104 protein-coding genes, 1 tRNA gene and 1 pseudogene (2 of these 106 cut by a window edge) are annotated in these 115,343 nt (G+C 42.4%); 90 read left to right on the top strand and 16 right to left on the bottom strand.

Features of this window, described 5'->3' with window-relative positions; all coding sequences use genetic code 11:
* Positions 1 to 319: the 3' portion of a hypothetical protein gene (locus tag ACVR1G_RS02525; protein WP_447451648.1), read on the top strand. It extends 428 nt beyond the left edge of the window; 319 of the gene's 747 nt are visible here — the last part of the coding sequence; the start codon falls outside the window, past its left edge; the stop codon is at positions 317 to 319.
* Positions 320 to 424: 105 nt separating this feature from the next.
* On the opposite strand, the gene ACVR1G_RS02520 is transcribed toward ACVR1G_RS02525, so the two are convergent.
* Positions 425 to 1,177 (bottom strand): MurR/RpiR family transcriptional regulator, encoded by a 753-nt coding sequence (locus tag ACVR1G_RS02520; RefSeq protein WP_447451647.1) that lies wholly within the window; start codon positions 1,175 to 1,177, stop codon positions 425 to 427.
* Between the two features lie 170 nt (positions 1,178 to 1,347).
* On the opposite strand from ACVR1G_RS02520, the gene ACVR1G_RS02515 reads away from it, so the two are divergent.
* From ACVR1G_RS02515 to ACVR1G_RS02505, 3 genes are all read left to right on the top strand, one after another.
* Entirely contained in the window at positions 1,348 to 3,207 is a 1,860-nt protein-coding gene (locus ACVR1G_RS02515; protein ID WP_447451646.1) for a glucose PTS transporter subunit IIA, read from the top strand.
* 359 nt (positions 3,208 to 3,566) lie between these two features.
* Positions 3,567 to 5,039: a family 1 glycosylhydrolase gene (locus ACVR1G_RS02510; protein ID WP_447451645.1), complete on the top strand. Its 1,473-nt coding sequence runs from the start codon at positions 3,567 to 3,569 to the stop codon at positions 5,037 to 5,039.
* Between the two features lie 104 nt (positions 5,040 to 5,143).
* Positions 5,144 to 6,061: a hypothetical protein gene (locus tag ACVR1G_RS02505; RefSeq protein ID WP_447451644.1), complete on the top strand. Its 918-nt coding sequence runs from the start codon at positions 5,144 to 5,146 to the stop codon at positions 6,059 to 6,061.
* 289 nt (positions 6,062 to 6,350) lie between these two features.
* Here the strand turns inward: ACVR1G_RS02505 and gloA are convergent, their stop codons facing one another.
* Together gloA and ACVR1G_RS02495 are read right to left on the bottom strand one after the other, a co-directional pair.
* On the bottom strand, positions 6,351 to 6,743 hold the full coding sequence (gene gloA, locus ACVR1G_RS02500) for a lactoylglutathione lyase (RefSeq protein WP_447451643.1): 393 nt from the start codon (positions 6,741 to 6,743) through the stop codon (positions 6,351 to 6,353).
* A gap of 93 nt (positions 6,744 to 6,836) precedes the next feature.
* Entirely contained in the window at positions 6,837 to 7,514 is a 678-nt protein-coding gene (locus ACVR1G_RS02495; RefSeq protein WP_447451642.1) for an NAD(P)H-dependent oxidoreductase, read from the bottom strand.
* Positions 7,515 to 8,004: 490 nt separating this feature from the next.
* On the opposite strand from ACVR1G_RS02495, the gene ACVR1G_RS02490 reads away from it, so the two are divergent.
* Positions 8,005 to 9,546, top strand: a complete 1,542-nt coding sequence (locus tag ACVR1G_RS02490) for a H(+)/Cl(-) exchange transporter ClcA (protein ID WP_447451641.1) — start codon at positions 8,005 to 8,007, stop codon at positions 9,544 to 9,546.
* Positions 9,547 to 9,652: 106 nt separating this feature from the next.
* Here ACVR1G_RS02490 and ACVR1G_RS02485 read toward each other — a convergent pair whose 3' ends face one another.
* The gene (locus tag ACVR1G_RS02485; RefSeq protein ID WP_447451640.1) at positions 9,653 to 10,738 is read right to left on the bottom strand and encodes a M24 family metallopeptidase; all 1,086 of its coding nucleotides are present in this window, start codon (positions 10,736 to 10,738) and stop codon (positions 9,653 to 9,655) included.
* A 701-nt stretch (positions 10,739 to 11,439) separates the two neighbouring features.
* On the opposite strand from ACVR1G_RS02485, the gene ACVR1G_RS02480 reads away from it, so the two are divergent.
* The 10 genes from ACVR1G_RS02480 (at position 11,440) to ACVR1G_RS02435 (ending at position 23,505) form a co-directional block, all read left to right on the top strand.
* Positions 11,440 to 13,089, top strand: a complete 1,650-nt coding sequence (locus ACVR1G_RS02480) for a phosphoenolpyruvate carboxykinase (ATP) (RefSeq protein WP_447451639.1) — start codon at positions 11,440 to 11,442, stop codon at positions 13,087 to 13,089.
* A gap of 290 nt (positions 13,090 to 13,379) precedes the next feature.
* Positions 13,380 to 14,381, top strand: coding sequence for a catabolite control protein A (gene ccpA, locus ACVR1G_RS02475; protein WP_447451638.1), 1,002 nt, complete (start codon positions 13,380 to 13,382; stop codon positions 14,379 to 14,381).
* 112 nt (positions 14,382 to 14,493) lie between these two features.
* Complete coding sequence (locus tag ACVR1G_RS02470) at positions 14,494 to 15,957, top strand: alpha-amylase (protein ID WP_447451714.1); 1,464 nt, start codon at positions 14,494 to 14,496, stop codon at positions 15,955 to 15,957.
* Between the two features lie 110 nt (positions 15,958 to 16,067).
* Entirely contained in the window at positions 16,068 to 17,069 is a 1,002-nt protein-coding gene (locus ACVR1G_RS02465; protein ID WP_447451637.1) for an LTA glycolipid anchor biosynthesis glycosyltransferase, IagA/BgsA family, read from the top strand.
* 1 nt (position 17,070) lies between these two features.
* Positions 17,071 to 18,405 (top strand): glycosyltransferase family 4 protein, encoded by a 1,335-nt coding sequence (locus ACVR1G_RS02460; RefSeq protein WP_447451636.1) that lies wholly within the window; start codon positions 17,071 to 17,073, stop codon positions 18,403 to 18,405.
* Between the two features lie 309 nt (positions 18,406 to 18,714).
* The gene (locus tag ACVR1G_RS02455; RefSeq protein WP_447451635.1) at positions 18,715 to 19,032 is read left to right on the top strand and encodes a nucleoside triphosphate pyrophosphohydrolase family protein; all 318 of its coding nucleotides are present in this window, start codon (positions 18,715 to 18,717) and stop codon (positions 19,030 to 19,032) included.
* Positions 19,033 to 19,250: 218 nt separating this feature from the next.
* A complete protein-coding gene (gene thrS, locus ACVR1G_RS02450) occupies positions 19,251 to 21,203 on the top strand; it encodes a threonine--tRNA ligase (RefSeq protein ID WP_447451634.1) in 1,953 nt (650 codons plus the stop codon).
* A gap of 130 nt (positions 21,204 to 21,333) precedes the next feature.
* Entirely contained in the window at positions 21,334 to 21,771 is a 438-nt protein-coding gene (locus ACVR1G_RS02445; RefSeq protein WP_447451633.1) for a helix-turn-helix domain-containing protein, read from the top strand.
* Between the two features lie 262 nt (positions 21,772 to 22,033).
* Positions 22,034 to 22,759 carry an ABC transporter ATP-binding protein gene (locus ACVR1G_RS02440; protein ID WP_447451632.1) on the top strand — a complete coding sequence of 242 codons (726 nt, stop codon included), beginning with the start codon at positions 22,034 to 22,036 and terminating at the stop codon, positions 22,757 to 22,759.
* Positions 22,756 to 23,505, top strand: coding sequence for an ABC transporter permease (locus tag ACVR1G_RS02435; RefSeq protein WP_447451631.1), 750 nt, complete (start codon positions 22,756 to 22,758; stop codon positions 23,503 to 23,505). The genes ACVR1G_RS02440 and ACVR1G_RS02435 overlap by 4 nt, the downstream gene beginning before the upstream one ends.
* 371 nt (positions 23,506 to 23,876) lie before the next feature.
* Here ACVR1G_RS02435 and ACVR1G_RS02430 read toward each other — a convergent pair whose 3' ends face one another.
* Positions 23,877 to 24,800: a phosphatase PAP2 family protein gene (locus ACVR1G_RS02430; protein ID WP_447451630.1), complete on the bottom strand. Its 924-nt coding sequence runs from the start codon at positions 24,798 to 24,800 to the stop codon at positions 23,877 to 23,879.
* A 352-nt stretch (positions 24,801 to 25,152) separates the two neighbouring features.
* On the opposite strand from ACVR1G_RS02430, the gene ACVR1G_RS02425 reads away from it, so the two are divergent.
* The 12 genes from ACVR1G_RS02425 to ACVR1G_RS02370 all read left to right on the top strand — a co-directional run bounded on the left by ACVR1G_RS02425 (position 25,153) and on the right by ACVR1G_RS02370 (position 37,037).
* The gene (locus tag ACVR1G_RS02425; RefSeq protein ID WP_447451629.1) at positions 25,153 to 26,031 is read left to right on the top strand and encodes a substrate-binding domain-containing protein; all 879 of its coding nucleotides are present in this window, start codon (positions 25,153 to 25,155) and stop codon (positions 26,029 to 26,031) included.
* 10 nt (positions 26,032 to 26,041) lie between these two features.
* Positions 26,042 to 26,890, top strand: a complete 849-nt coding sequence (gene pstC / locus ACVR1G_RS02420; protein WP_447451628.1) for a phosphate ABC transporter permease subunit PstC — start codon at positions 26,042 to 26,044, stop codon at positions 26,888 to 26,890.
* 2 nt (positions 26,891 to 26,892) lie between these two features.
* Positions 26,893 to 27,771: a phosphate ABC transporter permease PstA gene (gene pstA / locus ACVR1G_RS02415; protein ID WP_447451627.1), complete on the top strand. Its 879-nt coding sequence runs from the start codon at positions 26,893 to 26,895 to the stop codon at positions 27,769 to 27,771.
* Entirely contained in the window at positions 27,764 to 28,513 is a 750-nt protein-coding gene (gene pstB, locus ACVR1G_RS02410) for a phosphate ABC transporter ATP-binding protein PstB (RefSeq protein WP_447451713.1), read from the top strand. Before pstA ends, pstB begins: the two co-directional genes overlap by 8 nt.
* On the top strand, positions 28,513 to 29,163 hold the full coding sequence (phoU, locus tag ACVR1G_RS02405; RefSeq protein ID WP_447451626.1) for a phosphate signaling complex protein PhoU: 651 nt from the start codon (positions 28,513 to 28,515) through the stop codon (positions 29,161 to 29,163). The genes pstB and phoU overlap by 1 nt, the downstream gene beginning before the upstream one ends.
* Entirely contained in the window at positions 29,160 to 29,834 is a 675-nt protein-coding gene (locus tag ACVR1G_RS02400; protein WP_447451625.1) for a response regulator transcription factor, read from the top strand. Before phoU ends, ACVR1G_RS02400 begins: the two co-directional genes overlap by 4 nt.
* On the top strand, positions 29,824 to 31,482 hold the full coding sequence (locus ACVR1G_RS02395; protein WP_447451624.1) for a sensor histidine kinase: 1,659 nt from the start codon (positions 29,824 to 29,826) through the stop codon (positions 31,480 to 31,482). Before ACVR1G_RS02400 ends, ACVR1G_RS02395 begins: the two co-directional genes overlap by 11 nt.
* Positions 31,483 to 31,620: 138 nt before the next feature.
* Positions 31,621 to 32,604 (top strand): aldo/keto reductase, encoded by a 984-nt coding sequence (locus ACVR1G_RS02390; protein WP_447451623.1) that lies wholly within the window; start codon positions 31,621 to 31,623, stop codon positions 32,602 to 32,604.
* A 639-nt stretch (positions 32,605 to 33,243) separates the two neighbouring features.
* Positions 33,244 to 33,939, top strand: a complete 696-nt coding sequence (locus ACVR1G_RS02385; RefSeq protein WP_447451622.1) for a response regulator transcription factor — start codon at positions 33,244 to 33,246, stop codon at positions 33,937 to 33,939.
* Complete coding sequence (locus ACVR1G_RS02380; RefSeq protein WP_447451621.1) at positions 33,875 to 35,383, top strand: sensor histidine kinase; 1,509 nt, start codon at positions 33,875 to 33,877, stop codon at positions 35,381 to 35,383. The genes ACVR1G_RS02385 and ACVR1G_RS02380 overlap by 65 nt, the downstream gene beginning before the upstream one ends.
* Positions 35,384 to 35,602: 219 nt before the next feature.
* Positions 35,603 to 36,205 carry a PepSY domain-containing protein gene (locus ACVR1G_RS02375; protein ID WP_447451620.1) on the top strand — a complete coding sequence of 201 codons (603 nt, stop codon included), beginning with the start codon at positions 35,603 to 35,605 and terminating at the stop codon, positions 36,203 to 36,205.
* Positions 36,206 to 36,284: 79 nt separating this feature from the next.
* Positions 36,285 to 37,037 (top strand): class I SAM-dependent methyltransferase, encoded by a 753-nt coding sequence (locus ACVR1G_RS02370; protein WP_447451619.1) that lies wholly within the window; start codon positions 36,285 to 36,287, stop codon positions 37,035 to 37,037.
* Positions 37,038 to 37,126: 89 nt separating this feature from the next.
* On the opposite strand, the gene ACVR1G_RS02365 is transcribed toward ACVR1G_RS02370, so the two are convergent.
* The 4 genes from ACVR1G_RS02365 to ACVR1G_RS02350 form a co-directional block, all read right to left on the bottom strand.
* Positions 37,127 to 38,251, bottom strand: a complete 1,125-nt coding sequence (locus ACVR1G_RS02365; protein ID WP_447451618.1) for a low temperature requirement protein A — start codon at positions 38,249 to 38,251, stop codon at positions 37,127 to 37,129.
* 126 nt (positions 38,252 to 38,377) lie between these two features.
* Entirely contained in the window at positions 38,378 to 39,019 is a 642-nt protein-coding gene (locus ACVR1G_RS02360; protein WP_447451617.1) for a histidine phosphatase family protein, read from the bottom strand.
* 176 nt (positions 39,020 to 39,195) lie between these two features.
* Positions 39,196 to 39,669, bottom strand: coding sequence for an aminoacyl-tRNA deacylase (locus ACVR1G_RS02355; protein ID WP_447451616.1), 474 nt, complete (start codon positions 39,667 to 39,669; stop codon positions 39,196 to 39,198).
* A gap of 223 nt (positions 39,670 to 39,892) precedes the next feature.
* Positions 39,893 to 40,744 carry a glycoside hydrolase family 25 protein gene (locus ACVR1G_RS02350; RefSeq protein WP_447451615.1) on the bottom strand — a complete coding sequence of 284 codons (852 nt, stop codon included), beginning with the start codon at positions 40,742 to 40,744 and terminating at the stop codon, positions 39,893 to 39,895.
* 1,194 nt (positions 40,745 to 41,938) lie between these two features.
* Here ACVR1G_RS02350 and ACVR1G_RS02345 point away from each other — a divergent pair.
* From ACVR1G_RS02345 to ACVR1G_RS02215, 27 genes and pseudogenes are all read left to right on the top strand, one after another.
* On the top strand, positions 41,939 to 43,054 hold the full coding sequence (locus ACVR1G_RS02345; RefSeq protein ID WP_447451614.1) for a vitamin B12 independent methionine synthase: 1,116 nt from the start codon (positions 41,939 to 41,941) through the stop codon (positions 43,052 to 43,054).
* Positions 43,055 to 43,527: 473 nt separating this feature from the next.
* Positions 43,528 to 44,988: a PTS ascorbate transporter subunit IIC gene (gene ulaA / locus ACVR1G_RS02340; protein ID WP_447451613.1), complete on the top strand. Its 1,461-nt coding sequence runs from the start codon at positions 43,528 to 43,530 to the stop codon at positions 44,986 to 44,988.
* 44 nt (positions 44,989 to 45,032) lie between these two features.
* Positions 45,033 to 45,314, top strand: coding sequence for a PTS sugar transporter subunit IIB (locus tag ACVR1G_RS02335; RefSeq protein WP_447451612.1), 282 nt, complete (start codon positions 45,033 to 45,035; stop codon positions 45,312 to 45,314).
* A 642-nt stretch (positions 45,315 to 45,956) separates the two neighbouring features.
* Entirely contained in the window at positions 45,957 to 46,442 is a 486-nt protein-coding gene (locus ACVR1G_RS02330) for a PTS sugar transporter subunit IIA (RefSeq protein ID WP_447451611.1), read from the top strand.
* A 120-nt stretch (positions 46,443 to 46,562) separates the two neighbouring features.
* Positions 46,563 to 47,228 (top strand): 3-keto-L-gulonate-6-phosphate decarboxylase UlaD, encoded by a 666-nt coding sequence (locus ACVR1G_RS02325; protein ID WP_447451610.1) that lies wholly within the window; start codon positions 46,563 to 46,565, stop codon positions 47,226 to 47,228.
* Positions 47,229 to 47,231: 3 nt separating this feature from the next.
* Positions 47,232 to 48,095 carry an L-ribulose-5-phosphate 3-epimerase gene (locus ACVR1G_RS02320; protein ID WP_447451609.1) on the top strand — a complete coding sequence of 288 codons (864 nt, stop codon included), beginning with the start codon at positions 47,232 to 47,234 and terminating at the stop codon, positions 48,093 to 48,095.
* Positions 48,096 to 48,806 carry an L-ribulose-5-phosphate 4-epimerase gene (locus ACVR1G_RS02315; RefSeq protein WP_447451608.1) on the top strand — a complete coding sequence of 237 codons (711 nt, stop codon included), beginning with the start codon at positions 48,096 to 48,098 and terminating at the stop codon, positions 48,804 to 48,806.
* Between the two features lie 180 nt (positions 48,807 to 48,986).
* Positions 48,987 to 49,970, top strand: a complete 984-nt coding sequence (locus ACVR1G_RS02310; protein WP_447451607.1) for a LacI family DNA-binding transcriptional regulator — start codon at positions 48,987 to 48,989, stop codon at positions 49,968 to 49,970.
* Between the two features lie 214 nt (positions 49,971 to 50,184).
* On the top strand, positions 50,185 to 51,204 hold the full coding sequence (locus ACVR1G_RS02305; protein ID WP_447451606.1) for a hypothetical protein: 1,020 nt from the start codon (positions 50,185 to 50,187) through the stop codon (positions 51,202 to 51,204).
* 303 nt (positions 51,205 to 51,507) lie between these two features.
* On the top strand, positions 51,508 to 52,860 hold the full coding sequence (locus tag ACVR1G_RS02300) for a citrate transporter (protein WP_447451605.1): 1,353 nt from the start codon (positions 51,508 to 51,510) through the stop codon (positions 52,858 to 52,860).
* A gap of 13 nt (positions 52,861 to 52,873) precedes the next feature.
* On the top strand, positions 52,874 to 54,997 hold the full coding sequence (locus ACVR1G_RS02295) for a hydantoinase/oxoprolinase family protein (RefSeq protein ID WP_447451604.1): 2,124 nt from the start codon (positions 52,874 to 52,876) through the stop codon (positions 54,995 to 54,997).
* Complete coding sequence (locus tag ACVR1G_RS02290; RefSeq protein WP_447451603.1) at positions 54,994 to 55,722, top strand: hypothetical protein; 729 nt, start codon at positions 54,994 to 54,996, stop codon at positions 55,720 to 55,722. The genes ACVR1G_RS02295 and ACVR1G_RS02290 overlap by 4 nt, the downstream gene beginning before the upstream one ends.
* Before the next feature lie 4 nt (positions 55,723 to 55,726).
* Positions 55,727 to 56,683 carry an NAD(P)-dependent oxidoreductase gene (locus ACVR1G_RS02285; protein ID WP_447451602.1) on the top strand — a complete coding sequence of 319 codons (957 nt, stop codon included), beginning with the start codon at positions 55,727 to 55,729 and terminating at the stop codon, positions 56,681 to 56,683.
* A gap of 215 nt (positions 56,684 to 56,898) precedes the next feature.
* A complete protein-coding gene (locus tag ACVR1G_RS02280) occupies positions 56,899 to 58,353 on the top strand; it encodes a PTS galactitol transporter subunit IIC (protein WP_447451601.1) in 1,455 nt (484 codons plus the stop codon).
* A 26-nt stretch (positions 58,354 to 58,379) separates the two neighbouring features.
* Complete coding sequence (locus ACVR1G_RS02275) at positions 58,380 to 59,366, top strand: amidohydrolase family protein (RefSeq protein WP_447451600.1); 987 nt, start codon at positions 58,380 to 58,382, stop codon at positions 59,364 to 59,366.
* Between the two features lie 59 nt (positions 59,367 to 59,425).
* On the top strand, positions 59,426 to 60,964 hold the full coding sequence (locus ACVR1G_RS02270) for an FGGY-family carbohydrate kinase (RefSeq protein ID WP_447451599.1): 1,539 nt from the start codon (positions 59,426 to 59,428) through the stop codon (positions 60,962 to 60,964).
* Between the two features lies 1 nt (position 60,965).
* Positions 60,966 to 61,709, top strand: coding sequence for a sugar phosphate isomerase/epimerase family protein (locus ACVR1G_RS02265; RefSeq protein WP_447451598.1), 744 nt, complete (start codon positions 60,966 to 60,968; stop codon positions 61,707 to 61,709).
* 175 nt (positions 61,710 to 61,884) lie between these two features.
* Entirely contained in the window at positions 61,885 to 63,564 is a 1,680-nt protein-coding gene (locus ACVR1G_RS02260; RefSeq protein ID WP_447451597.1) for a BglG family transcription antiterminator, read from the top strand.
* A 157-nt stretch (positions 63,565 to 63,721) separates the two neighbouring features.
* Positions 63,722 to 65,371, top strand: coding sequence for a hypothetical protein (locus tag ACVR1G_RS02255; RefSeq protein ID WP_447451596.1), 1,650 nt, complete (start codon positions 63,722 to 63,724; stop codon positions 65,369 to 65,371).
* A 1-nt stretch (position 65,372) separates the two neighbouring features.
* Positions 65,373 to 66,065 (top strand): hypothetical protein, encoded by a 693-nt coding sequence (locus tag ACVR1G_RS02250; protein ID WP_447451595.1) that lies wholly within the window; start codon positions 65,373 to 65,375, stop codon positions 66,063 to 66,065.
* Positions 66,066 to 66,068: 3 nt separating this feature from the next.
* The gene (locus ACVR1G_RS02245; protein ID WP_447451594.1) at positions 66,069 to 66,383 is read left to right on the top strand and encodes a DUF4176 domain-containing protein; all 315 of its coding nucleotides are present in this window, start codon (positions 66,069 to 66,071) and stop codon (positions 66,381 to 66,383) included.
* Positions 66,384 to 66,568: 185 nt separating this feature from the next.
* The gene (gene ulaG, locus ACVR1G_RS02240; RefSeq protein WP_447451593.1) at positions 66,569 to 67,660 is read left to right on the top strand and encodes an L-ascorbate 6-phosphate lactonase; all 1,092 of its coding nucleotides are present in this window, start codon (positions 66,569 to 66,571) and stop codon (positions 67,658 to 67,660) included.
* A 164-nt stretch (positions 67,661 to 67,824) separates the two neighbouring features.
* Positions 67,825 to 70,188 carry a phosphoketolase family protein gene (locus tag ACVR1G_RS02235; RefSeq protein WP_447451592.1) on the top strand — a complete coding sequence of 788 codons (2,364 nt, stop codon included), beginning with the start codon at positions 67,825 to 67,827 and terminating at the stop codon, positions 70,186 to 70,188.
* A 133-nt stretch (positions 70,189 to 70,321) separates the two neighbouring features.
* Positions 70,322 to 71,119, top strand: coding sequence for a Cof-type HAD-IIB family hydrolase (locus ACVR1G_RS02230; protein WP_447451591.1), 798 nt, complete (start codon positions 70,322 to 70,324; stop codon positions 71,117 to 71,119).
* Complete coding sequence (locus ACVR1G_RS02225; protein ID WP_447451590.1) at positions 71,120 to 71,938, top strand: Cof-type HAD-IIB family hydrolase; 819 nt, start codon at positions 71,120 to 71,122, stop codon at positions 71,936 to 71,938.
* A 268-nt stretch (positions 71,939 to 72,206) separates the two neighbouring features.
* Positions 72,207 to 73,553: pseudogene (gene ftsY, locus ACVR1G_RS02220) on the top strand (signal recognition particle-docking protein FtsY); the annotation flags it as partial.
* An 88-nt stretch (positions 73,554 to 73,641) separates the two neighbouring features.
* A complete protein-coding gene (locus ACVR1G_RS02215) occupies positions 73,642 to 73,812 on the top strand; it encodes a hypothetical protein (RefSeq protein WP_447451589.1) in 171 nt (56 codons plus the stop codon).
* 227 nt (positions 73,813 to 74,039) lie between these two features.
* Here the strand turns inward: ACVR1G_RS02215 and ACVR1G_RS02210 are convergent, their stop codons facing one another.
* From ACVR1G_RS02210 to ACVR1G_RS02200, 3 genes are read right to left on the bottom strand one after another with little or no spacing between them, the layout of a single operon-like run.
* The gene (locus ACVR1G_RS02210) at positions 74,040 to 74,852 is read right to left on the bottom strand and encodes a TIGR03943 family putative permease subunit (RefSeq protein WP_447451588.1); all 813 of its coding nucleotides are present in this window, start codon (positions 74,850 to 74,852) and stop codon (positions 74,040 to 74,042) included.
* Positions 74,853 to 75,755 carry a permease gene (locus ACVR1G_RS02205; RefSeq protein ID WP_447451587.1) on the bottom strand — a complete coding sequence of 301 codons (903 nt, stop codon included), beginning with the start codon at positions 75,753 to 75,755 and terminating at the stop codon, positions 74,853 to 74,855. It lies immediately after the preceding gene.
* Between the two features lie 5 nt (positions 75,756 to 75,760).
* A complete protein-coding gene (locus ACVR1G_RS02200) occupies positions 75,761 to 75,892 on the bottom strand; it encodes an SPJ_0845 family protein (protein WP_447451586.1) in 132 nt (43 codons plus the stop codon).
* 245 nt (positions 75,893 to 76,137) lie between these two features.
* On the opposite strand from ACVR1G_RS02200, the gene ACVR1G_RS02195 reads away from it, so the two are divergent.
* From ACVR1G_RS02195 to ileS, 17 genes are all read left to right on the top strand, one after another.
* Positions 76,138 to 77,403, top strand: a complete 1,266-nt coding sequence (locus tag ACVR1G_RS02195) for a hypothetical protein (RefSeq protein ID WP_447451585.1) — start codon at positions 76,138 to 76,140, stop codon at positions 77,401 to 77,403.
* Between the two features lie 448 nt (positions 77,404 to 77,851).
* Positions 77,852 to 79,852, top strand: coding sequence for a methionine--tRNA ligase (gene metG / locus ACVR1G_RS02190; protein WP_447451584.1), 2,001 nt, complete (start codon positions 77,852 to 77,854; stop codon positions 79,850 to 79,852).
* A 294-nt stretch (positions 79,853 to 80,146) separates the two neighbouring features.
* Positions 80,147 to 80,557 carry a hypothetical protein gene (locus ACVR1G_RS02185; protein ID WP_447451583.1) on the top strand — a complete coding sequence of 137 codons (411 nt, stop codon included), beginning with the start codon at positions 80,147 to 80,149 and terminating at the stop codon, positions 80,555 to 80,557.
* 230 nt (positions 80,558 to 80,787) lie between these two features.
* Positions 80,788 to 81,441 (top strand): SAP domain-containing protein, encoded by a 654-nt coding sequence (locus ACVR1G_RS02180; RefSeq protein WP_447451582.1) that lies wholly within the window; start codon positions 80,788 to 80,790, stop codon positions 81,439 to 81,441.
* A 116-nt stretch (positions 81,442 to 81,557) separates the two neighbouring features.
* On the top strand, positions 81,558 to 82,520 hold the full coding sequence (locus tag ACVR1G_RS02175) for a Gfo/Idh/MocA family protein (protein WP_447451581.1): 963 nt from the start codon (positions 81,558 to 81,560) through the stop codon (positions 82,518 to 82,520).
* A 574-nt stretch (positions 82,521 to 83,094) separates the two neighbouring features.
* Positions 83,095 to 84,480, top strand: coding sequence for a bifunctional UDP-N-acetylglucosamine diphosphorylase/glucosamine-1-phosphate N-acetyltransferase GlmU (gene glmU, locus ACVR1G_RS02170; protein ID WP_447451580.1), 1,386 nt, complete (start codon positions 83,095 to 83,097; stop codon positions 84,478 to 84,480).
* A gap of 22 nt (positions 84,481 to 84,502) precedes the next feature.
* Positions 84,503 to 85,054: an NUDIX domain-containing protein gene (locus tag ACVR1G_RS02165; protein ID WP_447451579.1), complete on the top strand. Its 552-nt coding sequence runs from the start codon at positions 84,503 to 84,505 to the stop codon at positions 85,052 to 85,054.
* Between the two features lie 14 nt (positions 85,055 to 85,068).
* Complete coding sequence (gene macP, locus ACVR1G_RS02160; protein ID WP_447451578.1) at positions 85,069 to 85,344, top strand: cell wall synthase accessory phosphoprotein MacP; 276 nt, start codon at positions 85,069 to 85,071, stop codon at positions 85,342 to 85,344.
* A gap of 8 nt (positions 85,345 to 85,352) precedes the next feature.
* Positions 85,353 to 86,045: a 5'-methylthioadenosine/adenosylhomocysteine nucleosidase gene (locus ACVR1G_RS02155; protein ID WP_447451577.1), complete on the top strand. Its 693-nt coding sequence runs from the start codon at positions 85,353 to 85,355 to the stop codon at positions 86,043 to 86,045.
* 457 nt (positions 86,046 to 86,502) lie between these two features.
* Complete coding sequence (gene ftsA / locus ACVR1G_RS02150) at positions 86,503 to 87,894, top strand: cell division protein FtsA (RefSeq protein ID WP_447451576.1); 1,392 nt, start codon at positions 86,503 to 86,505, stop codon at positions 87,892 to 87,894.
* A 19-nt stretch (positions 87,895 to 87,913) separates the two neighbouring features.
* Positions 87,914 to 89,212, top strand: coding sequence for a cell division protein FtsZ (gene ftsZ, locus ACVR1G_RS02145; protein WP_447451575.1), 1,299 nt, complete (start codon positions 87,914 to 87,916; stop codon positions 89,210 to 89,212).
* 6 nt (positions 89,213 to 89,218) lie between these two features.
* A complete protein-coding gene (locus ACVR1G_RS02140; RefSeq protein ID WP_447451712.1) occupies positions 89,219 to 89,893 on the top strand; it encodes a YggS family pyridoxal phosphate-dependent enzyme in 675 nt (224 codons plus the stop codon).
* 8 nt (positions 89,894 to 89,901) lie between these two features.
* Positions 89,902 to 90,495, top strand: a complete 594-nt coding sequence (locus tag ACVR1G_RS02135) for a cell division protein SepF (RefSeq protein ID WP_447451574.1) — start codon at positions 89,902 to 89,904, stop codon at positions 90,493 to 90,495.
* A 2-nt stretch (positions 90,496 to 90,497) separates the two neighbouring features.
* Positions 90,498 to 90,758 carry a YggT family protein gene (locus ACVR1G_RS02130; protein WP_447451573.1) on the top strand — a complete coding sequence of 87 codons (261 nt, stop codon included), beginning with the start codon at positions 90,498 to 90,500 and terminating at the stop codon, positions 90,756 to 90,758.
* Positions 90,758 to 91,543, top strand: a complete 786-nt coding sequence (locus ACVR1G_RS02125) for a YlmH family RNA-binding protein (protein ID WP_447451572.1) — start codon at positions 90,758 to 90,760, stop codon at positions 91,541 to 91,543. The genes ACVR1G_RS02130 and ACVR1G_RS02125 overlap by 1 nt, the downstream gene beginning before the upstream one ends.
* 213 nt (positions 91,544 to 91,756) lie before the next feature.
* Complete coding sequence (locus tag ACVR1G_RS02120; RefSeq protein ID WP_447451571.1) at positions 91,757 to 92,626, top strand: DivIVA domain-containing protein; 870 nt, start codon at positions 91,757 to 91,759, stop codon at positions 92,624 to 92,626.
* A gap of 342 nt (positions 92,627 to 92,968) precedes the next feature.
* Positions 92,969 to 95,764 carry an isoleucine--tRNA ligase gene (gene ileS / locus ACVR1G_RS02115; RefSeq protein ID WP_447451570.1) on the top strand — a complete coding sequence of 932 codons (2,796 nt, stop codon included), beginning with the start codon at positions 92,969 to 92,971 and terminating at the stop codon, positions 95,762 to 95,764.
* Positions 95,765 to 95,865: 101 nt separating this feature from the next.
* On the opposite strand, the gene ACVR1G_RS02110 is transcribed toward ileS, so the two are convergent.
* The 3 genes from ACVR1G_RS02110 to ACVR1G_RS02100 all read right to left on the bottom strand — a co-directional run bounded on the left by ACVR1G_RS02110 (position 95,866) and on the right by ACVR1G_RS02100 (position 99,057).
* Entirely contained in the window at positions 95,866 to 96,168 is a 303-nt protein-coding gene (locus tag ACVR1G_RS02110; protein ID WP_447451569.1) for a DUF1827 family protein, read from the bottom strand.
* 68 nt (positions 96,169 to 96,236) lie between these two features.
* The gene (locus tag ACVR1G_RS02105) at positions 96,237 to 96,686 is read right to left on the bottom strand and encodes an NUDIX hydrolase (protein ID WP_447451568.1); all 450 of its coding nucleotides are present in this window, start codon (positions 96,684 to 96,686) and stop codon (positions 96,237 to 96,239) included.
* Between the two features lie 88 nt (positions 96,687 to 96,774).
* Entirely contained in the window at positions 96,775 to 99,057 is a 2,283-nt protein-coding gene (locus ACVR1G_RS02100) for an ATP-dependent Clp protease ATP-binding subunit (RefSeq protein ID WP_447451567.1), read from the bottom strand.
* 224 nt (positions 99,058 to 99,281) lie between these two features.
* On the opposite strand from ACVR1G_RS02100, the gene argF reads away from it, so the two are divergent.
* The 9 genes from argF (at position 99,282) to ACVR1G_RS02055 (ending at position 107,937) form a co-directional block, all read left to right on the top strand.
* Positions 99,282 to 100,256, top strand: coding sequence for an ornithine carbamoyltransferase (argF, locus tag ACVR1G_RS02095; protein ID WP_447451566.1), 975 nt, complete (start codon positions 99,282 to 99,284; stop codon positions 100,254 to 100,256).
* 152 nt (positions 100,257 to 100,408) lie between these two features.
* Entirely contained in the window at positions 100,409 to 100,639 is a 231-nt protein-coding gene (locus tag ACVR1G_RS02090) for a DUF1797 family protein (RefSeq protein WP_447451565.1), read from the top strand.
* Between the two features lie 526 nt (positions 100,640 to 101,165).
* The gene (locus ACVR1G_RS02085; RefSeq protein ID WP_447451564.1) at positions 101,166 to 101,855 is read left to right on the top strand and encodes an amino acid ABC transporter permease; all 690 of its coding nucleotides are present in this window, start codon (positions 101,166 to 101,168) and stop codon (positions 101,853 to 101,855) included.
* Positions 101,855 to 102,589 carry an amino acid ABC transporter ATP-binding protein gene (locus ACVR1G_RS02080; RefSeq protein ID WP_447451563.1) on the top strand — a complete coding sequence of 245 codons (735 nt, stop codon included), beginning with the start codon at positions 101,855 to 101,857 and terminating at the stop codon, positions 102,587 to 102,589. The genes ACVR1G_RS02085 and ACVR1G_RS02080 overlap by 1 nt, the downstream gene beginning before the upstream one ends.
* A 740-nt stretch (positions 102,590 to 103,329) precedes the next feature.
* A complete protein-coding gene (locus tag ACVR1G_RS02075) occupies positions 103,330 to 103,794 on the top strand; it encodes a ferrous iron transport protein A (RefSeq protein ID WP_447451562.1) in 465 nt (154 codons plus the stop codon).
* Positions 103,795 to 103,809: 15 nt separating this feature from the next.
* Positions 103,810 to 105,963 (top strand): ferrous iron transport protein B, encoded by a 2,154-nt coding sequence (feoB, locus tag ACVR1G_RS02070; RefSeq protein ID WP_447451711.1) that lies wholly within the window; start codon positions 103,810 to 103,812, stop codon positions 105,961 to 105,963.
* A 16-nt stretch (positions 105,964 to 105,979) separates the two neighbouring features.
* Positions 105,980 to 106,138, top strand: a complete 159-nt coding sequence (locus ACVR1G_RS02065; RefSeq protein ID WP_447451561.1) for a FeoB-associated Cys-rich membrane protein — start codon at positions 105,980 to 105,982, stop codon at positions 106,136 to 106,138.
* A 96-nt stretch (positions 106,139 to 106,234) separates the two neighbouring features.
* Positions 106,235 to 107,092 carry a bifunctional methylenetetrahydrofolate dehydrogenase/methenyltetrahydrofolate cyclohydrolase gene (locus ACVR1G_RS02060; protein WP_447451560.1) on the top strand — a complete coding sequence of 286 codons (858 nt, stop codon included), beginning with the start codon at positions 106,235 to 106,237 and terminating at the stop codon, positions 107,090 to 107,092.
* Positions 107,089 to 107,937 (top strand): NAD(P)H-hydrate dehydratase, encoded by an 849-nt coding sequence (locus ACVR1G_RS02055; RefSeq protein WP_447451559.1) that lies wholly within the window; start codon positions 107,089 to 107,091, stop codon positions 107,935 to 107,937. Before ACVR1G_RS02060 ends, ACVR1G_RS02055 begins: the two co-directional genes overlap by 4 nt.
* 14 nt (positions 107,938 to 107,951) lie before the next feature.
* Here ACVR1G_RS02055 and ACVR1G_RS02050 read toward each other — a convergent pair whose 3' ends face one another.
* Positions 107,952 to 108,617 carry a prepilin peptidase gene (locus ACVR1G_RS02050; RefSeq protein WP_447451558.1) on the bottom strand — a complete coding sequence of 222 codons (666 nt, stop codon included), beginning with the start codon at positions 108,615 to 108,617 and terminating at the stop codon, positions 107,952 to 107,954.
* Positions 108,618 to 108,774: 157 nt separating this feature from the next.
* On the opposite strand from ACVR1G_RS02050, the gene ACVR1G_RS02045 reads away from it, so the two are divergent.
* The 10 genes from ACVR1G_RS02045 to ACVR1G_RS02000 form a co-directional block, all read left to right on the top strand.
* Entirely contained in the window at positions 108,775 to 109,299 is a 525-nt protein-coding gene (locus tag ACVR1G_RS02045; RefSeq protein WP_447451557.1) for a Dps family protein, read from the top strand.
* A gap of 237 nt (positions 109,300 to 109,536) precedes the next feature.
* Positions 109,537 to 109,761 carry a YqgQ family protein gene (locus ACVR1G_RS02040; protein WP_447451556.1) on the top strand — a complete coding sequence of 75 codons (225 nt, stop codon included), beginning with the start codon at positions 109,537 to 109,539 and terminating at the stop codon, positions 109,759 to 109,761.
* Complete coding sequence (locus ACVR1G_RS02035; protein ID WP_447451555.1) at positions 109,754 to 110,719, top strand: ROK family glucokinase; 966 nt, start codon at positions 109,754 to 109,756, stop codon at positions 110,717 to 110,719. Before ACVR1G_RS02040 ends, ACVR1G_RS02035 begins: the two co-directional genes overlap by 8 nt.
* Before the next feature lie 180 nt (positions 110,720 to 110,899).
* On the top strand, positions 110,900 to 111,289 hold the full coding sequence (locus tag ACVR1G_RS02030; RefSeq protein ID WP_447451554.1) for a rhodanese-like domain-containing protein: 390 nt from the start codon (positions 110,900 to 110,902) through the stop codon (positions 111,287 to 111,289).
* 75 nt (positions 111,290 to 111,364) lie between these two features.
* Positions 111,365 to 111,435, top strand: a tRNA-Thr gene (locus ACVR1G_RS02025).
* A gap of 551 nt (positions 111,436 to 111,986) precedes the next feature.
* On the top strand, positions 111,987 to 112,742 hold the full coding sequence (locus tag ACVR1G_RS02020) for an alpha/beta hydrolase (protein WP_447451553.1): 756 nt from the start codon (positions 111,987 to 111,989) through the stop codon (positions 112,740 to 112,742).
* Between the two features lie 11 nt (positions 112,743 to 112,753).
* On the top strand, positions 112,754 to 113,692 hold the full coding sequence (locus ACVR1G_RS02015; protein WP_447451552.1) for an AEC family transporter: 939 nt from the start codon (positions 112,754 to 112,756) through the stop codon (positions 113,690 to 113,692).
* Positions 113,693 to 113,738: 46 nt separating this feature from the next.
* Entirely contained in the window at positions 113,739 to 113,993 is a 255-nt protein-coding gene (locus tag ACVR1G_RS02010) for a DUF1912 family protein (protein ID WP_447451551.1), read from the top strand.
* Positions 113,994 to 114,204: 211 nt separating this feature from the next.
* Positions 114,205 to 114,564, top strand: a complete 360-nt coding sequence (locus ACVR1G_RS02005; RefSeq protein WP_447451550.1) for a helix-hairpin-helix domain-containing protein — start codon at positions 114,205 to 114,207, stop codon at positions 114,562 to 114,564.
* A 259-nt stretch (positions 114,565 to 114,823) separates the two neighbouring features.
* On the top strand, positions 114,824 to 115,343 hold the 5' portion of the coding sequence (locus ACVR1G_RS02000; protein WP_447451549.1) for a GNAT family N-acetyltransferase. It continues 65 nt past the right edge of the window; only the first 520 of its 585 coding nucleotides appear in the window; it begins with the start codon at positions 114,824 to 114,826; the stop codon falls past the right edge of the window.

Genomic DNA, 115,343 nt, shown 5'->3' with positions numbered 1-115,343 from the left:
ATGGGCAAAATGGTTTCCATTATTTTTATGTGTAATGCTGCTTTACTATGATAATGATTTTTGGACGAATATAACAGCTAGCCATATTAATTCTCTTGATCCTATGTTTGCTGGTAATTCTTTTGGGATTTTTGTTTATAGATCATTGTGGTATAGTGATAAACTAACTTTTAATGTAGTTTTCGATATTGAATTACTTTCGCATACGATGTATTTAGGATATAGACTTTTTAATTTACCACCTTGGTTTTCAGACGTATTTTCAGGAAGTATAAAATACATTGAAAGGAAAATTTCCCCAGAAGAACCTAAGAAATAACTTTTGTATTTTAAGACAGTATAAATAATAATAGACCTCCTATCCACATTAGAACAGGAGGTCTATTATTTTTATAACAAGACATTTTGCAATATTATACTTAAGTTATCGCATTTCCTGATGAATGAGGTTCAGCAAGATTTCGACAAAGATAGAAGAAATAGATTGGGGGTCAATGATAGATTGCCTGTTAATGGAGCTGCCGGGCAAGACAATAGTATGTCTGAAATACTTATCAATCTGAGAACCTTTATTGATGGTAACAAGGTAAGAGTTTTGAGGCATGTTATGCTGCAATGCAGCTAGAGAAGCCCTGTAGTTGCCCATATCTCCTGACAGTGAGAACATGATCAGAGTATCCTCTTCGCGTATAATATTGGTCAGATGGGCTCCGCTGTTTAAATCACCAGCAAAATAACTGGGGATCCTCAAATCTTGAAGCCCCATGTGTAAAAATCTAGCGGGCAGGGATGAGTAGTAGATACCGAAAATATGAACCCTTTGACCGTTTAAAATGGCCTGAATAAGCTGGGTAATATTATTTCGATCAACATTTTTAAATTGTCTAGCCAAACTAATATAATTATCGGTCATATCATCCAGAGGATCAAGGGATTCCTTGCGGTAATGGTGGTGGAGATAATCTATAGCATCATAACGAAAGTCTTTGAATCCTCTGTAGCCCAGTGTTTGGCAAAATCGTTGTACCGCTGCAGTAGAAGTATGTGAAAGAGCAGCAATTTTAGTAATAGTATACGTTTCCAGAGTATCAATATGATTCATAATATAGTGATAAACCTTTTGTTCAGTCTTGGAAAAATCTGAGCTATGCTGTTCGATTTGTTCTAAAAAATTCATGTTAATAAAGACTCCTGTAGCTTTCATTTTACTGAGTTTCAAAGCAATTGTCAAAAGTCTTGACTTTAATTTAAACAAGATTGACAACGCTTTCAAAAAAAGATAAAATCAACTTGTTAAAAATAATTTCATTTTGCGATAAAATTATCAAAAATTAGAGGGAGGCTCTTATGGACTATCAACAGTTAGCAGACAACATTGTAAAAAATGTTGGGGATGTAGATAATATAACCGTCTTATCTCACTGTATGACGCGATTGCGTTTCAATTTAAAGGACGTCTCTAAGGTCAATAAGGGAGCTTTAGAGCAATTAGAAGGGGTTATCGGTACGGTTTACGCTGGTGGTCAGTATATGGTGATCTTAGGGCAGCACCTAGTTCCAGTCTACGACGCTATCATGAAAACCTATGATATTAAATCTGGCGGTGTCGTTGATGAGAATTTGGATGGGGACTTAGGAAATAAAGAAGGCTGGACTTGGAAGAATGCACCAAATAAGATTATCGGCTTTATATCCAGTTCTGTCACCCCGATGATTCCTGCCTTAATCGCAGGTGGTATGTTGAAAGTTGCCTTGATTTTGATAACGACCTTTATCAGTAAAGACTTTGAAACCTCTTCAACGTATTTGCTGCTGTCAGCCATCGGGGATGCTCCCTTTTACTTTATGCCTATTTTTGTAGCCTACGGTGCAGCTACAAAACTGGGTGGGACACCTATTTATGCTATGGTGTCGGCGGCAGCTTTATTACATACGAATTTTACGACTTTGGTGACAGCAGGAAAGCCAATTGATCTCTTTGGAATCGATGTTCGCTTGCTGTCATATGGCACATCCATGCTGCCGGCCCTGCTGATTGCAATTGTTGCCTATTACGCTGAAAAATATTTAAATAAGATTATCCCTAATATTTTTAAAGCTATCTTTGTTGGTATGGGGACAATTTTCATAGCAGGCAGTCTCGGCTATCTTGTCCTAGGGCCTCTTGGCAACATTGTCGGACAAGGTATTGCAGCAGTCTTCATGTTTCTAGACAGTACCGTAGGTCCTCTAGCTGTAGGACTTCTTGCAGCAGTTTTACCTTGGATGGTTATGGCAGGGATGCATACAGCCATCACACCGTTCATGCCCCAATTGCTTTCTAATCCGGGCTACGATGCTATGCTTCGCCCAGCCTTCCTTATGCATAATATGGCGGAAGGCGGTGCTGTCCTTGGTGTTATCGGACGAACTAAAGACAAGGTAAAACGCAGTGAGTTTATTTCAATAGCAATTGGCTGTATTGTCGCCGGTGTGACAGAACCAGCTATTTACGGTGTGAACCTCAAATATAAAAGGCCCATGTACGGCGTTATGGCTGGTGGTTTTGCCGGTGGTTTTGTTGCCAGTCTTTTAGGGGCTCGTGCTTTTGAAATGGGTTATTCCAATGTCCTAGCTTTGCCAATCTTTGCCAATACTGCTATGGCAGCCTTTATTGGAATTATAACAGCCATTGCTGTTGCCGCCCTTGTGACCTTTTTTATGGGAGTTGACGTTGAAGAAAAAAGCAGCAGTCAGACTATTACAGAACCTGTACAAAAAGTGATCCCAGACGATGCTGTAGTAGCAATAGCCGATGCCGAATTGCTCCCTCTTGAAAAGGTTAACGATGAGGTCTTTGCGCAAAAAATGATGGGGGACGGTCTTGCCTTTCAACTTGAGAGTGACTTTATCACTTCTCCAGTCAATGGTGAACTAACTACAGTATTTCCGACCGGACATGCCTTCGGGGTAAGACGACCCGATGGTGTAGAAATTTTAGTCCACATTGGTATCAATACGGTTGAATTAAAAGGGCAGGGCTTCGATGTTTTAACCCAAGCTGGAGAAACCGTCCGTGCTGGCCAGCCGGTGGTTAAAATTGACCGTGAAGCGATTGCTCAAGAGGGGTATGATACAACAACGATGTTGGTTATCGCTAATGCAAATGGTAAGGAGATCACCCTCAAAACCCAAGGTAAGGTTAAACAAGGAGAACGGTTGAGTTGAACTCGGGCTGCGGCTTGTGCAAAAAAGATAGTTTCTTCCTAGACGCCAGCGTCTTCGTCGAACCTCCTATTTTTGCTTGATCCGCGGACGCCCTTAGCGACACGACGTTTGGTTAGTCGATTTTACTAACCAAACGAAGTTAGTGGGAGAGGTAGCCAATTCACTCTAGTGATTGGCGTTTGGTATCAAGTGCGAAGCGCTTAGATAACAATCCTCTGCCGTATCTTATCAATTGAACGCGCCTACGACTCTGTGAAATTAGACTCGCTTTCCTAGAATCTTAAGTGATTCTTCGTCAAGCTCCCTAAATTTCTTTGAGTCGCTTAACGGCTTAGTATCTTATATATAAGGAGGAAGCTATGTCTTATCAATTACCTCAAGGTTTCTTATGGGGAGGTGCTACCGCTGATTTTCAGTATGAAGGCGGTTTTGGTGAAGGAGGACGAGGGCTTCTCTCTCATGATTTTGAAACGGATGGTTCTTTGGAGTCACCCCGTCACCATACCATGAGCATGCCTGATGGTTCTATTATTGCACCACGTTCATCTTTCTTTTACGCCGATCCTGTTCCCAAAGAAGCGGAGCCTATTTTTCTAGATGATGAATATTATCCAAGTCACAAGGCTGTTGATTTCTACCATCATTATAAAGAAGATATTAAATTGATGGCAGGAATGGGCTTTAATGTTTTTCGCTTTTCAATTTGTTGGAGCCGTATTTATCCGACGGGAGAAGAAGCAGAGCCAAATGAAGAAGGGCTTGCCTTTTATAATGATGTTATTAATGAGATGGCAAAATATGGTATGGAACCCCTAATTACAATCTGTCATGATGAAATGCCGATGAACCTAGCACTGAAATACGATGGCTGGTCCTCTCGCTATGTTATTGATGCCTATCTTAAATACTGTAAAACTTTATTTGAACATTATGGCGCTCGCTGTCGCTACTGGCTGACCTTTAATGAAATTAATGCAGTCCGAGGCTTTGGTCCTTGCGGTACCAGAAATTCAACTGGACAGGATCGCTATCAAGCGGCCCATCATATGTTTGTAGCCAGTGCTAAAGCTGTTAAATTGGGGCACGATTTGATGCCAGACAGTCAGTTTGGGGCTATGTATGCCATGAGTGAACTTTATCCTGCCACTTGTAAACCCGAAGATGTCTTTCACCGTCTGCAAGAGCGCCGCGAAAATTGGTATTTTATCGATATTATGGGGCGCGGCTATTATCCGCGATACAGCAAATCTCTTTGGGAGCGTCACGGAGTTGATGAGCTCCAAATTGAAGACGGTGATGATGTGATTTTGCGTGACGGTCAGTTGGACTTTATCTCTTTTAGTTATTACCGTTCGAACACGACTCAGGCAGGTGATAATTGGTTCAATGTAGGCGGATCTAGCAATCCCTATCTTAAAGAAACACCTTGGGGCTGGGCTGTTGACCCCTTAGGGCTTCGTCATGTCATGAATGAGATTTTTGACCGCATTCAAAAACCGCTCTTCATTGTAGAAAATGGTATGGGAGCTATCGATCAGGCTGATGAAGACGGTTATGTTGAGGATGACTACCGTATCGACTATCTGCGTGATCATCTGCAAAATATGGTGGATGCGATTAATAGTGATGGTGTCGACTGCCTTGGCTATACTATGTGGGCACCGATCGACCTCGTTTCCTTATCCACTGGTGAAATGAAGAAACGTTACGGCTTTGTCTATGTGGATATGGATGACAAAGGTCGCGGTAGCCTCAAACGCACTCCTAAAAAGTCTTACCAATGGATAAAAGAAATCATTGCCTCGAATGGTGGCAAGTTAGCTGAAATCTAAGAAACTACCAGTCGGCTTACTGGATGCTTTCTCTTTGGTTGTTGGTTGCAATGAGGAAATTGTTTCAGTTTAGAAACTCCTGACACACAGTAGGAGGGCAAAAAATGGCCATAAAGCATAAAAAAACCTCAAGATGGATAGTCTTCTTCCTCGGCCTAGTAATTGTTTTAGGTATGCTGTTTCTAATTTGGCACCCCAAAAGTACAAGCGACGAACCTCAAATTTATGGTGTGACCATTGATGACACTTGGGACGGTGAGGTTTCTACCAAAGAAATTGTTAAGGCTCTGAAAGCCATGCCCGTGCGGCCGACTGTCCGAATTGTGATGTCCAAAGAAAAAGATCCCAAGGATTATGTTCCCCTCTTCAAAAAGATCGCACCAGTGGCTGATATCATGGCTCAGCCTGTTGACTCCTATGATATGAAGGCTTATCCTGATGTCGCTTCTTACCGCCAGCGCTTTCAAGAATCGCTGGACTATCTCGCCGACTACACAACGATTTGGGAAGTGGGTAATGAAGTTAATGGAACGGATTGGATTAAACAGCCCCCAAAGCTTATTATGAACAAGGTTGAGGCTGCTTATGAAATCGTTAAAGAGACCGACCGGCAAACAGCGGTAACTTTCTACTATGAGAATCCTAAAGACCGTGATATGATGGCTTGGATCAATCATCATGTCCCTCAAAAATTAAAACAAGGGCTGGACTTTAGTTTTATTTCTTATTATGAAGATGATAACAAGGGCTATCAGCCAGACTGGAAGTCTGTCTTCCAAGTGTTTCAAGACAAGTTTCCACAATCTAAAGTAGGTATGGGGGAATGCGGCAATACAGCCGATTCAGCCACAACAGCCAGCAAAATAGCTATGATGCGCCATTATTACCGCCAGCCAGCTTATACTGAGCACTATGTCGGAGGCTATTTTTGGTGGAACTGGGTTCAGGACTGTGTTCCTTATGAGAACAACCGAGTTTCTCAAGAACTTAATCGTATTTTAAAGCAACAAAAAGGATCATAGAGCAGTTTTTGCGAATCTCAAGGAATAAGGCAGTCTTTGATTTTGTTGGAATGGTGGTGACTAAGAGTCAAACTTAAATAATCATTGCCAAGGGAGGGCCTGCCCCTCCACAGTAGAATGATGGTAGCTCATAAAATTTTTCAGCTAAAATGGTTTATCAAGTCTATTTTACTGGAAATTTTATGAGTTTTTTATTGCACTTATATGGTAAATTTTAGACAGAAAAATCCCCCATAGCTGGAAATTTTAGCATCCAGCTGTGGAGGATATTTATCCTAGTTTTAAACACTTACTTGCTATTAAACTTTTGTAAATCGATGACTTCTATTTTATAGCCATCTGGATCAGTAACAAAGTAGTACATATTAGGTTTACCAGGCAGCCCTTTGATATCGGTCACAGTATAGCCAGCCTTTTTATGAGCTTGATGGGTAGCATCTAAATCCTCGACACCAACAGCAATATGACCGTAGCCATCACCAAGGTCATAGTCACCATGACCGTAGTTGTAGGTGAGCTCTAACTCATAGTCTGGATCATCATCCAAAGCCATATAAACAAGCGTAAATTCATACTCAGGGAAATCATTGCGACGGACTTCCCTAAATCCTAGAGCTTCTTGATAAAAAGCAAGCGAGGTCTCCAAATCTTTGACGCGAACGCAGGTATGCATAAATTTCATAAGTCATAACACCAAGAACAGATCAAACTTACAGCAGCTGGTAAGGTTGTAGCTGTCCATTTATTTCCTTTCTGTGATAATTAATTATAAATATTAGTCCAGCCAAGTAATGACCTCTTGACGAGGCTTACGTGAACGCGGATGCTTGGGATCTTTGAGGCGGTAGCCAAAGGAAACCATGCTGGCAATCCCTTCTTTGCTAGGGTCAATAATGTCTTCTTGCGCTAGAATAGTATTGACTTCATCGTAGTTAAATCCCTCGATGGGACAGGAATCAATTCCCATTAGTGATGCAGCAGTCATCATATTTCCCAAGGCAATATAGGTTTGTTTGGCTGTCCAATCAAAGAGAGCACGCGGATTGTCAGCTATCTTCATATCTTGCTCTTGGAAAGAGCGGTAGCGTTCCAACCTTGACTCCAAGTCTGTTTTTTCAGTAAACCCACGGCGGATAAGACTTTGCTTCATGGTTTGACTATCATAGCGAGCATTTTTTTCAGCTAGGAGCAAAACAAAATGACTGGCGGTATCAAGCTGGGGAGCTGCTCCCCAAGCGACTTCCTTGAGTTTAGGAGCTAGATCAGCAATATGGGTTCTATCTAAGACAACAAAACGCCATCCTTCCAAGCCAACAGAAGAAGGGCTAAGCCAAGCTGTATCAAGAATAGTTTCCATATCTTCATGGGAAATTTCGTCTTCATTATAGACGCGAACAGCGACACGGTGGTCAAAGGCCTGACGAATTTGCTCCTTGATATTTTCTTTTGTCATATTGACCTCCATCTTTATAAAGATATTCAGCCTGTCAAAGGCAAACTAAAGTAGAAAACCGGCGGATAAACGTCACAGCAGGTGTCACTGAGAACTGCAAAGAAATCAAATCTTGGCATTCGGTTGAAAATTCTGATTTCCAAAACACTTATTATTCCAGAAATAATCCTATTTTGTTAAAAACAAAAGCTCAAACAGATAGCTCTTCTGTCCTGACGCGTTTCAGCCGAGTTCAATTTAGCATCTTCATCATATCATTTTCTTAAAATCTGCGCTAATATTTAAGAATAATATGGTAAGATAAAAATAGTAAGCCTTACTTTTTCTGGTAATACTGGCAGCAGACACAGGAAATAAAACCATTTGGATTCTCAGCTAGAGTAGTTGCTGTCCCAATGTCGTACTTACCAGTACAAGATAGATTCGAGATCGTAAGGAAAAGACCTGTGCTTCTTAAACAACAGGTTAGATTGGTGAAAGAGAGGATCATATGCAAAATCAGCGGAAAGAATTTGGTTACTTATCCAGTTCCATTTTAATTTCTGTTTTTCGAGGCCTGCTAGTCGGCCTTTTTTCCGGCTTTATGGTCAGCGCTTTTCGGTATCTTATTGGCCTTTTGTTTGGTCAGTTTCAAAGGGCTTATCGTTTGTCGCATCAGCTGCCTTGGATTTTAATAGTTATACTGTCTATTTATCTCATCTATAGCTATATCATTGGCCGCCTTATAGTCACTGAACCAGATATTAAAGGGTCGGGAATTCCGCAAGTTGAAGCCGAGCTTAAAGGCTTGATGAGTCAACGATGGTGGTCAGTTCTTTGGAAGAAGTTTTTGGCAGGAGTACTGGGGATTTCCAGCGGTTTAATGCTGGGGCGCGAAGGCCCAAGCATTCAGGTGGGAGCTGTCAGCGGTAAGGGGATTGCTCGCTACCTTAACCTTAGTAAGCTGGAGGAACGTACCCTGATCGCTAGCGGTGCCGCAGCGGGAGTCTCAGCTGCTTTTAATGCGCCGATTGCGGGACTCCTATTCGTAGTGGAAGAAGTTTACCACCACTTTTCTAGTCGGGTGTGGATCACCGCTCTTTCAGCCAGTCTAACAGCCAATTTAATCTCCCTGCGAGTCTTTGGTCAAACACCGGTGCTGGCCATGCCTAGTCAACTTCCTTTACCCCGTTTATCCTCTTATGGACTCTTTATCCTGTTAGGATTCTTCCTAGGATTTCTGTCCTATCATTATGAAAAAGTCATTTTGAAAATGGCTGACTACTATGCTGCTTTAGGAAAATGGTTGCACCTTAAGTCCCACTATTACAGCCTTGTCGCCTTCGTTCTGACTCTGCCTCTGGGGTATTTTGCCCCTTGGCTGCTAGGCGGGGGAAATGCCTTGGTTCGTTCCCTTTCAACCATGCAGGCACCAATTCTTCTCTTTCTTGTCCTCTTTGTTCTGCGCTTTTTCTACAGCATGATGAGTTATGGCTCTGGCTTGCCGGGCGGAATCTTTTTGCCCATTTTAACCCTGGGAGCCTGTCTAGGAGCCTTCTTTGGCCGTATTTTTCTTGAATTGGGCTGGATCACCTCCGGTGAATTCCCTCTTATCATTATTCTAGGAATGAGTGCCTATTTTGGTGCTATATCCAAGGCTCCTTTGACAGCCATGATTTTGGTCTGTGAGATGGTTGGGGATCTGCGCCATCTGATGGCTTTGGGGACAGTGACCTTAGTAGCCTATATTGTTATGGATATGCTGGGTGGGGCCCCGGTCTATGAAGCCATGCTGGAAAAACTTTTTGAAGGGAAGCAGCCTGACGCTGACGATAGTCCTCTGACATGGATAGAGCTGCCGGTTTCGTCGAAGATAGCCGGCAAAGCGGTTTATCAACTGGAGCTGCCTAAGGATGTTCTGATCACCAGTCAACGTGAAAATGGCAAGAGCCATATTGTTTCGGGAAGTACCAAACTTATTTTGGGCAACGCGATTAACATTGTTCTACCCGAAGACAAGATTGATCAAATCAGGCACCTCTTGCTGGACTAGGAAAAAATTACAGAGATGATGTTCTAAGCGAGTCTTGAGGGGAATTAAAAAAGAGTGGGGCAGGCGTAGTAATATCTTCTCTATCACTGTGCCTGTCCCAAACTCTTTATAAATCAAAATATTGCAGTTTTTTAGGTGTTTGAGTAAAGGGTTGGAAGCCATCCTTGCCCACACTGCCGCAATCTTCAATACGGACACCGACTCGACCTGGGATGTAAATACCTGGTTCAACCGAGAAGCACATGCCTTCTTGGAGAACTAAGTCGCTTCCTGCCATAATAGATGGGTATTCGTGCACCTCTATTCCGAGGCCATGTCCGAGACGATGGTTAAAATAATCACCGTAACCGGCTTTTTCAATCACCCTGCGAGCGGCAGCGTCTACTTCGCCAGCGGTGACACCCGGCTTGATCACCTCTTGAGCAGTCAGTTGAGCTTCTAGACAGATCTTATAAATATCTTCCTTGAATTGATCGGGGCGGCCGATAGCCACCGTCCGCGAGATATCAGAGGTATATCCTTCACAAACGACTCCTAAGTCAAAGAGTAGGAGTGCATCATTTTGAATACGGTTAGTACCAGAGATACCATGAGGGTTGGCGGCATTATTTCCGGTTAGGACAAGAGTATCAAAACTCACCTGACGGATGCCCTTTTTTTTGAGTTCATACTCGATTTGGGCTACCAAATCCATCTCGGTTCGACCAGCACGAATATTATCAAATCCAACCTTGACAGCATAGTCAGCGTAGACACCAGCCACCAGAAGTTTATTGAGCTCTTCTGGTGATTTGATCAGACGCATTTCCTGAATCAAGGGTGTGATATTGTCAAAACGTCCTAGAAAGACTGATTGTAGACCATTGAATTTAGTGACGTTAAGGTGATCAAATTCAATATAAATGATATTCGAATCAATTCTAGGCAGGCTGAGACGGATTTTCTGCCAAGGATTTTCAGCATCGTTATAACCTATTACCTCAAACTTAACAGTTTGACGAGCCCTAGCTACTTCTAATTCTGGTAGGAATAAAATAGGCTCCTGATCGCTGTAAATGAAGAGAAATAGCTGGCGTTCATGGGGATCACACTCAAACCCAGTGAGATACTTGACTGTAACAGGATCGGAAATAATAGCCAATCGGGACTGGTTCTGAACCAGATAGTTACGGATGTGAGTCAATTTTGACATGGCAAAACCTCTTTTCATGATAATAACTGTCTTTATTCTTTCAAAAAATCTACTAAAATGCAAGCCTTTCAAAAATTTTATCACAGGTGACAATTTCTCTGACGCTGAGTCAAAATTTTGTGTTAGAATAGAACTATATTAAAGCGTTTTCAAAAAATGAAAATGTTACACTTACTTTTCGAAAACAAAGAGGGAAAAGTAATCGGATATGGCCCAAAAGCCCAGAATTTAGATGGGGGTCGCCTTGTTGGTAAGCAAATGATGTTGACCTCCTAAAATTCCAGTCGCTTTTGACGCCCTTAGCGACACTTCGTTTGGTTAGTAAAATCGACTAACCAAACGAAGTTAGTGGGAAAGGTAGCCAATTCACTCTAGTAATTGGCATAGCAAACTACCATGGTAGTTTGTATAGTAGAGCAAGACCTAAGGTCTTAGCGATACTTTGTCAATTGCACACGGGTCTAATTTCCTCGGGAAAAAGAAGGAGCTTTTTGTGTGTCAAGCACACGGCGTCGCTCCCCTATTTTCCTATCGGAAATTTTCGCCAAGCGAATCAGCCCTTAGTATCTTAATAATCGAACATGGGCTGCGGCTTGTGCAAAAAAGATAGTTTCTTCCTAGACGCAAGCGTCTTCGTCGAACCTCCTATTTTTGCTTAATCCGCGGACGCCCTTTGTATCTTAATATAAGGAGGATGCCATATGTCAACACGCCAGAAATTTACCGATGCAGAAATGCGAGCGAATACGCCTTATTTCTCATCCTTGAAAACAATTATCGAGACAGCTTTTTACGAAAATCAGGTTAAGTCTGTTGAGAGTTTAGAAAAAGCTTATGAACTTGCTTCAAAAGCGGCAGGAACAGTCGTTTTAGACATGCCAGTAGCCCACACACGGGAGCTGGGGTTACCTTCTGATGCGCGTGTCTTGCTGACTAATTCTGGGGCTATTGTAGGCCGTACAGCTAGAGCCAGACGCATTTATGGCCGCGATTCCAAAGAGGATCAAACGCTGCAGCCTATTGTACGCGAGGCAGTTTGGCAGGCTCACAGGAAAGCCTTTTATCGTGCTGATGCTGTGGTAGGTCTGGATGAAGAATTTATGGTTCGTGCCCACCTTATGGTCCCAGAGGATGAGATTCCCAACCTTTATTCTTGGCTGCTCAACTTCCAAATATTAAATGAAGAATTTAATAAGCGTTTGGCCGCTTCTAAGATCTATGATGAGGATGATATTTTTATCTTTTTTGATCCTGAATGGACTCACCCGGATTATCCAGATGGCTTAGTCTACTTTGATGTCCAGCACAACTGTGCTATAATTCTGGGCTTGCGCTATTTTGGGGAGTTAAAGAAGTCGACTTTGACTCTAGCTTGGAGTACAGCTGCTAGAAATGGCTATGTAGCCTGCCATGGTGGTTTAAAAATTTTCAGAGAAAAAGAAACTGGTAGTTCCAACAATTTTGTCGCTTCCTTCTTTGGTCTGTCAGGTTCTGGTAAGTCTACGCTGACCCATGCTAAACATGATGATAAGTATGATATTGAAGTACTTCATGATGATGCTTTTGTTATCTCAACGGCAGATGGCTCTTCAATTGCCTTAGAACCTTCGTATTTTGATAAAACAAACGATTATCCGACAGGGCATAAGGAGCAGGATTACTTTGTAACTGTACAGAATTGCGGTGTGACTCTGGATCAAGAAGGGCATAAAAAACTCGTAACAGAAGATATTCGCAATGGTAATGGACGGACTGTGAAGTCTCGCTACTCAACTCCTAACCGTGTGGACCGTATTAGTGACCCCATCAAGGCTATCTTTTGGATCATGAAGGATGATAGTCTTCCGCCATTGGTGAAAATTGATGACCCTGTCCTAGCGACGACTATGGGTTGTACTTTGATGACGAAACGCTCCAGTGCTGAAAATACCAAGGGCAATCAGAAGGACTTGATTATTGAGCCGTTCGCTAATCCTTTCCGCGTTTATCCTCTAGCAGAGGATTTTCAAAAATTTAGAACACTCTTTGAATCTGGTGTTGACTGTTATATTATCAATACAGGGCAGTACATGGGCCAAGCCATTCCTAAAGAAGTTTCGCTAGATATTATTGAACATGTTGTTGAAGGTAAAGGTGACTTCAAATCCTTTGGTCCTTTATCTGGCCTATCTTACCTAGAGCTAGAAGGCTATCAGGTACCAGATTTTGGTGATGATTACAAGCAGCTAATTCGAGAAAGAATGCAGGTCAGAAGAGACTTTTTAAGTTCCTTCAATCAAGAAAATCCTGAAAATGCTCTGCCAGCTCAAGCTATTTCTCAAATGGAAGCAGTACTGAAAAGTCTTAACTAGTTTTTGCTTCAGTTGAAAAAGCTGTTATTATCGCTAACAAACCCAAGACAGTCCCCCCCTATTAGTTTGGTGGGGACTTTGTCATTTTCTGATAAAGAAGTCCCTCCTCTTCTGTCATGAGGCTATCCCGATGATTTTATATGTTTTTAAGATAATAGCGCTCAAGTTGATGTTTTTTTGAAAGGGCATACAAAAATTTCAAAAATTGAGTTATAATTATTGAAAGTGTTTACAATATGTGATAATATAAATCGTGAAAGCGTGATTTTCATATAGAAGGGAGAGCCCACATGAACACTGATGATACTATTACTATTTATGATGTAGCCCGTGAAGCTGGTGTGTCCATGGCAACAGTCAGCCGCGTTGTCAATGGCAATAAAAACGTTAAAGAAAAAACTCGTAAAAAGGTCTTAGAAGTTATTGATCGCTTAGATTATCGGCCAAATGCTGTAGCGCGCGGTTTAGCCAGTAAGAAGACGACAACCGTTGGTGTTGTTATTCCCAATATCGCTAACAGTTACTTTTCTATTTTGGCCAAGGGGATTGATGATATTGCCTCCATGTATAAGTACAATATTGTACTGGCCTCCAGTGATGAAGACGATGATAATGAAGTTAATGTCATCAATACCCTTTTTGCCAAACAAGTAGATGGAATCATTTTTATGGGGCATCGTCTGACTGACAAGGTACGTCTGGAATTTTCGCGTTCTCGTACGCCAGTTGTCTTAGCAGGGACAATTGATTTGGATAAGCAATTTCCGAGTGTTACGATTGATGACGAGGCAGCAGCGGAGGATGTGGTTGCTAATTTGGCCAAGCGGCACCAGAATATCGCTTTTGTATCTGGTCCCTTAATTGATGATATTAATGGTAAGGTTCGTTTGTCCGGCTATAAATCCGGTCTTCAGGCAGCAGGATTGAAATTCCAAGAAAGTCTTATTTTTGAAGCCAAATATAGATATGAAGATGGCTACGCTCTGGCAGAACGTGTCCTTAACTCAGGTGCGACAGCTGCTTACGTTGGTGAAGATGAATTGGCAGCTGGACTCTTAAATGGTCTGTTTGCAGCTGGTAAATCTATTCCCGATGACTTTGAAATTATTACTAGCAACGACTCTCCGATTGTGAAGTATACCCGCCCCAATCTCAGCTCCATCAGCCAGCCTATTTACGATTTAGGGGCTGTTAGTATGCGTATGTTAACAAAAATTATGAACAAGGAAGAGCTGGATGAGCACGATATCACTCTCAATCACAGTATTACTAAGCGGGACTCTAGTAAATAACTCTATCAGATTAAAAAGCCGCTCATAGTGAACGGTTTTTTTATATCCTGTATTTTTATTTGGAATCTGCTATAATGGTCACAGCTTATCGGCTTATATAGGGGAGAAAATGATGACAAATAACACCTTAATGCAGTATTTTGAATGGTATCTGCCAGCTGACGGCAAGCATTGGCAGCGGTTGACCGAGGAAGCCCAGCATTTAAAAGAAATTGGCATTAGCATGGTATGGCTGCCGCCTGCTTTTAAGGGAACCGGCTTTAATGATGTTGGCTATGGGGTATATGATCTTTATGATCTAGGTGAATTTGACCAGAAAGGAACGGTTGTCACCAAGTACGGCAGTAAGGATGATTACCTTAAAGCCATTGAGACCCTTGAAAATTTGGGAATTAAAACCATGGCAGATATCGTCTTGAACCATAAGGCTGGCGGCGACAAGCGAGAGCGCTTTGATGTGATTCAGGTCAATCCTGACAATCGTATGGAAGAAGTTTCGGATACCTTTGAAATTGAAGCTTGGACCGGTTTTGACTTCCCTGGACGTGGCAATACCTACAGTGACTTTAAATGGCACTGGTATCATTTCACTGGTGTGGACTACGATGCCCGCAGCGCTCAGCGCGGTATCTACAGAATTCAGGGAGTTAATAAAGGCTGGGCAGATAGCCATCAAGTCGATGATGAAAATGGTAATTACGACTACCTTATGTTTGATGATATTGATTTTGAACATCCAGAGGTAGTGGCTGAGCTGAAATCTTGGGTTCGGTGGTTTTTGGAAACCAGTCAGGTTTCAGGTTTCCGACTAGATGCCGTCAAGCATATTAAGGCTGATTTTATGACTGATTTCATTGCTGATATTCAAAGGAATGTTAAACCAGATCTCTATGTGTTTGCAGAGTACTGGAAAAACGACGCTCAGGCTAACCTAGACTATATTACTGAGACGAAGGGAACTTTTGATTTAGTTGATGTCGTTCTTCACATGAATCTTTTTGAGGCCAGCCAGCAAAGGGAAAATTATGATCTTAGCCATATTTTAGAAGGCAGCCTCATGCAGAATGCCCCAACCTTTGCGGTCACTTTTGTTGATAATCACGATTCCCAGCGTGGTCAGGCCTTAGAATCCTGTGTTGAGGAGTGGTTTAAACCTGCAGCCTATGCTCTTATCTTACTGCGCCAAGAGGGTCTGCCTTGCGTCTTCTATGGAGATTACTACGGCATCTCGGGTGATTTTGCCCAGCGATCCTTTGGAGATGAATTAGATACTCTGCTCTATGTCCGGTGCAATCATGTTTATGGTGAGCAAGTTGACTATTTTGATGATGCCAACTGTATCGGTTGGGTCAACCGCGGTGATGATCGGCATCCTGAAGGAGTAGCTGTCGTCATCAGCAATGGTCCAACCACCTCTAAACGCATGAATATGGGAAGCTACAATGCTGGTAAAAGCTTTGTTGATCTGATGGGCACCTACTGTGAACCTATTGAGCTTGATGAAGAAGGCTGGGCAGACTTCCCTGTTCAAGACCAGTCTTTATCCGTCTGGGTTAACCAAGAAACCTTTGTGTAAGCTAGTATTGGCCTGCCCTTCTTTCTATATTAACACCTCATAATCAGCCTTTGGGCTGATTTTTTTAGTGGATCATGAATTTTACCTCAAAATAGGCTATAATAGAGACTATGAAAGTATTACTGTATCTTGAAGGGGAGAACCTGATTGGGAAATCAGGTATCGGTCGGGCAATCAAGCACCAGCAGCAAGCGCTGGAGATAGCTAGGATTCCCTACACGACCGACCCTAAAGATGGGGACTATGATATTGTCCACATCAATACCTACGGACCAAAAAGTCTGGCCCTTTTAAATACCGCTAAAAAGCAGGGGAAGAAAGTCATTGTCCACGGCCACTCGACCATGGAGGACTTTAGGAACTCTTTTATTGGGTCAAATCTAGTAGCCCCTGTGTTCAAGACATATCTAAAGCGCATTTATCAGGCGGCAGATTACATTATCACACCGTCAGATTATTCAAAATCACTGATTGAAAATTATGGAGTTACAACCCCTATCAGTGCAGTTTCAAATGGGATTAATCTGGCCAACTATCAGCCTAACCCAGAAAAGGAAAAGGCCTTCCGGGACTATTTTCACATTGAGAAAGGACAGAAGGTCGTTATCTCAGCTGGTCTTTATTTTAAACGCAAAGGAATCTTTGATTTTGTCAAAGTGGCTCAAGACATGCCTGAGGTTCGCTTTATTTGGTTTGGCAAGATCAATGAGCTAGTGATACCAGCAGATATTCGTAAAGTTGTAGAAAAGGACCATCCCGATAATGTTCTCTTCCCTGGCTATTTCAAAGGAGATATTTTTGAAGGAGCCATGAGCGGAGCAGATGCCTTCTTTTTCCCATCTTATGAAGAAACAGAAGGCATCGTTGTCCTAGAGGCTCTGGCAAGCTACCAGTCAGTAGTGTTACGGGATATTCCCGTCTATCGAGGCTGGCTCACTGAAGAAGCGGCTGAGCTATGTCACAACAATGAAGAATTTGTTGACAGCCTCTACCGCACGATTAATGGTGATATTGATAAAACGGCAGCTGGCTACGAAGTTGCTAAAAGTCGTTCGATTGAAAATATTTCAAGAGAATTAGCTGCCGTTTATCAAAAGGTTATGGAGCTATAACATGAGAATAGGTTTATTTACTGATACATATTTTCCCCAAGTATCTGGTGTCGCCACTAGCACTCGCACCTTAAAAGAAGTCTTAGAGGCTATGGGGCATGAAGTTTACATTTTTACAGGGACAGATAAGGGGGTAAAACGTTATGAAGATCCCACGATTATCCGCCTACCTAGTGTCCCATTTGTGTCCTTTTCAGAGCGGCGGGTAGTCTACCGAGGCCTGATGACGACTTATAAAATTGCTAAGGAATATAATTTAGATATTATTCATACTCAAACGGAGTTCAGTCTTGGTCTTTTAGGAAAATGGGTTGGTTCTGCCCTGCATATTCCAGTTGTCCATACTTACCATACCCAGTATGAGGATTATGTTGACTATATTGCCAAGGGTAAGCTGATTCGTCCCAGCATGGTTAAATATATTATGCGCGGCTTTCTTAATGACCTAGATGGAGTTATTTGCCCCAGTCGTATTGTGCTTAACCTCTTGGATGGCTATGGTGTTAAAATCCCTAAACGCATCATTCCGACTGGAATCCCCTTGGAAAATTTTGTCTACGACAGTATCAGTAATGATGAGACGGCTGCTTTGCGGCAGGAGTTAGGCATTGCCAGCGATGAGACCATGTTGCTCAGCCTGTCACGAATCTCATCGGAAAAGAATATCCAAGCTGTTCTCGCTGCTCTGCCCCAAGTCTTGGCAGAAGATGAAAAAGTGAAGCTGGTTATTGTTGGTGATGGCCCTTATCTGGATGATTTAAAAAAGCAAACTGAAATCCTAAATATGACGGATGCTGTTATTTTTACTGGCATGATTCCTCATGAGCAGACGACTATTTACTACAAAGCAGCTGACTTTTTTATCAGTGCCTCGACTAGTGAAACCCAAGGCTTGACCTATATTGAAAGCTTGGCTATGGGAACACCGATTATCGCTCACGGCAATCCTTATCTGGATGATTTGATTACCAATCGGATGTTTGGCAGCTTGTTTTATCATGAGGTTGATCTGGCTGATACCATTTTGGATGCCATTGCTGTGACACCGGATTTAACGCCGGAACAGCTGAAGCGCAAGCGCTATGAAGTATCAGCCCAGCACTTTGGTAAGTCTGTCTATGAATTTTACCTAGATATGCTGATTTCCTACTCGACTCACCGTTCGAGCAAGTTCTCCCTAACGGTTGAGGGCAGTCCGACAGATCGCTCGATTCGTTTAGCTAAATCAGCTGTCCGCCTGCCTAAAAAAGCAGTACAGACCACCGTCAAGACATCGCGTAAGGCTGTCAAGGTCCCGAGCAAAATGGTCAAGTCAATCTGGGAATTTTTGAACTAGGTTTCTCATTAATATTTTGAGGTTCATAAAATGTATGACTTGTCTTGAAATAAAATCAATTCCTGCTATAATAAAGAGCGAAGATAAGTTTCTTGTGTTTGGTCTTCTAGCGAGCGCTTGGTTGGTGAGAAAGCGCAGACCTATCAAGGAATACTCCTTCCTAGATTTTATGCAAACATAAAAGGGTGGTTCCCTTATCGCCAAATATGAGGTTCATGGCTTTTTGTCATGAATAAATGAAGGTGGAACCACGTTGCGACGTCCTTTTAGGATGGCGCAATTTTTTATTTTAAATAAAGGAGAGCTATCATGCAGTTTCAGGAAATGATTAGGCGCAGTCGGGCAATTAGGCAAGCTTACCATTCGCTGGAAGTCAAATATCATCAGTCAGAGTGGACAATTGAGGAAGATCTTTTAGCTCTTAGCAATGATATTGGTAATCTCCAGCGTCTAGTGATGACGAAACAGGGACGTTACTACGATGAAACGCCCTATACTTTGGAACAAAAACTAGCTGAAAACCTTTGGTGGTTGATAGAACTTGCTCAGCGATTGGATGTGGATATCCAGACAGAGCTGGAAACTTTTCTTTCTGAGAAGGAAAAGCAGTTGAATATTCGTGACTGAAAACTTAGCGAATACAAACAGTTTTAAAACCTTAAAAAACGTAAGCAATAAAAAAATACTTTATAGAAAGGAACTGAGGGCTGGTTCGTATTTATGAAATTGAATACAGACTAGGGACTGTGCGAAAAAGGTAAGTCTTGCTTGTTTGAGTGTTAGTCATTCTTGCGTAAGACTACCTACTTTTGCTTCATCCTTTTAATGCCCTTTAGATTTTAAACATGATTAACATTACTTTCCCAGATGGCGCTGTACGCGAATACGAAACTGGCGTGACAACTGTTGAAATCGCTGAGTCAATCAGCAAATCCCTTGCTAAGAAGGCTCTGGCCGGAAAGTTCAACGGTCAGCTGATCGACACGACACGTGCAATCACAGAAGATGGTTCTATTGAAATCGTCACGCCTGACCATGAGGATGCCCTTGCTATCCTGCGTCACTCTGCTGCTCACCTCTTTGCCCAAGCAGCGCGCCGCCTTTTCCCAGATATTCATTTGGGTGTTGGTCCGGCTATTGAAGACGGTTTCTACTATGATACCGATAACGAAGCCGGCCAAATCTCAAACGAAGACCTGCCGCGTATCGAAGAGGAAATGAAGAAGATCGTCAAAGAAAATTTCCCATCCATTCGTGAGGAAGTGACCAAGGATGAGGCGCGTGAAATCTTTAAAAACGATCCTTACAAGCTTGAACTCATTGAGGAGCACTCAGAAGATGAAGGCGGCCTTACCATCTATCATCAGGGTGAGTATGTTGATCTCTGCCGCGGTCCACACGTACCATCAACTGGTCGCATTCAAGTCTTCCACCTGCTCAATGTAGCGGGTGCTTACTGGCGCGGAAACAGCGACAATGCTATGATGCAGCGGATTTACGGTACAGCTTGGTTTGACAAGAAAGATCTCAAAGCTTATCTCAAACGTCTAGAAGAAGCTAAAGAGCGTGACCACCGTAAACTTGGTAAAGAGCTCGATCTCTTTATGATTTCCCAAGAAGTCGGACAAGGTCTGCCTTTCTGGCTGCCAAATGGAGCGACTATCCGTCGTATCTTGGAGCGTTATATCACTGATAAAGAGTTGGCAGCTGGCTATCAGCATGTCTATACGCCACCAGTAGCGTCGGTTGACCTCTACAAGACTTCTGGACACTGGGATCACTACCGTGAGGATATGTTCCCAACCATGGATATGGGCGACGGGGAAGAATTTGTTTTACGGCCAATGAACTGCCCCCACCACATCCAAGTTTACAAAAATCATGTACGTTCCTACCGTGAATTGCCGATTCGTATTGCGGAGCTGGGTATGATGCACCGCTACGAAAAATCTGGTGCCCTCACGGGTCTGCAACGGGTGCGGGAAATGACCCTCAACGATGGTCATACCTTCGTTGCGCCGGAGCAAATCCAAGACGAATTCAAGAAGACCCTTCAGCTCATCATTGATGTCTACGAAGATTTCAATCTGACGGATTACCGTTTCCGCTTGTCCTACCGTGACCCTAAGGATACCCACAAATACTATGATAACGATGAGATGTGGGAAAATGCTCAAAGCATGCTCAAAGGTGCCATGGATGACATGGGCTTAGACTACTTCGAAGCAGAAGGAGAGGCTGCCTTTTACGGTCCTAAGCTTGATATCCAAGTGAAAACCGCTCTAGGCAATGAAGAAACCCTCTCAACCATTCAATTGGACTTCCTCCTGCCAGAGCGCTTCGATCTCAAATATACGGGTGCTGATGGCGAAGAGCACCGTCCGGTCATGATCCACCGCGGGGTTATCTCTACCATGGAGCGCTTTACAGCTATCCTGATTGAGACTTATAAGGGTGCCTTCCCAACTTGGCTGGCACCGCAACAAGTTACTGTTATCCCGATTTCCAATGAAGCCCATGCTGATTATGCTTGGGAAGTGGCAAAGACTTTGCGTGACCGCGGTATCCGTGTGGAAGTGGACGAGCGTAATGAAAAAATGCAGTATAAGATTCGCCAAAGCCAAACCCAAAAAGTCCCTTATCAATTAATCGTTGGGGACAAGGAGATGGCAGACAAGTCTGTTAACGTCCGCCGTTACGGCAGCAAGCAGACCCATACCGAAGCTCTGGATGAATTTGTTGAAAACATCTTAGCGGATATTGCTAGAAAATCGCGTCCAGAAGAATCTGCTGAATAAGTAAAGAAGGAGTCAGAGGGCTTCTTTTTTGCTATGATTTTTAACAAAAATTTCTAATTTTGCCAGCTGAACTTGCTTGAAAGTCGGATAGTAACCCTCTATAATAGGCGTATAAAGAGGTGATAAAAGTATGATTAGTGAAACAATTCTTCTATTGAGAAAAAAGTTAGGCTATTCTCAAGAAACATTAGCTGAAAAGGTAGGAGTATCCCGCCAAACCCTTAGTAAATGGGAACTGGGAGAGAGTTTACCAGATATTATCTCTTCAAGCCGTTTGGCAGAAATTTTTGACATTAGCTTAGATGAGCTGGTTAATGGTGATGATTCTTTTTTCGCCGGTAAACCTAAGGAAGGAAAGTATATCTTTGGAACGGTAACGGTTGGTGAAAAGGGACAAATTGTTATTCCTGTACGGGCTAGAAAAATCTTTGACATTAAAAAAGGCGATAGTCTTATGGTTTTAGGTGATATCAATCAAGGCTTGGCCTTGTTAAACAGCGATTTCTTTATTCAGGCTTTTGAAGAAATAGGGTTAATGAATGAAAAAATTAGCCAGTTTGAGCCTTAGTTTTGCAGCCTTGATATTCTTTTTGCATGTGATTGGCTGTTATGATTTTGTTTAGGCGGCCTATTGACAACTGGTCATGTTCAAAGAAGTTCGTGATAGTTTAAATGTTATAGATATTATTGCCAGTACTGTGCTAACTGAACACGAGCTAAAATCCTAGTAAAAAAGATAAACGTCCTTGTGTCTTAGTGACACAGCGCCCGTTTCCTATTTTTATACGGATTTTTAGACGCTCTTTGTATCTTAAATAAGGAGGATGAAAATGAAGGCTATTGTCACTAGACAGCTGACGAAAACATATTCTAATATAACTGCTGTAGATGATCTCGATTTAAGGGTTGAACAGGGTGAATTATTTGCCTTGCTTGGTGTAAATGGTGCGGGGAAAACAACAACGATTAAAATGCTGTCTTGTTTGGCAAAGCCCACCAGCGGGGATGCTTTCCTGCTTGGTGACAGCATTGGTTCAAACCCTCTTGCAGTCAAGGAAAAAATCAATATTTCTCCGCAGGAAACAGCAGTAGCCGCTAATTTATCGGTTCTTGAAAATTTGGAGCTCATTGCGGGACTATATGGTCAAAACCGTAAAATGGCAAAGGAGAATGCCTATGAGATAGCCAAAAAATTTGGTTTGGCAAATGAATTGACCAAAAAAGCCAAGCACTTATCAGGAGGAATGCAAAGGAGACTTTCTATTGCTCTGGCTCTCATTTCCAATCCGCAAATTTTATTTCTTGATGAACCAACTTTAGGGCTTGATGTACTGGCTCGCCGTCAATTATGGACATCGATTAAATCCCTAAAAGGAAAGGTAACCATTATCCTTACCACTCATTATATGGATGAGGTAGAAATGCTCTCTGATCGTGTGGGTATAATGGCAAAGGGAAAATTAAGAGCGGTTGGGACAATTCCAGAGTTGACAGCAAAAACCGGAACCACCAAGTTGGAGGACGCCTTTGTTATGCTTTCAGGAGGTGCACTATGAGAATGTTTTTGTTTGCAAAACGGAATACAAAAGAAATTTTGCGCGATCCCATCACTTTCTTTTTTGGTTTGGGATTTCCTATTATACTGTTAGTTTTGCTGTCTATTATCAACGATGCTATTCCATCTGAAGCAAGGAACACGATGTTTCAAATAGAAAACCTTGCACCGGGTCTAGCAATGTTCGGGAGCGTATTTATGGCACTATTTGCGGGAATGCTGCTATCAAAAGACCGCACATCATCTTTTTTAGTGCGGCTGTTTACCTCTCCTATGACGGCATTAGATTTTATTTTGGGCTATACTCTGCCCATGCTTGGGATGACAATTGCACAGGCAACAATCACCCTATTGGCAGCAGGAGCCTTTGGGCTTGAAATAACGATTAATATCCTGTTTGCGATTGTTATAACAGCCATGACTTCTTTGTTGTTTGTAGGAATAGGATTATTTTGCGGCAGCCTTATGAATGACAAGGCGGTTAGTGGTATTTGCGGAGCTTTGCTGACGAATGTTGCTGGGTGGTTATCTGGGGTATTTATTCCCATTGATTTAATAGGTGGTTCCTTCAAAAAAATAACAAATACTCTACCTTTTTATCATAGCGTAGAGATAATACGGTCCGCTTTAAACGGTCATTTTAATCATGTACTTCCTCATTTATCTAATGTAATGATTTATACAGTAGCCATTTTTGTATTTGCCATTATTGTTTTTCAGTCTAACATGAATGGTGATAAAATCTAAAACAATCAGAAGTAGAACTGAATTGCGCTGCATGTGAAATAAAGTCAAACTGCTAGTAATCCCTCTTATACAAGGTTTCATAGGATTTAGCCTACAGCAGCTGCCAGCAATGGTGGCCTCTGACTTGAGAGTTTGCCCATAAGTCATGTCTGATAGAATCGTGAGTTGCTAAGGAATACTTTACAAGTAAAAATTCTCCCAAGTAAGCTAGCAGGGAGTGAAATAATCCCTCTCTTATTTATAAGATAGTCGTCTCAAGTCTAACTTTGTATTCTCCTGTGAAAGCCAAAAAGCCCTTGTGTTACCAGTTTATCAGTAACACGAGGGCTTTTTATGATCTTCAATATTGTTCTCAAAAACGGACTAGTAGCCTAATCTTCATCTTCGATAAAGCGATAGCCAGCTACCTTAGTCAAAGCGAATACTACAAAGAAGGTAATCATGGCACTGACACAGACGTCAGATAAGAAGTGGGCTTGAACACGTACACGAGATACAGCCATGAGTGCACCGTAAGTCAGAGCAATCCATGTGGCAAGCTTTTGTCCCTCGATGTTATCGCGGCTGATAAAGAAGGGGAAAAACATAGCACTCATCCCAGCTAGGGTATGACCTGAAGGAAATGACCGGTGCCCGTTTTCACCATTAATTTGCCACCAGTTGGTAAAATGGGCTCCCTCGGTCTCTTGAAAAACTTCGTAGGGTCTAAAACGTCCCCACGTTTCTTTCATGCTATCGATGATACTTTCAGATAGGAAATGAAAGGCGATACCGATGAGAGCAATCTTGATCAGGTAGCTGATAGCCTTGGCGTCTTGCTTGATGAGCCATCTGAATTCGAGTAAGGTTCCGACTGCCCAGATAGGCAGGCTCAGGCCATATTTTAGGAGAGCCGAGTATTGAACAGCTCCACCAGTATCATTGTTGGCTGTAGCAATAGGGAGGTCTTGTTTGACGTTGGCTGCCGTACTGTATCCATAGTAAAGCCAATCATCAACCATATGGGAAATAGCCCAGAATGACAGGATGAGTCCAGCTGCCGTCAAAATTATTTTAAGGACATTGGACTGACTGTTACGGTAGCCTGCAAAAGCTAGAATATTAGCGGATAAAAAGAGAACCATAGGCTCTGGAAACATCCCAAAATTTTGGAAAAGTGTCCCAAATATGGAGTTTTGGCTACTTAGATGCTGGGATATTTCTTGGTCAAAGAAACTAGCGATAATCAATAAAAGAGCAGTACAGGTATAGACAATAGTCAATAAGCCTTTTTCCTGACGGTTAAGATTTAGCATAGAATACCTCTCAAAAATTTGATAGTCCTAATATAGCAGAAGACTATCAAATGCTAATCAAGCTTATGTAAAGAAAAAGCAAATTATCACCAGTCCTACTCTTTGAGTGTCAAACTGCTATGCCATTAACGCTGCCTTTTCCCTATTTCAGTGGTGCAAGCTGTTGCTTGTCTTATCTCCGGCCTTAAACTTGTAGACTGCTTGCAGCCCATCCCTTAGTTTGGTCTTTGATTTTTTGAGACTCACGTGATTTTACAAAAACTTTACAAAAATAAGGGAATAGATTTGATATTTGGTAAGTACAATTAGAATTGTTCAAGGAACAAATACACAAACGAGGAGACAGTCCATTATGAAGAAACGAACACGCCTTTTGCTTTTAGCAATAACAGGTCTAGCGGTTTTAAGCGTTCTGACTGCCTGCGGCGGTGGCGCTAAATCGTCATCAAATCAACCGATTAATATCATTACCCGAGAAGACGGTTCAGGGACACGCGGTGCCTTTATTGAATTATTTGGTGTCGAAGAGAAGAAGGATAATGGCGATAAGTCTGATCTGACGACCAATCAAGCGACAGTCACCAACTCAACTTCTGTCATGCTGACAACGGTAGCCGGTGATGAGACCGCCATTGGATATGCGTCGCTCGGATCTATTGACGATAGCGTAAAAGTTCTCGAAGTTGATGGTACAAAGGCCAGTGCTAAGGCGGTCAAGGACGGTAGTTATAAGATTTCACGTCCGTTTAATATTGTGACTAAGGACGATGTTAGCGCTCAGACTCAAGATTTTATCGATTATATTATGAGTGAAGATGGTCAAAAAGTTGTCGAAGAAAATGACTATATTTCCCAATCCAATACAGGTGCCTACAAATCCTCTGGAGCAAGCGGAAAAATTGTTATTGCTGGATCGAGTTCGGTGACGCCCGTTATGGAAAAACTCAAGGAAGCCTACCTCAAGGAAAATCCCGATGTGACCATTGAAGTGCAACAAAGTGATTCCTCAACTGGTGTGACAAGCGCGGTCGATGGGACTTGTGATATTGGCATGGCTTCTCGTGAGCTTGATAAGTCTGAAACTTCCAAGGGTGTTAAATCAAGAGCGATTGCTCTTGATGGTATTGCTGTCATTGTCAATAAAAAGAACAAGATTGATGGCCTAAGCAGCGACCAAGTCAAGGACATCTATACAGGCAAGACAACGACTTGGGATGCACTCGCTAAATAAGGAGCTCTAGATGGCACAGACAAAAGAAAAAGTTAGGCAAGCGGTATTCTTTCTTACCGCCTGTATTTCTGTTTTATCCGTCATTCTCATTTGTATTTTTCTATTTTCAAGTGGTCTCCCTGCTATTAGTAAAATAGGTTTTGGTCATTTTGTTTTTGGGAGGGTTTGGCAGCCAGCCAATAATCTCTACGGTATTTTTCCTATGATCGTCGGCTCTATCTATGTGACTGCTGGGGCTTTGCTAGTGGGCGTTCCAATCGGTATTCTGAGCGCGATTTATATGGCTAAATTCTGCCCAGATAAAGTCTATAAACCACTTAAAATGGCTATCAATCTTATGGCTGGAATCCCATCTGTTGTTTATGGTTTCTTTGGCTTGGTAGTCTTAGTGCCTTTTATTAGGCAGGAAACGCTTAGTCTGGGAACAGGAGTTTTGACCGCTTCGCTCCTATTAGGTCTTATGATTTTGCCAACCATTATCACGGTGTCAGAGACGGCTATTCGAGCTGTGCCGGATGCCTACTATGAAGGAGGTTTGGCGCTTGGGACCTCACATGAGCGCAGTATCTTCTTTATCGTGGTGCCAGCAGCTAAGCGCAGTATCTTAGCAGCCGTTATTTTAGGGTTAGGCCGCGCCATTGGTGAAACTATGGCCGTCATTATGGTAGCAGGGAATCAAGCGATTATTCCCACCTCTATCACCTCAGGTGTCAGAACCTTGACGACCAATATTGTCATGGAAATGGGCTATTCAACAGGCCTCCATAGACAGGCCCTGATTGGGACTGCTGTCGTCTTGTTTATCTTTGTTTTAATCATCAATGTTAGTTTTTCATTGATTCGTAAAGAGGAGGCCTAAGGATGAAAAGAAAACAACACAAGCAACTTTACGAGAAGTGGCAAGCATATAAGAATGACCCTGTGTCTTTGCTCCTTAGTTTCTTAGTTCACCTAGGAATTGCAGTAACCATTGTTGCTATTGTATTTATCGTGGGGTATATCTTAATCAAGGGGATTCCCAACATCACGCCGTCTCTTTTTGCGATGACCTACAATACGAAGAATGTCTCCTTGATGCCGGCCTTGATCAATACTTTATTTATGACAGTCCTTGCCCTTCTAATTGCCATACCTGTGGCTGTTGGGGCTTCTATCTATTTAACGGAGTATGCTAGGCGGGACAATCCTTTTGTAGCGGTCATCCGAATTGCCACAGAGACCCTAGCTGGAATTCCCTCCATCATCTACGGCTTGTTCGGTGCACTTTTCTTTGTGAAGTATGCGCATATGGGGCTTTCTCTACTTTCTGGGGCTATTACACTAGCTGTTATGGTCTTGCCGGTTGTTATGAGAACAACAGAAGAAGCCCTGCTGTCGGTGCCCGACAGTTACCGTGAGGGAAGTTTTGCGCTAGGAGTCAGTAAGCTACGTACAATTTTTCAAATCGTCTTGCCCAGTGCAACAGCTGGGATTTTCTCAGGGATTATCCTAGCGATCGGCCGTATCGTTGGTGAATCTGCTGCCCTTATTTTTACAGCAGGCACCGTAGCCGAAGTTGCAAAGAGCGTCTTCAGTTCATCCAGAACATTAGCCGTCCACATGTATGCCATCTCAGGTGAGGGACTTTATATCAAGCAGACTTATGCAACAGCAGTGATTTTGCTGGTCTTGGTAATTATCATCAATCTCTTATCTGAATGGGTTTCCAAAAAACTAGAAAGAAGTATCAATGGTGAATAAATTAGTAATCGATCAGTTAAATCTCTACTACGGAGACCATCATGCTCTTAAAGATATCAGGCTAACTATTGCGAAAGGTGAGATTACAGCCTTCATTGGTCCTTCAGGCTGCGGAAAATCAACCCTCCTAAAGAGTCTCAATCGCATGAATGATCTAGTCAAAAACTGTCATATCCAAGGATTAGTAACATTAGATGGTGAGGACATTTACAAAGATGTTGATACCAATATCCTTCGTAAAAAGGTTGGTATGGTCTTTCAAAAGCCCAATCCATTCCCAAAGAGTATCTATGATAACATCGCTTTTGGACCTCGTTCTCACGGTGTTCACAACAAGGCTAAATTGGATGAGATCGTTGAACATTCCCTTCGTCAAGCCGCTATCTGGGATGAAGTTAAGGACCGCCTTAATAAGTCCGCCTTAGGTCTTTCGGGTGGTCAGCAGCAGCGTCTTTGCATTGCTCGTGCTCTGGCTATTGAACCAGAAATCCTCCTTATGGATGAACCAACCAGTGCACTAGACCCAGTTTCTACAGCTAAGATTGAAGAATTGGCCTTAGAGTTAAAAAAAGACTACACCATCGTCATGGTAACCCACAATATGCAGCAAGCAGTGCGCGTGTCTGATAAGACGGCCTTCTTCCTATCAGGAGAATTGATTGAATACGATAGGACTAGTCAGCTTTTCTCAGTCCCTAAGGATAAACGGACCGAAGACTACATCACAGGGAGGTTTGGTTAATGCGTTCAAAATTCGATCATCAGCTTAACGATTTAAATAAGAATTTAATTGTTATGGGGGCTCTATGTGAAGAGGCCATCACGACGTCATTTGAGATTCTAAAAGAGGATGAATTCCATCTCTCAGAACAAGTTGCAGAGACAGCGCGCCGCATTGACCATCTAGAACGGGATATTGAGTCTCAGTGCCTGAAGCTCTTGCTGCGTCAACAGCCGGTAGCTAAGGACTTGCGCCGCATCTCTGTAGCCCTCAAAATGGTCTACGATATGAAACGTGTTGGTGCCCAGTCAGGTGAGATGGCTTCCATTATCGCTCAGAAGCATATTATCTCTGGTCAGGAGGTTGATCTTCTTCAAGAGATGACTAAGTGTGTCACCAAGATGGTAACCGAGAGTATCGATGCTTTTGTACATGAAGACAGGCAAAAAGCCCAGCAAGTTATCGTCATGGATGAGCAGGTTAATCAACAATTTGATACAATAAAAGAAAGACTGATTACCTATTTTTCTCAGCCGGATGCTGATGGCGAGTACGCGGTCGATCTCCTGATGGTCGCCAAATATGTCGAGCGTATCGGAGATCACACGGTCAACATTGCCAAATGGGTTCTCTATTCAATCACAGGACAGTTAGATGGAGATACTGCATGATTTATTGCGTTGAAGATGATGAGGACATTCGTGAACTAGTGTTATATACCCTGCATACAGCAGGCTTTGAAGCTCAAGGATTTGCCAGCAGTGCTTCCTTCTGGGAAGCCATGAAAGTCCAGAAACCCGAATTGATTCTATTGGATGTCATGCTGCCGGAAGAAGATGGTATGAGTATCTTGGAAAAGCTCAAAACAAACTATCAAACACGAGAGATTCCGGTTATCATGGCAACAGCCAAAGGAAGAGAGTTCGATAAAGTGAAGGGATTGGATTTGGGGGCGGATGATTATTTGGTTAAACCGTTTGGCATGATGGAGCTGATTTCTCGAGTCAAGGCCGTTTTGCGCCGGACTGCTCCCAAGTCGTCCCTGCTGCAACTGGGGCAGATTAGTCTCAATCACCAAAGTCATACAGTTCTTATGAATCAGGAACGCTTAGAATTAACACGTAAGGAATTCGACTTGTTGGAGTTAATGATGCGCAACCCTAAACGTGTATTCGGCCGTCAGGAACTCTTGGATGCGGTTTGGGGGGCGCAAGCTATACTGGAAACTCGGACAGTTGATGTCCATATTGGGACTCTGCGCACCAAGCTGAAACAATGTGGAAGCTATATCCAGACTGTTCGTGGCGTTGGCTATCGCATGGAGGTAACTGATGACCCGTAAAATTTTTACATCTACCCTCCTAGCAACTCTAGGGGTTCTTCTAGCCTCTTTGGCGATGATTTTCGGTGTACTCTATCGCTATTTCACGAATAACCAATTTGACCAACTGCGCACGGAGACAGCCTTGGTGGCACAAGGGATTGATCTTAGTGGCGCTGAGTATTTCGCCAGGCTGGACACTTCTGCTATTCGGGTGACTTGGATTGACCAGTCAGGGACTGTTTTATACGACAGCGAAAAAGAACTAGCAAAAATGGGAAATCACAGCAATCGAAAGGAATTTAAAGAGGCACTAAAAAAGGGAGACGGAGAGAGCTCGCGCTATTCTTCAACCATGACCCAGCGTTCTCTTTACAGGGCCAAACGCTTAGAAGACGGAACCGTTATCCGTCTATCGGTAACTCAGAATACTATTTTACTGCTCTTAATCCGTATGATTCAACCGATTTTCTTAGTCGTTTTAATAGCCTTACTCTTATCGATTGCAGTAGCTCGCTATACGGCCAATCGTCTAGTTGAGCCAATTAACAAATTGAACTTGGAAGCGCCCTTAGAAAACGATGCCTATGAAGAATTATCCCCTCTTCTCAGGCGTATCGACCATCACCAAAAAGAAATTCGTAAACGTGAAGATCTCTTGAACCAGCATCAGCAAGAGTTTGATACGATTATTTCTCGAATCAAAGAGGGAATGGTTCTCCTTGGTAAAAACCGCCGCATAATCAGTATCAATAGTGCAGCCCAACAGCTCTTTGAGACAGACGAAACCAGCATCAGCAAGGATATCATTGATCTGTCTCGTGACTACCAGCTTAACCAACTCATTGATCGTGGTCTCACAGGTCAAAAGGGAGATGGTTATCTCGAATGTGATCAGTCTGTTTACCGCATGTTGGTGAGACCTATCAAAGACAACGACCAGATAACGGGAGTGGTTCTCTTACTATTTGACATTACCGATCAACTTCAGGTTGAGCAAATGCGTCGCGAGTTTAGTGCGAATGTTTCCCACGAGCTGAAGACACCGCTTCATGTGATCTCAGGTTACTCAGAGATGCTAGCCAATAATATGGTAGCAGAAAGGGATATTCCTAAGTTTGCCGGTAAGATTCATCAAGAGTCACAGCGTATGATTCAGCTGGTCGAAGATGTTATCAAGCTCTCCCACCTAGATGAGGCTGATCAGGTCGAAACAGAACTGGTTGATCTTTACAAAGTGTCTGAGAGTGTTATAAAGACGCTGACACCTAAGGCCCAAGAAAGGAATGTTGACCTTCACTTAATAGGACAGTCAACTATTATCAAGGCCAACCTCCCTCTGATGGAATCCTTGCTCTACAATCTATGCGACAATGCTATAAAATATAACAAGCATGGCGGTAAGGTCGATATTCGCCTGAGTCAAAAGGCTCACCACACTATTCTAGAGGTTGAAGATACCGGCATTGGCATGGAGGAGAAAGAACATTCCCGTATTTTTGAGCGTTTCTACCGTATTGATAAGAGTCGTTCCAAAAAAGTTGGTGGGACTGGCTTAGGGCTATCTATTGTCAAGCATGCCCTGCAGATCCATGATGCTAAAATTACGGTAAACAGTCAGCCTGACAAAGGAACCAAAATGACAGTCGTTTTTAGCGCTAATTCCTAAAATTTGACACTGGTAGATAAACTAAACCGTTATGAATAACCAAGAAGCTAGCTAGATTCTGCTAGCTCTTTTTTTACAAGTCGTGTTATAATATGAGCGTAAAAATAGTTTTATCTTTTAAATACAGGGGTCTGGATTATGAAATACAACCAGCTTGGTGACACAGATATGAAGATCAGTGAAGTGAGCTTTGGAACTTGGGCACTTGGGGGAGACTGGGGAAATGTGGATGAACAGGCAGCCATAAAGGCCCTCCATCATGCAGTAGATAAAGGGGTTAATTTCTTTGATACTGCTGATGTCTACGGGAGTGGCCGCAGTGAGCGTTTGCTGGGACGGCTTTTAAAAGAGCGCTCAGAGACGATTTATATCGCTACTAAATTCGGTCGTCGCGATAATTTTGCAGACTTATCCAACTATACTTATGATAAGGTGAAAGCTTACTGTGAAGACAGCCTGCACCACCTTGGAGCAGACAGTATTGATCTCTATCAGATACATTGTCCCAGTACTGAAGTCCTAGAAAATATGGGCGTGTTTGCTGTTTTGGAAGACCTGAAAAAAGAGGGTAAAATCCGTTATTACGGTGTTAGCGTTGAAACAGACGATCAAGGGAAGTTTGTTTTGGAGCATACGGCTGCCAGCAGTTTGCAGGTGATTTTTAATATCCTGCGCCAAAAACCCTTGGATAACATGATTGCACAAGCAGACGCTAAGCATGTCGGTATCCTAGCCCGGGTACCTCTAGCCAGCGGCCTTTTGACGGGTAAGTACAATAAGACTAGCCGTTTTCCTGAAAATGACCACCGTAATTTTAATCGTGATGGAGCAGCCTTCAATGTTGGTGAGACTTTTGGCGGTTTGCCTTTTGCTAAAGCGATTGAATTAGTTGAGGAACTTGCATGGATAGCTGATGGTCGTGGTAGCTTAGCCGATGCAGCCCTGAAATGGATTTTACAGCAATCAGGTGTGACCAGTGTTATCCCCGGCTTCAAATCAGTGCAGCAGATTGATATCAATCTTCAAGCTGCTAATACCAAACCTTTTTCTGAGGACGAGCTCAAGAGAATTTCTGACTTTTATTGGTCCTCAGTTCATGAACATATTCGCGGTGCCTACTAAGGGACAGTGATTTAAATGCCAGTGAAGAGAAAGAGCCCTAGAGTTGTACCGACCCCCAAAAGTTGGACGAAAAATCTAACGTTTGGGGTGCGGTTCAAGTCTGTAAGGGGCTCTTTTCAGTAAGAGTAGGGCAAAAGTGTGGCAAAAGGTCGCCTATTGGACTATTTAGCTAACAAATATGATAATATGGAATTAACCTATTTTGTCCAGTTGGCTCATGCTCTGAAGCAGTCTATTTAGCCTATTGAATACTTGAAACCCTAATCGGCTGCCGACAGCCTTAGTCTATACTCAAAATAGAATTCCTGAGGTTGCCCAGATTAACCATTAGGGAGTGACTTAACCCATATTTTCATAAAAGGGGGATAATATGGGAGAGGACTGCCGATTTTCTGTGCTTAAAAATCAAAAATAAGGAGCTAAAAAAGGACAAAATCGCCCCCAGACAAAGTGCTGTTTTTTGTACATTCTCATTTTGTCTGAATTGCTTAGTAGGCCTTTTAATAACTAAAATATGAACAAGAACTAGGGACGGTTTTAAAAACAGTAGTTTCCTAGGATTCTTCTTGCCCCTTCTCTTACCCTTGTTTGTGGCCCTACCCTAGTAACTTATGCTTTAATAAATGAGAAAGGACAGCGATGGCAAAGATTTATATAGCAGATGATGATAAAAATATTAGAAGTTTGTTGGAAACCTTTCTGTCCGATGCTGGTTTTGACAGTGCCAGTTTTGAAACGGGCGACCAGCTCTTTGTACACTTTATCGAGGAGCCCGCAGATATTGTTATCTTAGATGTTATGATGCCGGGCAGCAGCGGTTTCGACGTTGCCCAAAAAATTCGCGAACGTTCTGATGTTCCTATTATTTTATTAACAGCGCGTGATAGTGACAGCGATTATATAGCTGGCTTTGATAGGGGAGCTGATGATTACTTTACCAAGCCGTTTTCTCCCGTTAAATTAGTGCTGAGGGTCAAAGCCATCTTGGCGCGTCAATCGCAGGCTTTAGCGTCATCACTAAGGACTATCTTATCCTTTGGCAGTCTGCGTTTATCTCTGGATGAACGTGCAGCCTTCTGTCAAGATCATGCCATCAAGCTGACTAATACAGAATTCGAACTGCTCAGAATCCTGCTAGCCTCGCCTTTAAAAACCGTATCGCGCGAAGAGCTGCTAGAAGCTGTTTGGGGATACACTAGTGATGTGGAGACGCGGGTGACAGATGATACGGTCAAGCGTCTGCGTAAAAAATTAAGACAGGTGGAATGCGATGTCCGTATTGAGACAATTTGGGGTTACGGTTTTAAGCTGGTTAAAGATGAACAATCCCTTTAAAAGAAAAAAAGAGCATCGTTTAAGGACGGCTCTTTTCCTGCAACCTCTAGCCATTATTATCGGGGCCTTTGCGCTGCTGTTTGTGATTTTTAATGTGACAGTACACTATATTATTGACCATGAGACAGAGGTAGCTGTTGAGAGCCGCTTTCATTTTTTAAATCAGTTGTACGTTGGTGAACACCCACATGACAGCGGCGGGGACAACCTTTTTCAAAGCACTTATCTCATCATGGATAATAATGAAAATGTGACCTACGTGTCCAATTCTATTGATGATGTATCAAGTACCCTAGATACTGAGGAACTTTTGGAGTATTTCCAAGAGCACGATGATGACTGGGAAATTTTTGATGATGATAACCATAAAAATTGGTTTATGGATGCTAATACAATGGCAATCACCCTCAAGGGAAAAACGTATCATGTTATGATGGATAACTACAGGGGCACAATGGCTGAATACTATGTCAAGCAGACTGCTAGGCCAAACCAGGGACAGTCCTACTATATTTTTGTTTTTGTCAATACGACGCCCATGCAGCAGTTTCTGAGAATTATTAACCTTACCCTCCTTACCCTGATGCTCCTTGTCGCCTGCTGCACTTGGTTTTTCATCTATCTCATGGCCAGAAAGGTTGATATCTCCTTTGTTCACCTCAAGGAATACGTTGTCGGATTAGGCCAGCGTAAGCAAGAGTTAGCTCGTCCCCAGCTTGATTACAGCGAATTTAATCAGGTCGGTCAAACAGTTGAGGCCATGAATACCATGATTAACCGCAACCAATACAGCCAAAAGTTATTTTTTCAAAATGCTTCCCATGAGCTGAGGACTCCCCTCATGTCCATACAAGGCTATGCAGAAGGCATCAAAGAAGGTGTCATGGATGGTTCCCAGGCTGCAGATGTTATCTTAGCAGAAAGTCTTAGAATGACCGACCTAGTCGATGATATACTAAGTATATCTAAGATGGAAATGATCCAAGGTCATTTTCAATTTGAACCTCTAGACTTAAAACAGCTCCTTCATGACACTAGCTGGCGTTTAAAGTCTAAAATAGATGAGAGAGGCCTCCAGATGATTCATGAATTCCCGCAAAAACATCTAGAGTTAGAGGGTGATGAAGGTTTGCTGGAGCGCGCCTTCCTCAATATTCTGGCCAATGCTGTCCGTTATGCTAGCTCAAAAATAAGAGTGACTGGCCGAGAAGCAGGAGCTAACGTCGTAGTAGAGATAGCCAATGATGGTGAAATGATTGCCAAAGAAGAGCAAAAGCATATTTTTGAGAGGTTTTATAAGGGTAGGGGCGGCCAACACGGCATCGGTCTGGCGTTGGCTAAGGAAATTATCGAAGGCCATAGCGGCAGCATCGCTGTGGATTCTGATGCGAAGCAGACGCTTTTTACAGTCACACTTCCTAAAAGAGGAGGAGACAAAAGTTGAGTCCCTTCGGTTTCACTTACTTTCTGTTTTTTTAGTGTTCGCCCTGCTTTCCTTGTTTTTGAATTTTGGGCAAGAGCATTATCCATCTATCTTCAGGACTGATACTTTCGGTCCTTTCTTTTTGCCCCAGTTTTGCCGCACTTTCCTTACACAAATACCGAGAAGTTCTACCTTTTTTAGACTATACTAAAGCTATAAAAAATAAAAAGAGGTCTGTTTATGAAACGAAAACCATTAGTTATCGTCCTTTCCCTATTAGCTTGTCTGCTTTTGGCAGGTGGTGCCGTAGTTGCCTACCGCCAATCGGGGTATAAGATTTCAGCTGCCCAAGCCAGACGTATTGCGCTTAAAAATGCTAATGTTTCAGCTGATGATGTGACTTTCACACGGACACAAAAAGAGCGTGATGATTGGCGTGCAACCTATGAACTGGAATTTTACACCGACAAGGCCGACTATGATTACACTATTGATGCTTCATCTGGTCATATTCTGGAAAGAGATACAGAAGTTCAGGAAAAAGCGGCAACCGACTCAAGTCCTTCTAGATCCGACTCTAAGGCCGCAGACTCCTCATCGAGCTCGCCTGATTCGTCGTCCCAACAAATTTCCGCTGATGAGGCAAAGGTCAAGGCTCTCAAAGATGCCGGACTAGAAGAATCAGCTGTGTCAGACCTTGTTGTCCACAAGGAAGTAGATGATGGTGTGACAGTCTATGAGGTAGATTTTAACGATTTAGCGGCTGGTCTTGACTATGATTACACGATTAATGCTCAAACAGGGGCCATTATTGCAGGGAATTCCGAGCCGATTAATGATTAAAAGAATGGCAGCAAGTGCTAAGCAGGCATGCTTCTGTGAAAAACCGCTTGCGGCCTTTTCTTTTTGCTATAATAGGGCTATGGATTTTATCGTAACAACAAGTCTGAGGCAAGATCAATCTTTGGTGCAGCAGGCTAAGAAACTCGCACAGAAATTTTCGGTCACCTATGTAGAACGGCGCAAGCGCTCACTAAAGCAGCTTTTAGCAGACTACCGTACGGTTTTAATGATCTATCAAGATCAGCTGGTCTTGACATATTCTGATGGCAGTCAGCTCTATTTTCACCCAGATACAGCTATGCTGAGAAGCAAGGCAGCCCACGACCCTCTTGTAAATTTGCTGGCTCCTGCTCCTAAAAGTGTCCTGGATACAACAATGGGCTTAGCCAGCGATAGCATCGTGATGGCTGCAGCAGGCCATCAAGTAACGGCCTTAGAGGTTAACCCCCTGATTCATCTTATCGTCAGTCATGGTCTGCAAACTTTTAAGACCGCTAATGACCGGTTAAATAGGGCCATGCGTTCGATAAAAACGTTCAATCAAGAAGCCCTCTCTTATATGAACCAGCTGCCGAGTAAAAGCGTTGATACTGTTTATGCCGACCCCATGTTTTCACACCGTATTACTGAATCCAGCAATCTCAACGGTCTTATTCCTCTAGTAGATTTTAGGGGCTTATCAGAGCCCTTCATTCAGGAAGCCCAGCGAGTGGCTCGTCAATCTATCATCATTAAAGCCCATTTTCGCGACGATAGTTTCGAGCGTTTTGGCTTTGTACGCCAGATTAGACCCAACCAAAAATTCCACTATGGCATAAGGTATCTATCTTAGTATAAAAGCCCAGCATCCATTTTGAATAGATGTTGGGCTTTTTGGGTGAATAGATGTCGTTGGCAGGAAAAAATTAATCACAAGCAGCGTTAATCCTGCTTGTGTTTTTCCCGTGCCCGTCTGCGAGCATGAAAATTGAGACGGGGAATAATAAAACAAGTGGCTGCAAGGATTAAGGCGATACCAATATTATAATGACGCAGGATCCACATGGCGATAATCCCCAAGATAACCACTCCTATATAGGGCAGATAGTTGTTTCGGGCAAAGCGGTAGAGACGGCGATTATAAATAGAAGTGGCATAAAGTGCTGGGTAGAAGATCAAAAGTCCCAAGCTGAGGAGCATCAAGCCGTAGTCAGTATGATGACTGTCAGCTAGACTTTCAATACCGCCAGTTACCATATTAATAGCAATAATGATAGCTAGGTGAGTGTAAATCAAGACTAATCCTCTAGTTTCCTGATGGTGGTTGATAGTGAGAAAGGTCTGTGAAATATAAGCCACAAACATGAATGAAATCCCTGTAAAAAAGAGAATACCTAACACAGGAGATTTGTAGAGCGGATAGGTTTGAATCAGTCCGACTACTGTCTCCCCAAAGGTAATAATCGTAATCAGCTGGAAGCGTTCAACCAGATGGGGAAAATTAAGTCGGCCAATCTCAACCTCCTGACTGAATAAGAAGGGGAAAATCCAAGGAACCAGCCAGAGAAGGAAGAAATTAGCATCACTCGTTTTAAAAAGATGAAAGACCGTAGCAGCCAGTATTAAAGCTGTAAAATAAAACAGAATCAGCCCCAGTCGCTTCATAGATGCTATCATATCCGCATTAAAACCAATTTTACGTCCCCTCAGATAATACTGAAAGGCAATCAAGCCATGGGCCAGAATCAAAAGACTGTTGTAGAGCAGGTATTCTCGTGTCCCATAGTGATTTAACCCCAGCATAAGTCCGAAGTTTCCAGCGATAAACATGGCGGGAATATTTAAGTAAACATCCAGTCTATCTCTCTCTCCGTACTTATTAAGATAAATCGTCTGATACATCCAGATAGACATCAAAAGACTGCTTGAGACGAGAAAAGAAATCATGCTGTCCCCATCAAAACTGTTAGTATGTAAGAAACTAATTAAGCGTGAGACGGCTAAAACAAAGACAAGATCGTAGAACAATTCATAGTTCGATACTCGCTTAGCAATAATTTTTGACATATACCCTCCCTATTGTCGATGCTAAAAATAGATAGTAATAAAATAGAACTGCCATAATCTGCCAGTTCTTTTCATATGTGATAATTGAGCCCAAGAACCGTTTATTCAAGAGCCTAGAGCTTTAACTCAGTGAGATAGTTTGCGGTCAGCTTCCAGATAAGAAGTGTCATTCCAAGACAGCAACTCAAAATGCTTGCCGTCTATGCTTTCTAAAGTGGTTACACTGCCGTTATCCAATCCGCCGTGATTGCGCAGCTGCCCTGATTCAAAACCTAGCAAGTAATTGACAGCAGCAGTGAAGCAGGCACCGTGACCAATTAATAGGACATTTTGATCATGGTCGTAGTCTAGATTGGCTACAAAGTCGGCAACCCTCTGTGTAGCATGATAGACTGATTCCGCTTCAAAAAAGGTATTATCAAACTTAGCGAGGTTATAGCGAAAAGCCTGCATTTGCTTAGGGTAGATAGCAGCAATAGTAGCTATCTTCTGCCCCTCTAAGCGTCCCAGATTCCACTCCCGAATGGCCTTTTCTAGGAAAATTTCTGTTGGATACTGGTTTTCTTCCATGATAATAGCAGCCGTCTCTCTGGCGCGCTTAAGATCGCTGGAATAAACTTTATCGAAGTGGGTATCGGAGAGATAGCGCCCCAACTCTTTTAATTCTAGGATAGATTGCTTTAAGAGGGGAGAGTCTCCTTTAGAACCCTGAAAGCGGCCTTCCAAGTTCCACTGAGTTTTACCATGTCTGACAAAATATAAACGCATATTTAAACTTCCTATTCTTAAATAGTTTTATAATCTGATGTTTAAAAAAGAAAAGCTGACAGTCCGAAAAAACGACTGGAAAAGCAAATCTTTATATGTGTAGAATAAGGACTTGCCAAGTACTAGCACGCAATCTTTCTGCACGGGAAAGCTGAAATTTAAATGCACTAATCTTTTTACTCTTTAATATCAGCAAACTCAGCTGAAACAAAATCAGCGAGCGCCTGACTGTCAATACGAATAGAGCGCTTGAGCTCGCCAGCCGATACAATTATCTGTCCCAATTCGAGAGCGATATTATCAATATAGATAGGGAATTTATGCTTCTGGCGGATACCAATCGGATTGTTGGCGCCGTGGACATACCCTGTGGTCTTCTCCAGTTCTCTTTGCGGAATCATAGTGACCTTTTTATTGCCGGATACCTTGGCTAACTTTTTTTCTGAAAGATGTTCTGTAATAGGAACAATACCGATAATCGGACCAGTCTTATCTCCCTTCAAAGCCAAGGTTTTGAAAATATCAGAAGGTTCAACACCTTCGGGGGACTGAGCGTCCAAACCATTAAAATCTAAAGAATCGTGTGGAATTTTGGCCTTGTCCAAAATCTGATCCACCAAGGTCTTTTTTACTTTCGTTTTTTTAGCCATACTTCCTAAAATCTCCAATTATAACCAGACTTATTATAGCATATTCCCTCTAATTAGAATAGGCAGACTACAAAGCTATTGCGCTCTGCACATGAACAGGGAGATCTTTGAATATTGAAATTTAAAAAATATTATTATTGCATAAAAACTTTCATAGATCTGTCCTGTAAAAACCTTGTCTGTATGAAAAAAGACTAGGCCATTTCCTAGTCCAACTGCCAAGCTATTCCTTGATTTTTCCAAACAGCTTCTCAAAAGTCTTTCGAGCATCCTTATTAGGATTGATTTGATTCAGATCCAAAATATCATCAAAGCCAGGTAAGCTGCCTTGAGATGTATACTGATGCAAGTCGTAATCGACATCAGTTTGAGGCTGGGCCTCGTAGTAACCGGAATCTGAGCCATAGGTCGGTAACCAAACAGCATCAAATTTCTTAACGGAAATTTCTTGTTCAGTCATGAAGTAGGTACCGATGTAAATACCGACATGCTCGGCTCCCAAACGTTTGAGTTCTGCACGGAAAGCCTCGACCCCTCTGTCCATATTTCTCATCGTGTCCTCTTCGACATCGATCCAGTAATAAGTGGGTTTATAAGGAGAAGCACTGTTATAGAAAATCTTAGCCTCCTCCCTCATTTCCTTTTCAGATCGCCCTAAGGCATAACTGTAAACAGCAACGGGGATATCACGTTTTTGAAATTCCTTAATGTGGGTTTTAAAGGATTTATCGACACCAGTGGAGTGAGCGGCATTACTGTCTTTTGAAATTTGTGATCCTCCGTAAACACGGACGATAGCACCTGAAATATTTTTTGAGAGTGCGTCGTAATCAATTTGCTTAGGCAGCTGCCACCCCGAAATGTCGACAATCGGCTTTAATTTTAATTCGTTGTCTGACGAACTTGACGCAGATGTCTTTGGCAGGCTGGTGGAACTAGCTGAAGGAATATTTTTCCTAGCTGTTTGCAAGGCTGTGCTGCGAGCGTTCATTATCACAACAGACGCGATACTTAAAAAAAGCCCTACCAGAGCCAAAAAGACATAAACGACAATTGGTTTAATTCTTTTTCTCATTACATCTCATTTTAACGTAATTATGCGAAAAAAGCAAAACCGTAAGCCCGATATTCGGCTTGAAAGCTAAAAAAATAAGAATTATTAATTAGTAATATCTTTTTTTGAGACCCTTGCTGCAAAGTTTGACTGATGGGAAAATAAGAGCCAACTTGACTTTCTCGCAGTAAAAGTGTTGCTAGCTAACTGAGACTTGTTTCATCGATTAACTTTGAAAGCAGTTTCTCATAAACCAGCGATTGACCTTCTCTTAAACTGACAAGAGGATATAGAAAACAGTTATAAACAAGCATAGAAAATATATATTTTACAACTATAGTGACCGGTGTTAAAATAAAAGCGAGTTTTGAAAATTGTAGACAAAACTGGAAGTGAAACAGGACTGCCCACCCTTTTCGCCAGAACTCTGCGGTGTTCAGCGCTCTAAAGGCAGACTCTTGCTGCTTGATCCGCGGATATCCTTAGCGCCCCTTCGTTTGGTTAGTCGATTTTACTAACCAAACGAAGTTAGTGGGAGAGGTAGCCAATTCACCCTAGTGATTGGCGTTTGTTATCAAGTGCGAAGCGCTTAGATAACAAACCTCTGCCGTATCTTGATAATTGCGACACTTCGAACCTACGGTCGATCATACCGAAGGTTCGAAGTTAGTAATTGGCATAGCAAACTACCATGGTAGTTTGTGTAGTAAAGCAAGACCTAAGGTCTTAGCGATACTTTGTCAATTGAACCCGGGCTGCGGATTGTGCAAAAAAGATAGTTTCTTCCTAGACGCCAGCGTCTTCGTCGAACCTCCTATTTTTGCTTGAACCGCGGACGCCCTTGGTATCTTGATAATCGAACACGGGCTAAAAGTTCGGGATTTAGATAAGCTTCCTTGTGTGCCAGCACACAGCGTCACCTTCCTAAAATCCTAGTCGCTTTTTACGCCCTTGCGCCCCTTCGTTTGGTTAGTCGATTTTACTAACCAAACGAAGTTAGTGGGAGAGGTAGCCAATTCACCCTAGTGATTGGCGTTTGTTATCAAGTGCGAAGCGCTTAAATAACAAACCTCTGCCGTATCTTAGTAATTGAACCCGCCTACGACTCTGTGAAATTAGACTCGCCCTCCTAGAATCTTCGGGGATTCTTCGTCGGGCTCCCTAAATTTCTTTGAGTCGCTTAACGGCTTGGTATCTTAGTAAAGGAGTAATATTATGTCTAAAATTCAGTACCATTTCGATCATGTCGGCAGTTATCTGCGTCCTGCGGCTTTGAAAGAAGCGCGTGAGCAATATGCTAAAGGAACTATCAGTCGTGCAGATTTACTGAGCCTACAGGATAAACTGGTCGCCGAACTGGTTCAGCATGAGGTTGCTAGCGGTCTAAAAGTTGTATCAGATGGTGAGTTTGGGCGTTCTTGGTGGCACCTTGATTTTCTTTGGAATTTAAACGGATTTGAAGCCTATGAGCAAGAGGATTCTTATAAGTTCCATGGGGCTAAAACAAGGACAACGAATGTGCGGCTGACAGGTAAGGTAGCTGAAAATCCTGACCACCCTTTTTACCGCGATTTTGCTTATCTTAAGTCTATTACACCTGCTGGTGTTCTACCTAAGGTCACTATTCCCAGTCCTTCTCTGGTTATTAACCGCGACCACCGCTCAGACTTGGCGCTGGACTACTATGAAACATGGACAGACTTTCTGGATGACTTAGCTCAGGCTTATCACGATACTATCAAACATTTTTATGACTTAGGAGCTCGCTATGTTCAACTAGACGACACAACATGGGGCTATCTTATTCAACAGTTTGAAGACCATAAGGATGATCCAGAAAAAACAAAAGAACTGCAGCAAATCGCTCAAGATGATGTTTATACCATCAACAAGGCCTTGGCTGACTTACCAGCTGATCTGACTGTGGCTACTCATGTCTGTCGTGGCAATTTTAAATCCACCTACCTTTTTGAGGGAGGTTACGATTCGGTAGCCAAATACTTAGGTCAACTCAACTATGATCTTTTCTTCCTCGAATATGATGATGCCCGCAGTGGCAGCTTTGCTCCTCTTACTGATATTTGGAATAATCGCAAAGGCGTTGAAATTGTACTTGGATTGATAACGTCTAAAGATCCTGCTTTAGAAGATGTAGACCAAGTCATTGACCGCATCAAAGAAGCTGCCCAACTAGTGCCGCTGGAAAATTTGGGACTTTCAACCCAGTGCGGCTTTGCTTCGACAGAAGAGGGCAATACCCTAACAGAAGCCGATCAGTGGCAGAAACTCCAACTCATCGGCACGATTACGGATAAAGTGTGGCAGTCCTGAGGGCTGTCATATGAAAAAACATAAGACAATTAAGAGAGTCCCAGTAGGCTCTCTTTTAATTAGTCCAGAAAGGTAAACTGCTCAGGTTACAATAGCAGAGCTTACTGGGTTTATTCACACTTTGGATAAGGCTTACCAAATGCCGGTCATAAATTGTTTTGGCGGCTTCATCTGCGAATTGATAGAGCCCACTGTGCTGTAAGCATTGTTTCTCCTAACCGTTTACCAAGCTGTTAAATCAACCATGATGATAAGACGTTATTGCTGCGCAAAAGCTAGACCTTGAATCGCTTATGTCAAGGTCTTTTTTATTGGGGAATTTTTTTCTTTCAGTAATCTGCCTAGTCTATCAAATATCAGAGGGCACATTTTTGAACACTCAAATGTGTGAGTCTTGGTCTTTTGTAAAAGCGCTTACATTGTTAGAATGAAGCCATAAAGAAAAACAAATTATTAGATAAAGGAGTAGGATTATGGCTATACTGCTTGATATTCTGAACTGGTTTTCGCAAAACATTTTGCAAAAACCAGCCTTCTTTGTAGGTATCTTAGTTTTGATTGGATATCTATTATTGAAAAAGCCGCTGCATGATGTATTTGCAGGTTTTATCAAAGCCACCGTCGGCTATATGATCTTAGATGTTGGATCTGGCGGCTTGGTAACAACTTTCCGACCAATCTTGGCGGCTTTAAACTACAAGTTCAAGATTGGTGCTGCTGTTATTGACCCTTATTTCGGATTGACAGCTGTCAATGAAAAAATTGCCCAGGAGCTTCCAAAATTTATCGGGACAGCAACGACAGCTCTTCTAATAGGCTTTTTCTTCAATATTCTTTTGGTTGCTCTTCGTAAGGTCACTAAGATTCGTACCCTATTCATTACTGGTCATATCATGGTGCAGCAGGCAGCTACAGTGACTTTGATGGTCATTCTCTTGATACCAGCTTTTCGTAATCAATTCTGGGGAACAGTGGCTGTGGGTATCTTGTGCGGTCTATACTGGGCTGTTAGTTCTAATATGACAGTTGAACCAACTCAGCGTTTAACTGGTGGCGGTGGCTTTGCAATCGGCCACCAACAACAATTCGCTATTTGGTTTACTGACAAAGTTGCCCCCAAACTGGGTAAAAAAGAAGACAATTTAGACAACCTCAAATTGCCAGCTTTTCTGAATATTTTCCATGATACGGTCGTTGCTTCGGCCACCCTGATGTTGGTCTTCTTCGGAACCATTCTAGCTATCCTGGGGCCCGATATCATGTCTAATCAAGAGGTTATCACGACAGGTACGCTCTTTGATCCGACAAAACAGTCTTTCTTTATGTACGTCATTCAGACAGCCTTTACCTTCTCAGTTTATCTTTTTGTTTTGATGCAAGGGGTTCGGATGTTTGTCGGTGAGCTGACCAACGCCTTCCAAGGAATTTCTAATAAATTGCTGCCTGGTTCCTTCCCAGCTGTTGATGTTGCTGCTTCTTTTGGATTTGGCTCTGCCAGTGCGGTTCTCTTTGGATTTGCGACCGGTCTTATCGGCCAGCTAGTGACAATTATTCTCTTGATTGTCTTTAAGAATCCAGTTCTTATTATCACTGGATTTGTGCCAGTATTCTTCGATAATGCAGCCATTGCTGTTTACGCTGATAAGCGAGGCGGCTGGAAGGCAGCGGTTATCCTGTCCTTCATCTCAGGTGTCATTCAGGTTGCTGTTGGAGCTCTGGCTGTTGCCCTTCTTGGTCTAGCAGAATTTGGCGGCTATCACGGCAATATTGACTTTGAGATCCCTTGGGTACCCTTTGCTTACCTCTTCAAGTATGCCAGCCTTATTGGCTACATTCTTGTTGCCCTCTTTTTATTGGCTATTCCGCAAATTCAATTTGCCAAAGCCAAAGATAAGGAGGCTTACTATCGTGGTGAAGTAGCTGCAGAAGATTGATGGATCCAATAATTATAAATAAATGAAAGTTAGGAGATATTATTATGGTTAAAGTACTTACAGCATGTGGAAACGGTATGGGTTCCTCAATGGTCATTAAAATGAAAGTTGAAAATGCTCTTCGTCAACTAGGCGTATCTGATATTGAATCGGCTTCCTGTTCAGTTGGTGAAGCTAAAGGCTTAGCCTCCGGTTACGATATTGTTGTTGCCTCCAATCATCTGATTCATGAATTAGATGGGCGCACTAATGGACATCTGATTGGCCTTGATAACCTCATGGATGATAATGAAATCAAAACCAAGCTCGAAGCAGCCTTGAAATAGTTTCAGATATAGGCGAGAGAAAGTAGGCTACTCCTAGAGAAAGATTTTTCCTTGGAGCAACAGGGCGAAGAAAAACGATTTCTGTGAATTATGACTTCTTACAGATAATCTTATGAATTAGATAATTTTTCGGGTGGTGAAAACCATCGTGGCTCTATCCTTCCTTGTCTAAATCTTTTCTGGGTTTTCCAATGATGCATACTGTGCAAGCTCAGCTTCTATTTCCACTTATCCACTGGATAAGTAGAGCGGCTTAGCGACACTCCGTTTGGTTAGTCGATTTTACTAACCAAACGAAGTTAGTGGGAGAGGTAGCCAATTCACCATAGTGATTGGCGTTTGTTATCAAGTGCGAAGCGCTTAGATAACAAACCTCTGCCGTATCTTAGTAATTGAACCCGCCTACGACTCTGTGAAATTAGACTCGCCCTCCTAGAATCTTCGGGGATTCTTCGGGGATTCTTCGTCAGGCTCCCTAAATTTCTTTGAGTCGCTTAACGGCTTAGTATCTTGATAATCGAACCCGCCTACGTTCCTGTGGAATTAGATAAATGTCGCTAGATTCTCAGTGAATCGTCACTCCATTTCCTAAATTCCTTTGGAACGCTTAACGGCTTTGTATCTTAATAAAAGGAGTTGGGCATGAATTTAAAACAAGCCTTTATTGAAAATGACTCTATCCGCTTAGGATTGTCAGCATCAACATGGGAAGAAGCCGTGAAACTATCGGTTACTCCTTTGATTGAAAGCGGTGCGGTCAAAGAAGAATACTACCAAGCTATCATTGATTCTACTAAAGAATATGGTCCTTACTATATCTTAATGCCAGGTATGGCCATGCCTCATGCTCGGCCAGAAGCAGGGGTAGAGCGAGATGCCTTTTCCCTGATTACTCTTAAAGAACCTGTCCGCTTTTCAGACGGAAAAGAAGTTCAGGTTCTACTAGCCCTTGCGGCCACTAGCTCACAGATTCACACATCGGTAGCTATCCCGCAAATCATAGCCCTCTTTGAACTAGATCACGCGATTGAGCGTCTTGTTGCAGCTAACAAGGCCGAAGAAGTCTTAGCTATGGTTGATGAATCTAAAAACAGTCCTTATCTAGAGGGGTTAGACTTAGATAGTTAGTATAAAAAACAAGGAGTCCTTCCTTTCTATAGGGTGCTGGGCTGCTTTGTTTCGTTTGGTAGTTTAGTTTTTCCTTGAGAGGCTAGGTATTATATTTTAGAAAAAGAAAGGAACAAGACAATGTCAAAAACTCTTCCTAATTTACAAGTAGCCCTTGATCACTCAGATTTGCAGGGTGCGATTGCGGCCGCTGTTTCTGTTGGCCAAGAAGTCGATGTTATCGAAGCTGGAACAGTTTGCCTCCTTCAAGTTGGCAGCGAATTAGTAGAAGTTCTGCGCAGTCTCTTCCCTGATAAAATTATTGTCGCAGACACCAAATGTGCCGATGCTGGCGGAACGGTAGCTAAAAACAATGCTGTCCGCGGTGCTGACTGGATGACCTGTATCTGCTGTGCAACGATTCCAACCATGGAAGCAGCCCGCAAGGCTATCGAAGCAGTCCGCGGAGACCGCGGTGAAATTCAGATCGAACTCTACGGTGACTGGACTTACGAACAAGCACAGCAATGGCTGGACGCTGGAATTTCACAAGCCATCTACCACCAATCACGCGATGCGCTCTTAGCCGGTGAAACTTGGGGTGAAAAAGACCTTAATAAGGTTAAAAAACTGATTGATATGGGCTTTCGTGTTTCTGTCACCGGCGGACTCAGCGTCGATACCTTAAAACTGTTTAAAGGTGTTGATGTCTTTACCTTCATCGCTGGCCGCGGTATCACAGAAGCTCCTGATCCGGCAGCAGCAGCATGTGCCTTCAAGGACGAAATTAAACGAATCTGGGGGTAGGTTATGACACGTCCAATCGGTATTTATGAAAAAGCAACACCCAAACAGTTTACTTGGCTGGAGCGTCTCAACTTTGCTAAGGAATTAGGCTTTGACTTTGTAGAGTTGTCTATTGATGAAAGTGATGAGCGCTTGGCGCGCTTGGATTGGTCAAAAGAAGAGCGTTTAGACTTAGTTAAAGCTATTTTTGAAACGGGTGTGCGGGTGCCAACCATTACCTTCAGCGGCCATCGTCGCTTTCCGATGGGGTCCAATGATCTTAAAAAAGAAGCGCGTGCCATGGACATGATGAAGAAGTGCATCATCTTTGCCCAAGACATCGGTATTCGCAATATTCAGCTGGCAGGTTATGATGTCTACTACGAAGAAAAGTCGCCTCAAACGCGGGCGCGCTTCATTAAAAACCTGCGTCAGGCCTGCACTTGGGCAGAAGAGGCTCAAGTCATCCTCTCTATTGAAATCATGGATGATCCGTTCATCAATTCCATTGAAAAATATTTGGCTATTGAAAAGGAAATTGATTCACCCTATCTGTTTGTCTATCCCGATACGGGTAATGTTTCAGCTTGGCACAATGACCTCTGGAGTGAATTTTACATCGGACATCGCTCCATCGCCGCCCTCCACTTAAAAGACACTTATGCTGTTACAGAAAGCTCAAAAGGGCAATTTCGCGATGTACCTTTTGGTCAAGGCTGTGTTGATTGGGAAGCCATGTTTGGGGTGTTAAAGAAGACAAATTACAATGGCCCGTTTTTGATTGAAATGTGGTCAGAAAACTGTGAAACAGTTGAAGAAACACGGGCAGCTATCAAGGAAGCGCAGGATTTCCTTTATCCACTAATTGAGAAAGCGGGGTTACGATAAATGTTAGTACCAGAATTAAGAAAACGCGTCTATGATGCTAATATGGAACTGCCGGATCATGGCCTAGTAAAATTTACCTGGGGTAATGTGTCGGCAATTGACAGAGAACAAGGTTATATTGCTATTAAACCATCAGGTGTTGCTTACGACAAGCTCTCTCCTGAAAATATGGTAGTGACAGACCTTGATGGTAATATTGTTGAAGGCGATCTCAATCCATCATCTGACCTGCCAACCCATGTTGAGCTTTATAAGGCTTGGTCTGAAATCGGAGGCATTGTCCACACTCACTCAACTGAAGGCGTGGCCTGGGCTCAGGCTGGACGTGATATTCCTTGCTACGGAACCACTCATGCAGATACCTTTTACGGACCTATTCCTTGTGCCAGAGCCTTGACAGCTGAGGAAATTAATGGGGAATATGAAAAAGAAACCGGCAAGGTTATCATCGAAGAATTCGCCAAACGCAGCTTAGAGCCATTAGCCGTTTCAGGTGTTACAGTGCGTAACCACGGCCCATTTTCTTGGGGCAAGGATGAAAAATCCGCTGTTTACAACGCAGTCGTATTAGAAGAAGTAGCACGTATGGCTCGTTATACAGAGGCTGTTGATCCCCAGGTCGAAGAAGTGCCGCAAGCTTTGAAAGACAAACACTATCTGCGCAAACACGGTAAAAATGCTTACTATGGGCAAAAAGGCTTGGAACACTGATCACTAATAGTAAACACCCTCCCAACTGCTGTCGTCAACGTATTTTTCTATGAGAAGACTCAACTGATATGCTTGTTCCAGCTTCTAACTCTTTGTTGTCTTAAGGTTTCCTGCCTTTTTGTTCTTTCCAAGTCAAAGTGATATAATGGCAGAGACATTATAGGAGTGGGGGGGAAGACGATGTTTGGTAAGGTGACCATTAACGATATTGCTAAGTTAGTAGGTGTTTCAAAGGCGACAGTATCCTACTACCTTAGTGGAAATTACAAGAAAATGTCACCCGCAACAAAGGAGAAAATTAGGCAGGCCATAGAGGTAACAGGCTATCAGCCAAGTAAAGTTGCCCAGAGTTTAGTAACGCGAGATACTAAAACAATTGGGGTCGTGATTGCTGATATTACTAATCCTTTCATTTCTTTTGTTATGAAAGGAATCAATGATACTTGCACCTTGCATGGCTATGCTGCTACTTTTACAAATTCAGATAACGATTTAAATCAAGAATTAGATAATCTAAGAAGATTAGATCAAGAAAAGGTATCTGGTGTTATTTTAGATTCGGTCGATGCCAATAATCCCATGATTAAAACATTGGATAACCAAAAGATGGTCATGGTCGATCGGCAATCTAAGAACCTAACTCTGGATACCATAGTTTCCGACAATACCTATTCGACCAGTAAATTTTTGAAAAAAATGCAGGCTGCCGGCTATGAAGATATCTATTTTGTAACCTTCCCCATTACGGGGATCTCTACACGGGAAGCCCGTTATCGAGGTTTTACAGAGACGGTAAGCAGCGATCCTTCCAAGTTAATTACACTGGGAGAGGTTGAAACAGAAAAAAAGATTTTTTCGATTATTGAAAAGGCACAAAAGCGGACAGCTTTCTTTATGATGAATGGTCCTACTCTTTTAGAATTTATGAAGATGCTAAACAAAACAGATTATCGCTACCCTGATGATTTTGGTCTGGGCTCATATGAAGATCTTGATTGGATGGAGGTTCTAAATCCCAATATGTCGTGTATCCGTCAAGATTCCTATGGGCTTGGCTGTGTCGCAGCAGAATGCCTGATTGATAAAATTAAGCATGATGACCAGACTTATAAACCTCAGCTGATCGAGGTTCGTAATGATATCGTACTTCGAAAATCTTTTTAATGGGTTTAGAATGGTTTGAGAAAGGGAGGCAGCAGATAATGGTTTCTCCCTTTTCTTTTTCAATTTTAGATAAGAAAACGCTTGCAAAATATTTTTGGTGTGGTATACTCGAGATAGTGAAGAAAGGTTAAACGTTTAACCAAAAAACGTTATTTATTTTTTGATGATTTAGTTAAACGATTAACTTTAATTTTGGAAGGAGTATAGAGTACAAATGGAAGTCAAAAAAATATTATCGGAGTCTTTACAATCTAGCTATTCGGTAGCCCGACTGCAGCATCAAGATGACGATTATTTGCTGGTAGCCTCGGAAGTTGAAGATGCTTGCTTTGCTTATGACCTCAATCGTTCTTTTGAAAGGACAGTCATTTGGGATGAAATCGGAGGAACTATGAGTATCATCCAGATTCCGGGAACTCTTGATTTCCTAGCAACCCAAAAATTTTACCCTGGCTTTAATGCTAAATCATGTCAAATTGTCAGAGGAAGCTTTTCAGAAGGGCGCTGGACAATTTCCAAGCTGGCAGACTTTCCCTATTTACATCGTTTTGATCTCATTGAACAATCTGATGGCAGCCTTCTCTTTGTTGGTTGTACCATTGCCAATTCTAAAAGTTTTGTTGAAGACTGGTCCGATAAGGGAAAAATTATCGTTGGACAGTTCGACGAACAAAATAACCAATTGGCTGATTTACGAACGCTTCCGCTTAGACTTTGTAAAAATCACGGTTACTACAGTGTTAAAGAGGAGGGGTATTCCTTGATAACAGGCGTTGAAGGAATTATAAAGTTAACCTACCCAGAGTATTCGGATACAAATGACTGGCGATTGGATTTGCTCTTTGGTGAAGAAACAAGCGATATCGTCCAGATTGATTTGGACAGTAACGGCGTTAAAGAAAATGTTATCATCCAAGCATTTCATGGTGATAAATTGCGAGTTTTGAATAATGACTTTACAGCAGAAATTTTTCATCATCCCCAAAAGACTCCTTTTGGGCATTCGATCTGGTCAGGCTATTTCGATGGACAGCCAGTGTTTGTATTTGGATGGCGATCTGATCAGGCTGATTTAATGCTCTACCGAAAGGTCGACGATAAAATTCAGATGAAACTGATTGACTCGGGCGCCTCTTCAAGTAACTGCTTAGCTTTTGAAAAAAACGGTAGAAATTACATTTTTTCTGCGAACAATGGACGCCATGAAGTGGCTTTATACCAGATATCTTTCTAAGAGCCTAGTTCGTGTTTTACAGGAGGTGACAGACCACGTATAGAAAGTGTTAGTCTAGCAGATTACCAAGCAGTTGGTAAAGCTTTACAGTTGCTTCAGAAAAGAGAATTTCTCCAAATTGTGGACGGATAGTATCCAAGTAGGATACTTATCTGCGAATCCTATCTTATCAATTACTGCGTCAAACTGTTTTATCTAAAGTAGCTAATATTAAACAGGACTTTTGTCTCAACCTCGTTTGTTTCCAAGTGCTCAGTACTTAGGGAACAAACCTCTGCCGTATCTTAATAAAGGAGATGAACCATGATTCAAACGCTAATAGGAATTTTGTTATTACTGGTTTTTCTAGGACTAGTTGTTTATGCTGTCAAAGGCGGTAATCTGATGATTGGTATGCTGATTATGGCTATTCTATGGACCGTTATTCCTTTAATTGGCAATATATTGGTCAAGGATCCTCAGTTTATCGCCGATAACAAAGATGTTGTCACAATGTCTTTTAAAGATGTTTTAGCCAATGTCTTTCAAGCGGGACCGGAAGGCTGGGGGCCAGTCTTAGTTAACTTCTGCTTTGGTGCATGGTTTGGCCGTGTTATGCTACAAACCGGCATTGCGTCATCGATTATCAAAAAAACTGTTGAGTTAGGCGGCGATAAACCTGCCATAACAGCAACCTTGCTCTTGGCAGTAACAACAGCCATCTTTACCAGTATGTTCGGTGCAGGTGCTGTTGTTGCTATCGGTGTTATCGTACTGCCGATTATGCTGACTCTAGGTGTCCCTAAGACTTTTTCCTTAGTTGCTTTTATGCTCTCTATTGGATCAGGACTCTACATCAACCCTTTGATCTTCAATCAGTACCAAGCTTTCTATCTAGGTCCTAAGGGTGAACAAACTTATTTCTACAATGCAACTTACTTACATTGGGGATTCATCGCCTTAGCCATTCAGCTGATAATCGCTATTATGATTATTGTCATTTTTGCAAACCGAAAGAAACGCGTTCACGCCTGGGCTGCCAAAACACCTGCTAAAGAACAAGAAGGCAGGGTACCGGCTTTGGCTCTGCTGACACCATTTATTCCGGTTGTATTGGCAATTGGCTTTCAAGTTCCAGTTATTCTTGGTTTCCTCATTGCTAGTTTTTATGCCTTGGCAATCTGCGGCTATCTCAAGAACTTCAAGGCAACTGGTGATATCTTCAATAAAACCTTCTATGATGGGGTTATTGACACAGCCCCCTTGGTCGGCTTCATGCTGATTATTCCCATGTTTAATAAGGCCTCAGAGCTAGCTGTTCCCTACTTTAATGCTTTGTTAGGAGGGGTTATTCCTCATTCTACCCTTATCATTTGTCTAGCTTTTGCTATTCTAGCCCCTTTAGGTTTATTTAGAGGACCGTTTACACTGGCTGGTGCAGGAGCTGCGACTTTAGGCATACTGAAAAGTGTTGGTTTTAGTACAAATCTGCTCTTTCCCTTGATGTATACGCCAACGATTACGATGAATATTTCATCTTGTATTACTCAGTCTTGGATTATTTGGGGTATCAACTATACCAAGGTAACGACTAAGGACTTCCTTAAGATTAGTATCCCTAGCGGTTGGGTCATCAGTGCTATTTTAGCTATGGTTACCTACTTTATGTTCGGTTAAAGGGGGATAGGTTATGTCAGGTAGAAAAGTAAGAATGGGAATTGATGTTGGCGGCACCCATACCAAAGCGGTAGCCATTGATAATGATACGCACGAGATCATTGGAAAGTCCTCCGTAAAAACAACCCATGATGATGAATTTGGTGTAGCCACTGGTGTCGTCACTTCCTTTGTCAACTGTATGCAGGAAAACAATATCTCTCCAGAAGATGTTGTGTTTGTGGCCCACAGTACGACTCAAGCAACTAACGCGTTATTGGAAGGAGATGTAGCTAAGGTCGGTGTACTGGGAACTGCCGGCGGTTTCTTTGAATCATTTTTGGCTAAGCGCCAGACTCATCTTGATGATATTGATTTAGGAACGGGGCGCTACATCAGGATTGTTAATGAGTTTCTGCCGGGAAGGGAATTCACCCAGGAAAATGTCAACAAAAAATTAGATAGCTTAGAAGCACAAGGTGCTCAGGTGATCATAGCTTCCTCTGCTTTCGGGGTTGACGATGCCACCCCTGAACAAAATATTTTAGGTGAAGCTGAGAGCCGGGGGTTAATGGCAAGTACAGCGTCTGAAATCACCAAATTGTATGGCTTAACACGCCGAACACGGACAGCGGCCATCAATGGCAGTATTCTGCCCAAGATGCTGGATACAGCCACACAAACAGAAACGAGTGTTCATAATGCGGGGGTTGAGGTGCCCTTGATGATTATGCGCGGCGATGGCGGCGTCATGGACATTTCAGAAATGAAAAAGCGTCCTGTTCTTACGATGCTGTCAGGTCCTGCAGCCAGCGTCATGGGGGCTCTGATGTACTTGCGGGCTTCGAACGGAGTTTATTTTGAAGTTGGCGGAACTTCTGTTAATATCGGCGTCATAAAAAATGGCCGGCCGGCGGTTGATTATTCTATTGTTGGCGGTCATAAGACCTATATCAGCTCCTTAGATGTCCGTGTCTTGGGTGTTGCTGGCGGCAGTATGGTACGTGTATCCAGGGACGGTGTCGTAGATGTCGGACCCCGCAGTGCCCATATCGCTGGTTTGGATTATGCTGTCTTCTCGGAAACAGAGCGCCTAGAAGATTGTGAATTGGATTTATTCCAGCCTAAGGATGGAGATCCGGAAGATTATGTCCGGCTCCGCCTAAAGGATGGTTCTTATCTGACCATTACTAATAGCTGTGCTGCCAATGTTTTAGGCTTAGTTAGTCCTGATGAGTTTTCTTATGGAAATGTTGAGGCAGCCCGTTTAGCCATGAAACCTGTGGCCGATTACATAGGAACTAGTGTTGAAGAGCTGGCTGAACAAATACTGCATAAAGCTTATGAGAAGATTGAACCTGTCATTATGGAGTTGGCGGAAAAATACAAGCTGGGCCATGACCAAATTTCCTTGATTGGTGTCGGCGGCGGAGCAGCTTCACTGATAGGTTACTGCGCTGATAAGATGGACATCAAATATAAAATTCCAGAAAATGCGGAAGTTATTTCTTCTATTGGGGTAGCCCTTTCTTTGGTTCGCGATGCTGTAGAACGGGTAGTTCCCAATCCAACACCTGAGGATATCCGCTCTATTCGGCAAGAAGCCATTGACAGGGCTGTTGAAAGCGGGGCGGCACCAGCGACAGTTGAGGTGCACGTAGAAATTGATTCCCAAACGTCGAAATTAACAGCCATAGCTTTGGGTTCTACAGAAGTTAAATCCATGGATCTCCTATCTGCTGCGACACAAGAAGAATTGATAGCCTTAGCAGCCGAAGATATGGGCGTACCAGCAGAAAAGGCTGCTATGAGACTGGATGGTGAGTTCTTTAAGATTATTGGCCGAACAGACGGTGATGAGGCTATCCGTATTTTGGACACCAAAGGCTTTATTAAAGTTCAAAGCAGTTCAGGAACAGCAGTAGAGATCCAGGTAAAAGATTATCAGGAGGCTGTTGCAGATTTTTATGAAAAATTGGCCGTCTTCACGACAGACAGCGTTTTGCGGCCGGACTTTTATATCTGTGTCGGTCCAAGAATCATGGACTTCAATGGCAGTATGGATTTTGAGCAAATTCTCCTTTTAATGTCTGTTGAAATGGACATGCTGGATCCTGACGAAAAAGTTATCTTAGTGGCGGTTAAAACACAATTATGATGAATATGAATATCAAGAAAATTTTCTTTCCTAATTCGCAGGCTCCTCCTAAACCGGAGGCAACAGACGCTGCGAGTGTACCAGACTTTGAGACCTTTGTGGAATTGGTTATGGCGATTCCAGAAGAAAAATTTTATCAGGATGCCCTAAAAGCAGATCCTGTTTATGGGCGTATGACAGAAGAACTGAAGGCAGAACTGATTGCTGAAGCTGTAACCTGCGGTTCTGCTTATGCTGAAGGTGTTAGAACAGAAGCCCCCGATCTTCCTGCCTTATTGGAAAGAGAAGGGATTATCTATACCAATCCACCTATACCGAGTGGCGGTAGCTATCTCATTTTTGCCCAGTATGTAGAACCCAATAAAATCACAGTTTTTCAGGACAGTATTGATAAGTTTTTAAATTTGGTGAGTGGGACCAAATACCAGCATGATTTTTCAGAAAAAGCACTTAAGCAGCTGCTGATTGCTCATGAATATTTCCACTATTTAGAATTTAAAGATGCAGCATCAGTGATTACAAAATCGAAAAAAATGGTTCTATGGTCCCTTCTGGGGTATCGTTATCAGACGACCTTCATTTCCTTAAGTGAAATGAGTGCCATGGCTTTTGCGAAAGCTTATCTGGGGTTAGCGTACTCTCCATTTATTTTGGATTGTCTGCTCACCTACGCTTACAACAAAGAAATGTCTTACCAAATTTATCAAAATATAAGAATGGAGTAGAAATATGACAAAGAAAAAAATTCTTGTAACAGGTATCGTTCCTAAAGAGGGGTTAACAAAACTTTTTGAAGATTTCGATGTAACTTATTCAGATAGCGAACCCTTCTCACGCGAGTATGTGCTGGAGCATTTGCCCGAATATGATGGTTGGTTACTTATGGGGCAAAAGGGCGATAGAAAAATGCTTGATGCAGGTAAAAACTTAGACATCATCTCTTTGAATGCCGTCGGTTTTGATCATGTTGATATCGCTTATGCTAAGGAAAAGGGGATTGTGGTAGCGAATTCCCCCCAAGCCGTTCGAGTTCCGACTGCTGAGATGACTTTTGCCTTGATTTTATCAGCTGTTAAACGTCTGGTCTTTTACGATAAGATTGTCCGCAATGGAGAATGGATTGATCCCAGTGAACGCCGCTACCAAGGCCTAACGCTTGAAGGGGCAACATTAGGGGTCTATGGTTTTGGCCGAATTGGATCGACTGTCGCTAAACTGGCGCAGGCATTTGGAATGAAAGTTATCTATAATGATGCCTACCGCCTGTCAGAAGAAAAGGAAAAAGAGCTTAATGTCACCTATGTTGAATTTGAAGAATTGGTTGGAACATCGGATGTTATTACCATTCATGCTCCTTTCCTACCATCGACCAAACATAAGTTTAACAAGGAGATTTTCAAGGCTATGAAGAATCGTAGCTACCTTGTTAATGCTGCGCGCGGCCCAATTGTATCCGAAACCGATTTAATAGACGCCCTTGAAAAGGGAGAAATTGCTGGTGCTGGTTTGGATGTTTTTGAGTTCGAACCAAAGGTTTCGGAAAAACTACGTGCCTTGGATAATGTTATGATGGCTCCCCACGCCGGTACAGGGACTATTGAGGGACGTCGTACTTTAGCAGAAGAAGCGGCAGAAAATATTCGTGCTTTTTATGCCGGACATCCTATCAACGTTGTTAATAAATAGTTCTTAGATCAAGATTAGCTGTGCTCATCTATTTCGCTATTAACGGTTGTTTGCAAAGGGGCTTCTGTAGTATGAGTTAAGGGGAAAAAAAGAGTTTTAAGAGCACAAGATTTCTTCTCCTTGTGTTAAAAATCCCCCGCTACAGCCGATAGCGCAGGCCCAGCTATATTTAATAGATAATAACGGAAACTTACCTAAGGAGATGAGGTTATCTTATGTTAGAAGCTCTGCACAATTTTTTTGATGCTTTTGGAGCATCAGTTGTTGTTCCTGTAATGATTTTTATTGTTAGTTTGTGCCTAAAGGTTAATGCCAAGAAGGCTTTATTCAGTGCCCTGCGTGCAGGTGTCGGTCTAACAGGATTCAGCTGGATCATTTCCTCTTTTTCACCCCTTGTCACTAAGTATATCAAAGCCATGGTTGAATCAACTGGTCTGAATCTGCCCATTGTTGATATTGGCTGGCAGACAGGGTCTCTGACCGCTTTTTCTTCAACGATTGGTTTATCATTTTTTGTCATTGGATTAGTAATTGAATTGGTCATCTTTTTGCTGGGGATTACACGCGTCTTTACCCCAGCTAACCTCTGGAACAACTTTGGTTATATGATTTGGGGGACGCTAGCCTATCAAGTGACCCATAATTTCCTTCTTTCCTTTGCCTTTATGGTTTTTGTTCTTCTCTACTCCTTAATCCTATCAGAAACTGTAGCTGACCGCTGGTCCGATTATTTTGGGATTAAGAATGCGACTGTGAACTCCATCCATAATATTGAAACCCTAGTACCTGCTCTTCTTTTGGATCCCTTGTGGAATGCTCTGGGATTGAGCAAGGTTAAGCTCAACCCAGATTCTCTAAAGGCTAAATTAGGTATCTTTGGTGAACCAATGACCCTTGGCTTTATCCTAGGTCTGATTATCGGTGTGTTGGGCAGTATTAGCCACCTAGGGGATATTAAGGCTTGGGGCGGCATTCTCCAATTTGCAGTAGCTCTAGCTGCTGTTATGACAATTTTTCCCTTGATTACCGGGGTTTTTGCCCAAGCCTTTGCACCTCTTGCTCAGGCCGTTGAACACAATAAGAAGAAGGAAAGTGAGGCAGAGGTCGCAGCAGTCAATAAGAAACGGTGGTTTATTGCAGTCGATGATGGTGTTGGCTATGGTGAGCCGGCAACCATTATATCTGGCCTGATTCTTGTTCCTATCATGGTGCTTGTTTCCCTTCTATTGCCGGGAAATCGAGCTCTGCCAGTTGTTGATTTGATTGCTATACCCTTTATGGTGGAGTCTATGGTAGCCATCACTAAGGGAAATATTTTAAAAACAATTTTAAATGGTATCATTTGGTTCTCTCTAGGTCTCTATGCGGCTTCTTATCTTGGGCCAATTTATACCCAAGCTGTACAGCAAAACAACGCCTCCCTATTACCAGCCGGCGTGGCTATTATTATGAGTTTTAACCTTTTGGCTCATCCTTTGACAACCTTAATTTTTATAGCTTGGGTATCTGGAAATCCGCTTTGGATAGGCTTAACTATTATAATTTACCTCATCGCTCTGCTTTTGTTACGGACACGCCGTGACTCTATCTACACCTACCTTAATAAGATGGCAGATAAAAATAGTGGTTTTGAAGGAAGTTCTGAAAAAATCGTTCTCAGTGAGGACTGATGAACAAGCTAATGGAGGAAAAAACTATGAAAAAAATTGATGGACACGCTCATATTGTGGATGCTATCGCTGGCTTTAACGGAAAAGGTCGTTTGAATGCCCTTGGCGGCGGCTATGCCATTTGGGACGATGGTGAAGTTATTAAATTGATTGAAGATAATCGTGGCGATAGAAATTTTCCAGCAGAATCGCTACTGGATTACATGGATGTCAATGATGTGGAAAAGGCTGTGATTTTGCAGGGGCACCTCAACGGTTATCAGAACTATTACACCTACCAGACCATTAAGAAATACCCTCAACGGTTTACAGGGGCTTTTTCGGTAGACCCTTTTGCAGATAATGCAATAGAAATTGTACAGCGGCATGTCGAAGAGCTAGGCTTCAGAGCACTCAAACTGGAAATCAGTCAGGGTGGAGGTATCCATGGCTATCGCGGCCTCAAGACCCCTTTTCGGTTGGATTCAGACCCGCATGTCAGCAAGATTATGACCTACTTGCTTGATTATCCTGGCTTTGTCATAACTGTTGATTACGGTAACTGGGACCAAATCAGTCATCAGCCGGATGCTATTGCCAACTTGGCGCGCGTTTACCCCAGCCTTGATTTTGTTATCTGCCATCTTTCTTTTCCGCATGCAGATAATCCAAACCGCCTGCGCGCGGAAATTAGCAGCTGGAAAGATCTAGAGAATATTTACACCGATATATCAGCTATTCAAGATATTGACAGGCCCGATAAATTTCCTTTTCCAAAATCGAAGAAGAATGTGCAAATTGCCAAAGAAATTCTCGGTGCTAAGCGCATTATATGGGGAACGGATTCTCCTTGGTCAGCTACTTTTAACACTTATGAGGAGCTGGCAACGTGGCTGGAACATACCGATCTTTTTACGCGGGAAGAATTAGAAGATGTTCTCTATAACAATGCTGAACGTGTTTACTTTAAGACAGAATTTGTCAAGGCTAATCACGAGGCTTTTGATCCAGCTACTAAAGACTTGAATTTATAGGCAATAGAGCTGGGAAGACCTTCTCAGCTCTATTTATTATTTTTATAGGAGGTAACATCATGCGATATTTTTTAAGCATTGATTACGGTGGTACCAATACAAAATCTGTCATATTTGATGAAAATGGTCAGCAATTAGCTGTCTCATCTTTTGAAACATTGCGTATCGAAAATAAACCGGGTTACAGAGAAGTTGATCTGGAAGCAACTTGGCAAGCCATCAGCCATGCTACTAGGAAGGTTATTGAAAAATCTGGCATTCACAGTCAGCTTATTTCAGCAGTTGCCTGTATCGGACATGGCAAGGGACTCTATCTACTAGATAAAAAAGGACATCCTTTTAAACGCGGTATTCTTTCGACAGATAACCGAGCTGCAGCCTTAGCCCAAGAGCTTGAGCAGCGAGTATCAGAAATTTGGCCCTTGACCCAGCAGCATATGGTTAGTGTCCAGAATCCCATTCTTTTACGGTGGTTGAAGGAACATGAACCAGAGCTTTATCAGGAAATTGGCGCCATCTTATCTGCTAAAGATTTTGTCCGCTTTAAATTGACCGATAAGATCAACCAGGAGTACGGGGATGCTTCGGGAAATCACTGGATTAATTTTAAAACTGGGACCTATGATGAAGCCATTTTAGACTTTTTTGGCATACCTGAAATGAGCTCTGCCCTCCCCCCTCTAGTTGATTATGCTCAAGTTGTAGGGGGCGTCAGCAGGGATGCTGCTCAAATGACTGGTCTGATTGAGGGAACTCCTGTTATTGGCGGTTTATTTGATATTGATGCTTGTGCTATTGGCTCAGGTGTCTTAGACAACGATGTTTTTAGCGTGATTTCAGGGACGTGGAATATCAATACCTATTCCAGCAAAACAGCGGCTGATCAAGTCAGCGGTCATATGAATTCCTACTTCCCTAACCGTGATTTTCTAATTGAAGCCAGCAGTCCAACATCTGCCGGTAACCTTGATGCGGTTCTTAAAATGCTGATGGCCGAAGAAATCAAAAATAGTCAGCAGGAAAGCGGTTCGATCTACGATAACCTAGAAGTTTTTCTGCAAGAGACCAATGCTTCCTACACCCCTGTCTTATTTTTCCCCTTTCTTTACGGCAGCAATCTCGGTCAGGAAGCCAGAGCCAGTTTTTTTGGCTTAAGTTCAACGACTACCAAGTCTCATCTGATCCGTGCTGTTTATGAAGGGATTGTATTTGCACACAAACAGCATATCGATCAACTTGTAAAAACAAGGGGTCGCAAGCCCAAAAAGATCAGACTATCAGGTGGCGCTACTAATTCAAAAGCCTGGATGCAGATTTTTGCAGATGGTCTGGCCATTCCCATCGAAACTGTTGAAGGGAGTGAGTTGGGTGCCCTAGGAGGTGCGATCGCCTGTTTGCAGGCAATTGAAGGTTTGAGTTTAGGCGAAGCTTGCTGCAAGATGGTGAGACCTAAAGATTACTTTGCCCCATCTGAGGCAGAGCATGCCTGCTATGAAGAAAAATATCGCGTTTACCAGAGTCTAATTAAGGCTATGCAGCCAAACTGGGAATCATTAATTGCTCTGGAGAATCTTAATGGATTGACCAAAAGGAGTTAGCATGAAAAAAGAGGATATTATCGTTAACAGTATCGCCTTTTTAAAGGATTTACAGGCTGGTAAAACTCAAGAAGAATTGCTTGCAGATGTTCATGATTTAGGATTTAGAAGCTTTGAAGTCCGGCGTGAATTTATCAATGATAGAAAGACTGAGCTTTCTGGATTAAAGAAAAAAGCTGATAGCTACGGAATATCGCTATTTTACAGTGTTAATGAAGATTTGTTCGTCAACAGCAAAGTTAACCCTTTACTGCCAGTTCTTTTTGAGGAAGCAAGGGTTTTAGCAGCTCCTTTTATTAAGTTAAATACGGGTGACAGTCAGGAGGTCACTGATCAAGAGTTAAAAAAATTGTCAGCTTTCCCTCTTGATGAGATCGGTATACGAGTGGAAAATAATCAAACACCTTGTCATGCCAGTCTAGCCAACTGTCAACACACGATGAATATGATAGGGGCTGCGGCCCTGCCTATTAGTTTCGTGTTTGATACGGGCAATTGGGCCTGGGTTCATGAATCCATTGAAGAGGCTAAAGAAGCTTTAGCTTCAGTTACTACTTATCTTCACTGCAAGAATTATAAGCTGGTCAATAATAAGCCCCAGCTAAGCGTCAGTCTATTTGAAGGTGAGTTGGATATCCGTCAGCTTACAAAGGCTTTTCCTTCTTTAGAATATCTGGCTTTAGAGTATCCATCAACTCCTGAGGGGCTTAGGCGTGATGTGAATCGGCTCATTGGCCTTGATTAAAAAACAAGAAAGACTAATTTCTTTCTTGTTTAGAAAGGGAATTCAGGATAAAAACTGATTAGGCAAGACAGATTTCTTAGGGTTTTTAGAGACTCTGTGGGATTCATCTACTTTATAGGAGTTTCTTATACTCTTTGAGTGTTAATATCCTCGCAAATGATGAGAGGAGGAAAAAGTGATTTTTTTAGATAAACGAAGCTATGCCCTACTCAATTATTTACTAAAGCTGGAAGAGCCAGAAACGATCATGGACATATCAAAGGCTTTGAATCAGTCTCGGAGAAAAATTTATTACCATCTTAATAAAATCAATGAGGCCCTGCCCTTGGGAGTCGATAAAATTGTCTCCTATCCTAGGATCGGTATCGTATTGAATGCCCAACAAAAAATGGCCTGCCGTGATTTAATGAGCCAGCTGGATGATTACTCTTATGTCATGAGTGTAGAAGAGCGTCAGCAGCTGATACTGCTCTATATCAGTGTGGCATCAGCCCGAGTGACAATTGATAGAATAATGAGTTTGACCGACGTTTCTCGCAATACAGTTCTAAATGACCTCCAAGAAATACGGCAGCAATTAGCGGATGATACCTTTGGAATTAATCTTCAAGTGGGCAAATCAGAAGGGTACTTTTTGGCCTGCCCAGCCCTGATCAAAATCCAATTTTCCTACAAACTCTTGCAAACCATCATTTATAAAGGCAGTGAGGCCTTCAAGGATATTGTTTACCTAAAAATTAAGGAATATTCGCCCAATAATCTTTATTTTTCCGAAAAAATGCGTGATTATTTAAGTGAACAGGTAGAAAGACTGAGCGACAAATTGGGAAAAAAAGTCAATCGCTATGATCGTCAGTTTATGGCTAGGGCCCTTCCCTATTTGCTAAGTGCTTATCGCAACATGGTCTTATCTGAGGAGGATAAACTTGCTTTCAAACGTGAGTTTACCCTAGCTCGAGAGCGTAAGGAGTACAGTTTAGTGCAAGATTTAGCAGATGGGGTTTATCAGACCTTTAATCTTCGGTTGGATGAATTGGAAAAATCTATTGTAGCTCTTTTAATTCTGTCTTTTCGTAAAGATCGTGATGAACATGCGGACAGCCATGATTATGATGATATGCGCCAGCAGCTGGATCTATTTCTAAAAAAATTTGAAACTCTCTATTATTATGATGGCTTTGAGCACAGGGAGCTGCTTCTGGACCAATTAGTTGCCCATTGTAAGTCGATGCTTTATCGGAAAACCTTTAATATTCCTTCCATTAATCCTTTGACCAAGCAGATAAAAGCGACCTACGGGCAACTCTTTGCCCAGACAAAATCCTGTGCAGATATTTTAGAAAGGGCGTGGATTATTAGCTTGACAGACGATGATATCGCCTATTTAACCGTTCATCTGGGCGGAGAATTGGAAAGGGAAAACCAGACTGAAGCGCGGTTTGATAAAGTCAGAGTAACCTTGGTCTGTGATGATGGTGTCGGTGTCCAAAGATTCTTCCTGTGCCAGTGCCAGCGGTTACTTCCTCATACTCAAATTGAGGCCGTCTTTACATCAGAGCAGTTTCATAGCATTCATGATCTGTTAACATCAAGCTTTGTCATCACGACTACGGATTCAACAGTTTTAGAGTCACCAGTACCAGTCTTGCAGGTGCACGCTATCCTAACGGATGAGGACAGTGTCAGGATGATCCGCTTTATTCGAGGAGAACACGAGAAAGACAGCAGCCTTGAGGAGACTTTGCGGGCCTCTGTTCATCCCTATGTGAAGGATAGCAAAGATGCCTATGCTCTGGTCAAAGAGATAGAAAAGATCTTTTATCAGGAGTTACTGAAAGATGTTAAAAATATATGAGGTTTTTGGAAGCTGAAAGTCAGGCATTTTCAGGTAAGAAAATAAGTTCAAGTCAGACAAAGTTTTGAGTGCTTAACTGCTTGCCAGTCCAAGGGCATTATGCTAGACTAAAACCATCTTAAAACTTAAGAAAATTACAGTGTAAGGAGATTATTTTATGGTAAAAATGGTCTTGGGGAGTTCAGATACCCAAGCGAGTTCCGTGGCGACGCTAGCCGATAACTACACGACTGGCTTTGAGAGTATCCTCTCAGCGATTTCCACGCTGAAGGGTTCCGATAAACTCAAGGGGACAGCCTATACCAATGCCAAGGAGTATGGAGATACGGTTGTCACTCCCTTGGCTAAAGGGATGATTCTTTTAGCCGAAGCGGCTAAGACCGATACGCAGATGTTGCCGGATAGGTACCGCTCAGATGTGGGCGAGGATGAGTTATCCGATGATACGGAGGTTTTGTCGGCAGAGATCGAAGCCCTGAATACCACCATCAATACCAACAATTCGCTTTTGGAAGGGATGGCGTCTGACGATCCCAATAGGACAACTGCAGAGAATGCGGTGAACAGTGATACAGCGGAGCGGGACAAGCGCCAAAAGAAGCTGGATAAGATCAATGCTTACGACGCAGCATCGTCCGGTTTCTTTAGTGATATAGCTGGACTTGAGGCTGATGTCAGCTCAGGCTTAACGCTGTTAAACCAAGGGATTGCCGGGTTCAACGGGAGCTTCACTATGCCGAGTAAGGGTCAGCTCAAGTGGGCGAAGAACATCAACAAGGAGTTCAAGCAGTACCAGAACTACCAATCCGCTGTCGCTAAGGCCCAGAAGGGTGAGGAGCTTTCTGAAGAAGAAGCTAAGGCAGTTGAAGCTTACAAGAAGAAGCACCCAGGGTTGGAAATTGATAAGTCTGTGACGAAAGCGTCGAATGATCAACTGGCTGCTGCCAAAGCAGAAAAGTCTGCTCAGGATCTCTCTGAGGAGACTGGTATCAGTTATGAAGCTGCTTTAAACTATATATTAACCGGTAAAATTGGCAGTGATATGAAGAAAATAGTAGATTCTTCAGAAACTGCCGGTAAAATCGTAAAAAATGCGAGGAAGGAGTTTTTAGAAAATAAATATGTAAAAGCCAGTAAGATTACGACCGATAAGGCTGGAAATGTTAAAGTCGGCAATAAAATGCTTTATAATAAAGAGACAGGCCATGTCTATGATGCCAATGGAAATAGAGTTAAAAGAGGAAAGGCACCGCACGGTCAATCTGAAAACAGCCAGTATAAAAAGGCTGTTGGAGAAGATATTGATCCCGATAAGACTTACGTTGGAAAAGAGCGTGGCTTTAATGCCGAAGGTTTCAAAACCGCTAAAAAATCTGCTAAAATCGCTGCCAAAAATGGCTTAAAAGTTTGGGATGACTTTGACTGGCGAAAATCCAACATGAAAGGTGTTGGTAAAGTTGGTAAAGCTTTAAAGGGTCTTGGAATGCTCTCCTCAGCAATTGAGCTTACTGGTAATGTGAAAGAGAACTTCATTGATGATAAGAAGTCATCAGTGGGTGAGAAAATCAAAAACTTTACAGCTGATGAAGGTGGGGATATTGTGACAGGCGCAGCTTCGGCATCAGCTGGGGCTGCAGCTGGAGCAGCAATTGGGAGCCTGATTCCGATTCCAGGTGTCGGAACCGTTGCTGGTGCAGTTGTTGGATATGGTGTTGGTAAATTGTTAGATCATAAATGGGGTAAATCAGAGAACTCTTCTGCCTCTGGAGCAATTAAAAGTGGTATAAAAGGCCTTTTAGGAGGATAGCATGGCAAAACACAAGAAAAATAAAAAGGATTCTCCTATTGATCCTAATCAAATTCATCCCTCCATTAAATACGGAATTCCACTTGGGAATCTAAGCATTTTATCTTGGTTGAATATCTTTTTCGTCATAGGCTTCACTTTAATCTTAAAAGCGAGGGGTGGTTATCTCTGGTTGCCCTTTTTAGGAGCTTCGATTATTACCGGAGTCAGTTTGATCATCTCATTCTTTGATACATTTGTTGAAAAGTACCAAATTTTCACCTATATTCTGATCTTTTTGAATGCCTTGATTACGACATTGTGGATGACCTTCGGAGGAATGGCATTATACGTTTCAGAATGGATAGTTATCAGCGACGAGCCTGTCCCTGCCCGTGTCTGGAGTTACCTTATCCCCGTGATAATCTTATTCAGTGTCAGCCTTGTTAGCTTTACCATTTATCATCAAAACATGATTGTGCTAAAGCTCAACAAGGGAAGGGCTGTTTCTTATCCGATTAGCCTAGGAGCTATCGTTAGCACTACTATATTAGGAAGGCATAGCAATTCTCCGTTATCAGACACTATTGCTGCCATTATATTTGCTGTTGTTGGTGCTGGATTATTTCCGGGAGGGGCTGTTGGTGCTCTATTTTGTATCATTGACCTGATCAAACACCCAGAATTAAAACAATATTATAATGAAAAGGATTAAAAAATGACAACTAATTATTTACCACTCGGCAGTGTTGTCCGCCTAGAGAATGGAGACACGAAACTCATGGTTATCAGCCGTTTTCCCTTATATGAAAACAATGGAGAAGTAGGATATTTTGATTATTCTGCATGTGCCTATCCTAAGGGACACGATAATGAGGAATCGTATTTCTTTAACAACGAAGATATCGCAGAAGTCTTCTTTGAGGGTTATGTAGATGCGAGCGAAAAAGAAGCCCAAGCCGTTTTTGAGCGACAGCTGGAACAAATCACAGTTCCCCACTTTAAAGTGGAAGATATGGACAATCAGGTTTAACATTAACTGACAGCCATCCTAAACTATCAGCCAATAGGCTGATTTTTTAATAGGTCACGATTCTAAGCTTTACCATGCTAGACAGCCTAGTTTTGAACACAAAAAAGTGTGAGACTTGGTCTTTTTTTCAAGAAGCGTGGATACTATACTGAACATATAAGAAAAAATACTTTGGAGGTATTAAAATGGCCAATGTAAAAGATATTACACGTGAGTCTTGGATTCTTTCGACTTTTCCAGAATGGGGAACTTGGCTCAATGAAGAAATTGAAGAAGAAGTGGTTCCAGAAGGCAACTTTGCCATGTGGTGGCTGGGTAACTGCGGTGTTTGGATCAAGACACCGGGTGGTGCCAATGTTGTCATGGATCTGTGGTCAAACCGCGGTAAACATACGAAACAGGTAAAGGATATGGTACGCGGTCACCAGATGGCTAATATGGCCGGTGTGCGCAAATTGCAGCCTAACTTGCGCGTGCAACCCATGGTCATTGATCCCTTTGCCATCAATGAATTAGACTACTATCTCGTTTCTCATTTCCACAGCGACCATATTGATATCAATACGGCTGCAGCTATTGTCAATAATCCTAAATTGGATCATGTTAAATTTGTCGGTCCTTATGAATGTGGTGAAATTTGGAAGAAATGGGGCGTTCCCGAAGATCGTATTATTGTTATCAAACCGGGCGAATCCTTTGAATTTAAAGATATTAAAGTAACAGCCGTCGAGTCCTTTGACCGGACCTGCTTGGTAACCCTACCGGTTGAAGGAGCAGACCAGCAAGATGGCGAATTAAAAGGTCTGGCTGTAACAGACGAAGAAATGGCTCGTAAGGCTGTCAACTATGTCTTTGAAACTCCTGGCGGAACGATTTATCACGGTGCAGATTCGCACTTCTCGAATTATTTTGCTAAACACGGTAAGGATTTCAACATCGATGTTGCTATTAATAACTATGGGGACAATCCAGTTGGTATCCAAGATAAGATGACCTCTATCGATCTTTTGCGCATGGCTGAAAATCTGCGTGCTAAAGTTATCATCCCAGTTCACTACGATATCTGGTCTAACTTCATAGCATCAACTGATGAAATCTTAGCCCTCTGGAAGATGCGCAAGGAACGGTTGCAATACCAATTCCATCCATTTATCTGGGAAGTCGGTGGAAAATACACCTATCCACAGGATAAGGATAGGATCGAATACCATCACCCACGCGGCTTCGATGACTGTTTCGAACATGATTCTAATATTCAATTCAAGGCTCTGCTCTAATGTGACCCTTTGAAAATCCTAGATAATCAAGAAAAAACTTGACTTTAGATGGGACTGAGACAAGAGTCTCAGCTCCTCTTTTATTAGTAAGAAAAAATGTAATATAAAGAGCTAAGCTCAAGTTATATGAACTAGTTAGTTACTAATTAGAAAGAAGTGATACTATGACAGAATTTGATAGCAAGGGCTACCTTGCTAAAGTCGATGCTTGGTGGCGGGCGGCCAACTATATTTCCGTAGCTCAGATGTATCTGAAAGATAATCCTTTACTTCGCCGTGAGGTAAGCAAAGAGGATGTCAAGGTCCATCCTATTGGCCACTGGGGCACTATTGCTGGACAAAATTTTATCTATGCCCATCTCAATCGTGTTATCAATAAGTATGATTTGGACATGTTTTACATTGAAGGTCCCGGTCACGGCGGCCAGGTCATGGTGTCTAACTCTTATATTGATGGTTCTTACACCGAGCGCTACCCCAACATCACTCAGGATGAAGCCGGTCTCAAAGAGCTTTGCAAAATCTTTTCCTTCCCTGGAGGAATTGCCTCTCACGCAGCGCCCGAAACACCGGGATCGATCCATGAAGGTGGGGAATTAGGCTATGCTCTGTCGCATGCGACAGGAGCTATTCTAGATAATCCTGATGTCATTGCGGCGACCGTCATTGGAGATGGCGAGGCCGAAACAGGCCCGCTCAATGCTGGCTGGTTCTCCAATACCTTTATCAACCCAGTCAACGATGGTGCTGTCCTGCCTATTCTTTACCTCAATGGCGGTAAAATTCATAACCCAACCATTCTTGCCCGTAAGACAGATGAAGAATTAACTCATCTTTTCCAAGGATATGGCTGGAAACCTTATTTTGTTGAAGGAAATAATCCTGAAGTCATTCATAGTCAAATGGCGGAAACTTTGGATAAGGTTATTGAGAAAATCAAGGCTATTCAAACTCAGGCCCGCCAGAAACCAGCCGAGAAAGCCCAACAAGTCCAATGGCCTGTTCTTATTGTCCGGATACCGAAAGGTTGGACCGGTCCTAAAGAATGGAATGGCGAACCGATTGAAGGCGGGTTCCGAGCCCATCAGGTTCCTATTCCTGTTGAAGCTGGACACATGGAAAATATTGATGTCCTGATAGATTGGCTCAAGTCCTATCGCCCAGAAGAACTTTTTGATGAAAAGGGTTATGTCAAAGAAGAAATCCGTGTGATTTCACCCAAGGGCAATCGTCGCATGTCTATGAACCCTATCACCAATGCGGGGGTTGTCAAAAAACTTGATTTGGCAGATTGGCGCAAGCATGCCATTGACACCTCAAAACCTGGCAGTATCATGAAGCAAGACATGATTGAATTTGGTAAGTATGCTGCTGATTTAGTCAAGGCCAATCCTGACAATTTCCGTATCTTCGGGCCAGACGAAACCAAGTCCAACCGCTTAAATAATGTCTTTATAGCGACTAATCGCCAGTGGTTGGCCCCTCGTGACAAATTCTATGATGAATGGATTTCACCTGTAGGCCGGGTTATTGATTCCCAGCTCTCTGAGCATCAAGCAGAAGGTTTCTTAGAAGGTTATGTTTTGGCCGGCCGCCATGGTTTCTTTGCTTCTTATGAATCCTTCCTGCGAGTGGTTGATTCTATGATCACCCAGCACTTCAAATGGCTGCGAAAATCCAAGACTCATACGGATTGGCGTAAAAATTATCCATCTCTCAACTTGATTGCCACATCGACCGTCTTCCAACAAGACCATAATGGCTATACCCACCAAGATCCGGGACTGCTGACACATCTGGCTGAGAAAACGCCTGAATACGTTCGTGAATACCTACCAGCCGATTCTAACTCCCTCTTTGCAGTCATGGAATACGCCTTAGCCGATGAAGACAAGGTCAATGTGATTGTCACTTCAAAGCACCCGCGTCCACAGTTTTACTCTGTTGCGGAAGCGCAAGAGTTAGTCAAGGAAGGTTACAAGGTCATTGACTGGGCTTCTAATGACCACGACGGAGAACCTGACATTGTCTTTGCAGCTGCAGGTACTGAACCTAATCTAGAGGTATTAGCAGGAATTTCGCTTCTCCACAAGGCTTTTCCAGAAGTGAAAATTCGCTTTATCAATGTTGTAGATATCTTAAAACTCCGCTCACCTGAGGTTGATCCGCGTGGCTTGTCTGATGAAGCCTTTAACAAACTCTTCACTACAGATAAGCCGATCGTCTTTGCTTATCACGGTTATGAAGGCCAAATTCGCGATCTCTTCTTTAACCGCGACAATCACAAGGTCTACATCCATGGTTACCGTGAAAACGGGGACATTACAACGCCATTTGATATGCGAGTCATGTCTGAAATGGATCGCTTCCATATCGCTAAAGAGGCAGCCCAAGCTGTCCTTGGTGATAAAGCCCAAGGTTTTGCCCAAGAGATGGCAGACAAACTAGCCTATCACACCGCCTATATTCGTGAACATGGTGATGATATCCCAGAAGTTCAAAACTGGCAGTGGGAAACTATTGACTAATATTAGCAGAAGCAGGATTGAAAGATGATCCTGCTTTTTTTAGTACGGGTATGATACTAGTAATTAAAAATCAGAAAAAACCTAGAAATTCTGCTACAATAACTATAAGTAATTCTTAAAATAGGAGAGTATTGTGCCAGATTTTAAATTAGTTGCAACAGATATGGATGGGACCTTTTTGCGGGACGATCGAGGATTTGATAAAGAGCGTCTGCACCGCCTGTTACCAAAATTTAGAGAACAAAATATTCTTTTTACTGTAGCCAGTGGACGTGCCATGTTGGCCTTAGAAAAGGTTTTTGAAGGATTTGAAAAGGACATCGCCTTTGTAGCTGAAAATGGCTCCTTTGTTCAGTATCAAGATGAGATTCTATTCGAAGCTCAGATGGATAAGGATTTCTATCTTGCTATTATTCAACTGATTGAAAAACTCCCTGACCTAAGTGGCTTTCTTTTATCGGGCCGCAAGGGGGCTTATACGTCTGAGAAAGCGCCTAATAGATATGTTACCTTTGCCAAATACTATTATGAAAATGTTCAACGTGTGTCGGATTTCTCTGCTCTTGATGATGATATTTTCAAAATTACAGTCAATTTTACAGAAAAAACAATCCATGAGCGTGAAGCTTGGCTCAATGAAACTTTGCACGGCGCAACTGCTATGACAACAGGTTTCCAGTCTCTGGATATCGTTCTTTCTAATGTTGATAAGTCAACAGGTCTGAGGGCGATGTGCCAGCAGTTAGGCTTACAGGCAGAGCAGGTTTTGGCTTTTGGTGACAATATGAATGATTACCAAATGATGGCATATGCTGGAACAGCCATTGCTCCAGCGAATGCCCGTCAGGAAATCAAAGCCATCTCCAATACTATTATTGGTCACTGCAATGATGAATCGGTTATTGCTTATATGGAAGGATTAGTCAAATAAATGTCGGATATTAAACTATTAGCTTTGGACTTGGATGGTACCCTATTCAACAGCAAGAAGGAAATCAGCTCTGAAAATCGCAGAGCCTTAAGAGAAGCACATCTGCAAGGGATAAAGGTTGTGATTACTACGGGTCGCCCTCTCCCTGCCATTGGTAATCTCCTAGAAGAACTAGGGCTAATTAATTCAGATGATTATAGTATCACCTTCAACGGCGGGCTAGTTCAGCGTAATACAGGTGATATTTTAGCTAAGCATGAATTAGCATTTACAGATGTTGAAAAAATTCATAGCATCCTAGAGCCACTCGGTCTTCCCGTAGACATTCTCAGTGACGGCCTTGTTTACAGCATCCCCAGCCAAGGGCATAAATCTCAGTACCACAAAGCTAATCCCCTCTTAACCTTTGTGGAAATTTCAGGCTTGTCTGCCTTGCCTAGAGACATCGTTTATAATAAAATAGTGACCGTGTGTGATAGCGATTATCTGGATCAGCAAATTGCCAAGTTACCAGTATCACTCTCTCACAGCTATGAAGTTTTCAAATCGCGAGATATCATCCTCGAAATTATGCCCAAGGGTGTTCATAAAGCGGTAGGCCTGCAGCTACTCTGCGATTTTCTCAATTTAGATCGCAGGCAAGTCATGGCTGTTGGTGATGAAGAAAACGACTTATCTATGTTAGCTTGGGCAGGCTTAGGTGTTGCTATGGCTAACGGTATTTCTAAAGTTAAGGAGACAGCTAATGTCGTCACAAGAAGAACAAATGAAGAATCTGGTGTAGCAGAAGCCATTGACCAGTATATTTTAAAGAAATAAGGAGATATTTATGGGATTATTTGATCGACTATTTGGCAGAAAAAAAGACAGGCAAGAGGATAGTTATGCCTCGACGGAAGTGTCTGAATCCTTAGAGCAAGTGGGAACAGCTTCTTCTCAAGCACCCCTGTATTCTTCTGAGGCCAAAGAGACAACAACCAGGTCCGACAGCTCACAGTTCTCTGAGGTTGGAGAAAAGCTTCAAGTGGAAGATGAGTCTGCTTTAACCCAACTTCCCCAGGATGAAAGCCAAAATGTGGATCCAAACTGGGTTGAGGATGTTTTGAGTTCCGAAAACTTTATGGCAGACTACAATGCCTTGAAATCTTCACTAGCTCAAGACAACGAGCTGTTGTCTGAAAATACCGCTGCCACCTCCGAAGCTTTGGCAGAGCTAGAAGATCAAGGCAGTGAAGATGGGGGTAAAGATGAGAGATTTAGTACTCTGTCGAATCAGGAAGAGACGAACCCCCTTGATCTTCAGCCTTCCCTTGAAGAAGATGAAGCTGTCTCGCCGGTGGCCGATAGTAATAGAGTGAGCGATCAGCTAGCGGATAACATTGATTTTCAGGAAACAGTAGTTGATCCACATCAAGCAGGAGAATCTACCCAAGATGCCGCTCAGGTCTCTGAGGAAGTTACTTCTCCCCCCAATCAATCAGTACCTTCTCCCTCATCAATTAGTCAGGAAAGTGAGCAAGAAAAGTACAATCGCAGCCTCAAGAAAACACGAACTGGCTTTGGTGCTCGTCTCAATGCTTTCTTTGCGAACTTTCGCCGCGTTGACGAGGATTTCTTTGAGGACTTAGAGGAACTCCTGATTCTTTCAGATGTAGGAGTACAGGTAGCAACCAACTTGACCGAGGAGTTGCGTTATGAAGTGAAGTTGGAAAACGCGAAAAAGTCAGAAGATGTCCGTCGTGTCGTCATTGAAAAATTAGTTGATATTTATGAAAAAGATGGGCAATTCAATGAAGCCATCAACTTTCAGGAAGATCTAACGGTTATGCTCTTTGTTGGTGTCAATGGGGTTGGTAAAACCACTTCTATCGGCAAACTAGCCTATAAATATAAACAAGAGGGCAAAAAGGTTATGCTAGTCGCAGCTGACACTTTTCGTGCAGGTGCTGTCGCTCAGTTAGTTGAATGGGGGCGTCGTGTTGATGTTCCCGTTATCACTGGTCCCGAAAAAGCTGACCCAGCCAGTGTTGTCTTTGATGGGGTACAGAAGGCTGTCATGGAAAGAGCTGATATCCTAATGATTGATACCGCTGGCCGCTTACAAAACAAGGATAATCTCATGGCTGAGTTAGAAAAAATTGGCCGTATTATTAAGCGTGTTATTCCTGAGGCACCGCATGAGACCCTTCTAGCTCTTGATGCTTCAACAGGACAGAATGCCCTTAGCCAAGCCAAGGAATTCTCAAAAATTACCCCTCTAACTGGTTTGGTTCTAACGAAAATTGACGGTACAGCTAAGGGAGGTGTTGTCCTAGCTATTCGTGAAGAGCTAGATATTCCAGTTAAATTTATTGGATTTGGTGAGAAGATTGATGACATTGGGGAGTTCCACTCAGAAGAATTCATGCAGGGACTTCTAGAAGGCTTACTTTAATAAGATGATACGAAAAAAACGACTGCTTTTATTATATTAAACTCAGTCGTTTTTTTCTCGGTCTTGTCATCTGGCTCTAACTGGCGCAGTGCTACGTACGCTGACCTTAATTTCAGAAGATGTCACAGCAAAATTCCGCATTCTTATCTTTCGGTATCAGGCCAGTGATAAGTATAAAAAAAGTCTGCCTTTAAAGCAGACCTTTTTTACTGCCTCATTGGAGAAGCGAGACAGTAAAGAAGTAGTAGTTAGGATGTAATATTTATTATTAGTTTAGATTACTCTTAAAGGTCAAATTAGGAAAGAATGATTACATTGGAAAAAAATAAAAGTAACCTAGTCTATAATTTATAAATGTTACACCTACTAATAGTATAGCGAAATACTAAAATATGACGATAGGAAAATCCTAAAATGTTATTTTTTACTCTTGAAATGTTATTTTATGATATTTTAATACTAAAATATCATAGGATACCGGCTTCTTCAAAAAACACGGTAGACATAAGGATTTTCTGGCTTAGAAACTTCTTTACAGTCCTCAATGTTTAGAATTGGCAGACTTTGCTGGAGGGTCTGATTATACTCGATACGGATTGTTCCTTTGGCCTCAACCCAAGTGTTGTTGGCAAAGTGTTGGGAACTACCAGTTGTTGAAAGGCCATAAACACCAGAGTCAGCAATACAATGAATAATACCAAAGCGAAAAAGGAACTGATAATCTTTTTGGTTTTGATCATTGTAAATAAAACCAGTATAGCGAACACTTTTACCGACAAATTTATCAGGATAAAGATAAATCAGTTCCATGACTTCCATATAATTCTCAGTTGTAATCGTAATTTCATCTGTTTTCAGATAAGGCTGTATTTCTTTTTGCATCTCAGCCTCGTAAGCTGAGGATGTAAAATAGGCTGACGTATCAGGTTTCAGATATTGGACAGTAGTACCGTCTGCACTAGTTCCTCTAGACGAGCCAGCCGCCAGAGGGAAGCTATATCCCTTAGCTGATACGGTCGTTGAATTGAGAGTTACAGTCGGCACCAACAGACCGACAGCAACGGGGAAGACTAGTATAACAGGACTGGTTAACTTGGCCCAGTACCCCTTCAAATGACTGTGCAGTCTCATATTTTTCATCCAAATGACCAACTGCACAATGGCTAGGATAAAAGAGAGTACCATAGAGAGATAGGCCAAATAGGAGTAGTGAACATTGATATACTGATTGAGCTTGCCGGAGAGTTGCAAATACATGGTTAACTCAAAATAACCGGCTAAGATTAAAAAGCGAATCATTTATATCACCCCCACAAATAAGCAATACAGAATAATCACAATGCTGGATACGCCGATAAATTGTCCGATAAATCTGGTCTTGAAAGATTTGACCATCATCATAAGATTTTTAATGTCTACCATAGGTCCAATGAGTAAAAAGGCTAAGACAGGTTCGACTCCAAAGGTTGACAGGAGACTGGCGCCAATAAAAGCATCCGCTTCGCTGCACAGAGATAGAATAAAAGCCATCAACATCATAACGAGAATAGCTAGAAGCGGTGTGCTGCCTACGGTATGCAACAATCGGGTTGGGATGTAAATCTGCATGCTGGAAGCGACCAAGCTGCCAAAGATGAGGTAGCGGCCAGTGTCAAAAAACTCGTCAACAGCATGTGCTAAAGCCCGAAAAATTTTCTGTCCGAATCCTAACTGACTAAAGTCCTCCTGCTCATGACCAACAAAGTTATCCTTCAAAATTTTATCATCAACAAAAAAACCAAGCAAGATTCCCAGACTGACCGCCACGATGACTGCTCCTAACAGGCGTAAACTTAAGATATAAAAAGAGTTTCCAAAAGCTGAATAGGTAGCAAAGAGGACGATGGGATTAATAATGGGAGCCGTTGTCAGAAAAGGAACGGCTGTATAGCTGGGAACCTTCTTTTCCAAGAAACGGGTGATGATAGGGACAATTCCGCACTCACAGGATGGGAAAATGAAACCAATGAAAGTCCCAAAAAGAATTTTCAAAAATTTCTGTTTTGGGAGATACTTATTAACCCGCTCCGGTGTCAGGTAGACTTCAATAAAACCTGACAAAATGGATCCTAAAAGGACAAAAGGCAGTGCCTCAATGATAATGGACAAAAAGATGGCCAACCATTGAAGGACACTGTCTGGTAAGTTCTGAAAAATAGCCATAAGATTTACTTCTTATCCGCCTGTTTATCTTGCTTTTGCTTGGATTTAGGGTCATCGCCGCCTTCAAAATCAGGGAAGGATGCGAAGTCCCCTAGCATTTTTTCGAGCTCATCTGTTTTTTTATATTGAATAGCCATAACTTACCTCCATATTCTTAGACTCCATTATACTATAAAATACCTGTGAAAGTCTGTTTAAAATCACATAGCCGCTTTGCACTAAAATCACGACAACTTATAGGGATTTATGCCACTGTTGTAAGTAAGCAGTCTCTATCATTATTCACTAAGGGCTTTAAAGAAAAACCTAAATCAAAACTATAACGCAAAATTTTTCTATGATATAATAGACGGTAATCAAATAAGTAAGGTATGAGTGAGTTATGAATCAAAAAGAATGGATAGAGCTTTTTCAGTCAGTCAATGGCCGAAAACCAACTAAGGACGAACTTGTAGCGGCCGCCAAGGCAGGAGTCATAGCTAATGGTAAGAATCAGCAGCCTGCTAAAGATGCAGCCGCTAAGGGGCAAAAGAAGGGTGCAGTTTTTTCTAGACCGCCAGTAGACGAGCCTGCTTGGCAGTCTGAACAACATCAGCAATCGCAGACGGCGAGCCGCAAGGAAGTTTCTGCTAAAGCGAAGAAAAGTACCAAAACTACACAGGCTGGTCAAGGTCAGATGAAGTCTCCTTCTGCTAGCAAACAGCAGGAGGCCTACCAAGGGGAATCATCTTCGCTTAACCAGCAGACCTCTAGCCATCGGCAGTCCCCTCAAAATCCTAAGCAGACGGTTCCCAATGCTTCACAGCAGGCAGCAGCTAATCCATCTGGACAACCCATTCGCAGGGCGAGCTTTGGCGGTGTGCACAGGGCTCCGAATACAGCCGCTCAGCCTACACAACCTGTAAATGCTTCATCTGTTCAGGCAGCGACCGCACAAGATCAGCAGCCCTTTAGGCAGCAAGGGCAATCTGTCAGTCAAGCTCAGAAAAAGGCCAAGTGGCCTAAAGTTCTCGCAGCTCTTGTGGCCTTGATTTTTCTAGGTTTGGCTGGTTTAGGCAGTTATGCTTGGTGGCGCAATGATTCCGGTAATATCCAAGGAACCTGGCAGCTGACTAAGTGGGATTATTATAATAAGGAAGAGGGCAGCTGGATGAATGTTCTCAAGCAGTATGAGGATAGTGACTATACCTATGTTGATTTTATCACTGTTGATGCCGATAAAAGCTTTCAGGAAGATTCTTACTATTATGACAATGACTATCCATCGCGCCCCTATCTTTCGCTGGGCAGTTACCTAGATAACGCTTACCGAGTGAATCAGTGGGATAAGAAGGTCGAAATCCCATCCTCAGCCAAGGCCTATCGTCAAAAAGTTTCCAATATACTGAAGACTGAATTGAAGGGCTACTATGATTATTTAGATACTGCTAATGTCAATGATGATATTGATAGTATAACAGATACTTATGATTACACTCGTCACTATAAGAAAAAAGACAATACTCTCACCATTACGACTCAGGATAAGAACGGCCGGACTATCTCTAAGGCAGTCTATAGGCGGTTAAGCAGCAGTAAGGCAAAAAAATTAACCAAGACCTTTCAAAATATTCGCCAAAAATTTGAGAAAAACTACCATATAAAATAAGGAACAGCTAATAATTTTAAGAAAGATAGATGAATCAGCGAGAATAGATCAATCTTTTTACGGTAGTCAAGAACCCTAAGTCCACTCAGGAGCAATTAGCCAAGCTAAAAAATTGGAGCTATTATAATTGAATTAAAAGCTCAGTCTGGTAATTAGATACAGCTAGAAATCCTTTAGCTGAATAAAGTTTTGCTGCTGTCGCTTGTAAATGCTGTGTATACAGTGATTGTAAAACTAATACTCTTTAAGTAGTGTGCAGAAAAGAAAGGCGCCAAGCTGATAATTTCCCGGAAATTCTCTAGCTTAGCGCTTCTTTTTTCAAGCTTACTTTTGTGGTATAATAAACTGTTGCGAAGTCAAATGATTTCGGGATTCTGATTAAATAGGCCTTGCCGAGGCCAGCTGAGTAATGGTTTCTATGCCCCCTCAGCGATTGAAAGGAAGTCACATGTCTGATAAAACATTTTATATAACCACCCCTATTTACTATCCATCAGGGAAATTGCATATCGGCTCAGCCTATACGACTATTGCCTGTGATGTTTTGGCTCGTTACAAACGCATGATGAACTACGATGTCTTCTATTTGACTGGTCTTGATGAGCACGGCCAAAAGATTCAGCAAAAGGCCAAAGAAGCTGGCATCACGCCTCAGGCATATGTAGATGGCATGGCAGTAGGGGTCAAGGAACTCTGGAAACTCCTTGATATCTCTTACGACAAGTTTATCCGCACGACTGATGATTATCATGAAAAGGTTGTGGCTGATGTTTTTGAAAAATTGCTGGCACAGGACGATATTTACTTGGGTGAGTATTCTGGCTGGTACTCTGTCTCTGACGAGGAGTTTTTCACGGAAAGCCAATTGGAAGAAGTCTTCCATGATGAAGATGGTGAGGTCATTGGAGGAATTGCACCGTCAGGGCACGAGGTAGAATGGGTGTCAGAAGAATCTTATTTCTTGCGTTTGAGCAAATATGCAGATCGCTTGGTAGACTTTTTCCATGCCCATCCTGATTTTATCCAGCCGGACGGCCGCATGAATGAAATCATCAAAAACTTCATCGAACCTGGTTTGGAAGATTTGGCTGTATCACGCACTTCCTTTACATGGGGGGTTAAAGTACCATCGAATCCTAAACACGTTGTTTATGTCTGGATTGATGCTTTGCTTAACTATGCGACAGCCCTTGGTTACGGTCAGGAAGAACACGCTAACTTTGATAAATTTTGGAATGGTACCGTTTTTCACATGGTTGGAAAAGACATCTTGCGCTTCCACTCTATCTACTGGCCAATCATGCTCATGATGCTGGATATGAAATTGCCTGAGCGTCTCATTGCTCACGGCTGGTTTGTCATGAAAGATGGTAAGATGTCTAAATCTAAGGGCAATGTCGTTTATCCAGAAATGCTGGTAGAACGCTATGGACTTGATCCGCTTCGCTATTATCTCATGCGTTCATTGCCAGTTGGTTCTGACGGTACTTTCACGCCAGAAGACTATGTTGGCCGTATCAACTATGAACTTGCTAATGACCTTGGAAATCTGCTTAACCGTACGGTGGCCATGATTAACAAGTATTTCGGTGGTGAAATTCCTGCTTACGTGGAAAATGTGACAGCCTTTGATGCTGATTTGGCAGCAGTTGTCGCTGAAAACTTGGCAGAGTACCACAAGCAAATGAATGCTGTGGATTATCCGCGTGCGCTTGAAGCGGTTTGGAATATTATTTCTCGCACCAATAAGTATATCGACGAAACGACTCCTTGGGTATTGGCTAAAGATGATGCCAAACGTGATGAATTAGCGGCAGTTATGGCCCACTTGGCAGCCAGCCTGCGCGTGGTAGCTCATCTCATTCAACCGTTTATGATGACCACCTCAGACGCTATTATGGAGCAGCTCGGTTTGGCTGGCCAATTTGACCTAGAGCACCTTGAACTTGCAGGATTGCCAGCAGGTGTCAAGGTGGTAACCAAAGGCACACCCATCTTCCCACGTCTGGATATGGACGAGGAAATCGCCTATATCAAAGAGCAAATGGGTGATAGCTCTGCCGTTTCTCAAGAAGAAAGCGAGTGGGATCCCAGCAAAGTTGAACTGAAAAACGAAAAGAAAGCAGTTAAATTTGAAGATTTTGACAAAGTTGAAATCCGCGTAGCTGAGGTCAAGGAAGTATCAAAAGTGGAAGGCTCTGACAAGCTCCTCAAGTTCCGCTTGGATGCTGGTGATGGGGAGAACCGTCAAATTCTCTCTGGTATCGCTAAATACTATCCAAATGAACAAGAACTGCTTGGAAAGAAAGTCCAAATCGTTGCCAACCTCAAGCCGCGTAAGATGATGGGCTTGGTTAGCCAAGGCATGATTCTCTCTGCCGAACACGATGATAAGCTGACTCTTTTGACAGTTGATGAATCAGTACCCAACGGCTCAATAATTGGATGATAAAAAGCTTCGGTTACCTAGAGTAAGTAGCCGAAGTTTTTATGCAATTTTAGCTACATTAAAAATCATTTATTTACCTAACCGATAGTGAAAGTTTCCTCCTTAAAATAAAATTACCAAGAACTCTAAAGAAGAGAGACAGGCAAGGATGACGAAGTTAACATAGGAGTTTATTCTGACCTCTCTCAAAAGATGAACGGGGCTCCTAAAGAAAACTTATCCTTCTCTTAAAGCTATACCGTTTGTGTTATAATAAGTGTACTTCGAATATTAATAATCTTTTAGGAGAAAACAATGAAAAAGAAAATGGTATTAGCTATACTTTTAGGTGCTGTTTTGTTACTAATGGCTGGCTGTGGTATTAAAAGGGCGGATTTCAAAGGTAAATGGCATACCCAAAATGAAGCCGGAGAAAAAAGTGTCATGGTCGTTAAGAATAGGACAATAAGTATAGCCGGCACTACCGTTGATTATAAATACACTGGCCGCGGAAACAATAATGGCAGCCGCTATATTACCTTTGAATCTGAAGGGAGGTCTTTTACAGTCTTTTTTCCTGAAAAAGACAACAAGACTGCAATTTTACTGCATACCGATGGCAAGGAAGAATTAAAGGGTGATGTCTACCTTGTGATGAGTAAATCTGAAAGACCAGATTACGATCAGTATATTCAAAAGTATATGACACTGGCAGAGGACAAATGAGCCCCATTTGCCCTGCCCGATGGCTGATAATCGGCAAACGGTGACGGACTAGACAATCATGAGGTGACACCACTAGTGAGAGCCTTATGACTGAAAATTTTAGCCCCAGTCTCTCTTTACTATATAACAGGGGACAAAGTTTTCGGTCAATATCATTGAGACTTGAGAAGCCCTATCATATACTTGTATTTTGAGAGTAACTTTAGCCTAAACACAAGAGAGGTAAAAAGATGGCAGAAAGACCAGATTTTAGTCCAGAATTATCAAGAGAGCAATTTCAATCATACTACTGGTATAAGGCAGAACTAGAGACGATTTGCCGCCGCTACCACCTGCCGTCCTATGGGACTAAGTCGGAGTTGACTGACTATCTTGGCCGTTTTCTTGATGGTCAATCTCCTGAAGATATTAAAGCAGTGCGGCAACCACCAACATCAAAGACAAGTTTAAGGGCTGATCAAATCACATTGGGCACCAAGCTTTTAGGCAGCGGTTTTAGATTGAATAATCAAGCTCGCCAGTTTTTTGCCACTTACTTTGGCCTTGAAAAATTTTCCTTTAAAAAGGCTATGGCCGTCAAAATGAGAGACGTTCAGGCGAGTCACGATAGGGAAGCCACCGTAGCGGATTTAATCGCTGTTTTGGAAAATCCCACTTCCCTTTCATCTGGACAGCCAGAGGAAAAAACATATCAGTGGAATCAGTTTGTCAGGGATTTTAGAAGGGATCCGAAATCTAAGAAATACCAATCTCCCCTGACTGTAGCTGCTATTTTGTGGCGTCTCGTGCGAGATTCTCAGTGCGAGAAAGTATATACACCTCAGTTGTTGTTAGAAAATGAGTTTAGGCTTGTCCCTTATTTGAAATCGAAAAAAAGCAACTAAACTAGGTTTTCTATGTTGACACTGTCTTTCTTAGCTTAGTAAATCGTTAGCTTTACTATTTTCCAACACTACAATTATTCATGTTCATGATAATCATTCTATATTGGAGGAAGCAGATGAAATTAGCACTGTTAGGAACTGGTATGATTGTTAAAGAAGTTTTGCCAGTCTTACAAACACTTAAAGGAATTGACCTAGTATCAATTCTGTCAACACCGCGCTCCATCGCGAAAGCAGAAGCACTAACCCAAGCCTATGGTTTGTCGCAAGCAACTAGTAATTATCAAGAAATTCTGAATAACCCTGATGTTGATACCATCTATATCGGTACGCCCAACCATACCCATTATGATTATGCCAAAGAAGCACTCTTAGCTGGGAAGCATGTTATTTGTGAGAAACCCTTTACAATGAAAGCTTCAGAATTGGTCGATTTATCGGCCATTGCTCAGAAGTACCATCTCTTTTTACTAGAAGCTATCACCAACCAATATTTGGATAATTTTAGCATTATCAAAAGTAACCTAGAGCAGCTGGGTGAGATTAAAATAGTTGAATGCAATTATTCTCAATACTCATCACGTTATGATGCTTTCAAGCGCGGGGAGATTGCGCCTGCCTTTAATCCCGAAATGGGCGGCGGAGCGCTGCGCGATTTGAATATCTATAATCTCCACCTTTTAGTTGGCCTCTTTGGTAAACCTAAGACAGTCCACTACCTGCCAAATATTGAGCGAGGAGTAGATACTTCTGGTATGCTGGCTCTTGATTTTGATCAATTTAAGGCAGTCAGCATCGGAGCCAAGGATTGTACAGCAGATATTCGAACGACTATTCAAGGAACCAAGGGGAATATAAGCCTGATCGGTCCTACCAACAGCATGCCCAAAGTGCTCCTAACCCTCAACGGTCAAGAACCGCAAGACATCACACAGACTGATCCCCACCACCGGATGTATCAAGAATTCCTAGCTTTTGAAAAGATGATCCGCAATCGTGATTTTGTCGCAGCTCACCGTGCTCTTAAACATAGTCAAGCAGTGATGGATGTTTTGGATCAGGCCGCAGCATTTATGTAAACAGGAACCCTCTTAAAGGGAAGCAGCTGCTTAGAAATAAGATAGCTATTTGGGAAGAGGTTGAGACAAAAGGTCTCAGCCTTATTTATTTGCAATTCTATGAACTTTGTTCATCTTATCCCCAACCTCCAAAGGTCCCCCGGACCTTTTGTGATGAACTTGCTGTTCATCTCATTTCCAACCTCAAAAGGTCTCCCAGACCTTTTGAGCTATGCGGAGGTGGGTTAAAAAGGTCTACTAGACCTTTTTAATTGAGAAATAAATCTTGTAAAGCAAGTGTCAAAATGCTCCAGTGGAGTTTGGCAGTCTGGGGATAGACTACCAAATCCTGCCGCCTAAAAATAGGAAAGTGGCAGAGGCCTGAGCCTTAAAATAAGAGAGCGAGGAAAATCAAAATCGTCATTTTACCACGATTACTGATTGAGCCCCACTCTCTTCTTTTTGCTAGCCTCTCTAGCTGGGGCAAACTAGGAAATTAGCCGAAAATATGATAGACTAGTAGCGATTAAATGAAACTGTATGAATAAGAGTACAAAAAGCCGAAAAGCTCTGTCTTATTGAAAGGAAGAAAATCATGACAAACTATGCAATAATTCTGGCAGCAGGTAAAGGAACTCGTATGAAATCGGACCTGCCTAAGGTACTTCACAAGGTTGCTGGAATTACCATGTTAGAGCATGTCTTTAGAAGTGTCTCTGCAATTTCACCAGCTAAGAATGTAACGGTTATCGGTCACAAAGCAGATATGGTGGAGGAAGTCTTAAAAGATAAGTCTCAGTTTGCTCTCCAGACCGAGCAGCTTGGAACAGGACACGCAGTCATGATGGCTCAGGCTGAATTATCGAATTTGGAAGGTCAAACCTTAGTAATTGCAGGGGATACCCCTTTGATTACTGGAGAAAGTCTCCAAGAGTTGATTGATTTTCACGTTAATCATAAGAATGTGGCTACGATCCTAACTGCAACGGCAGACAACCCCTTTGGCTACGGCCGTATTATCCGTAATCAAAATGGGGAAGTCACCAAGATTGTCGAGCAAAAGGATGCCACTGAATTTGAGCAGCAGGTCAAGGAGATTAATACAGGTACCTATGTATTTGACAATAAGCGTCTTTTTGAAGCGCTCAAAAGTATTAATACTGATAATGCTCAAGGAGAGTACTACCTTACGGATGTTATTTCCGTTTTTCGCCAGAGCGGTGAAAAGGTAGGTGCCTTTACTCTGCGCGATTTTGATGAAAGTTTAGGCGTTAATGACCGTGTTGCTCTGGCTACAGCTGAGAACATTATGCGGCGTCGAATCAATCATCAGCATATGGTCAATGGAGTGACCTTTCAAGATCCAGAGACTACCTATGTTGAAGTTGATGTCGAAATTGCCCCAGAGGTGACTGTTGAAGCTAACATCACCCTCAAAGGTCAGACGAAAATTGGTAGTCGAGCTGTCCTTACAAATGGTACCTACATCGTGGATTCACAGATTGGTCCTGATGCCATTATCACCAACTCTATGATTGAGCAGTCCACTGTTGAGTCTGGTGTTACCGTCGGTCCTTATGCCCATCTGCGCCCCGACTCTTGCCTTAAAGAGGGAGCTCATGTTGGTAATTTTGTTGAAGTTAAGGCATCGACCTTGGGTAAAGAAGTTAAGGCGGGGCACCTGACCTATATTGGCAACGCAGAGGTGGGCAGCGAAGTTAATTTTGGAGCTGGTACTATCATTGCCAACTACGATGGTCAAAGTAAGTATCAAACGATCATCGGTAATAATGTTTTTATCGGCAGCAATTCAACCTTGATTGCCCCTGTCGAATTAGGTGATAATGCTCTGAGCGCAGCAGGTTCTGTCATTTATGAAGATGTACCAGCTGACAGTGTTGCCATTGCCCGTAGTCATCAAGTCAATAAAGAAGGTTACGCAGTCAAAAAACCGCATCACCCATCGCAGAAACAAGGGTAGACTGGCAGAAAGAAGGCAGTGTATGGAATTTGAAGAGAGAACTCTTAGCCGCGAAACAATTTTTGAAGGACAGATTATTACAGTAGCCAAAGATCAGGTGCTGCTGCCAGATGGGCAAACAGCCGGTCGTGAATTGGTCTTTCATAATGGAGCGGTTGCAGTCTTGGCTGTGACGCCGGAGGACAAAATTATCATTGTTAAGCAGTACCGCAAGGCTATTGAGCAGGTATCTTATGAAATCCCTGCCGGCAAGTTAGAAGTTGGCGAAGCTGGTCAGGAAGCAGCGGCAGCCCTTCGGGAATTAGAAGAAGAAACGGGTTATACTGGTCGGTTAGAACTCCTCTACCAATTTTATTCAGCCATTGGTTTTTGCAATGAACATATTAAACTCTACTTGGCTAAAGACCTGCAGATTGTTGAAAATCCGCGGGCACAGGATGACGATGAATTTCTTGAACTCTTGGAGCTGAACTATGAGGAGTGTATGGATCTAGTAAAGTCTGGCCATATTCAGGATGCTAAAACAATCATCGCTCTTCAGTACTTTGCCCTGCATAAAGAAAGTAATAACTAGAAAGGAATCTGCTTATGGGACGGCCCTTGTTAACAGATGAAATGATTAAGCGTGCCAATCGTGGTGAAAGCCTTGATGATGAGTATGTTGATGGTCAAGATACTCAAGTTTTCACAGATTTGGGAGATGGTTATATTGAAGAATGGGATGATGATTCTCGCTATACTACCTATAAAAGCCGCCGTATTGAAAATGCTAAGCGCGGCGCCTTCCAGTCGAAGTTAAACAAGATTTTGCTTATTGTTCTTATTCTTTTAGCTATCCTTGTTTACGCCATTTTTAAACTCTGAGGAATATCATGAAAATTGGAATTATTGCTGCTATGGAGCAGGAGCTAGAGCTTCTGGTGGAGAAACTTAAACATAAAGAGCAAGAAAAGGTCTTATCGAGTACCTACTATACTGGTAGTCTCGGTCAGCATGATGTTGTTTTAGTCCAGTCAGGTGTGGGTAAGGTGATGTCAGCTATGGCTGTTGCTATTTTAGCAGATCACTTCGCCGTTGATGCGGTTATTAATACTGGTTCGGCTGGTGCGGTAGCAACAGGACTTAATATCGGTGATGTTGTTGTTGCTGATCGTTTGGCCTATCACGATGTAGACCTGACCGCCTTCGGTTACGACTACGGTCAGATGTCTCAGCAGCCTCTTTACTTTGAGAGCGATGCAGAGTTTGTTGCAACCTTCGAGCAGGTCTTAAGGCATCACCACCGGAGTAGTCAGGTGGGGCTAATTACAACCAGTGATAGCTTTATTGCTGGACAAGATAAGATTGAGGCAATTAAATCTCAATTTCCTGATACCTTGGCGGTAGAGATGGAAGGGGCAGCGGTGGCCCAAGCAGCTCACGCTGCGGGCAAGCCCTTCATTGTTATCCGCGCGATGAGTGATACAGCAGCCCACGATGCCAATATCACCTTTGATGAGTTTATTGTTCAAGCAGGCCAAGACTCAGCAGCCGTATTGCTCGATTTCTTAAAGGTGCTCGATTAATTCTTCAGAAAATGCTTTTTAGAATATACCGGCAGATATAACTGCAGAAAAGAAGCTTTCTTTTTCGGGTCCCTGTACTAGCTGTAATGGCTGACGAAAAAACTAACAGTTTGAGAGGATCTTTTGATCTTCTTTTATTTTTATTCTTTGAAAATCAAAATGGTAGACTGTTGATTTCATTTTACCGTATTTCAGGACACAAGCAGAACTTATATTGTTTCCACTCTCAATACCCCCAGATAATTTAAGCTATCTGCCGCTTTTACCTAGATTGATTTTGATTTTTTTGGGTATTATAACTATCCATGACAAGAAATTAAGATTATATAACAAAAAATTGAAAATCAGCACATTTTCGGATTTTTTATGATATAATACCTTCTGAATAACTCTGCCTAAATGAGGTTAGGGTCATTAGATAAGTAAATAAGAACGGAAAGTTAGAGAGGTCGAGTGAATGGCTAGAAATGGCTTTTTTACAGGTTTGGATATAGGAACAAGCTCGATTAAAGTATTGGTTGCCGAATGGGTTGACGGCCAGATGAATGTCATCGGTGTCAGTAATGTACCAAGTTCGGGTGTGAAAGACGGGATTATTGTTGATATTGAAGCCGCTGCTAATGCTATCAAAGAAGGTATTGAGCAGGCAGAGGAAAAAGCAGGAATCAGCATTGACAAGGTTAATGTCGGCTTACCGGCAAACCTACTACAAATTGAGCCTACCCAAGGTATGATTCCAGTTATTACTGAATCAAAAGAGATTAAAGATGAAGATATAGAGCGTGTAGTGCAGTCAGCCCTGACTAAGAGCATTACACCGGAACGTGAGGTTATTTCGCTGGTTCCGGAAGAATTTATCGTCGATGGCTTCCAAGGAATTCGTGATCCGCGTGGCATGATGGGAATCCGCTTAGAGATGCGCGGCTTGATTTACACAGGTCCAAGCACCATTTTGCACAATCTTCGCACAACAGTTGAACGTGCTGGTGTTTCTGTGGAAACGATTATTATTACCCCGCTGTCTTTAGCCAAGTCTGTCCTAAATGAAGGGGAACGTGAGTTCGGTGCTACAGTGATTGACATGGGGGGGGGGCAAACGACGGTTGCCTCTATGAGAGCACAAGAGCTACAGTACACCAATATTTATCCAGAGGGCGGAGATTTTGTCACTAAGGATATTTCTAAGGTACTGCAAACCTCTATTCAAACAGCTGAAGCTCTCAAGTTTAATTTTGGGACTGCTAACCTAGCCGAAGCTAGTAATAAAGAAACAGCTCAAGTTGAGTGTGTTGGCAGTGATGAGCCGGTTGAAGTGACTGAGCGCTATCTAGCCGAGATTATCACAGCACGTGTTCGCCATATTTTTGACCGTGTAAAACAAGATTTAGAACGTGGGCGACTGCTTGACCTACCAGGCGGTATCGTTTTGGTTGGTGGTGCAGCGATGTTACCAGGTGTCGTTGAGCTGGCTCAAGAAATGTTTGGTACCCAAGTTAAGTTGCATATTCCAAATCAAGTTGGAATTCGCAACCCTATGTTTGCCAATGTCATCAGTTTGGTAGAATATGTTGGTATTATGAGCGAAGTTGACATTATTGCTCAAGGTGCAGTGCTTGGTGAAGAAATGCTGAGACGTAAACCAGTTGTTCCTGTGACGCCCAATGTAGCGCCTCAAACGGTTCAGCCCCAGCCAACACCCGCTGCCCAGCCGCAACAGCCACAGGCCCCTGCAGGTAATTTCGCAGTTCCTGATCCAGTTCAAGAACAGTCTGCACCGCAGCAGGAGAGCAAGCCAAAGCCTAAAATGGCTGACCGCGTTCGCGGTATCTTTGGCAGCATGTTTGATTAATTTTAAGTGAGGAAGTAAAATGGCATTTTCATTCGATGCTGCATCTGTTCAAGGTGCAGTCATTAAAGTTATAGGTGTCGGTGGTGGCGGTGGAAACGCCATTAACCGTATGATTGAAGAGGGTGTTGCAGGTGTTGAATTTATCGCCGCCAACACTGATATTCAGGCTTTGAGTTCATCAAAAGCAGAAACTGTTATTCAGCTTGGTCCTAAATTAACTCGTGGTCTCGGTGCTGGAGGACAGCCAGAAGTTGGTCGCAAGGCTGCTGAAGAAAGTGAAGAAGTGCTTAACGATGCCCTGCAAGGGGCTGATATGGTCTTCATTACTGCTGGAATGGGCGGTGGTTCTGGTACAGGTGCTGCACCGGTCATTGCCCGTATTGCTAAGGGAATCGGTGCGCTAACCGTAGCCGTTGTTACCCGCCCCTTTGGATTTGAAGGAAATAAACGTGGTAATTTTGCTATCGAGGGTATCAATGAACTGCGTGAGCAAGTTGACACTCTCTTAATTATCTCCAATAATAATCTGCTTGAAATCGTTGATAAAAAGACGCCCCTGCTGGAAGCGCTCAGTGAAGCAGATAATGTGCTTCGTCAAGGGGTTCAAGGGATCACAGATTTGATCACTAGTCCTGGTTTGATTAATCTTGACTTTGCTGATGTTAAGACTGTTATGGCAAACAAAGGTAACGCTTTGATGGGGATCGGTATTGGGTCCGGTGAAGAGCGGATTATTGAAGCCTCTCGCAAGGCCATCTACTCACCATTACTGGAAACAACTATCGATGGAGCAGAAGATGTCATTGTCAACGTTACCGGTGGTTTGGACATGACCTTGACCGAAGCAGAAGAGGCTTCTGAAATTGTTAGTCAAGCAGCCGGTCAGGGTGTTAATATCTGGCTTGGTACGGCTATCGATGAAAGCATGAAGGATGAAATTCGTGTGACAGTCGTTGCTACTGGTGTCCGTCCGGATAAGGTTGAAAAAGTGTCAGGCGTATCGCAGCAGCGAGTTTTCCGCCAAGGCAGCGCTAATCCGGCAGAACCAAGTAGCCCGAGCGGTGGTTTTGAACGCCGCCCATCGAATTTTGAGTTCGATATGGCTGAGCGTCGTGAAATGCCTCAGGCGGCACCGCGTCAGCCCCAGCCTAACCACCAAAGCTCAGCCTTTGGTGACTGGGATCTGCGTCGTGACAACATCAGTCGCCCGACAGAAAATGAACTGGATAGTCAGCTTGATGTTTCTTCATTCTCAGCATCTGATGTTGATACTGGTGATGATGAACTTGAAACACCACCATTCTTCAAAAATCGTTAAGCAATGATGGATTTGCAAGCAAACAAGAATGCGGTTTACGAGCAAGTAGCACAAGCTTGTCATGATGCACAGCGTTCTGCCAGTGATGTGTCAATCCTTGCTGTGACTAAGTATGTCGACATTGAGACCGCTGGACGCTTAGTGGAACTTGGAGTTAACCACATTGCTGAGAATCGGGTTGACAAATTTCTTGATAAATATCAGAGTCTAAAGGGCAAAGATGTCACTTGGCATCTGATTGGTACCTTGCAAAGGCGCAAGGTTAGAGACGTCATTAATTTGGTCGACTATTTTCATGCCTTAGACTCAGTGAAACTTGCCGCAGAGATTCAAAAGCGTGCGGAGCATCCCATCAAGTGTTTCTTACAAGTGAATGTATCGGGTGAGCCCAGTAAACATGGCTTTAATCCGGATGAAGTGCAAGAAACTGTCGAACAGCTAGCTGAGTTTGACAGGATTGAGCTTGTTGGCTTGATGACCATGGCACCCATTGATGCTAGTCCAGAAGAATTAGATAGTATATTTAGACAGACAAATGAGTTGAGACAAGTTCTCAAGGAGAGAAAGATAAAGAATATGCCTTTCGATGATTTGAGCATGGGGATGAGCAGGGACTTCCCAATCGCTATCCGCAACGGTTCAACATTTGTCCGAATCGGAACATCATTCTTTAAAGAATAGGAGAGAATATGGCTATAAAAGACAGATTAGATAAACTCGTTTCCTACTTTGATACGGATGATGCTAGCGAAGTAGAAGAAACTCAAGAGGAGGCGCCGCAGGGGCCTCGCCCGGTGCGTTCACCTCAGCAGCAATCACCACGTCCGCAACAGTCAGCGGCCCAGCCTCAGCAAACTCGACCGCAGCGTGAACGCCCAGTTCAGTCGCAACCGCGTTCGCAGGCTCAAGCGCAAACTCGACCAGCACAGGAGGATAATGTTAGAACGATGTCACGCCCTGCTGATGTATCCATTCCAGCTGCAGGTGGAACTACAATTGCTTTGAAATTCCCTAGAAAATATGAGGATGCTCAAGAAATTGTGGATTTACTTATCAAGCACGAATGTGTCTTAATTGATTTCCAATATATGTTAGAAGCACAAGCCCGCCGCTGTTTGGACTTTATTGACGGTGCAAGCCGTGTCCTTTACGGTAGTTTGCAAAAAGTTGGTTCATCCATGTATCTACTGACTCCTAAAGATGTTGTTGTAGATACCGAGGAGATGAATCTTGCTAATGCTAGTCAAGAGGTCTCTTTTGACTATGATATGAAACGTCGTTAACAATGATTTTTATTATTATAGTTTGTCATCGCTTGATTGAGTTCCTAAGTCTCGTCTTGGTTATTTACGCCCTACTATCGTGGTTTCCAGGGGCGCGAGAGTCACAACTAGGGCGGATTTTAGATAGTTTTGTTGAACCGATTCTGAGACCTTTTCGGCGCTTACCACTACAGTTCGCCGGTCTTGATTTTACAATTGTAGTTGTACTCTTTCTCTTGCAGCTACTGGATCGGCTTATAGCACAACTAATACTCTTCGTGTAATGGCAGAAAGTGATATTTACCAGCATTTTCGCAAGGAAGAAAGAACTTTTATTGATAAGATATTCGACTTGGCCAAAAGGGTTGAGGATACCTACGTTTTTCAAGTGACGGATTTTCTTGACCCTAGGCAAGTTCAGATCGCTCGCAGTGTTTTGGGGCAGATAGGTATAGCTTACTTTGTATCTAGTGATGTATATCCGACTGAGTATGCTAAGATTATCTTAGCACCCGATTATTATCGGTTGGATTTAAAAGACTTCAATCTAGCGCTCTTAGAGATAAGTTACAATACCAAGTTTAACTATCTGACTCATTCTCAAATTATGGGAAGTTTTATCCATAAACTAGGTATTCAAAGGACTGTTTTTGGTGATATTATCTTAGCTGATGGCCGCGCTCAAATTATTGTTAACCATTCTATGCTTGGTTACTTTATGATGGTCGAAAAAATTGGCAAAGCGGCAGTAACCATTAAGGAAGTGGATTTTTCACAATTATTGAACAGGGAGCATAAGGCCAAAGAACTTGATATCTTAGTATCCAGTATGAGGCTTGATAAGGTGCTTGCGTCAGTCTTTAAAATATCTCGTGCTCAAGCTACTAAGCTCATCGAGCAAGAGAAGGTTAAGTTAAATTATGGTGTTATAACAAGACCAGCAGAATTGTTGGAATTGGGAGATTTGGTCAGTGTACGAGGCTTTGGCCGCTTTAAGCTAGACCGTGATAATGGCTTGTCCAAGAATCAAAAGTATAAGCTGTCTATCAAAAAATACGCCAATAAATAAGGGGATTAGCTTACTTCGACTTCCTGACCCCTGACAAAGGGAGGCGAAAAAGCTAGAAAATAGAAAAGGATAGAAGGCGGTACTTGCAAGTTTGCCCAGAGCTCGCTTGTTTGGGAGATAAGCCTGCTTGGCTTAGTTTGGCCGTCGAGTTTTATAGGATGACAGCTTATATTTTTATGTAGGCAAAAATTAAAAATAAATAAGGAGGGTGACATGGCAATTACAGCACTCGATATTAAAGACAAAACTTTCCATACTAAATTTCGCGGTTACAATGAACGTGAGGTTGATGCCTTTCTCGACGATATCGTTGATGGTTTCGAGGAATTAACTCATAAAAACCGTGAATTAGACACAAAACTGAAAAACCTTGAAGAAAAATTAGTTTACTTTGAAGAAATGAAGGAATCCCTGAGTCAATCTGTTATCTTGGCTCAGGAAACTGCTGAAAAAGTTAAATTCTCAGCAAATACGCAGGCGACAAACCTACTCAGTAAAGCGAACTATGATGCCAATCAACTGATTGATGAGGCTAAAACACGTGCTAATAAGATTTTGCGCGATGCAACTGATGAAGCCAAGGCTGTTGCTATTGAGACAGAAGCTTTGAAACGTCAAAGTCGAGTTTTCCACCAACGCTTGCTTAGCACCATCGAAGGTCAGTTGAATATGATCAATTCGCAAGAATGGAATGACCTCTTGCAACCGACAGCAGTTTACCTACAAAATTCAGATGAAGCCTTCAAGGAAGTTGTCGAAAAAGTTTTAGATGACAATCAAGTCTTAACGAGTGCTGGCACAACGGTGCAGACAGCTGCAGATTCTGACTCTGCTGATGATGCAACCCGTCAATTTACAGAATCAGAAATGGCTGAATTGCAACGCCGTGTTGAAGAGAGCAATCGTATCCTTGAAGAAACACAAAAATTAGATTTGGGAGAAATTTCAGCCGCTATTGATGCAGCTGATGATAATAACTCGAAAACAGATCTAAATAGTCCAATTCAGGATACATCCGAAATGTCAGCTAGTGAGTTAGCTGGCGGTGAGGCTCAAACCTTTAAATTAAATATTCAAGACTAATGAAAATACAATAAGGCGCTTATATTTCCAGCGAGCAGGTGTCGGTGCAAGTCCTGCATTCCCTAACCGTTCTTGTTATCATTTCACAGTTTTTCTGCCCCAATAAAATTAGTAAGGCAGAAGGTTGATAACCTTATCATCGCAAGAGGGACTGGATGCTTTTATCCAGTCCAAAGTAAGGTGGTACCACGAGCTCTCGTCCTTTGCGATGAGGGCTTTTTATTTTATATTATCTTACTTAAAATGTTTTAAGGGATTTCTTAAGAGATAGGGCAAGCCTATGCTCAAAGGATCCTAGTTGCTATCTACTTTTGTTAGTGTATCATTTTAGAAGGAGTAATCATGAAATTAAAAGAAACTTTGAATCTTGGGAATACCGCTTTTCCTATGCGAGCAGGTCTTCCTAATAAGGAACCTCAGTGGCAGGCAGCTTGGTTGGAAGCTGACGTTTACGGGAAACGCCAAGCCCTAAATGTCAATAAACCGGCTTTCTTCCTGCATGATGGTCCTCCCTATGCCAATGGAAATATCCATGTTGGACATGCTATGAACCATATTTCTAAAGACATTATCATCCGCGCTAAGTCTATGATGGGGTTTCGTGCTCCCTATAATCCAGGTTGGGATACGCATGGACTGCCTATCGAGCAAGTTTTAGCCAAAAAGGGTGTTAAACGTAAGGAGCTAGACCGTGCTGAATATCTAAAGATGTGTCGTGATTATGCCCTTTCCCAAGTGGATAAACAGCGTGAGGATTTTAAACGCCTCGGAATGTCGGCCGACTGGGACAATCCCTATGTAACCTTGACGCCTGACTATGAAGCAGCTCAGATTCGTGTCTTCGGGGCCATGGCAGATAAGGGCTATATCTACCGTGGAGCCAAGCCAGTTTACTGGTCCTGGTCATCAGAATCAGCTCTGGCTGAAGCTGAGATTGAGTATCATGATCTCGTTTCTACCTCACTCTTTTATGCCAATAAAGTCACCGACGGTAAGGGAATTTTAGATACTGACACCTATATCGTTGTTTGGACAACAACACCATTTACAATCACAGCTTCTCGCGGTTTGACAGTCGGGGCTGACTTTGTATATGCGACTGTCAAAGTTGTTGGTGATGATCGTAAATTTATCGTAGCTGAAGAATTACTCCCAAGTTTGGCGGACAAATTTGGCTGGGAAGCTTATGAAGTCCTTGAGCGTCACGATGGTTCAGAATTGGAATATATCAAAACCGCCCATCCGTGGGATAGCCATGTTGAAGAACTTGTTATGGTTGGGGACCACGTTACACTGGATTCCGGTACAGGAATTGTCCACACGGCTCCTGGCTTTGGTGAAGATGACTATAATGTCGGTATTAAATATGGACTCGAAGTTTCTGTAACAGTTGATAGTCGCGGTATCATGACGCAAGAAGCAGGGGATGACTTCCAAGGTCAATTCTATGACAAGGTCCTGCCAACAGTCCTTGAAAAGTTAGGTGATCTTCTTCTTGCACAAGAAGAGATCACTCACTCCTATCCATTTGACTGGCGGACTAAGAAGCCGATCATCTGGCGGGCTGTTCCCCAATGGTTTGCTTCTGTTTCTAAATTCCGTCAAGAAATTCTTGATGAGATTGAAAAAACGGAATTTAATCCATCATGGGGGAAAACGCGCCTCTACAATATGATCCGCGACCGTGGTGATTGGGTTATTTCGCGTCAGCGCGCTTGGGGTGTTCCCCTCCCAATCTTCTATGCAGAAGATGGTACAGCTATCATGACTAAGGATGTGACAGATCATGTGGCTGACCTCTTTGCTGAATATGGTTCAGTCATCTGGTGGGAGTGGTCTGCTAAAGCTCTTTTGCCAGAAAGCTATACCCACCCAGGTTCACCAAATGGTGAATTTACCAAAGAAACGGATATCATGGATGTCTGGTTCGACTCTGGATCCTCTTGGAATGGCGTCATGAACCAGCGTGAAGGTCTCGCTTATCCAGCTGATCTTTATTTGGAAGGATCTGACCAGTATCGTGGTTGGTTCAACTCGTCTTTGATTACCTCAGTTGCGGTTAACGGCCATGCGCCTTACAAGGCTATCTTATCACAAGGGTTCGTACTTGATGGTAAAGGTGAAAAAATGTCTAAATCACTTGGTAACACTATCCTTCCGAGTGATGTTGAAAAACAATTCGGTGCTGAAATCTTGCGCCTCTGGGTAACAACTGTAGATACCAGCAATGATGTCCGCATCTCAATGGATATCTTGAAGCAAACCTCAGAAAGTTATCGTAAGATCCGCAATACGCTTCGCTTCTTGGTGGCTAACACATCTGACTTCGATAAAGCTGATGCGGTCGCTTATGAGGATCTTCGCCCGGTTGACCAATATATGATGATTAAGTTCAACCGGTTGGTAGCAACTATCCTCGAAGCTTATAACAATTATGACTTTATGAGTGTTTATAAGGCTGTCAATAATTTCTTGACAGTTGACCTATCAGCGTTCTACTTAGATTTTGCTAAAGATGTTGTCTATATTGAGGCGGCCGACAGCAAGGTTCGCCGCCAGATGCAAACTGTCTTCTATGATATTTTAGTAAAAATCACCAAGCTATTGACGCCTATTCTTCCTCATACGTCTGAAGAAATTTGGTCCTATCTGGACCAAGAAGTAGAGGAGTTTGTTCAATTGACTGATATGCCGGAAGCGCAAACCTTTGCTGATCAGGAACGCATTCTTGATACGTGGGAAGCCTTCATGATCTTCCGTACCCAGGCGCAAAAGGCCTTGGAAGAAGCTCGTAATGAGAAGATTATTGGTAAGTCTCTGGAAGCTCACTTGACAATCTATGCTGACGGAGAAACAAAGAGTCTTCTTGAGGGCCTTCAAAGCGATATCGCTCAGCTTCTAATTGTTTCACAATTAACAGTGACTGACCAAGCAGCACCAGCTGATGCTGTCAGCTTTGATGGAGTGGCCTTCAGTGTTGAACACGCTGCAGGTGATGTGTGTGATCGTTGCCGCCGTACAGATAAAACCACTAAGGAGCGCTCTTATGGCGTAACCATCTGTGACCACTGTGCAGAAATTGTCGAAAACAATTTCCCAGAAGCTGTCGCCCAAGGTTTTGAAGTGAAAGCAAAATAACTATTTTAGTTTATAAACATTGAAATCTTGAGACCTATCATCTCAAGATTTTTTATTTAATAGAAAAACCCCCAGTTCTCATAAGAGCTGAGGGCATATGCTTATATAGTAGTAGGAATTGAGATTTCAATCAACTTTTCTGTATGACTCGATTTGATTTGATCAGGAATAACGATATCTGGATTAATTTTGCGCTTGAAGAAGAACTCACGGATCTTCTCAATTTCTTCATCTTTAATAGCACGATGACGATTTGAAATCAAGAGCTCATAATGACCAGGTGCTTTAGAAAAAATAACATCACTGTTGCCGGCCGAATACACCTCAACTAACTTAGCGTCAGTATTGCGCAGCTGGTTGCGAACAAGATCAGGATGGCTACTTGTAGTATTGATAAGTCTCATGACTATCCTCCTTAAGGGATTTGCATATTACCATTATAGCACGATTTTATTAAAATGGCGGTGCTTGATTATTTTTTATAAACCCTTTTCCACTGCTCAACCCCCCATTTATGGCTTCCTCGCTTAAGCTTACTGACTGCTTCATCAATTGAAAACCAAGCTAGATTATTAAAATCTTCTAAGGGTTTGCCTGTATCTACAAAGTCTGTAACTTCATAGATGTAGGCTGGATTATAAAAATAAGTGTCTCGATGACTGGAATAGAAGTATTCATCAGCCTGGCCGTAATAAGTTCCGAACCGAGCTGTAAAGCCTAGCTCTTCAATCAATTCACGGCTGAGAGCCTGAAGATGGTCTTCACCCTCTTCAATTTCACCCCCCGGTAAAAACCAAGCGCCGTTAGGAGCTTGCACCAAGATAATTTTTGTCTGGTTTGGATTAGGTATGACAGCATAGACACCGTAACGGCTAACGTAGTCTTTACCAGTAATTTTTTCTCCATAAGTAGGATTAGTCATTCTATTGCCTCGTCTCTAATTAGTTTATACTGATTATACCAAGAAAACGGCCTGAAAACATTTCAGACCGTTTAAGTTTTACAATGATTTATTCTGCAAGGGAAGCTTCTTCCTTAAGGGCGGAATCTTCATCCTTCTTAGCCCCCTTGATAGTGATTTTACCATTAGAAGTCATGACAGCCTTGAAATGCTTTTCATTTGGATTATCAAGATAAAAATCGGTAATCGCATCTTCAATATGCTCCTGAATGGTACGACGCAAAGGTCTCGCCCCCATCTTAGGATCATAGCCAAGATCAACTAATTTCTCTTTAACCTTAGCTGTGACATCAAGATGGAGTCCATTGGTAGCTAGACGATTATTAACATCTTCCAGCATCAAATCAACAATCGTCAGTAAGTTTTCCTTACTGAGGGCTTGGAATTCAACGATACCATCGAAACGATTCATAAATTCTGGACTAAAGAAGTTACCCAACTCTCCCAGAACGGAATTAGTACGACCCTCACGAGCCGCTCCAAACCCGACTGAAGCTTCCACTTTACCAGTACCAGCATTTGAAGTCATGATGATAATAGTATCTTTGAAGCTGACTGTACGGCCTTGACCGTCTGTCAGACGACCATCATCTAGCACCTGCAAGAACATATGCATGACATCTGGGTGAGCTTTTTCGACTTCGTCTAAAAGAATAAGTGAATAAGGATTACGGCGGACTTGTTCAGTTAATTGACCAGCTTCTTCGTAGCCAACATATCCTGGAGGGGCCCCAACTAGCTTAGCCACAGCATGTTTTTCCATATATTCAGACATGTCGAAACGGATCATACTGTCAGCAGAACCAAAGAGTTCAATCGCTAACTGTTTGGACAGCTCAGTCTTACCAACACCGGTTGGGCCGACAAAAAGGAAACTACCAATAGGGCGATTCGGAGCTCCCAGACCGACACGGTTACGGCGGATGGCCTTAGCAATCTTATCAACAGCAGCATCTTGACCGATAACATGAGATTTCAAATCATCTGCCAGGTTGACCAACTGCGATTGTTCTTTTTCTTTCAAATCACCGACAGGAATATTGGTTTTTTCTTCCACAATTGCTTCGATATGTTTTTCAGTGATAACCGGAATATCTTGGTCCGATAATTGCTGAGCCTGCATTTCTTTATATTTAGCAATTTGATCACGGAAGTAGGCTGCTTTTTCAAAGTCTTCTTCACGTGTAGCCTGTGCCTTGAGATTTTCTGCCTCAACTAAACGCTTGTCGATATCCTTAGGATCAACAAAGTTGAGCGTTAAATTCATCTTGGAGCCGGCCTCATCCAAAAGGTCAATAGCCTTATCGGGCAAGAAGCGATCTTGAATGTAGCGGTTAGAAAGAACGGCAGCAGCTTCAATAGCGTCATCTGTGTACTTAACATGGTGATAATCCTGATATTTAGGCTGAATACCGCGTAAAATCGTAATGGTCTCTTCAACAGACGGTTCGTCAACCTTAACTGGCTGCATCCGTCGTTCAAGTGCAGCATCTTTCTCAATGATTCGATATTCATTGAGTGTGGTAGCTCCGACCAGTTGCAGATCACCGCGGGCAAGAGCTGGTTTCAGGATATTACCTGCATCCATACTGCCATCGGTTGTTCCTCCAGCCCCAACAATTTCATGGATTTCATCAATAAAGAGAATCACATCTTGGCGTTGACGGATTTCTTCCATCAACTTTTGCATGCGTTCTTCAAATTGCCCTCGGATACCTGTTCCTTGTACTAGACTGACAACATCCAAACGGATAACCTGTTTGTTTTGCAGTTTCTGAGGAACATTGCCATCGACAATTTTTTGAGCTAAGCCCTCGACGACAGCAGTCTTACCTACACCGGGTTCCCCGATCAAAACCGGATTGTTTTTTGTCCGACGGTTGAGGATTTCAATCACTCGCACGATCTCTTGGTCGCGCCCAATAACAGGATCAACATCACCGCGACGGGCAATGTCTGTGACGTTGATACCAAATTCCTCCAAGATTCCTTGAGGTTGCTGAGGTGCTTGGGGCTGCGGACGGCGTCTGCGGTTGTTGCCGCCTCCTCCACCGTTGTTGCCATTTCCATTGCCGCCTGATCTACCAGCTTCTGTTTGAGGAGCGTTAGGCAGTTCTTGGTTAAAAGCGCGAAAATTGTTTAAATCACCAAAGAAATCATCAAAGAAAGAATCCATGGATTGGTTAGTGGGGTTACTATTGAGAATATTTTCTGGATCAGCTTTCATAATCTGGTAGCAGTTCTGGCAGAGATCAATCTGCTTTTGCTGCCCATTGACATTTGTGTATAGATGTATGCTAGCATCGTTAAGTTGACAATTTTGACATAACATAGGATTACCTCCAATCTGACTGATTTGGCCTTATAGTCAATAAAGGTCAAATTCTATGCTGTTATTATAACACTCATAACTTAGAAATCAAGTAAAAAGATTATAATTTTAGCAGAGGAAGAGTGAGAGTGCTAATTTTATAAAAATGAATAAAATACAGTTTATTCTTGACAAAAACGCAAAATATTATAGAATTATTGTATAAAAATACAAAAGGGGTAACCATGGCAAAATCATTTTTAAAAGAAATAGACTTCACAAAACAGGAACTGCTAGATTTAATTACCCAGTCTGCTAAGTTTAAGCAGCTCAAAAAGGATAAGATTCCTCATAACTATCTAGAAGGACAAAATATTGCTCTCATTTTTGAAAAGACTTCTACTAGAACACGTTCAGCCTTTACAGTGGCAGGACAAGATTTGGGAATGAACGTTACCTATCTAGGTACTGGTGAAATCCAGCTGGGTAAAAAAGAATCAATTATTGATACAGCCAGAGTTCTCGGTTCTATGTTCGATGGCATCGAATATCGCGGATTCAGGCAGGAAGATATTGAGACCTTAGCTGCCCATGCCGATGTTCCAGTTTGGAACGGTTTGACAGATACCTGGCATCCTACCCAGATGATAGCGGACTTTTTGACTCTGACGGAGCACTTTGGCAGCCTTGATGGTTTGAGTATCGCCTACCTAGGAGATGGCCGCAATAATATGGCTAATTCCCTTCTGGTAACATCAGCCATTCTCGGTGTCAACTGTACCATTATTGCCCCCAAAGACTTACAGCCTAGTAAGGCTATCATTGATTTAGCACACCTGCACAATACAGGTGCTGTATTAAAAGTGACGGATGATGTGATAGACGTAAAAGGGGTCGATATGATTTATACGGATGTCTGGGTGTCCATGGGAGAAGAAGTCGATTTCAAGGATAGAATTGACTTGCTCCTGCCTTATCAGGTCAACAAAGAGCTGCTTGATTTGGCTGATAATCCTGACCTGATTGTTATGCACTGCTTGCCAGCTTTCCACGATACCAATACCGATATTGGTTATAGCATTTACGAGCAGTACGGCTATAGTGAATTAGAAATTACCGATGAAGTCTTTCAAAAGTACAGCTCGGTTATTTTCCAAGAGGCAGAAAATCGTATGCACGCTATCAAAGCAATTCTTTACCAATCCTATCAAGAGAATTAATAATGTAAAAATCACAGTGATTTCCGGCCTTTCATCTATCTCAATCTTTTACTTTATGGTAAAATAGGGATAGTTAAAAACATTATGATGCAAGAGTTCCTGAAATTCATACGATATTTTGCGGATTTGTATCTTAGTTAAGGAGAATCTACATGGAATCACATTTGGTGAGAATTATTGATCGTCTGAATTTGATGACGACAGATGGAGGCAACTTAAAGAGGAATTTTGAACGTGATGGCCTCGTTGTTGCAGAAGTTTCTTTTGCTAACGACCCCGAAAATGGCCCTGTTTTCACATTGCGTGATATTAAGGCGCGTGAAACCTACACCTTTGACAGCATTGACTTGATTGCTATGGAAATCTATGATCTGCTCTACTAATTAAAAACAAAATAGAAATTAAAAAGATAATTGAATTGATCTTCAGGAGTTGGATTTAAAATCTAACACCTCGGAGGTCTTTTTCTTATTTTTAAACTAGCCTTGCCTGCTGTTCAAATCCAAAAGCAGGGGCCTGTGTATAGGATAAAATTTTTCAGCACCTATAATCAATCTCTTATAATAGCTCTGTGCAGTGATCAGTTGGGAGCTCCGCGTTTCGGTTTTTAGTTCCCTATTTTATTAAGTTTGCTGGACTATTAAGCGAGTATAATGAAGTCAACTTTACTGATCCCTAATCTTAGTTTTGCTGTGAATCTCTCACTCTACTAGCCAATATAGGCTTTCAATAGTCCGAATAATCTTTAATTCCTTTTTAATAGGGAGAACTAATTTTATAAACAGATATTGTATTATTATTCATTTTATGATAGAATTGGTTATAAAATTATTGATAAGCAGCTAAAATTTAAAATATATCTAGCTGGTCTTTAAGAATGGCTCAAAGCCGTATAATAGGAGTAAATCTGTGAATTTTGATTTTTCGTTTTTACCTAAATATTGGGGTTACTTTAACTATGGCGTGATTGTCACCATCATGATTTCTATCTGTGTCGTTTTATTTGGGACCATCTTGGGCGTTCTGGTGGCCCTTGCTAAACGCTCGCACATCAAGTTACTGAACTGGCTGGTTAGCTTTTATGTCTGGGTCTTTCGTGGAACACCTATGGTTGTTCAAATCATGATTGCCTTTCTTTGGATGGACTTTAAAAATGCACCGTCAATCGGTTTTGGTACGGTTGAGTTAGACTTTTCCCGCTTGATTCCAGGTATTATTATTCTGTCTTTAAATAGCGGTGCCTATATTTCAGAAATCGTTCGTGCTGGGATTGAAGCAGTTCCTAAAGGTCAGACCGAAGCGGCTTATTCGCTGGGAATTAAACCAGCCAAGGCAATGCGTTATGTGGTGTTGCCTCAGGCTTTTAAAAATATCCTGCCTGCCTTGGGAAATGAATTTATCACCATTATTAAAGACAGTTCACTCTTGCAGACTATTGGTATCATGGAATTGTGGAACGGCGCCCAAACGGTCTTAGCGACAACCTATATTCCACTGGAACCCCTCTTGTTCGCTGCTTTCTACTATTTGGTGCTGACAACTATTTTGACAGCTGGACAAAAGTCACTTGAAAACCGTCTTGGGAAAGGACAAAAATAATGACAGATACATTGATTAGTATTAAAAATCTGCATAAATATTTTGGCAATAACGAAGTTCTCAAAGGAATAGATTTAGAAATTAAAAAAGGAGAAGTTGTTGCCATCATCGGTCCGTCGGGATCAGGGAAATCTACTTTCCTGCGTGCCATGAACCTGCTGGAAGTGCCGACTAAAGGAACGATCAGCTTTGAAGGTGTTGATATTACAGATAAAAGAAACGACGTTTTCAAGATGCGTGAGAAAATGGGAATGGTGTTCCAACAATTTAACCTCTTTCCTAATATGAATGTACTGGAAAATATTACTTTAGCACCAACGAAAATCAAAGGACAGTCTCGACCTCAGGCAGAAGAAAAAGCCTATGAATTACTGGACAAGGTTGGACTGAAAGATAAGGCCAAAGCCAATCCAACATCGTTATCAGGTGGTCAGCAGCAGCGGATTGCAATTGCACGCGGTTTAGCCATGGATCCAGATGTTCTTCTCTTTGATGAACCCACATCAGCTCTCGATCCCGAAATGGTTGGGGAAGTGCTCGCTGTTATCCAAGACTTGGCGAAGTCCGGTATGACCATGGTTATCGTCACCCACGAAATGGGATTTGCCAAAGAAGTCGCAGATCGTGTTATCTTTATGGATGGTGGTGTCATCGTAGAAGAAGGGAGTCCGCAGCAGGTTTTTGATCAAACAAAGGAGGAGCGGACCAAGGACTTCTTAGGGAAAGTCTTATGAGAGTTAATAAGTAGGAGAATAGAGAAGGAATCAATTTCCCTCGTCTTTCTATTTTGCCGCTGGGATAAACAGAAAAAAGGCAAGTTCTTATAACGCGTTTGTATAAAGAGGCTGAGAATTTTTATCTCGGCTTTTTTAATTAGTATTGGTTAGCTGGCCGATACTAGGCAAGTTTTCTTATCATATTTTAGTTGTAACTTCTTTTTCTGGGGATTCATTATCAATGGAAAAAACGTATTATGCTCAATTTATAGTTGAAAAGTATTTTACAGTTTAAATCTGGAATAAGAACTGTTAAGAGCACCCTATTATAACCATTCTAATCTATTGAAAACAGGCGAATTTACAGCTTTTCTGTGCTATAATAAGGACAAATAAAATTAGTATTTATACTGGTTATTAAAGCACTCCAAGGACTCTGTGAAGCCGTTGTCTAAAAATTAGAAAGCTGCGATAATGGGAAAGGAAGAAATGATTACTGAGCAATTAGAGATTCTGGTTACCTTGCTTTCCTTTGAGTCTTTCATTGATGCCTTGCTTTGCGAGCTTAATTTCCAACTTCTGATCAGCCACTAGATAAGTAGAGCGGTTTTGCGACACGATATTTGGTTAGTTGATTTAACTAACCAAACGGAGTTAGCGAGAGGGGAGCCTATTCACCCTAGTATTTGGTCTTTGTTATCTGCGGAGCGCTTAGATAATAAGCTTCTGCCATAGCTTAATAAAAGGAGAACAAAACTGTGATTTTGCAAGAAGCTAGACTTAATATTCCTTACCAAATCATCAGTATTGACTTGCCTAAGGATAGTTTGCGTCACCTATCTAATTTGGGACTCAAGGTTGGTACTCAGTTGGAACTGATCTCTAGGACTAAAAGCAGCGCTATTGTACTTTTAAAAGCTAACCGTCTAGCCTTTGATGCTTCAATTCTGAGTTGCATTGACGTAACTGAAGTCCATGAGGACACCAGCACCTTGCCCTTATCAGAATTACAAGTTGGTGAGTCTGCTTATATTGATAATATTTTTGCGCTTAATGAGGCCAAACGGCGTTTGATGGACATGGGTTTAACCAAACATACAAAAGTTCATCTTCGAAAGGTAGCTCCTCTGGGGGATCCTATCGAACTTACTGTACGGGGTTACGAACTTACTCTTAGAAAATCAGAAGCTCAAATGATCAGTGTCGTTAGAATTAAAAATTAGAATGGCGGTGAGATGATGATAGAAGTAGCTTTAATTGGCAATCCTAATAGCGGTAAAACTAGCCTTTTCAACCTACTGACAGGAACTAGCCAGCGCGTTGGTAATTGGCCAGGGGTAACAGTTGAGCGAAAGAGCGGTCAAGTAAAACAATTGCGGCAGGTTGCTGTTCAGGATTTGCCTGGAATTTATTCCATGTCTCCTTACAGTCCAGAAGAGAAAGTGGCACGCGATTATCTTTTGAGCAACCAGCCCGATGCGATCCTAGATGTTGTTGATGCGACTAACTTGGAGCGGAATCTTTATTTAACGACTCAATTGATTGAAACAGGTATTCCTGTCACTATTGCCCTTAATATGAGTGATGTTCTTAAGGGACAGAAGAAAACTATAGATCTGGAAAAACTGTCCTACCAGCTGGGAGTCCCTGTCATTGCGACCAGTGCCTTGAAGAATACGGGCGTGGATAAGGCTATTAAAAAAGCTTGTCAAACGACCAAAAGCACAGTTGAAACTGTGCAATACCCTACTTACGATGACAAGTTTGAAGCGGCTCTCGCTCAAATTGTGGACGTTTTAGGTCAGACGGTACCGGAGATGTCCAACCGATTTTATGCCATAAAGCTTTTTGAACGTGATCAGTTGGTTCAAGATGAACTTGATCTGTCTCCTTTTCAAAGGAAAGAAATCGATGAAATTATCAGGATCACAGAGGAAATCTTTACCGAAGATTCTGAGTCTCTGGTCGTCAATCAGCGCTATGCCTTTATTGAAAAAGTTAGCCAGATGGCCCAGAGTCAAAAGGATGATTTCAAGCTCTCTTTATCAGATAAAGTTGATAAGGTTATTACCAACCGAATTTTGGCCTTGCCGATTTTTGCTGCAGTGATGTTCTCGGTTTATTACTTATCTATCCAAACGGTAGGAACCATGGGGACTGACTGGGTCAATGATGTCCTTTTTGGTCAGTATGTCCCTGATGCTGTGGCAGCTATCTTACAAGATTTAAAAGTGGCTGATTGGCTTCAGTCGCTGATTATTGATGGCATTGTTGCCGGTATCGGAACGGTCTTAGGATTTTTACCGCAAATTTTTGTCCTCTTTGTTTGTTTAGGGATTTTAGAGGACATTGGTTATATGAGTCGAATCGCCTTTGTCATGGATCGCATTTTTAGACGATTTGGCCTATCCGGTAAATCTTTTATTCCTATGCTAATTTCGACTGGCTGTGGCGTGCCGGGGATTATGGCGAGCCGAACCATTGAAAATGAACGGGATCGTCGTATTACCATCATGACAGCAACCTTTATGCCCTGTTCTGCTAAATTATCCATTATAGCTTTGATTGCTGGAGCCTTTTTCCCGCACAATCCTTGGATTGCACCGAGTGCCTACTTTATGGGGATGGTGGCCATTATTCTATCGGGAATAGCTCTCAAAAAAACCAGTGTTCTGGGAGGCTATACCAGTCCCTTTATTATGGAGTTGCCAAGTTATCACCTGCCCAAGGTCAATGCTGTTCTGCGTTATGCTTTAGGAAAAGCAAAGAGCTTTGTCAAACGAGCTGGGACCATTATTTTTAGCCTGACAGTCTTAATTTGGTTTATGTCTTCCTATAATTTTGCCCTTCAGGCAGTCGAAACTGAGAATAGTATCTTGGCCGGCCTCGGTCGCTTATTGGCCTGGATTTTTACACCGTTAGGCTTTGGCAACTGGCGGGCGACTGTTGCAGCGATCACAGGACTGGCGGCCAAAGAAACGGTTGTCGCAACCTTTGGAATTCTCTATCACAATCCTGATGCTACAGAGACCAGTCACGCTCTGTGGACTAGTTTACGGGGAGACTACACAGCATTGGCAGCCTACTCTTTCTTAACTTTTAATCTCCTGTGTGCTCCTTGCTTTGCCGCTATTGGTGCTATCAAGCGGGAGATGGGCAATCTCAAATGGACCCTACTGGCTATAGGCTTTCAAACAGGATTAGCCTACTTGGTCAGCCTAATTATGTATCAGTTTGGCTTGGTTCTGCTATATGGAAAAGCGGTGACTTCTTGGACAGTCATAGCAGCTGTGCTTCTCGCTTTTATGAGTTACTTCATTCTAAGAAAACCGCGTCAAGTCAAGGAGACTGTTATCACCTTGGAATCTTTGTCATTGGCACAAGAACAATAATCGAGGAGGTATTAGGATGTCAACAATTATCATTGCCAGTCTAATTGTCCTAGCAATGCTAGGCGGTATTAGGCACTATGTCAAACAAAAAGGTTCCTGTGGTGATTGTGATTGTGCCTGTCCGATCAAGGAGGAGATGCATAAAGTTGCTAAGACTAATCACCATTTATCTTAATTTGAATAAAATAGGAGTACTAAAATAAGGCGTAGTTTACCTAGGCCTTTTTTGGTATAATAAAGAAAAGTACTTATTGATAGTAGGGAGAGAACAATGTCAGGAAAATTGATTGATGGTAGAGCCCTAGCTCAGAAAAAACAAGCTGAGTTAGCCGATAAAGTTGTTCAGTTTAAGTCGGAACATGGCTTTGTGCCAGGCCTAGTTGTGATTCTTGTAGGGGATGATCCAGCTAGTCAAGTTTATGTACGTAATAAAGAACGGGCAGCTCTGGCAGCGGGATTTAGAAGTGAAACCCTTCGTTTGTCTGATGCCACTAGTGAGGAAGAGTTGCTCGAGTTAATCGCTAAATATAATCAAGATCCAGCCTATCACGGGATTCTGGTTCAGCTGCCCTTGCCCCATCATATCAATGATAAACGTGTGATTTTAGCTATTGACCCTCACAAGGATGTCGACGGGTTTCACCCTATGAATACAGGCCATTTATGGTCAGGCCGACCGTTGATGGTGCCTTGTACACCAGCTGGTATCATGGAAATGCTGCGCGAGTATGAAGTAGACCTAGAGGGTAAGACGGCAGTCATCGTCGGGCGCTCTAATATTGTTGGTAAACCTATGGCTCAGCTCCTCTTGGGTAAAAATGCTACAGTAACCCTTACTCATTCGCGAACCCGTCATTTGGCGGCTGTTTGCAAACAGGCAGATATTTTGATTGTAGCTATAGGTCAAGGCCATTTTGTAACCAAGGATTTTGTCAAGGAAGGAGCAGTAGTTATTGATGTCGGGATGAATCGTGATGACGATGGTAAGCTCATCGGAGATGTGAAATTCGACGAAGTTGTAGAGCTAGCTAGCCTCATTACTCCCGTTCCAGGGGGTGTTGGTCCCATGACCATTACTATGCTTCTCGAACAAACTTATCAAGCAGCGCTAAGAAGTGTGACACTATGATTATTGATGACATATTAGCAAGGAAAATAATACAGCCCCGTCCCCTTAAGAGTCATAAGGGGATTTTTGGCCGTGTCCTCCTTATCGGCGGCCTCTACCCTTATGGCGGGGCTATCATAATGGCAGCCCTAGCAACTGTCAAGAGTGGAGCAGGTTTAGTCACAGTTGCAACTGATCAGACCAATATTTCTGCTTTACATGCCCATTTACCAGAAACTATGGCCTTTAATGTGACAGACAGAAAACGATTGACTCAACAAATTCAAGCTGCAGACCTTGTTTTAATAGGTCCAGGACTGGGTGATAGTGAGGCAGGCAAAGCAGCCTTAAGTGCTGTTCAAGCTGTTGCCCGTGCAAATCAGGTATTAGTAGTAGATGGTTCAGCGATCGATTTATTGGCCGAACAAAGTCCGATTAGTTGGCCTATCAGTAAGCTAATCCTAACGCCTCATCAAAAGGAATGGGAACGCTTGTCTGGTATCAGTATTTCGGAGCAAACAGTGGAGAATACACAGGCGGCCCTTACTCAATTTCCGCCAGCGACTATTCTCGTTGCAAAATCACACCAAACCAAGATTTTTGATCAAAAGGGGCATCTAGGCGAATTGCGCGTGGGCGGTCCCTATCAGGCAACTGGGGGTATGGGAGATACCTTAGCTGGTATGATTGCAGGTCTTGCTGCTCAGTTTAGAGACAATCTATTTGAGACTGTTGCAACTGCGGTTTATCTTCACTCAGCGATCGCAGATGACCTCTCTAAGGATAATTATGTCGTTCTCCCTACCGCCATCAGCAGGGAGCTGCCCAAGTGGATGAAGGAGATGAGTGGCAAGAAGCCCATTTAAAACTCCTTTTGATGCTAATAAGGTGACCATATTGCCATCAAGACCATTTCCACCATATAAGCCAGGCTAAGGAAGGGAACAAATGCTAGAGGTCCCTTTTTCTTTTGGAGAAGAAGTGCAAAAATAGCTAAAAGACTGCCCATCTGGATGATCCAAAGCAAGTTTCGTAAGTCTAAACTAATAGCTAAAAGAGCAAGATAGTAACAGTCACCGGCACCTATTCCCAAGGGAATCAACTGGCAGATAATTCCCATTAATATAAAAAAGCCAAAAAGCAAATTTCCGTGATAAAAAGGTAGTAAGATTAAACCAGCTAACAGCACAATAATTAGGGGATAACTTTGATTGCGAATGTCGTAGAGACTTAGGGTTAGACTGGTGAAGACCAAAAAGATTTGCGACCAATCCAATTCGCCCTGCCAGCCCAGCCAAAAAATCAGAGCACAGTTAATTTCCAGCAAACTGTATGTTAAAGGGAGGTTTTGATCGCAGAACCGGCAGCGAAAGCGATTGATAAGTTGTGAGAAAATAGGAATCAGATCCCTAATAGGCAAGGTTTGGCCGCAATAATTACAATGACTGCGCGGTTTTATAATAGATTCTTCTGGGAACCGATCGACAATTAAACCGATAAAAGAACCTAGACTGGCACCCAAGGCCATAATCAATATACTCTCCATACCTATCTATCCGAAAAAAGTTCAAATAGTTGCACATGGCTGTGAAAAAACCTATAATAAAGGTGTTACCAGATAAGAATCATTCTAAAAAAGGTAACTATTCGTTATTTAAGCAGTTCTACAACTGCCTAGCCTTTATTCTGAGGAGGAGTTATATATGGCAAATTCTGTTGAAACTATTTATGAAAGCCTAACTGAAAATATAGACCCACAAGCAGCTGACTCGCGCGCTAAAACAAAAGCTGTTCTCAATCAAGCGGTAGCTGATTTATCTAAAGCAGTTTCTATTGTTCACCAGATTCATTGGTATATGCGCGGAGCAGGTTTTTTATATCTGCATCCCAAGATGGATGAACTTATGGATACCCTCAATGCAAGTTTGGATGAAATCAGTGAGCGCTTGATTACACTTGGCGGTTCTCCCTATTCAACGCTGAGAGAATTTGATCAGCAATCAAAACTCATTGAAGAAAAGGGTACTTGGTCCAAATCTATGCCGGAACACCTAGTGCGCTTAGCAGAGGTTTATACTTATTTAGATAAGCTCTATCAAGTTGGTCTGGACGTTACCGATGAAGAAGGTGACGCTCCATCGAATGATATTTTTACAGCAGCCCAAGCAGATGCTGAGAAGACCATCTGGATGCTGCAGGCTGAACTAGGTCAAGCACCAGGGCTGTGAGCTAGAAACTAGATTAATATGGCTAGGGTTGGGTCGTCCCAACCTTATTTTTGTCTGTTGAGCAAGTTCCAAGGACTGGAGGGGTCTTTGTCAAATGGATAGTGAAATGATTAAAACCCGACTAAGGTTTGTACTGAATTTTGAGCGACATAAGTGATCTTTCATTAGGCTGAAAAATTCCCAAAGCTTGTCATAGCAGTCTTGAAAGCGGTCGCTTTTTTTGTTACAATCATTGTTATGAAAACTTTATACGATGTTCAGCAGCTGCTCAAACGCTTTGGTATAATCGTTTATTTGGGTAAGCGTCTGTATGATATTGAGATGATGAAAATTGAACTGGAAGGCCTCTATCAGGGCGGTCTTCTAGAAAAAGAGGACTATCTAAAAGCTGAGTTGATCTTGCGACGGGAACATCGCTTGGAAAAAGAAAGACTAGAAAAGGCAGGACATACGAATGGCTAAAAAATTGCTGGGAATTGACCTAGGTGGAACAACAATTAAGTTTGGTATTCTGACAACTGAAGGTGACATTCAGGAAAAGTGGGCAATTGAGACTAATATTTTGGAAGATGGGAAGCACATTGTCCCTGACATTGTAGAATCACTCAAGCATCGATTGAATCTCTATGGTCTGACGAGCGAGGATTTCATTGGCATTGGCATGGGATCGCCAGGGGCTGTTGACCGTGATAAGAAAACTGTCACGGGAGCTTTTAATCTTAATTGGGCTGACAAACAAGAAGTTGGTTCAGTCATCGAAAAAGAAACCGGCATTCCTTTTGCCATTGACAACGATGCTAATGTAGCTGCCTTAGGAGAGGCTTGGACTGGTGCTGGCGGCAATCAGCCGGACGTTATCCTTGTGACTTTGGGAACTGGTGTTGGCGGCGGTATTATCGCTGATGGCAATCTGATTCACGGTGTTGCTGGTGCTGGTGGTGAAATTGGTCACATTAATGTTGAACCTCAAACGGGCTTTGAGTGCACTTGCGGTAACCGAGGCTGTCTTGAAACTGTAGCATCAGCTACGGGCGTAGTACGCCTAGCTCGCCAGATGGCTGAAGCTTATGAAGGTGCCTCCAATATAAAAGCAGCTATTGATAATGGTGATGATGTTACCAGCAAGGATATCTTCACTGCAGCTGCGGCTGGGGATAAGTTTTCAGATGCAGTTGTTGAGAAAGTTGCTTTCTACCTTGGATTAGCAGCAGCTAACTTAGGAAACACTCTTAACCCAGATTCTGTTGTGCTTGGTGGCGGTGTGTCTGCTTCTGGAGAATTTCTGCGCAGCCGTGTAGAAAAATATTTCTTGCAGTATGCTTTTCCAGCCGTTAAAATGTCTACTAAAATTAAAATCGCTGAACTGGGCAACGACGCCGGCATTATCGGAGCCGCAAGTTTAGCTCGTCAATTTGCCTAATTTAAATAGAAATTAATCTTAAATAGCTCGCAGGGTAGAGCTATTTTATCATCTAGCTAGCCACTACTTTTCTTGCAGTTTTGCCTAAGCACGGAGATTTTTGACCAAATCATCTCGATTAAAAATTTTCGCTAAGGCGAATCAGCCCTTTGTATCTTATAAAAAAGGAGTATTTGTTTTATGTCGCAAACGACTATCAACTGGATTTTCACTGCTATTATTTTACTGGCCTTCATAGGTTGGTCCGCTTGGCGCTACCTGCGAATTCGTCGTGCTGCTAAGTTCATCGGCAACAGCGAATTTCAAGGACTTATGCATGGCGGCCAAATTATTGATCTACGCAGTTCATCAGCTTTTCAAACGAAACATATTCTAGGAGCTCGCAATTTCCAGATTGAGCAATTTAAAGAATCACTATCAGCATTGCGTAAGGATAAGCCTGTCTTACTTTACGATAATATGCGCAGTCAGGCTATTGCCCGTGCTGTGCCCATACTCAAAAAGGCTGGCTACAAGGAAATCTACGTCTTAGAAAGTGGCTTTGAAAATTGGGATGGTAAGACTAAGTAAGAAGCTAAACATCTAGTAAGTTTTTCAGATTTATACCTTGTCAGAAATTAACGACTATGATATTATAGTTAGGTGGCCGCTGTAGTTAAATGGTATAATAGAGCAATGGTAATGCTCCGTTCCGAGTTCGATTCTCGGTGGTGGCAGATATACTTAAAAGAGGCTGGGCAAAACTTGTCCAGTCTTCCTGTTTTGGAATAAACTCTTGGTGAAATGGTGAGGAGCAAGACTTGTTGGTCAGGCCAAGAAGTCTTACCCCTGCACAGTTCATTAGGTACTTTAGCACCGATGAACTACTGCTGACTGGTTTTTCTTTTGCCACAAGGCCAAAGTAGAAAACTTAAACGAATGTGATGAGCAAAGTTCATGGTATTAGATAACTTCCAACAGTTTCCCAAACTGCTGAAACAATCACTTGCGTGGTGGTTAAACAATCCAGTGGACTGTTGTTTAAGGGGGTGCCTGAAAATGGAATGCACCCCAAGATAGGGAGGGACTTCCAATCAACCACTGCGTTGACCTAGTAAATTAGAATAATACTAATGAGTCTGGACTTTTGTCCTAGACTCCACTTTTTTAGGATTATAAGCGCTGCAAAATTATTGGCTATCGCAGTTTTATTTTTCAGCCTTAATGTTTCAAAATTCTCATTGGACCTTTTAAACCAGTTCACTATCTTATGTTAAAGGAGTCTATTATGGAAATTCAAGAACTATGGTTAAAAAGAGATGAACTCAGTATTTATGGAAAACTCTATCTGCCTGATAGCAGACAGGAAAAATTGCCTGTCATTATTATGTCGCATGGTTTTAGGGCTACTTATCTCAAGAATGTGAATTACGCTGAGATGGCTTGTAACGCCGGGTATGCTGCCTACATTTTTGACTTTTGCGGTGGCAGCAGCCAAAGCCAGAGTGACGGTCTCTTTACAGATATGTCTGTCTTAACCGAAGCTGACGATTTGCTGGCGGTTATTCGACACATGCAGCAGGATCCTCGTATTGATAATCAGCGCATCTATCTGTTGGGAGAAAGCCAAGGAGGTTTTGTCTCGGCTTACCTTGCTGGACAGATTCCCGAGCAAGTGGCTGGTCTTATACTGTTTTATCCAGCTTTTGTTTTGCAGGATGATGCGGCTGAGCGCCAGGCCAAGTACGGTACAGGCTCCCAATCCAGACAGGTTATGGGCGTTAGTGTAGGCTCTATCTACAATAGGGATGCTTTGTCTTTTGATGTTTATGAGGAAATAGCTGCCTACCAACGCCCTGTCCTTATTGTGCATGGTGATAGCGACTCTATCGTTCCTTTGGTTTACTCAGAGCGAGCACAAAAAGTCTATAAACAGGCCCGTTTAAAAGTTTTACTAGGAGCTGGTCATGGTTTTAAAGCTGACCATGCACTTGCAGCTGGACAGGCTATGCTGGATTACTTAGCAGATTTGGAGCAAGGCTAGAGGAGGAAAAAGTGTCTGTTTTTCTTGGGAGTATTTCAGGAATTATCACTATTTTAGTCATGGTTTTAATAGGCTATCTCCTAGCTGAACGAGGCTGGTTTGACGATAAATCCTCTGCTATCTTAGCTCGTTTGGTTACACAGATTGGTCTGCCTTGCTACATGATTGAAACGATTATAGGGAGATTTTCTGCCTCTGATTTAAAAGAGATGTTGCCTCAGCTTCGCTATCCCGCCTTATCGATGACCATCTTATTGGGAATCGCTCTAGCGATAGCACAAATCTTTCGGGTTGATAAATCCCATCGAGGCCTTTTTGCCTCCATGTTTTTCAACTCAAATACGGTTTTTGTTGGACTCCCCATTAATCAAGCTCTCTTTGGCGATCGCAGTATCCCCTATGTTCTGGTTTACTATATGTGCAATACAACCTTCTTTTGGACGATTGGCCTCTATTTAATTCAGCGCGATGGGCAAAGCAAGCACTCGCTTAATTGGATAGATAGCTTAAAGAAAATCCTGTCACCTCCCCTGTTAGGATTTATACTGGGGGTCGTCTTGGTCTTGTTCAATGTTAAACTGCCTCACTTCGTCATAGCTGATCTGACTTATTTGGGTAATATTACAATTCCCTTATCCATGATTTTTATTGGTTTGTCCATTTCTAAAGTTGGCTTGAAGAACCTTGCTCTTGGTAAAGATAATCTCCTAATTCTCCTAGGGCGCTTTGTTATAGCACCGCTCTTGATGGCTATAATGGTTATGCCAACAAGACTGCCCCATCTCATGAAAGAGGTCTTTATTATCCAGTCAGCTATGCCGGTTATGACCAACGCTCCAGTTGTTTCCAGACTCTACGGGGCAGATGCAGATTATGCTGCTGCTATGGTTACTGAGACAACGGTGATAACTGTCATTGTCATTCCAACTTTGATGGTTTTACTCGGCTGACGAAGATGCTATAATAGGATAATTAGAGATGAAGGAGCCTACAGTAATGACTTATGAACAGGAATTTTTAAAAGACCTTGAAGATTGGCTCAATAGCCAAATCATGGTCAATGAAACAGCGATTAAGGCTAGTCAGCAAGTCTGGGAAGAAGATGGCGATGAACGCGCTAAGGAAGCCCTTACTCGCTATGAAAGCCGTCTGGATGCCTACCAGTTTTTACAAGGAAAAATGGCTAATTACCACCAAGGCAAAAAGTTTCATGATCTGCCTGATGGTTTATTTGGTAAAAGAAAGTACTAGAGAACAAAAAGGGTAGATTCTTTAAAGGAATCACATCTATTGCCTCTTTTGGTCTCTTAAACTGCTTCTGAGGGATAAAAGGTTAATCGAATACGTCATTTAGTTTACAAAATGATGACGAATCGCCTAGAATTGCGATTTCTAGGCGATTTAGTATTTATTTTCTGGAAATAACCTGCTATAATAATAAAAAAAGTTTTTGGAGTTACACATGTCTAAAAAGAAAAATCGCAAAAAAGTATTAAAATTGCAAATGAAACGTCAAGGCTTATTAAAGTCTCAGCCAGCCGTCCCAATGACATCAGCGCCCGCTCAGAATTCAGCTTCTAAGCAGGCAACAGCGCCTAAGTCGACCAGTTCAAAAGTGGTAACAACTTCTCTTGAAGATTTTGCAGCCTCAAAAGAAGTAGCTGATGTGCGTGCTAACTTGGTTGAAACACTTTATGAAGCTGGAATTCATTCAGCAGCTGATTTTGCGAACTGGACTGAAAAAGACTTGCTTGCTCTCAAAGGAATCGGACCAGCAACTGTTAAGAAGTTGCAGGAAAATGGCGTTAGCTTCAAAGCCTAAAATTTAAAGAAAGCCCCATATCAGAGGAGTAAAAGCCTAAGATCTGTCACAGAGAGCGGTAATGTTGAGAAGTCCGCACAGATAGCTTTTACGGGTTGCTGGTAGGTCACAATAGTATAATTGAGTTGCAGAAAAACAAGCTTTCTCGGCTTGTTTTCTGAATGTGGGTGGTACCGCGGATTTAGATATAAATTCGTCCCTGTCTTTAGACAGGGACGTTTTTCATGTAATTTGCAAGTTTAGCTAGAAGGTGAAAATAATGATGAGGATGCTTGGAGCTATTGAAAATAATATCCTACCTGATATCGAAACTGAGCGCCTGTTACTGTGCCAGCGGACAGCTGCGGACGCTTCGGATGTTTTTGACTATGCTAGTTTGCCAGAAGTTACTTATCCTGCAGGTTTCCCACCAGTTGAGACGGTTGAGGATGAAGCTTATTATTTGGAGTATGTCCTGCCTAAAAGTCAAGCAGAGCAGGAGCTACCCTCCGGCTACGGTATCAAGCTGAAAGGTCAGGACAAGGTGATTGGCTCTGTGGACTTTAATCACCGTCATGCAGATGATGTGTTGGAAATCGGCTACACCCTGCATCCGGATTATTGGGGACAAGGAATTGTTCCAGAGGCAGCAGCAGCCCTGATTGAGCTTGGCTTTACCCTCCTCAACCTTCATAAGATTGAATTGAACTGCTATAACACCAATCAGCAAAGTCAGCGTGTGGCGGAGAAATTGGGTTTTACCTTAGAAGCACGGATTCGAGATCGTAAGGATGTCCAAG

It is taken from the genome of Streptococcus dentasini, from assembly GCF_053206945.1.
Note: the sequence above shows the minus strand (reverse complement) of the source record. Positions and strands in the feature narration are given on the sequence as shown.

Excerpts from the sequence above, each read along its gene's own strand:
- ACVR1G_RS02295 (WP_447451604.1), top strand. The coding sequence starts at position 52,874 with ATGTCAGGTAGAAAAGTAAGAATGGGAATTGATGTTGGCGGCACCCAT.
- ACVR1G_RS02425 (WP_447451629.1), top strand. The coding sequence starts at position 25,153 with ATGAAGAAACGAACACGCCTTTTGCTTTTAGCAATAACAGGTCTAGCG.
- ACVR1G_RS02090 (WP_447451565.1), top strand. The coding sequence starts at position 100,409 with ATGGAATCACATTTGGTGAGAATTATTGATCGTCTGAATTTGATGACG.
- ftsA (WP_447451576.1), top strand. The coding sequence starts at position 86,503 with ATGGCTAGAAATGGCTTTTTTACAGGTTTGGATATAGGAACAAGCTCG.
- ACVR1G_RS02040 (WP_447451556.1), top strand. The coding sequence starts at position 109,537 with ATGAAAACTTTATACGATGTTCAGCAGCTGCTCAAACGCTTTGGTATA.
- ACVR1G_RS02435 (WP_447451631.1), top strand. The coding sequence starts at position 22,756 with ATGAGAATGTTTTTGTTTGCAAAACGGAATACAAAAGAAATTTTGCGC.
- ACVR1G_RS02030 (WP_447451554.1), top strand. The coding sequence starts at position 110,900 with ATGTCGCAAACGACTATCAACTGGATTTTCACTGCTATTATTTTACTG.
- metG (WP_447451584.1), top strand. The coding sequence starts at position 77,852 with ATGTCTGATAAAACATTTTATATAACCACCCCTATTTACTATCCATCA.
- ACVR1G_RS02460 (WP_447451636.1), top strand. The coding sequence starts at position 17,071 with ATGAGAATAGGTTTATTTACTGATACATATTTTCCCCAAGTATCTGGT.
- ACVR1G_RS02235 (WP_447451592.1), top strand. The coding sequence starts at position 67,825 with ATGACAGAATTTGATAGCAAGGGCTACCTTGCTAAAGTCGATGCTTGG.
- ccpA (WP_447451638.1), top strand. The coding sequence starts at position 13,380 with ATGAACACTGATGATACTATTACTATTTATGATGTAGCCCGTGAAGCT.
- ACVR1G_RS02470 (WP_447451714.1), top strand. The coding sequence starts at position 14,494 with ATGACAAATAACACCTTAATGCAGTATTTTGAATGGTATCTGCCAGCT.
- ACVR1G_RS02455 (WP_447451635.1), top strand. The coding sequence starts at position 18,715 with ATGCAGTTTCAGGAAATGATTAGGCGCAGTCGGGCAATTAGGCAAGCT.
- ACVR1G_RS02195 (WP_447451585.1), top strand. The coding sequence starts at position 76,138 with ATGAATCAAAAAGAATGGATAGAGCTTTTTCAGTCAGTCAATGGCCGA.
- ACVR1G_RS02140 (WP_447451712.1), top strand. The coding sequence starts at position 89,219 with ATGGATTTGCAAGCAAACAAGAATGCGGTTTACGAGCAAGTAGCACAA.
- glmU (WP_447451580.1), top strand. The coding sequence starts at position 83,095 with ATGACAAACTATGCAATAATTCTGGCAGCAGGTAAAGGAACTCGTATG.
- ACVR1G_RS02210 (WP_447451588.1), bottom strand. The coding sequence starts at position 74,852 with ATGATTCGCTTTTTAATCTTAGCCGGTTATTTTGAGTTAACCATGTAT.
- ACVR1G_RS02345 (WP_447451614.1), top strand. The coding sequence starts at position 41,939 with ATGTCTAAAATTCAGTACCATTTCGATCATGTCGGCAGTTATCTGCGT.
- ACVR1G_RS02380 (WP_447451621.1), top strand. The coding sequence starts at position 33,875 with ATGTCCGTATTGAGACAATTTGGGGTTACGGTTTTAAGCTGGTTAAAG.
- ACVR1G_RS02510 (WP_447451645.1), top strand. The coding sequence starts at position 3,567 with ATGTCTTATCAATTACCTCAAGGTTTCTTATGGGGAGGTGCTACCGCT.
- ACVR1G_RS02065 (WP_447451561.1), top strand. The coding sequence starts at position 105,980 with ATGTCAACAATTATCATTGCCAGTCTAATTGTCCTAGCAATGCTAGGC.
- ACVR1G_RS02185 (WP_447451583.1), top strand. The coding sequence starts at position 80,147 with ATGAAAAAGAAAATGGTATTAGCTATACTTTTAGGTGCTGTTTTGTTA.
- ACVR1G_RS02515 (WP_447451646.1), top strand. The coding sequence starts at position 1,348 with ATGGACTATCAACAGTTAGCAGACAACATTGTAAAAAATGTTGGGGAT.
- ACVR1G_RS02155 (WP_447451577.1), top strand. The coding sequence starts at position 85,353 with ATGAAAATTGGAATTATTGCTGCTATGGAGCAGGAGCTAGAGCTTCTG.
- ACVR1G_RS02520 (WP_447451647.1), bottom strand. The coding sequence starts at position 1,177 with ATGAATTTTTTAGAACAAATCGAACAGCATAGCTCAGATTTTTCCAAG.
- ACVR1G_RS02055 (WP_447451559.1), top strand. The coding sequence starts at position 107,089 with ATGATTATTGATGACATATTAGCAAGGAAAATAATACAGCCCCGTCCC.
- ACVR1G_RS02050 (WP_447451558.1), bottom strand. The coding sequence starts at position 108,617 with ATGGAGAGTATATTGATTATGGCCTTGGGTGCCAGTCTAGGTTCTTTT.
- ACVR1G_RS02255 (WP_447451596.1), top strand. The coding sequence starts at position 63,722 with ATGGTAAAAATGGTCTTGGGGAGTTCAGATACCCAAGCGAGTTCCGTG.
- thrS (WP_447451634.1), top strand. The coding sequence starts at position 19,251 with ATGATTAACATTACTTTCCCAGATGGCGCTGTACGCGAATACGAAACT.
- ACVR1G_RS02350 (WP_447451615.1), bottom strand. The coding sequence starts at position 40,744 with ATGAGAAAAAGAATTAAACCAATTGTCGTTTATGTCTTTTTGGCTCTG.
- ACVR1G_RS02360 (WP_447451617.1), bottom strand. The coding sequence starts at position 39,019 with ATGCGTTTATATTTTGTCAGACATGGTAAAACTCAGTGGAACTTGGAA.
- ACVR1G_RS02205 (WP_447451587.1), bottom strand. The coding sequence starts at position 75,755 with ATGGCTATTTTTCAGAACTTACCAGACAGTGTCCTTCAATGGTTGGCC.
- ulaG (WP_447451593.1), top strand. The coding sequence starts at position 66,569 with ATGGCCAATGTAAAAGATATTACACGTGAGTCTTGGATTCTTTCGACT.
- ACVR1G_RS02135 (WP_447451574.1), top strand. The coding sequence starts at position 89,902 with ATGGCTATAAAAGACAGATTAGATAAACTCGTTTCCTACTTTGATACG.
- ACVR1G_RS02270 (WP_447451599.1), top strand. The coding sequence starts at position 59,426 with ATGCGATATTTTTTAAGCATTGATTACGGTGGTACCAATACAAAATCT.
- ACVR1G_RS02385 (WP_447451622.1), top strand. The coding sequence starts at position 33,244 with ATGGCAAAGATTTATATAGCAGATGATGATAAAAATATTAGAAGTTTG.
- ACVR1G_RS02245 (WP_447451594.1), top strand. The coding sequence starts at position 66,069 with ATGACAACTAATTATTTACCACTCGGCAGTGTTGTCCGCCTAGAGAAT.
- ACVR1G_RS02035 (WP_447451555.1), top strand. The coding sequence starts at position 109,754 with ATGGCTAAAAAATTGCTGGGAATTGACCTAGGTGGAACAACAATTAAG.
- ACVR1G_RS02200 (WP_447451586.1), bottom strand. The coding sequence starts at position 75,892 with ATGGCTATTCAATATAAAAAAACAGATGAGCTCGAAAAAATGCTAGGG.
- ulaA (WP_447451613.1), top strand. The coding sequence starts at position 43,528 with ATGGCTATACTGCTTGATATTCTGAACTGGTTTTCGCAAAACATTTTG.
- ACVR1G_RS02395 (WP_447451624.1), top strand. The coding sequence starts at position 29,824 with ATGACCCGTAAAATTTTTACATCTACCCTCCTAGCAACTCTAGGGGTT.
- ACVR1G_RS02100 (WP_447451567.1), bottom strand. The coding sequence starts at position 99,057 with ATGTTATGTCAAAATTGTCAACTTAACGATGCTAGCATACATCTATAC.
- ACVR1G_RS02180 (WP_447451582.1), top strand. The coding sequence starts at position 80,788 with ATGGCAGAAAGACCAGATTTTAGTCCAGAATTATCAAGAGAGCAATTT.
- ACVR1G_RS02080 (WP_447451563.1), top strand. The coding sequence starts at position 101,855 with ATGACAGATACATTGATTAGTATTAAAAATCTGCATAAATATTTTGGC.
- ACVR1G_RS02300 (WP_447451605.1), top strand. The coding sequence starts at position 51,508 with ATGATTCAAACGCTAATAGGAATTTTGTTATTACTGGTTTTTCTAGGA.
- ACVR1G_RS02165 (WP_447451579.1), top strand. The coding sequence starts at position 84,503 with ATGGAATTTGAAGAGAGAACTCTTAGCCGCGAAACAATTTTTGAAGGA.
- ACVR1G_RS02310 (WP_447451607.1), top strand. The coding sequence starts at position 48,987 with ATGTTTGGTAAGGTGACCATTAACGATATTGCTAAGTTAGTAGGTGTT.
- gloA (WP_447451643.1), bottom strand. The coding sequence starts at position 6,743 with ATGAAATTTATGCATACCTGCGTTCGCGTCAAAGATTTGGAGACCTCG.
- pstA (WP_447451627.1), top strand. The coding sequence starts at position 26,893 with ATGAAAAGAAAACAACACAAGCAACTTTACGAGAAGTGGCAAGCATAT.
- ACVR1G_RS02400 (WP_447451625.1), top strand. The coding sequence starts at position 29,160 with ATGATTTATTGCGTTGAAGATGATGAGGACATTCGTGAACTAGTGTTA.
- ACVR1G_RS02130 (WP_447451573.1), top strand. The coding sequence starts at position 90,498 with ATGATTTTTATTATTATAGTTTGTCATCGCTTGATTGAGTTCCTAAGT.
- ACVR1G_RS02175 (WP_447451581.1), top strand. The coding sequence starts at position 81,558 with ATGAAATTAGCACTGTTAGGAACTGGTATGATTGTTAAAGAAGTTTTG.
- ACVR1G_RS02315 (WP_447451608.1), top strand. The coding sequence starts at position 48,096 with ATGTTAGTACCAGAATTAAGAAAACGCGTCTATGATGCTAATATGGAA.
- ACVR1G_RS02290 (WP_447451603.1), top strand. The coding sequence starts at position 54,994 with ATGATGAATATGAATATCAAGAAAATTTTCTTTCCTAATTCGCAGGCT.
- ACVR1G_RS02325 (WP_447451610.1), top strand. The coding sequence starts at position 46,563 with ATGTCAAAAACTCTTCCTAATTTACAAGTAGCCCTTGATCACTCAGAT.
- ACVR1G_RS02225 (WP_447451590.1), top strand. The coding sequence starts at position 71,120 with ATGTCGGATATTAAACTATTAGCTTTGGACTTGGATGGTACCCTATTC.
- ACVR1G_RS02440 (WP_447451632.1), top strand. The coding sequence starts at position 22,034 with ATGAAGGCTATTGTCACTAGACAGCTGACGAAAACATATTCTAATATA.
- ACVR1G_RS02490 (WP_447451641.1), top strand. The coding sequence starts at position 8,005 with ATGCAAAATCAGCGGAAAGAATTTGGTTACTTATCCAGTTCCATTTTA.
- ACVR1G_RS02105 (WP_447451568.1), bottom strand. The coding sequence starts at position 96,686 with ATGACTAATCCTACTTATGGAGAAAAAATTACTGGTAAAGACTACGTT.
- ACVR1G_RS02370 (WP_447451619.1), top strand. The coding sequence starts at position 36,285 with ATGGATTTTATCGTAACAACAAGTCTGAGGCAAGATCAATCTTTGGTG.
- macP (WP_447451578.1), top strand. The coding sequence starts at position 85,069 with ATGGGACGGCCCTTGTTAACAGATGAAATGATTAAGCGTGCCAATCGT.
- ACVR1G_RS02120 (WP_447451571.1), top strand. The coding sequence starts at position 91,757 with ATGGCAATTACAGCACTCGATATTAAAGACAAAACTTTCCATACTAAA.
- ileS (WP_447451570.1), top strand. The coding sequence starts at position 92,969 with ATGAAATTAAAAGAAACTTTGAATCTTGGGAATACCGCTTTTCCTATG.
- argF (WP_447451566.1), top strand. The coding sequence starts at position 99,282 with ATGGCAAAATCATTTTTAAAAGAAATAGACTTCACAAAACAGGAACTG.
- ACVR1G_RS02495 (WP_447451642.1), bottom strand. The coding sequence starts at position 7,514 with ATGACAAAAGAAAATATCAAGGAGCAAATTCGTCAGGCCTTTGACCAC.
- ACVR1G_RS02355 (WP_447451616.1), bottom strand. The coding sequence starts at position 39,669 with ATGGCTAAAAAAACGAAAGTAAAAAAGACCTTGGTGGATCAGATTTTG.
- feoB (WP_447451711.1), top strand. The coding sequence starts at position 103,810 with ATGATAGAAGTAGCTTTAATTGGCAATCCTAATAGCGGTAAAACTAGC.
- ACVR1G_RS02480 (WP_447451639.1), top strand. The coding sequence starts at position 11,440 with ATGTCAACACGCCAGAAATTTACCGATGCAGAAATGCGAGCGAATACG.
- ACVR1G_RS02445 (WP_447451633.1), top strand. The coding sequence starts at position 21,334 with ATGATTAGTGAAACAATTCTTCTATTGAGAAAAAAGTTAGGCTATTCT.
- ACVR1G_RS02010 (WP_447451551.1), top strand. The coding sequence starts at position 113,739 with ATGACTTATGAACAGGAATTTTTAAAAGACCTTGAAGATTGGCTCAAT.
- ACVR1G_RS02250 (WP_447451595.1), top strand. The coding sequence starts at position 65,373 with ATGGCAAAACACAAGAAAAATAAAAAGGATTCTCCTATTGATCCTAAT.
- pstC (WP_447451628.1), top strand. The coding sequence starts at position 26,042 with ATGGCACAGACAAAAGAAAAAGTTAGGCAAGCGGTATTCTTTCTTACC.
- ACVR1G_RS02330 (WP_447451611.1), top strand. The coding sequence starts at position 45,957 with ATGAATTTAAAACAAGCCTTTATTGAAAATGACTCTATCCGCTTAGGA.
- ACVR1G_RS02275 (WP_447451600.1), top strand. The coding sequence starts at position 58,380 with ATGAAAAAAATTGATGGACACGCTCATATTGTGGATGCTATCGCTGGC.
- ACVR1G_RS02005 (WP_447451550.1), top strand. The coding sequence starts at position 114,205 with ATGTCTAAAAAGAAAAATCGCAAAAAAGTATTAAAATTGCAAATGAAA.
- ACVR1G_RS02335 (WP_447451612.1), top strand. The coding sequence starts at position 45,033 with ATGGTTAAAGTACTTACAGCATGTGGAAACGGTATGGGTTCCTCAATG.
- ACVR1G_RS02485 (WP_447451640.1), bottom strand. The coding sequence starts at position 10,738 with ATGTCAAAATTGACTCACATCCGTAACTATCTGGTTCAGAACCAGTCC.
- ACVR1G_RS02285 (WP_447451602.1), top strand. The coding sequence starts at position 55,727 with ATGACAAAGAAAAAAATTCTTGTAACAGGTATCGTTCCTAAAGAGGGG.
- ACVR1G_RS02430 (WP_447451630.1), bottom strand. The coding sequence starts at position 24,800 with ATGCTAAATCTTAACCGTCAGGAAAAAGGCTTATTGACTATTGTCTAT.
- ACVR1G_RS02020 (WP_447451553.1), top strand. The coding sequence starts at position 111,987 with ATGGAAATTCAAGAACTATGGTTAAAAAGAGATGAACTCAGTATTTAT.
- ACVR1G_RS02390 (WP_447451623.1), top strand. The coding sequence starts at position 31,621 with ATGAAATACAACCAGCTTGGTGACACAGATATGAAGATCAGTGAAGTG.
- ACVR1G_RS02045 (WP_447451557.1), top strand. The coding sequence starts at position 108,775 with ATGGCAAATTCTGTTGAAACTATTTATGAAAGCCTAACTGAAAATATA.
- ACVR1G_RS02465 (WP_447451637.1), top strand. The coding sequence starts at position 16,068 with ATGAAAGTATTACTGTATCTTGAAGGGGAGAACCTGATTGGGAAATCA.
- ACVR1G_RS02375 (WP_447451620.1), top strand. The coding sequence starts at position 35,603 with ATGAAACGAAAACCATTAGTTATCGTCCTTTCCCTATTAGCTTGTCTG.
- ACVR1G_RS02265 (WP_447451598.1), top strand. The coding sequence starts at position 60,966 with ATGAAAAAAGAGGATATTATCGTTAACAGTATCGCCTTTTTAAAGGAT.
- ACVR1G_RS02125 (WP_447451572.1), top strand. The coding sequence starts at position 90,758 with ATGGCAGAAAGTGATATTTACCAGCATTTTCGCAAGGAAGAAAGAACT.
- ACVR1G_RS02060 (WP_447451560.1), top strand. The coding sequence starts at position 106,235 with ATGTCAGGAAAATTGATTGATGGTAGAGCCCTAGCTCAGAAAAAACAA.
- ACVR1G_RS02505 (WP_447451644.1), top strand. The coding sequence starts at position 5,144 with ATGGCCATAAAGCATAAAAAAACCTCAAGATGGATAGTCTTCTTCCTC.
- ACVR1G_RS02320 (WP_447451609.1), top strand. The coding sequence starts at position 47,232 with ATGACACGTCCAATCGGTATTTATGAAAAAGCAACACCCAAACAGTTT.
- ACVR1G_RS02365 (WP_447451618.1), bottom strand. The coding sequence starts at position 38,251 with ATGTCAAAAATTATTGCTAAGCGAGTATCGAACTATGAATTGTTCTAC.
- ACVR1G_RS02280 (WP_447451601.1), top strand. The coding sequence starts at position 56,899 with ATGTTAGAAGCTCTGCACAATTTTTTTGATGCTTTTGGAGCATCAGTT.
- phoU (WP_447451626.1), top strand. The coding sequence starts at position 28,513 with ATGCGTTCAAAATTCGATCATCAGCTTAACGATTTAAATAAGAATTTA.
- ftsZ (WP_447451575.1), top strand. The coding sequence starts at position 87,914 with ATGGCATTTTCATTCGATGCTGCATCTGTTCAAGGTGCAGTCATTAAA.
- ACVR1G_RS02110 (WP_447451569.1), bottom strand. The coding sequence starts at position 96,168 with ATGAGACTTATCAATACTACAAGTAGCCATCCTGATCTTGTTCGCAAC.
- ACVR1G_RS02305 (WP_447451606.1), top strand. The coding sequence starts at position 50,185 with ATGGAAGTCAAAAAAATATTATCGGAGTCTTTACAATCTAGCTATTCG.